This window comes from Flavobacterium sp. Flavsp81 (assembly GCF_059491325.1).
Genome location: NZ_CP168505.1, coordinates 3,229,601 through 3,344,943 on the forward strand (window position 1 = coordinate 3,229,601; position 115,343 = coordinate 3,344,943).

Here is a 115,343-nt window from a genome sequence, read left to right on the forward strand (position 1 = left end):
GCTGAAGTTTTTTTGCTTACTTCATTAATATCAAAAGGAGCTCCGGCAATCATAACTACAATAGTTTTTGGATTAACAGCTAATACTTTTTTGATTAATTCTTCCTGTCCGAATGGTAAGTGTAAATCTCTGCGGTCTGAAGATTCAGTTTCGTAATCACGATTTGAACCTGCAAAAATGATAGCTACATCAGAATTTTTAGCCGCGTCTAAGGCTTCTTGTAATTTAGCCGGGTCTAATTGATCGATCGTTACAGGACCACTCGAAGTAATATTTCCTAAATTTCCTTTATTCTTTTCTTCGTAACGCTCTAAATATCCTTCAGCATAATTAATTTTGATTGATGATGGCAATCTGTTTTTTAAACCTTCCAAAGGCGTAATTTCTCTTTTGGTTTTTACACCCGCACCAAATCCGGCCAAAGAATTTTTCTTGGTTGCATTATTTCCAATTACGGCAATTGATTTAACTCCGTCCAATTTCAAAGGCAATGCATTGTTCTCATTTTTCAGTAATACAACAGCCTCAGATGCAATTTTGTATGCATCCTGATAATGTGCTTCAGTTGCAATGCTTCCTTTAGCACGTTCTCCGCCGCCCATCGCTTTTACCTGAAATAAAACACGCAAAATACGTTTTACATGCAGATCAATTTCTGCTTCTGAAACTTCTCCGGATTTTACTGCTGCAATAAGTTTATCAGCCAGGAAAAATTCGTTGAATGGTTTTGGAGTTCCCATTTCAATATCCAAACCATTTTTTAAAGTTTTTGCTGTAGAATGTACCGCAGCCCAATCTGAAACTACAACTCCTTTAAATCCCCATTCATCACGAAGGATTTTATTTAGCATATAATCATTTTCACATAAATATTCGCCTCTAAACTTATTGTAAGCACCCATTATGCTGTATGCTTTTGCATCTTTTACAGACGCTTCAAATGCAGGAAGGTAAATTTCACGAAGTGTACGTTCGTCAATTTGTACATCGACAAAATCACGATTGGTTTCCTGATTATTTGCTGCATAATGTTTGACGCAAGCCATAACATCTTTTTCCTGTAAGCCAACGATTAAAGGCACAGCAATTTTTTTATTCAAAAATGGGTCTTCAGACATATATTCATACGTTCTTCCTCCAAGCGGAGTCCTTACAATATTAATTGCAGGCGAAAGCAGCATGTCTTTATCTCTGGCACGTAATTCTTCTCCTAAACTGTTACCGAATGTATGCGCCATTTCTGCATTCCAGGTTGCAGCCAAGCCGCCTCCTGCCGGATAATAAGTTGCAAAATCATTCGTTAAACCAGCCGGAGCCCAATTGTCACGAGAAATTTCTTCACGAACTCCTAACGGTCCGTCAGCCATTTTTAGTTCAGGAATACCCAAACGTTTTACGCCTCCATTACTAAACATGCTGTTACCGTGAAGCATGCCTATTTTTTCTTCAAGTGTCATTTGAGAAATTAACTTATCAATTTCTTTGTCAAATTCTGACCCTATTTCTTTACCTGCATATTCTTTTTGAGTAGAATCAGAGTCTGAACTTTGTGCATAATTTTTACAAGAAGTAAAAGCCACAAAAGCCATAGCCGCTGACAGACATAAAATTTTGTTTTTCATAAATCGTTTCTTTGTTTAGGTTTAAAAATTTTTCCTCACTAAAAATCTTTAAATCGTGGTGTTTAAATTTGTTCGTGGTTTTTATTTTTGGTTTTTGTTTATTTTTAAATTATTGTTTTATCAGATTTAGCAGGATAACATCATTCTCATTTATTTTGAAATCTCTGCTAAAAGTTCCTTTAACATCAACAGTTATTTTTTCTGTAGCCATTGGAGCTCCGTTATTTTTTGCTTTGATTGAATTTACCTGTTCACGGGTTAACTGACTTGGTTTGTTTAAAGACAAATAATCAGCATATGCATCATTCGATTTATATCCAACTTTGTAGGTTTCTAAAATATATTTTCCTTTCTGCAATCCATCAATTTCAATTTTTACTTTTCCTTTTTCTTTTGATGGCAAATCCTGAATATAATAAGTCTGGTTCCATACTTTATCGCCAGGATGGGTATTGGTAAAATCCCAGAATAATAATTGCACATCACCTTTTTTGTCTTTAGATGCCCAGGAAGATTTATCTGTATTTTGAAGTTCTGTTTCTCCCAATTTATTCATGAAATAATAAGAGAAATAAGCCGGTTTTTTAATTCCCTGTGTGTTCATTAATCCGAAACCTCCATGAAAAGGAGTGAATCTTGGACCTGCTTCTTCAAAAATATCCGTAAAAACCCAATATGACATTGAGTTTGCAGCGTTGCCAACTTGTTTCAGTTTTTGAAGAATATAAGCTGCGGAGTGATAACTGTCATGGATTGGATCTGAAGGTGTGTAAGAAGAACTCCATTCTGTATAATGCAATTCCAGATTTGGTTTGACAGAATTTGTAATCTGCTTTCGCGAATTAATAACGTCGCCACTGATACTATTCTTGTCTGGACTAAGCACTGTTCCGGAAATTCCGAACTCGTCTAAATATCCTTGGTTAACACCGTATGTGTGTGTTGAAATAAAATCTAACGGAACATTCTTTTTGGCGCAAAATTCAATTGTTTCAGGAACCCAGCCAGCACCGGCTGTTGCAGGCCCGCCCACTTTAAAATCTTTATTTACAGCTTTTATGCCACGCGCAGCATATTCGTATAATTTAAAATATTCATCCTGAGTACCTGTCCAGAAGCCTGGTGTCAGATTTGGTTCATTCCAAACCTCGAAATACCATGTTTTTACTTCTTCAGCTCCATAACGCTCGGTAAAATGAGCGGTTAAATTGCGAATCAAGTCTTCCCATTTTTTATAATCTTTTGGAGGGGTTACATTTCCTTTCCACCAAAAAATAGTTTGGGGACCGCTTGCCAATGCTGAAGGCATAAAACCTAATTCAACAAAAGGTTTCATTTTGATACTTACAATAAAGTCATACAAAGCATCAATATATTGATAATTGTATTCCGGATTTCCTTTTGCATCTTCTTTGTAAACCGCCATATCATCAGATAATAAGCCATGCATTCTGATGTATTTAAAATCACATTCTTTTTTTGTGATTGCGAGCTGCTGCTGCCAATCGGCTCTTAAGCCTTCGTTAGCTCTCCCTGCTCCAACACATTCTTTGAACATGGTATTCAGTTTTCCTGCAGTTTTATTATAATCTACTTTTATGATTCTATTATCAGAAACAGATTTTTCAGTGTTTGTATTTTGTCCAAACAATGTAACGTTGCTTAGGAATAATAGAACAATCAGTAGTATTAAATGTTTTTTCATTGTAATTATTTAATAGTTATTTTTTGGGTTAAAAGAATTGCATCTGAAGCACTTCCAACTTGAATTTCAATTGTATTCTTTTCGAGCTCAAATTGTTGCTTAGCTACATTCCAATATTGCAAATCTTTAGCTTCTAAAGTCAGGATAACATTCTTAGTTTCTCCCGCTTTAAAAAACACTCTTTGAAAAGATTTCAATTCTTTTTCAGGACGTTCAACTTTTGAATCCAATTGTTTAATGTATAATTGAACTACTTCATCCCCATCTTTATTCCCGGAATTTGTAACGGAAACGGTAACTTTTATTTCACCGTTTTTAGTAATTGTCTCTAAATTGGTTTCAATTGAATTGTATTTAAAAGTTGAATAGCTCAGGCCGTGACCAAAAGCATACAAGGGTTTTCCTTTAAAATATTGATATGTTCTTCCGTTTCGGATATTATAATCTAAAAATGCCGGCAAATCAGTTATATCTTTTACCCAGGTTTGCGTTAAACGTCCGGCAGGATTATAATCTCCAAACAAGACATCAGCCAGAGCTGTTCCTGTTTCCTGACTGTTTTGTGTCATATGTACGATTGCCGGAACATGTTCTTGTGTCCAGTTTATTGCATACGGAAAACTGCTGATTAAAGCAACAATGGTTTTAGGGTTCGCCTGAAACGCTACTTTAATCAAATCTTCCTGCTCTAAAGTCAATGATTGGCGGTCAACCGATTCTTTGCCTTCACTTGACACCGGACAATCTGCCCAACCCGCATTACAAGTCGGATGATTACCAACAATTACAATTACTACATCCGCTTTTTTAGCGATTTCGGCAGCTTTGCCATCAGTGTTATTTTTAGCAAAAAGTATTTCAACATTATTGCCCAGTTTATTTTTAATTCCCTGCAAAGGTGTAATAATATAAGAAGGTGTCCCGCTATACCAATCCAATAATACTTCGTCAGCATGAATCCCGATTATGGCTATCTTTTTTAATTTTTCTTTTTGTAAGGGCAACAATTCCGAATCATTTTTAAGTAAAACAATTGATTTTTGTGTCGTTTCCAAAGCTATTTTTTTGTGTGCTTCCGTTGTCCAGGGATCAATAGTATCTTTTCCCGTTCCAATTTTAGCATATGGATTTTCATTTGTATCATCTAACATTCCTAATTGAATCATCACTCGAAAATCACCTCTTAAAACTGCATCAATATCTTTTTCTTTTAAATATCCATGCGAAACTGCACCATAAACTGCTTCTGAATATTCATCCAAAAACTGATTAATTCCTGCTTTTACAGCAGCAGCAGCGCCAATAAATTTATCTGTGTAATATTTATGGTCCGAAAGTAATAACCTAAACGCACCACCATCTGTACAAATAATTCCGTTTTGCCCCCATTCTTTTTGTGTAATGTCTTTCAACATCGGGTGCACCATTGCGGGAATTCCGTTTACTTTGTTGTAAGCTGCCATGTACGCACGGGAGCCACCTTCGACAACGCCCATTTGAAAAGGCAAAGCATAATATTCTCTCCACAATCTTTCATCAAAATCAGACGAGGTATAAGTTCTTCCATCTTCATTGCTATTGGCTAAAAAGTGTTTCATTAACGAAGCTGTCTGCCAATATTTTGGATTATTCCCTTGCAGGCCTTTTACAAAAGCTACTGTCATTGTTCCGTTAAAAAAGGCATCTTCGCCATAACTTTCTTCGGTACGTCCCCAACGCGGATCTCTTGCAATGTCTGCATTTGGAGCACGAACTACTAAACCTCCTCTGTTATATCTTTGAAAAGCATAACGTGTTTCATAACTTTCAACATGAGCAACTCTCTGAATTAAATCAATATCCCAGGTTTCACCCAGACCATAAGCCTGAGGAAAAGTCGTGGTAGGCAAAGACTGTTTGTTTTTTCCACCCCATTCACCCGGTCCGCCTAATGCCAAACCATGTAAACCCTCAACATGTCCAGTACCTTTAACACCCAATCTTGGAACAGAAGGGTTGGTACTCAGGCACACGATTTTTTCATCAAGCGTCATTAAAGACAACAAATTATCAATACGCTTTTCAGTATCCAGTTTAGAATCCTGAAAAGCGTATTGCAACTTTTGCTGAGCAAATCCCAAGTTAAGCAAGAGTATAAAAACAATATGTAAAATAAGGTTTTTCATGTTTCGATTAAATAGAGACGCACTGCTGTGCGCCTCTACATAATATTAAATAAATTATAATTTTTTGAATCGGATTGCTGTTCCACCAGCCCCGCCTAAATGTAATTTTAATGAATCTGAAGCTTTAACTGTTTTCTTAGAAATCGCTACTGCAGATGGATTATGTGTTTCATCAGTACCTTCCGAATCAGCATAAATCTGAGCTTCATAAGTTGCTTTTGGATCCAAGAATGACAAAGAAACATTTACATCACGGGCATTTTCATTTGTAATACTTCCTAAATACCAATCGGGACTATTTCTGTCTTTACGGGCTGTAGTGATATATTGCCCAATTTTTCCATCCAGTACTTTTGTATCTTCCCAATCTGTTGGAACATCTTTTAAGAATTGCAATGCCGGTTTTCCTTCATAATTTTCTGGAAGATCGGCCATCATCTGGATTGGGGCATAAATAGTAACATACAATGCTAATTGCTGTGCTGCTGTACCATGAACTCTTTTTCCCGGAAAACCTTGTTTTACCTCTACATCAAAAATTCCCGGAGTAAAATCCATTGGTCCTGAAAGTAATCTTGTAAAAGGAATAATAGTCAAATGACTTGGCGGATTTCCTTCGCTCCATGCATTATATTCCTGGCCTCTTGCCGCTTCTCTTGAAACCATGTTTGGAAAAGTACGACGCTCACCTGTATCTTTTATTGACTCGTGATATAAAACTGCCAAATCATATTCGGCTGCTTTTTCCAAAATATATCTGAAATAATTTACTCCAAATTGTCCAAAGTGCCATTCTTTCATGTTTAATTTAGAACCAACGTGACCAATTTTAACGGAGTGCATTCCTAATTTTTTATACAATGCAAAACCTTCATCTACTTCTTTTAAGTAATTAATAAGGTTAGATCCTGTTTCATGATATCCAATAAGGGCTACGTCTTTTTTCTTTCCGTATTCAACCACTTTTTGTAAATCGAAATTATCTGCACTTTTCGTGAAGCTAAACATGTGCATTTTGTTTTCATACCAACCCGGTGTCCAGCCTTTGTTCCAGCCTTCGATCAATAAATGATGAAATCCTTCTTTAGCGGTAAAATCAATATATTCCTCAGCATGTTTGGTCGTTGCCCCTTGTTTGTCGCTTTCCCAAAATGTATATTTCCCGATGTGCATTCCCCACCAGATTCCAAAATATTTGTATGGTTTGAAATAACTAGTGTTCTTTAATTTATTTGGCTCATTTAAATTCAAAATCAAATAAGAAGTAATTAAATCCGCTGGTTTTTCTCCAATTTGAATGGTTCTCCAGGAAGAAGTAAAAGTATCTTTTACACGAACTTTTACACCGTCAGACCAAGGGACCAAATCAGATTTAAGTACTGTTCCTTTAGTATTTACCAAAGTCATACTTGCAAAATCTACCAGATTCGCTTCGTGAAAACTCAATGCCAGTCCGCTTTTACTTTCTATAGTAAGCGGTGTCAAAACCGTATCAAGTGTACTGACCGGGGCATCTTTAAAAAGATATTCATCACGATTTTCTCTATTTGCAGGAATCCACCATGCTTTCCCGTCTTCTTTTAGATTGAAAGTCGTTTTTTCATCCATAATAAAAATGCTGTCTTTTACATTTTGTTTAGGATAAACATATCTAAAAGCAACTCCATCATCGAAAGCGCGAAACTGAATCTCAAGCCTGCGTTTGTTTTTTCCTTTTTGCTGTAGTTCAACCACTAACTGATTGTAGTGATTTCTGATGTTTTTCTTTTCTCCCCAAACCTGTTCCCAAGTTTCATCAAAAGAAGTATTTTTTACATTTTTAATTTCAAAATCAGAACTCAAATCTTCATTTCCTTTCAATAAAAAACCCATATCCGATGGTGTAATTACTTCAGTTTTACCGTGTGAAACAGCATATTTTGGAGCATTCTTTACCAATTCGAATTTTATTTTGTTCTGCCCATTTGGCGAAGCCAGTTCATAAGCGTTTTTGTTTTTTTGGCTATAGCCAATAGTAATGGAAAGCAGTACAGTAGAAAGGATTAAATGTTTTTTCATGGTATTATTTTTAAATCATATTGTATAAATCGGGTGATGGGGATTTCACCCGATTTAAAAAACTAAACTAAACAAACCTATTTTAGCCACTCGGTTTTAAAAGTGGTTTTCCCGGTTAATGCATTTGGTGCAATTTCAAAATTGCTTCCTTTTTTGTTAACCGTAATTTCCTGAACAGCATCACTGTTTGGTAAAAACACTTTTGCTGATGCTGAAGTTGTCTTGTCACTGGCAAACACTTTAAGTGTTAATTTGCTCCAATCCATATCTTTTGTGGATTGTGCTAATGCAATATGTGGAATTGCAGAACCATCTTTCACCAAAACTATAATTGGTACTTCACCGGCTTTAATTTTATGCCATCCTCCTTCGTATACTTTTTTAGTCTGGTAGTCTATCCAGGTACCTGCCGGAAGGTAAACGTCTCTCTCCGTTACTTCTTCAAACAATGGGGCAACCAACATACTTGAACCAAATAAATATTCATTATCAACTAACCACGCACCGGGATCGTTTGGATATTCTACAAATAAAGCACGCATCATTGGCAATCCTTTTTGTGAACTTTCTTTTGCCTGAGCATAGATATATGGCATTAACTCGTAACGCATATTATCTGCTTTTCTAAATCCTTCAAGAAAATCTTTGCTGTATAACCATGGTTCACGTGGAGGTTCTCCGTGGCTTCTTACGTGTGAAGTAAACATCCCGAATGGGGCCCATCTTCTATATAAATTTTCCGGAGATTTAGTTGCAAATCCTCCAACATCATGACTCCAAAAACTGAATCCGCTTAATCCTAATGAAAGTCCTCCTCTTAATTCGGCAGACATTGCTCCATTACTTGTTTCGGCATCACCACCCCAGTGCAATGGGTAACGCTGGCTTCCTGCCCAGGTACTTCTTGCCCAGATTAAAGTATATCCTTTTTCTTTCTGGGTAATTTCGGCAACAGCTTTGTTGTAGCGTAACGGGTATAAATTATGCTCGTAGAAACCGGTGCGTCCTGAATGATAAATTCCGTCCGGCGGAGCAGCTTCTCCAAAATCTACTTTGAAAACAGAAACTCCCTGATCGAATAAACGTTTTAATTTAGCCTGATACCAGGTTACTGTTTCAGGATTTGAGAAATCTAAAACGGCATCTTCATAAGGCAGATTTCCTTTACGGTCTCTTACCGCTAAATTTTTATCCATGATTTCATTGAACAATGTGTTTTTTGGAGTGAAATAAGGCAGCTGCCATAAACACACGTGAAAACCATCATCTTTTAAATCAGACATCATTTTTTCTGCATCCGGGAAACGGGCTTTTGCAAACTCATAATTATTTCTCCAGTCTACATCGAACCAGCCTGTATCAAAGTGAATTACATCTGTTGGAATTTTATATTTACGCAAATCTTTTGCAACTTCGCGGCCTTCTTTTTCAGAGAAATAGGTGATGCGGCTCATCCAGAAACCAAATGACCAAAGTGGCGGCATTGCTGCTTTTCCAGTCAAATCCGTATATTGATCTAATATGTCTTTTGGCTCTCCGATAAAGAAAAATAAATCAGCTTCATCATCTCCAATATACATTTCGTTTGCGCTTCCAAAATATCTTCCAAAATCAACTGTAATTGGTGTTGAATGATGCATAAAAACACCATATCCACGGCTGCTCATGTAAAATGGAACTGGCTTGTACATGGTTTCATTTTGGATTCCGTTGGCGTCATCTGCCCACAAAACTACTTTTTGTCCACGTTTGTTGAATTGCGTGAAAGATTCTCCACAGCCAAATATTTTTTCGTCAGGTTCTAAACTGAAAGCTGCACCCATACTTCTTGAATAATCGCTGTTTCTGCGCACATACGAAAAGGGAAGTGATGGTGTATATCCGTTTGCGAAATCAGAATTATGAAGTGTGCTTGTTAGCAGTTTTCCTTTTTCATCATAGATTTTTATGTGCCATGGTTTTGATAAAATCTCAACAACACCATGTTTGCTCGTATATTTATGGCCTCCTTCCATCTTAGAATATTTCCATAATTCCGGATGATTTGGAGCAACACCCTCAACCAACATCAGAGATTCTTTCTGGGGATGGAACTGAGGCCCTGAAGTTGTTTTAATTCGGATTGTTCTATCTGAAACAAACTGAATTTCAAAAGGCAATACCGGCGAAACATCATATTCCGTAGTAGGAAATTCATTTGCCGCAACTGTATCCGGCTTCATCATCATATTGTTGAAAGCCTGACGTGTTTTGTAATTGTATCTCAAATATTTTATTGTTCCTTTTCCTGTTTGCGGATCAAAAGATGCTAATTCATCTGCAAAATAAAAGGTATTCAGATAATTTTGAAAATCTTTGCTGATATCTATTGGAGCATTCAGCACATCTGCATTTTGAATTTGTGCGGACGTTTTTGGCGTCACAAGAAATCCAAACATGAAGATTGAAAACAATGTGGTTAGTTGTGTGTTTTTCATTGGTTAATTTATTCTAGTTGACTTATTCAAACATTAATATACCTACAAGGTTGAAAAAACCTTGCAGGAATGCATTTCATTATTCTGCTGTTATTACGATTGTTGATTGTTTTAATCCATTTGCCTTACCGGTTAATTCTAATCTTCCGGTTTTTTTGCCTGACTGAATTACAACTAAACATTTTCCGTTTAAAGCGGTGTGTTTTGATCCTTTATATGATTCGTGGCTTACCGGATCTCCACTACAAACACCTACAATTTTTCCGTTTCCTTTTAATGAAAAATTAATTTCGTTATTGGCATTTGGAACTAAAACTCCTTTGGTATCAAGAATATCTACCGTTACAAAAGACAAATCATTCCCGTTAGCTTTAATTGTATTTCTGTCAGCCGTAAGTTTTAATTTTGATGCATTTTCGGATGTTTTGATTTCACTCTCTAAAACTGTTTTTCCGTTTTTACGGGAAATTGCTTTTAGTGTTCCAGGCTCAAAGGAAATTCTCCACATTACGTGTAAATCTTCTCCTTTTTTACTTCTGACTCCGACTGATTTTCCGTTAAGGAATAATTCAACTTCATCAGCATTATTATAGTAGGCCCAAACATCAACATTTTGACCTTCTTTCCAGTTCCAATGTGGAAAAATATGTAAAACGGTTTTATCTGTCCATTCGCTTTGGTACATATAATAAACGTCTTTAGGGAAGCCTGCTAAATCTACAATCCCGAAATAGGAACTGATAGACGGCCATTCATATGGAGTTGGTTCTCCGATATAATCGAAACCGGTCCAGATGTACATTCCGGAAAGATAATCGTGTTTTTTAATGATTTTCCAGGTTGCTTCATGTGTAGAACCCCAGGGTGCCTGAACCTGATCATACGCAGATACTGTATTTCCCGGATTTCCTTCTGTAAATTTCAGATCCCATCTTACCGGCCATTTTTTAATGGTATCTGAAACGGCATCATAATATCCTCGAGTCTCTAAAGCCGAAGTAGTTTCTGTTGCAATGAATGGTACGTTAGGGAAATTCTTTTTATGATATTCATAAGTTTGATGAGCGTAATTATATCCGATAAGATCTAAAACTCCCGATTTTGCGATGGCATTAAATTGAACATTCTTTTGTTTAAATTGCAGGGTTACTTCATCAATATTCATATTAACCGGCGGATTCATGGCCGCTGTAATTGGTCGTGTTTTATCGTATTGACGTGTAATTGCGGCTAATTCTTTTGCAATTATTACCCCACTTTCGTCCCATTGCTGTGGAATTTCATTTCCAATACTCCACACAAAAATACTTGGATGATTACGGTCACGCAGTAATTGATCAATTAAATCTTTTTTGTGCCATTTGTCCCAATCATTACCATAATCATATTTGGTTTTGTTTTGTTTCCACATATCAAAAGCTTCATCCATTACGATGAAACCCATTTTATCGCAAAGGTCCAAAAGCTCGGGAGCAGGCGGATTATGAGAAGTCCTGATTCCGTTTACACCCATTCCTTTCAGGATTTCTAACTGACGTTCGATTGCACGTGTATTGATTGCAGAACCTAATGGTCCTAAATCGTGATGCATGCAAACTCCTTTTATTTTAACTTGTTTTCCGTTTAAAATAAATCCTTTGTCGACATCAAATTTAAAATCCCTGATTCCGAAATTGGTTTTGTATTGATCAACGATTTTATCGTCAACCGAAATTTCAGTAACTGCTGTATACAATTCCGGTTTTTCAACAGACCATAAAACAGGTGTTTCAACTTGTGCTTGTTGTTTAATTGTTTGACTGGCATTTGCGCCAATCGTTATATCTTGGGTAACCGATGTTACTTTAGTGTCTTCTTTAAAAATAGTAGTGGTTACTGTTGCTTTTTTTGAAACCGGATTTTGATTCTGAATTGTAGTTTCAAATTGTACCGACGCTTTTTCGGCAGTAACTTTTGGTGTTGTCACATAAGTTCCCCATTGTGCAACATGCAATTTATCTGTGGTTTCAATCCAGACATTTCTAAAAATTCCTGATCCTGAATACCAACGTGAATTTGGTTGTTTTGAATTGTCAACCTTTACAATAATTTCATTGTTTTTATCTCCATAATTAAGATATGGCGACATTTCATATTGAAAACTAATATATCCGTTTGGACGTTTTCCTAAATAATGTCCGTTTACCCAAACTTCGCTGTTTCTGTAAACACCATCAAAAATGATTGATGTTACTTTACTACTGTCAGCTGCAGCTACTTTGAATGTTTTTTTGTACCAGCCTAAACCGCCGGTAAGGGCTCCGCCTCCATATCCTGCAGGGCTTTTTTCGTCAAATTTACCTTCAACACCCCAATCATGAGGAACATCTAAAGTTCGCCATTTTGTTGAAGATGAAATGGTATCCCTGTCTTTTATACTATCATTTAAGTGAAAACTCCAATCAGAATTAAAAGAAACTTTTCGGTTGCTAAAAGCCTCTTCTTTGTTACCGCAGGCTCCAAAAAAGATACTCGCAACCAGCATTATAAACGATAGTCTGACACTTAAATATTTTCTTTTGTTCATCATGTAAATTTTAAATTAAAAGGTTTCATTGTTTTTTTAAACAAATATAAACTTACCGATAAGTGACATATAAATCACCCACCGGTAAGTTTTTTAATTTAAATAAATTAAGGTTTTGGTTTGTAATGAAAAACAATTAAACAAACCCCTTCACCTTTTCTGCTTTGATCTCGGATAACAGCTAAACGTAAAGATGTTGCAGTGAGTTCTACCACTTTTACACTATACCAATTACTACAATCTCCGTAATAGTCTCCGCCATATAACATTTCAACTCCTCCGTTAAATGTCAATTTATTATTTACCAGGTCAAAACTATAAGACCCTGATTTTGTAGTTTTTTGATCGCTGTTAATGTCAGTTTGTGTAACGGTTGTATTATAACCTCCATCTAAATCAAAATACATTTGCCCCCAGTCTTTGTTTGGCATTACCCAGCTATTACTTGCATAATCAGGAAACCAGTTCCAGTTATCTCCTGATGCCGCCGGATAATCTAAACCTGCCCAGCCTACCGGACTGGCCATATCTAATACCCAGGTTTTACCATCTACTCCATTAGAAAGCATAGCCCACTTGGCATCACTAAAATATGCATCGTCATTCTGAGCAATATTAAGCGTTACAGGAGCAGCTTCTACAGCGCCTCCTCTTGTATAAGCAGTGTAATAAACTGTGTATTTCCCTGCGAAAGGAAAAGTAATTTTATCCTCGTTTTTATTAGAATGTCCTAATTCATTTCCATTTCCGTCAACATATTTCCAATATGGAATTACGGCAGGGTCTTCGTTCTTTAAAATTACTTCATTAGTATTTGCGGTATTCTGTGTTACAGAAAATTTAATTGTTTCAGGGGTAAGCCCTACTGCAGGCAAACTCTCGCGATCTTCAACAGGTTCACATGAAAACATTAATGAACCGATGGTTACGGCGGCTATTAAAATATATAGTATACGTTTCATAATCATTTTGTTTTTAGTTAGTTCCAACCTGGATTTTGTGAGATAGTACCATTAGAAAGAACGATTTGAGATTGTGGTAATGGGAACCAGCCTAATGTTTCTTCTCTAAATGTTACATTAAATTGAGGATCAATAAGATCCGTATTATTAATTGCAGCTTTAGCTTTATCGGTACCTTTTCTGATTAAATCAAAATAACGTAATCCTTCAAGAGCTAATTCTAAACGACGCTCTTTCATAATAATATCTATTGTAAGATCAGCACTTAAAATTCTGTGCGCTGTATCTTTAAATGCTCTGTCGCGAACTCTATTAAAATCATCTGCAGCTAATGAAGGGTTTGTTCCTAAATTTAATTCAGCAGCCATAAGCAATACATCTGCAAAACGAATAACAGCATAATCCTGATAGTTATCAATTTGGAAATTTCCTCCATTTGCTTCTACAATACTTACACCCGCATCATTGGTTATCGGACAATATTTTTTCCAGGAATATCCGGTATATTGACGTTGTTCTCTGGCGACAGGGTCAAAATTTAATGGATTTCCTTTATAGGTTTCATTCTTATAATCAATAAATGATGCACTTTTACGGGTATCCCCTGTAATATACTCCCCAACTAATTTTGGATTAACAGTTGCTCCTCCCCATCCTGAAGCATAAGGCCCGATAGCTCCTCCACGAGGTGCAATATTTACCTGAAAACGGTTTCCTTCATTCAAATTCCAGTCTCCTTTTCCTGAGCCATTGAAACGAACTGCCCAAACCATTTCTGTATTGTCTTCTCCTGCAAAATTTGCGAATGAAGCAGCCAGCCAAAGATTGGCAAAATCAGAAACCAAACCATGTCCACTGTTGCTTACTGCATCATTTATATAAGTAATTGCCTGTGCTTTGGTTACTACACCTGCCAAATCAGCTTTTTTATAATAATCAGTATAGAATAAAAATGTTCTTGCCAAATAAGCTTCAGCAGCCCATTTTGTAATACGCCCGTAATTAGCATTTCCTGCTTGTGAGTAATTGTCATTATTTAAATTATCCGCAGCAAATTTTAAATCATTAGCAATTAAAGCGTAAGTTACCTCAGCAGCTTGTCTTGGCAATTGAAATTCACTTGCTGAAGTAGTATGATCTAAAGGAATGATATCCCCGAACATTTTAGCAGCCTGAAAATGAAAGTGCGCTCTTAAGAAACGTGCCTCAGCTTCGTATCTGGTTTTAAGGGCTGTATCAGTTCCCCAATTTACTTTATTTAGGTTTTCTAATAAAATGTTAGCTCTGTAAATTCCTAAATAAGAATTTTTCCAGGCATCCATGTTCATCTCTTTGTTACTAACAAATAAAAAACGGTCCCATTCGATATCTGACTGTGCATCAGCAATACCATAACCTCCAAAACAATCATCAGAAGCCTGTTCACTAATTAATAAAGGCCCTCCATAAGCTTCGCGTTGCAATACATCATAAACAGCAACTAATCCTTCGAAAGCATCAGCCGGTGTTTTATAAAAATTCTCTTCGACTATAGTTGTAGAAGGTTCTGTATCCAGAAAATCATCTGAACAAGCGCCCAAAACAAATAAACTTGAGACTGCAAATAATTTTATATATTTTTTCATCGTTTTCATAATTTAAAAGTTAACATTAAGACCCATCATGTATGTTCTAGGCTGTGGATAATATCCTACGTCGATTCCTTTAGCCCAGGTCTGATTGCTGTTTCCAAATCCAATTTCAGGATCCATTCCCTTATATTTTGTAAAAGTGAATAAGTTATTAGCCGCAACATACAATCTGAATTTGCTAAAGAAAGTCAGTTTTGATGTCAGTTTTGTTAAATCACAACCTAAAGTAGCACTTTTGATTCTGAAGAAATCTGCATTTTGAACATATAAATCTGAAAATTTAGTATAATTTCCATTGCTGTCTGTTCCGTAAGTAACTCTTGGAACTCTGTTAGAGCTTCCTTCTGTTGTCCATCTGTTTAAAACATCCGTAGTATAGTTAGTATACCCACGTGTAGGATCATGAATTCCAAAAACATTCTGACTTCCCGCTATTCCATAAGTATTGACAGTAAAGTCAAACGCTTTGTATGAAAGATCAAAATTTAAACCATAAGTAAAATCAGGGTTTGGATCTCCGATCTTGGTTTTATCATTTGCATCAATTTTTCCATCACCATTAAAATCCACAAAACGAACATCTCCAGGTTGTGCAGCTGGCTGTGCCCCTGCAGCAACCTCAGCAGCGTTTTGAAAAATTCCGTCTGTTTTTAATCCATAGAAATAACCTATTGGCTGCCCTACCTCAACACGGTTTAACTCGTCTGTTCCCGCAAATAACAAATTAGGATCTCCATGAATAATTCCTTCACTGTTTGCTACTCTTATTACTTCATTTTCGTTATGAGAAATATTTCCGTTTATAGAAAAATTCCAGTCTTTTCCAAATTTGGTATGGTATGCCAAAGCAAATTCAACTCCTCTGTTTCTAATATCACCTCCGTTAATATAAGGTGCTGTAGCTCCTGCATAAACTGGTATAGAGGCCAAAACTAACCAGTCTTTTGTCTTTTTATCGTAGTAATCAAACGTTAATGTAAAATTGTTGAATATCGTAGCATCAAAACCAAAATCTGTTTGTTCTGATGTTTCCCATTTTAAATCAGGATTTGAAAGTTGGTTAGGGCTTGAACCTGTTTGCAGAGTTTCTGTTCCTGTTCCGAAATGGTAACTTTTATTGTATGAGCTAATAGTTGACATATAAGAAAAAGCAGGAATCTGATCATTACCATTTTGCCCCCAGCTTGCTCTTAGTTTTAAATTATTTACCACTTTGCTCTCCGGAAAAAAGTCACGATCAACATTCCAACCTGCTGAAACAGCTGGAAAGTAACCATATCTGTTTGAAGATGCAAAGTTTGATGAACCGTCTCTTCTTAAAGTTGCTGTAAATAAATACTTGTTGTTAAAGTCATACAACAGACGTCCAAAATAAGATTGGATACCATAATCCGCACGATTTCCTTTTACTGTATTTGATGTCTGATCTGTAGCATTGCTTAAGTAAGCATGTGAAAAATCATCAAAAATCAAATTTTTCCCTGTACCTTCCATAAAATCTGAAGTATTCTTTTTAGCAGAAGTACCTACTAATACATCAAAATTATGCACATCATTCAATGTAGCTTTATATTGTACTGTATTTTCAAATATCCACCCTAATGATTTTGTTGCATTTTGTGTAACACTTGAAACGGTATTATTATCGTTTGAAGAAAGAGAATAAACCGGTCTGAAAGAACGATAGTTACTATCTGACATATCAACACCAAAACTAGTTCTGTAGGTAAAGTTTTTTAAGAATTTTAATTCCGCAAAAATATTTCCAACGTAACGATTTACTTTGGTTTCATTAAAGTTATTGTAATATAATGACCCCAAAGGGTTACTGATGTCTGCTGAGATAGACGAATGTGCAAAATCACCATTGGCATCATAAGCAGGATCAACCGGTGCAGCATTTAAGAAGCTTCTGATAGCATTACTATAAATCCCCTGATCTGCTACTCCTGAACTTTTAATATTAGCAAATGAAAAATTTTCTCCAATTTTCAAATGTCCTTCAATAACTTCTGAAGTTGAATTTACATTAAATGTAATACGGTCATATTGCGATTGGCTTGTTGAGCCGCCAATCATTCCTTCTTGTCCGTAATAGGACAATCCGGTAGCAATAGTTGATTTTTTATCACCACCGGTAATTGTAAGTGAGTGATTTTGTTTTATAGCGCCTTCTTTAAACAAATCATCCTGCCAGTCATGATTTGGTAATGTGGCAACTTGTGTTTGTGTATATAATGGAGTATATCCGGAATTTACACGAGCCTCATTCATAATAGTAGTATATTCCTGTGTGTTTAATAAATCTAATTTTTTAGCAACTCTTTGAAAACCTGCATAACTATTAAATGACACATTCATTTTTCCCTCTTTTCCCTTTTTTGTAGTTACTAAAATAACTCCATTTGCAGCTCTTGCACCATATATAGATCCTGCAGAAGCATCTTTTAGAACGTCCATTCTTTCTATGGAAGAAGGATCAAGATATCCAATTCCGTTATCAACAACTACTCCGTCTACTACATAAAGCGGTGTACTGTTTCCTGCTGTTCCGACTCCACGAATGTTTACTGCCATTCCAGCTCCCGGCTGCCCTGAAGTTGATGTAACACTAACACCAGATGCCTGACCCTGCAAAGCGTTTACAACATCAAGGCTCGAAACTTGCTGAATATCTTTACCTGACACTAATGATGTAGCTGCTGTATTTACCTTTTTCTTTTGGGTACCGTATCCAATTACGACAATCTCTTTAAGTTCGTTTGATTCTGTTTGTAATACAACATTAATCGTTTTTTGAGCTCCTACAGTTATACGCTGAGTTTTAAAACCCATAAAGCTGATTACAATTACGTCACCTGTTTTTGCTTCTACTTTAAATAATCCGTCAAAATCAGTTGAAGTACCTGATTTTGTTCCCTGAACAATAACGCTGGCACCGGGAACCCCCATCCCGTCCTCTGACGATGTCACTTTTCCACTAACAGTTTTGGATTGCTCTTGGGCAAATCCACACTGCATTATAAAAACACTGAACAGCAGCGCCATAAAAAACGGAAGCTTTGTTGTTTTAATACAATATTTGCTTTTCATAATAATTAATAATTTGGTTAATTTGTTGTTAGTACTTTTTAATCTGATTAATACGCATTCGAAATAATTTGTTCAAATAATTCTTGTTTACCGCTAACTGGTTTAGGCTCTCCATTTGCACGTGCAATATTGCTTAAGTCCTCCAAAGAAAGTTCTCCTTTTTCAAACCTGGCACCATTTCCAGCGTCAAACGATCCGTAACGTTCTGAACGTAGTTTTTTGTAATCTGTATTCTGTAAAATATGATCCGCAACGATTAATCCTCTTGCAAAGACATCCATTCCTGAAACGTGTGCAATAAATTTATCTTCCAGATCAATTGAGTTCCTTCTTACTTTAGCATCAAAATTGATTCCGCCACCCTGAATTCCGCCGCCTTCAAGGATAACCAACATTGCCTGCGTAACTTCCTGAAGATTTATTGGAAATTGGTCCGTATCCCACCCATTTTGATAATCCCCACGATTTGCATCTATGCTGCCTAACATTCCGGCATCAACAGCAACTTGTAATTCATGTTCGAAAGAGTGTCTGGCAAGTGTCGCATGGTTCACTTCAAGGTTTAATTTGAAATCATCCTGAAGTCCGTATTTATTAATGAAACCTAATGAAGTTGCAGCATCAAAATCATATTGATGTTTTGTAGGTTCCATTGGTTTTGGTTCGATTAAAAAGTTTCCTTTAAAACCTTCTTTACGGGCATAATCTTTACATGTATTCAGGAATCTTCCTAAGTGGTCCAATTCTCTTTTCATGTCAGTATTCAAAAGACTCATATAGCCTTCGCGACCACCCCAAAAAACATAATTTTCTCCGCCTAAAGCAATAGTTGCATCAATAGCAATTTTTGCCTGGGCTCCGGCATAAGCGACAACATCAAAATTTGGATTAGTTGAAGCACCATTCATATAACGGGGATTACTAAACAAATTTGAAGTTCCCCACAATAGTTTAATTCCTGATTCCTGTTGCTTTTGTTTAGCATATTCAACCATAGTCTGCACACGGATTTCAAACTCTGCCAAAGTTGGTGCATCATCTACCATGTCAACATCATGAAAACAATAATAGGGCAAACCCAGCTTTGTCATAAATTCAAAAGCCGCATCCATTTTATCTTTAGCTCTTAGAATAGCATTCTCATTTTTATTCCAGGCAAATGTTTCAGTTGAAGCTCCAAACGGGTCTCCTCCTGTATTGCATAGCGTGTGCCAGTACGCCATAGAAAAACGCAAATGTTCTTTTAAGGTTTTCCCTGCAACTACACGATTCTCATCATACCATTTAAAAGCAAGCGGATTATCACTTTCTCTGCCTTCAAACTTGATAGTGTCAATGTTTTTAAAATAAGATTGTTTCATTATGCTTATTATTCAGTATAATTATAGTTCTGTTTTAATATGATTTTTCCATTCCTGGTAGATATCATGGTATTTTGATGTCAATGCTGAATTGGGTTCGATTCGTTCAATGCATTTTAATCCATCAAAAGCTTCTTTAAGCGAATTATAAAATCCATATCCGTAAGCAGCACCTCTTGCAGCACCTTCTGAACCGGAAGTGTTATAAAGTTCTAAAGTTGTTTGAGTAGTATTGACAAAAATTTCCCTGAAAACCGGGCTTAAAAATAAATTTGAATTTCCGGCTCTCACTATATTTCCGGACACGCCAACAGATTTCATAACATCAAAACCGTAGTTCATGGCAAACACGATACCTTCGCAGGCAGCGCGGACCAAATGTGACGATTGATGAATATTAAAATTTAGATTCTGAATTCCGGAATTAGCATTTTTATTATTAAAGATGCGTTCAACACCATTTCCGAAAGGATAAAAGCGAAGTCCGTTACTTCCAGGTTCAGCTTTTGCAGCCTCGGTATTTAAAGCCTCATAAGATATCAGGTCGTTTCTGTCTGTTGACATAATTTTACGCAGCCATTGATATAAAATTCCGGAACCGTTGATACAAAGCAAAACACCATTGTTTTTTTGCAATTCCGTATTGTTTACATGCAAAAAAGTATTGATTCTGTTTTGTTTATCGTAAGCATCCTGATTACTAACTGCATAAATTACGGCTGAAGTTCCTGCTGTAGTAGCTATTTCGCCAGGTTTTAAAACATTAAGAGACAATGCATTATTCGGCTGATCACCAGCTCTGTAAGTAATTTTTGTATTTAAGTCTAAGCCTAATTCCTGAGCAATTTCAGGATGGATAGTTGCCTGAATTCCAAAATTTGAAACAATTTCAGGAACAATATTTTCTGACAATCCCATTTGTGAAAGGATTTCAGTTGCTAATTTTCCTTCTGAAAAATTCCATAAAGCCGCTTCTGATAATCCTGAAGTACTAATCTGGGCTATTTTTGAAAGTTTTGCTGCAATAAAATCGCCCGGAAGCATCATATATTTTGCTTTTTCAAAAATTTCAGGTTCATTTTCTTTAACCCATTTTAATTTTGAAGCGGTAAAATTTCCAGGACTCCCTAAAATTTGTTTCTGACAATTTTCGGAACCCATTTTATTATAAATTTCGTCTCCGATAGCAGCTGCACGGCTATCACACCAAATAATTGAAGAACGAACCGGATTTAAATTTTCATCGGTTAAAACCAAACCATGCATTTGATAAGCAATTCCAATTCCTGCAATTTTTTTTAAGTCAATGTTTTGATGGGCACCTAATTTTTTTATTCCGTCTTTCACATATTGCCACCAGGAGTCAGGATCTTGTTCAGCCCATCCAAATTGCGCTGCCCAAATTGGCATTTCAAAATCAGGAACGGTTACACTACTAACACTTATTCCTTTTTCAGGATTAAATACCGATAACTTAATTGAAGAACTTCCTAAATCTATTCCTAAAAAAAGCATTTTGTGAATTTTTTAAATTATACTTAATTGTTCATCAAATTAACTTATAGTCAAAATGCATTTATCTTATGGTTAATTTGACTACAAGTGTAGCACAATTTTTCTATATTAACAAAAATTTAGGTTTATTTTTTTGCAATTACTATAATTTCAGATGTCTTTTTAAAAATATAACAAAATATGCCATTAGTTTTAAATAAATATTATTAATAAAATATCATTTTATTCATTTGATTGACAAAGATTTAAAGACAGTTTTTAAACTTCGCATGTTTTAACAGTATTTATTTTCTTAATTTTTAACATTTTTTTACATTATCAAAAAATTGTCACTTTATAAGACTATACTGTTACTTTTATTTATTTAATTTGTCAAAATTTTAATAAACATGGTTAATAATTCAGATAATGATACTATTGTGAAAAGCGATCATTCAGCAATGAACGCTATCACAATTGACTGTGTTATTTTTGGTTTTGATAAAGGAAGTCTGGAAGTACTTTTGGTACAACACGGAGAAGGAATAAGTAAAGGAAAATGGGGGCTTCCGGGAGGATGGATTAATAAAAAAGAAAGTACCGATGATGCTGCTCACCGATTATTAAATGAGCTAACAGCATTAGATCATATCTATCTTGAACAATTGAAAGCTTTTGGAAATCCGGACAGATTCCCGCTTAGACGTGTAATCACTATCGGCTATTATGCCTTAATTAAAAGAGAAGACTATAATATTAAGGCAGGTTTTACAGCATCAGATGCCAAATGGTATAAGATCAATGAAATTCCTGATTTAATATATGATCATAATGAAATCCTGGAGTATAGCCTGAAACATTTACGCAACAGAGTAAAACAGACGCCAATTGGTTTTAATCTTTTGCCTGAAAAATTTACTTTATTACAATTAATGCATTTATATGAAGAAATATTAGGAATTGAAATGGACAAATCTAACTTCAGACGAAAAATTCTTCATATGAAATTACTGGTTGCACTTGATGAAAAACAACAGGATGTTTCGCACAGGGCAGCAAAATTATATAAATTTGATTCAGAGATTTATAAAAAACTTACTGAAAAAGGATTTAATTTTGAATTTTAAACTCGCTTATAAAGCAAAAAAAATGACACTTTTACCTTCTAATATAACTCCCGAAACAGACAGCAAAACAGCTTCAGAAATTGATAAGCCTGTTATAGACGGGATCACGATTGACTGCGTTATATTCGGATTTAATAAAGGAAATCTTGAAGTCCTTTTAGCACATCATGCCGAAGGAGAGAGCATAGGAAAATGGGGACTTCTAGGAGGCTGGTTAAAAAAAGAAGAAAGTTCTGACGATGCGGCACAGCGAATATTGTATGAACTTGCCAGTCTTAACAATATCTATCTGGAGCAATTAAAAGCTTTTACAGATCCAAACCGTGTAAGCGGAAGAAGAGTAGTTACTATTGGCTATTATACATTAGTAAATCGGGAAGACTATAATGTAAAAGCCGGATTAACCTTAATGGAAGCAACCTGGCACAAAATCAACGAAATACCTGATTTAATTTTTGATCACAATGAAATTCTGGAATTTAGCTTAATGCAACTTCGTAACAGAGTACGTCAGGCACCGATTGGTTTTAATCTTCTGCCTGAAAAATTCACTTTATTGCAGTTAATGCATCTTTACGAAGAAATACTAGGAATTGAATTAGACAAATCAAATTTCCGCAGAAAAATTTTACATATGAAATTGCTGGTTGCATTAGATGAAAAACAACAGGATGTTTCGCACAGAGCAGCAAAATTGTACAAATTTGATTCTGAAATCTACAAAAAACTTACTGAAAAAGGATTCAATTTTGAGTTTTAATATCCTTTTTAAATCTCAGAATTTAACTATCGGACAACTACATTCCAGAATCCAAAACTTTGCGCTATCTTTGCGCCTTAATAACATGCTCTACAGCAATTGCTATAGCGTAAATTTATACCCGAAAAAATACCTAAAACTCGTATAGAGAATTGAAACAGACAAATGAAGAAGATACGTAACTTTTGCATTATTGCACACATTGACCACGGTAAAAGTACACTGGCAGACCGTTTACTTGGCGCTACACAAACCGTTACAGCCCGTGAAGAAAAAGCACAATTGCTTGACAACATGGACCTGGAACGTGAACGTGGAATTACCATAAAAAGTCACGCCATTCAAATGGAGTACACATACAAGGGAGAAGAGTATATTTTAAATTTAATTGACACTCCCGGTCACGTCGATTTTTCATATGAAGTTTCAAGATCAATTGCTGCCTGCGAAGGTGCCCTATTGATTGTAGATGCTGCACAAAGCATTCAGGCACAAACGATTTCGAATTTATATTTAGCTTTAGAGAACGATCTGGAAATTATTCCGGTTTTGAATAAAGTAGATTTACCAAGTGCTAACCCTGAAGAAGTTAGTGATGATATTATCGATTTATTAGGATGTAAATTAGAAGATATTATTCATGCTTCCGGAAAAACAGGTTTTGGTGTTGAAAATATTTTGGCAGCTATTATCGAAAAAATCCCGGCTCCAAAAGGAAATGTTGACGAACCCTTACAGGCATTGATTTTCGATTCACATTACAATCCGTTTCGTGGAATTGAGGTAATCTTCAGAGTTATGAATGGAGAAATCCGTAAAGGGCAAAAAATTAAATTCATGGCTACCGGCAATGAATATTTTGCTGATGAAGTGGGAACTTTAAAATTGAATCAGGTTCCAAAAAATGTAATTTCTACGGGTGATGTTGGTTATTTAATTTCGGGAATTAAAGAAGCCAAAGAGGTAAAAGTTGGTGATACACTAACAGATGCCAAAACGCCGACTACCAATATGATTACAGGTTTCGAAGATGTAAAACCAATGGTTTTCGCCGGAATTTATCCTGTTGATACGGAAGATTATGAAGATTTGCGTTCTTCTATGGAAAAACTGCAACTGAATGATGCTTCGTTAGTATTTACTCCGGAAAGTTCTGCGGCTTTAGGATTTGGTTTCCGTTGCGGATTCTTAGGAATGCTGCACATGGAAATTATTCAGGAACGTTTAGAGCGTGAGTTCGATATGACTGTAATTACTACAGTTCCTAACGTTTCGTATCTGGCTTACACCAAAAAAGATCCTGAAACTCCATTTGTAGTAAACAACCCTTCAGATTTACCTGAACCATCTCGTTTAGACAGAGTTGAAGAACCATATATTAAAGCAACCATCATTACAAAAGCTGATTTCGTTGGAAACGTAATGAGTTTGTGTATCGAAAAACGTGGTCAAATTACCAATCAGACATATTTGACTACAGAACGTGTTGAATTGAATTTTGATATGCCTTTGGCTGAGATTGTATTCGATTTTTATGATCGTTTAAAAACGGTTTCTAAAGGTTATGCTTCTTTTGATTACTCTCCAATCGGAATGAGAACTTCAAAATTAGTTAAGCTTGATGTTCTTTTGAATGCTCAGACCGTTGATGCACTTTCTGCCTTAATCCACGAAGATAATGCATATAACATCGGTAAAAAAATGACCGAGAAATTACGCGAGCTAATCCCAAGACAGCAATTTGACATTCCGATTCAGGCTGCAATTGGAGCTAAGATTATTGCTCGTGAAACGATTAAAGCACTTCGTAAAGACGTTACCGCAAAATGTTATGGTGGAGATATTTCACGTAAGCGTAAATTGCTGGAAAAACAGAAAAAAGGTAAAAAACGTATGAGACAAGTAGGAAACGTTGAGATTCCGCAAGAAGCTTTTATGGCTGTTTTGAAATTGAATGATTAGGTTTTTATTTTAGAATAAAGAACATAGAGAATAGAATATAGATGAACCCAATGACGAAAGTTGTTGGGTTTTTTGTTTAAATTTGGATATGAATATGTAAAATATGACTGAAAAGAATGTTGGCCTAAAAGATTTAATTGAGAATAGAACAGAGATAAATTGTACAGATGACATAATAACAATATCTTTTGACGTACAAGGATTATCTGCTCTATTTCAAAATAGAATATTTAAATGTAAGAAATTAATTTTTGAGCATATTTCAAATTTGATGACTGCACTTTTGATTGTGAAGTAGTATTCACCAACTGCAATTTAGATGAGATTTCTTTTAAAAATACTAAATTAATCAAAAAATTAACTCTACAAGGTAAGGATAAAAACAATAAGTCAACATTAAAATCATTTAAGTTTCATTATGATAAAGAATATTCAGAAGCTGAACCAAAACCAAAGTTATCTGCGAATTTCTTTATAAGCAACATTATTATTTTGAATAATTTATTAATTCAAAACATCGAACATATTGAAGGCAAATTTGAGTTTATTGAAAATGAACTTGGCGGAAAAGGAATGGATTTAATAACATTTGACAACTCTAAATTTTATAATGCCTATTTTTCAGATAATAAGTTTAAGGACAAAACAACTTTTAACAATACATGGTTTGAATATAACTCTGAATACTTAAAATCATCTAAAACTGTTTATCAACATACAGAATTTTATAATAATACTTTTTCAAAAATTTCTTTTTCAAATTCAAACTTTATTGGTAAATGTGATTTTGACAAATGTGATTTCTTAAGTACAACTTGGTTTGAAAAATGTAAAAATTTAGAAAATTCAAAACTAAAATTTGTAGCTTGTGAATTTAAAGGTTTTTCACTTTTTAATGATTCCAAAATAAATTTTTTAGATATTGACAGATGTACATTTCTTAAGTCATCTTCATTTACTGATACAGAATTTAACAAAATGAAACTTTATGAAGTTAAATTTGGTGGCGGAGCTTATTTTGATGAAATGAAAATTAACTATGTAAAAGATAAATCATATTTAAAAGATAAAACCAAAATATTGGAATGGAAAAGGACCTTAAGGGCTATTAAACAAGAATTACAAAAAACAGAAAACAAAATTGATTTTAATACTTACAGAAATTATGAACTTGCGGCTCATTACGAAGAATTAAATGTATTCACCAATTTCAAGGACACATCAATTTTATGGGCAACAAAATGGTCCTCAAATTTTGGAAATTGGTTTTGGTCATTAGGTTTTAGCTTATTATCTGGATTGTTTTGGTATACAATTTTATATAAAATTGAGAACTCAGGTAATTTAAATTTCGAAAAAATAAATGAATTCTTTGTTGGTGCATTTAGGTTTTTTCTCGTAACAGATTTTTATAATCCATTAGAAAATGACAGAACATATTTAGCAAATGGCTGGAGTTGGCTAATTTTTATTCTGGGAAAAATCTTTATTGCCTTCGGAATTTATGAAATGATTCAATCCTTTAGAAAATTTAAAGCTTAAAATCATTTTTTCATTAACTTTGTTATTATGGAAACTATAAAATTAAATATCAATCTTAGCGTAAACCAATTGGTTGAAGCGGTTAAACAATTGTCTCCCAAAGACAGATTGAAAATCAATGATGCTATTTGGAATGATAATATAGAAATTCCTGTTGAGCATCAGGAAATAGTTTTAGACAGAATGGTAAAAGCCAAAGCAAATCCGGAAAGACTTTTAGACTGGAATGAAGTTTCTAAAAACCTATAATTTTTGAACTATTCCTTAAAAATAGACATTGATGCTTTCAATGACATTCAAAATGCTTTTCAATGGTATGAAATGCAATTGAAAGGTTTGGGTTTACGTTATAAGAATCAAACCAAAAAGCAAATCAATTCATTAAAGAAAAATCCACATATATTTTCTCTAAAATATGGTGAAATAAGATGTCGGAAGATTGAAAAATTCCCGTTTTTAATTCATTACACAATTAATGAGGAGTTAAAAATAATAACTGTTTTTGCTGTTTTTCATACTTCACGAAATCCTGAAATCTGGAAAAAACGAAATAAATAACAGGGACCCAATGACGAAAGTTGTTGGTTTTTTTATTTTGATGATATCGTAAATGAATATGGATTGCGGAGACGCACTGCTGTGTGCCTCTACGCATATATTGTGAAGATACAGATTGTGGGAAATGATTTTTTTCCGCAACAATTCCCGATACAGATTGTAGAGGCGCACAGCAGTGCGTCTCCACGCAAAGAATTTCAAAAAGAGAAATTTTGTTTTTAATAATCAAAAGCAAAATCCTAAACCTTTGTATCTTTGAATCTTTGTGCTTAAAAAAAACTCAGTAACCCAAAACCTTTAAAAAATGGACGAAACCCCAAAACGATTTGACCGAATTGTTGCCATCCTGATTCAATTACAATCTAAAAAAATTGTAAAAGCACAGGAATTGGCAGATCGTTTTGAAGTGAGTTTAAGAACTATTTACAGAGACATCCGAACTTTGGAAGCATCCGGGGTTCCTATTTATAGTGAAGCCGGAGTTGGTTATGCCTTAATGGATGGTTACAGATTGCCACCCGTTATGTTTACCCGTGAGGAAGTAAGCAGTTTTATTGCTGCAGAAAAACTGATGCAGAAATTTACCGATCCTTCTCTTGGAAATCATTATGCTTCGGCTATGTATAAATTAAAATCGGTTTTGCGAAGTACCGATAAAGACTGGCTTTCGAATATAGAATCGAAAATTCTGATGCAGGCTTCAGAGCCAATGTTTAATGATAATTCACCTAATACTCTGGCACTTTTGTTTGAAAGTATTGCTGAGGAAAAACAAATTCAACTTTCATACAAAACCTTAGAAGCTGAAGAAGCAAGCCATAGAAATATTGAGCCTGTCGGTGTTTTTCATGAAAACAACAACTGGTATTTTTTAGGATATTGTCATTTAAGGAAAGATTACCGTCAATTCAGAACGGACAGAATTCAGGGAATTAAAAAAACAGATCTAAAATTTACTATCGAACATGATTCACTGGAAACGTATCTGAACAAAAAAGACCAGCCAGCTCCAAAAACAAAAATCCGGATTTTAGTTGAGAAAAAAATTGTAAAATATCTGTTGACCGAAAGAAAATATCATGGCTTTATTTCGGAAAAAGAAATAGACGGACAAATAGAAATGACCTTTATGTGTCGGGATATTGAAAATGGTTTTCCGCGTTGGTTTTTGATGTTTGGAGATTATGCGAAAATCCTGGAACCGGAAAGCCTTAAAACTCGAACCTTGGAATTACTCGAAATCAATAAAAAAAGACTTCTATAAAAAAACTCCTAAAATGAAATCATTTTAGGAGTTGGATTCGTTTTTTGAAAAATAATTATTGTTGCCCTTTTACAACATTATAAAAGTTGTAATCCGTATTTGACGCATCGGTAATACCAATATTTCGGCCAATGGTAACAATTTGTCCTCTGTGGTAAGTCCCGTGATTTATAACCTGCAGCAAATATTCGCTTAGAGGAAGTTCACACTGAAACCAGGGATTATCGATTTTAATTTCTTTAGTTAATTGTTCATCAGACAATGAATTTATATACTCCGCTAATTTTGCAGAGCTTTGCAGCAATCTTTTAAATATTTCATTTTTATTTAAATCAACATTTTCTTTCTTTTCAAATACTCCGGTTTCTGAAATTACCGAATACCAATATTCTTCTGTTTCCCAAATATGATTCAGCGTTTTGGCAATACTTGAATAACTTGACAGAACTTCCTTATGAAGTAAATCATCTGATTTTTCAGAAAGCCAATTTGCAAATTGCCGGTTAACCCATAAATTATAATTGGCATAATTAGTCATTATTTTTTTTAAGCTCATATTATTTAATTTTTGAATTATTTAAAAGATTGCTGCCGTTTTTTGCTATTGTCTTTCCCAGAAAAATGGCGGCTCGATATTTAAAGCTCTTAAATACACATAACCTTGGCCACGGTGATGAACTTCATTATCAATAAAATACAGGATATTTTGAACAATCGGAAATTCATATTGACCAAAAAGATTAAATGTTTCATTAAAATCTTCAATCGACAATTGCTGCCAATACTCATTAATTTCTGCAGTTGCTTCATCCCATTTTTCAAGGTACTGCGCTTTAAAAATCAGCTTTTCTTTACTCTCAGTATACGGCTGGCTATCTTTGTTTACAATTGCTTTTAAACCTGGTGCTGCAATAGCTAAAAGTTCGTCTGCTAATTTCGAAAAAGGTCGCATTCCTCCTATTGAGAATTCAAAAAAATCTTTCTCAGGAAAAAGCTCAATCACACGACGTGTCAGAGCACGATGACCTTGCCAATGTTTCAATAAATCTTCTGGTGTAATTACTTGTGCTGCTAATGTTTTCATAATTTTAAAGTTTTAATTTTTTAATACTTCAAAATTAGAGAGGGCTGGTGACAACAGTTTGTCAGCAGGAAAAAATATTTTTATTAATCTTTTTATTATTTATTCCTTACCGTAGAGACGCACTGCTGTGCGTCTTTACACATTTTTCAGCCATTCAAACAAACGATTGGCATCTTCAAATTTAAATAATTGCGTGCCTTCATTCATTGTTGCAGCAGATCCGCAGGCAACACCCCAACGAATAACTTCTTTTAAACTTTTGTCTTGTGACAATGCCCAAACCATTCCGCCAACCATGCTATCACCGGCTCCGACGGTACTTTTTTTGGCAACGTTGGGTGCCGGTACAAATTCGTACTCGTCTTTTGTAACCAAAACTGCTCCTTGCGGGCCAAGGGAAACCACAACTATTTCAGCTCCTCCATCAGCAATGATTTTTTTCGCTGCTTCATTTACCTCATCTATTTCTAAGCGTTCTACACCAACTAATTTTGCCAATTCACCAACATTGGGTTTAATCAGATAAGCTCCGGTTTCTAAAACCTTCTTTAAGGCTTCACCGGAAGTATCTACAATTAATTTTGAATTTGATGCTTTGGCAATTTCTGCAACTTTTTGATAAAAATCAGAAGCTAAACCTTCGTTTAAACTTCCGCTTGCCACTAAAAATTTTGGTTTTAAATTCGATAATATTTCCAGCACTTTCTGACTTTCTAAATCAGACAAAGTTTCTCCCGAAAAACCAAAGCGATATTGCGAATTTGTATTATCATCTACTGCAATAAAATTTTCTCTTGTTGGAGTATGGGTTTCAATTACTTCAAAATCTATCTTTTCTTTTTTTACTAAGTCTTTCAGCATTTCGCCAATTGGTCCGCCCGAAGCAAAAACGGCTAATGAACTTCCGTGCAGACGTGCAATAGCTTTAGAAACGTTAATTCCTCCGCCGCCTGCATCAAACAAAGGTTCTTTGCATCTTATCTTCTGCTCGGCAATTAAACCTGAAAAATGTGTGCTTTTGTCTACTGAAGGGTTCACCGTTAAGGTAACTATATCAAATGATTTCATTTTTGTAATGTGAGAAAATGGTTTGAATTAAGACAATAATAAAACTGTTTATGCAATTTAATAAAATTAAAATTGCCAATTGCTTTTCTGTAAATAATAATTTAAATAATAAAATACTGATAATCATGATTTTAAAATAAAATCATTCGTACCTTTAAGTATCCAAACTAATAAAATCCGAATTATGAAAGCGACTCTGTTTCTACTTTTATTATTTTATTCGGCTATATCTTCATCACAGGGAATCATTGTTGACACTACAACTTTGAGCATACCTGAACTCGTTCGTGAAGAGTTAATGCAAAATGCCTGTGCCAATGAAAGCAACTTCAAATTTTCATCACGCCTGGGTATTGGAAAATTCACAAATACCAACCCTAATTTCCCCATTTCACACGGAATTATTATTCGGAATGGAATGGCCAAATATACCGAAGGCACCTATACCGGCCTCAATGAAAGCAGTCAGTTAAATACTTCCACTGACAGCGATTTGCAAACTATAAGTAATGAGAATGGACAAATTGTTCCCATCACAGATGTAAGTTATATTCAGTTTGATTTCACTCCTTTATCGAGTAATTTTAGTTTTGATTTTCTTTTTGCTTCCAATGAATATGGGGAATTTCAATGTGGTTTCAGCGATGTTTTTGCATTTATCCTGACCGATTTAACAACAGGAGTCTCCAAAAATCTTGCTGTCGTTCCGGGAACAACAACACCGGTTTCGGTTAAAAATATTCGGGATCAACAGTACAATTCTTCCTGCTTATCCGCCAATGCCAATTTATTTGACCGTTATAACGTAACCAATCCAGGATCGTCGGCGATGAATATGAGGGGTGAAACCAAAGTTTTAACGGCATCATCAACGGTTATTCCAAACAGGGCCTACAGTATAAAGCTGGCCATTGGCGATTACAATGACAGTAGTTATGATTCGGCAGTTTTCATAAAAGGAGGCAGTTTTATGACCACCATGGATTTAGGTCCGGACAGAATCATTTGCGAGGGAGAAAGTATCACACTGCAATCTGGACTTGTGGGGAATTACACTTATGAGTGGACGCTGAACGGAGCAGTAATTCCCGGAGAAACAAACAGTATTTTAACACTTGATAAAGCCGGAACTTATGGTGTTACGGCTACACTTTCCGGCTGTGTTATAAAAGACGAAGTAATCATTAAAAATTTAGTCATTAAACCTCCTAAAAATATAACTTCCTGCTATAGCCCAAACGGTATTTATCAATATGATTTAACTCAGAATAATCTAATTGCTTTGGGGATCGATCCGGCAAAATACGCTCTTTATTATTTTGATTCTTCAGCCGCAGCCAATGCAAACGGACCGATAATACCCGAAAATCAATTGAAGTCTTATACCAGTTCCGGCAATCAAACCATATACATCAAAGTAGTGCCTGTTTATGATAAAACCATTTTTTGTAATAATTTAATCTCATTTGATTTATTGGTAACTGACCCTATTAATGTTGTAAAGCCTCCCGACCTGAGTGTTTGTGATAACATTTCTAAAAAAGTAACAGTTGATTTAACTGTTCAGGAAACCACTATTCTAAACGGATTAAATCCTTCCGAATACAGAATCAGGTATTACAACAGCCAAACAGATGCAAATAATGCCAGTAATAACATTCCAAATCCAAAAGCATTCATTACCTCTTTGTCCCAATCACCGCAGACAATCTGGGTACGGGTCGAAAATATTCTGAACTCGATTTGCTACGCAACCGTTAATTTCAATGTAAAAATTAATTCACTCCCGGCAGTAGATGATATTCCGGATGTAGTCGCCTGCAACAACTATACATTACTGCCGCTTACAGCCGGTGATTATTACACAGGCCCAAACGGAACAGGAACTAAACTGAATGCAGGAGATGTTATTACCAAATCAGGAGTCTACTATATTTACAGCGGTCCAAACGCAAACAATTGTACCAATGAGAGCAATTTTAATGTAGTTTTAGTTTATGAAATCAGTTTTAAAAAAGAAGCCTGTGGTGCCTATATAGTTCCCCGCGTAATTACAGGTGGATTTTTTACTCAGGCAGGAGGGCAAGGAAACCCTATCCCGGGAGGAACATCCTTAACAACCAGCCAGACTATTTATTATTATGCTATAATTAATGGATTAGTTTGTCGTGACGAGCCTGTACCTTTTATTGTTTATCCTTTGCCGCTGATAGATAAACCCGGTAATGTGGTGACTTGCGATTCGTATACGTTGCCTTCTTTAGCAAACGGAAACTATTTTACCTCATCCGGAGGCCTGGGCAAGGCTCTGAATGCAGGAGACAAAATAACTTCAGGCCAGACAGTATTTGTTTTTGCAAATGATGGAAGATGTACCAATGAATTTTCCTTTAAAATCGATATTGTCAATTCTTCGATTTTTACTCCAATTACACGATGCGGAAACTATATTTTACCGCCGGTTGCTGTAGGCAGTTATTTTGATAGTCCGGGTGGGCAGGGACAGAACATTCCGGCCGGAACTAATATTACCACTTCACAGACTGTGTATTATTATGCTGCTACCACAACTTCTCCTAATTGTACCGATAACTTAAAATACCAGATAACCATAAAACCATTACCATTGGTAGATACACCGGCCAATAGATTAGAATGTGAGCGTTATGTATTGCCTCCTTTGGTAAATGGTAAATATTTTACCAAAACCAACGGCGGAGGGTCACCATTAAAAGCGGGAGATATTATTACCTCAACGCAGACAATTTATGTTTATTCCGTGGGAACAGAATGTACAAATGAGCATAGTTTTGTTGTCGAAATCAGGAAACTCCCTCAGGTTGACAGTTTTACGGATGTGGTCACCTGTATAGATTTTAAACTTCCTAAATTGAAAAACGGAAAGTATTATACCGCAACAGGAGGCTCTCATGGTTCAGGAACCCAAATTGCCGAAGGAACGCTCATAAACACAACCCAGACTATTTACATTTATAATGAATGGGCAGATTTTACAAGCTGCAGTAATGAAACTTTTTTTAAGGTTAATTATAACGGAATAGATGTTGGAACCTTTGCCGATATAAATGTTTGCGACAGCTATACCCTGCCACAATTACAATTAGGCAATTATTATGCACAATCCGGAGGAAAAGGTCCAGTGATTCCGACTGGAACTGTTTTAACAGCTTCACAGAGAATTTATGTTTACGCCATTACCGGCAACCGATTGACCTGCACTAGCGAAAAAAACTTTTTAGTTACTATTTCTGCAACTCCGGTATTGGCCAGCACCCCGGATATTGCCATTTGCGGAAGCTACACTTTGCCTCCGCTATCTATTGGGAATTATTATAGCGGACCAAATGCAACCGGAACACGCTATTCGGCTGGAGAAAAAATAAATGCCAGCCAAATAATGTATATCTACGCAGCGGCGGCAACAAATTCCAGTTGTTTTACCCAGGATGATTTTAATATTACCATTTATCCGCTGAAAAATTTCTCTGTACAAAACGGAATAATCTGTGTCGATTTTCAGACAGGAACCACACTCCGCTCAACACAATTGAATTCAGGAATTAATTCGCCCGATTATACCGTTGAATGGTATTTTAACGGCAGCAAAATAAGCACCGGAACCACTTATACGGCAACCCGGGAAGGAATTTATACGGTTGTACCCGTCAAAAACATACCCGATGTTGGTAACGACTGCGGTTACAATCCAACTACAGTTACGGTCGAAAAATCCAGTCCGGCTGTTGCAGCCGTAGCAGTATCTGATACCTTTGCAGAGACTATTGACATTATCGTAACCCTGATTAATGGCTTCGGAATTTATGAATATCAACTGGATGATGGCGATTTCCAAACCAGTAATATATTTCAGGATGTTGATTCAGGGGAACACGCTATTACGATAAGAGATACGAAAGCCAATTGCGACGATCAGATTTTAATTATCAATGTCCTCAAATATCCCAAATTCTTCACTCCAAACAACGATGGATACAACGACACCTGGAACATTCCCGATCTTGCTTTTCAGCCCGATGCCGTCATCAATATTTTCGACCGCTATGGTAAAGTCCTAAAGAAAATAAGTCCTGCCGGTCCGGGTTGGGATGGTAATTACAATGGCGACCCGCTTCCCTCTACCGATTATTGGTTTCAGGTTTTTTATACCCAAAACGGAACAGCCCAGGTTTTCAAAGCACATTTTAGCATGAAACGATAATCATTTGGGCGTGCCACCATCCCAATAAGCGGGCAAACTTACATTACGGTTATTCGCCCGCTTATGGGGATGCTGTCAGGCTGTCCGCGTTACTTCGGTAACCTGCTTCCATCCTTCACGCGGGCTCAAGAACTTTAGGATAAAAGGCCATATTCGTTTTTGTAAGTTTGTGACTATTATTATCTATATTTGAAAAAAAATAATGCGATACAAACATTCGTATATACATCCCAATTTGGGTAGATTGGCGAATGTTTGTATCGCATATATACAAGTTGTGCGACAGTGTAAAAAACAGAACGTAAAGCATTTACATCAGATAAATAAATGAATGAATTAAGAGAAATAGATGATATTATTAATCAATTAAAAGAGTTGAACAAGTCAAAATTTCCCAAAGCAGAAATTCAAAGATTAATGAGAAGTGTTGGTTCAAATTGCGATATTGTAGTGCATTTTAAAGAAGGAACACCCGTAATGCGTGGCAGACCAAATAAACCATCGGAAAGATTTGAAAAAAAATCAGACTATTCTTTTAAACCGCAATGCTGTAATAAAACTTATCAAAGAGCGAGTACACCCGATAACACAATGTTTTACGGTGTAGTGCCAAATACTAAAGATATAAATAATATACAACCAGAAGAATATTTAGATATACGGCTTTCTGTTTGTTGTGAAATATTTCACAAAGGTTTAAACCAAGAAGAAACTCCAAAAGTATCATTTGGAAGATGGCAAGTTAAAAAAAATGAACAATTAAACGTGCTTGCTATTATTCAAAATGAAAAGTATAAAGAATCTAATATGCTTTTAAATGAATTAAAAGTGGCATATGATTCTATTTTCAATCTAAATATTGACAAAAATTTACGAGATAAAAGTTTAAAATATGGAACTTATTTGGCAAATGAATTTTCAAAAGATAAAATATTAAGTGAAAGTGATTATATGATTTCAGCTATTTTTTCAGAGTTTGTTGCGAATGATAATCGATTTGATGGGATTTTGTATCCTAGTGTTAGAGCCGAGGGTAAGTATTTTAATATTGCAATTAAACCCGAAGTGATAAATACTAAACTCGAATTAACAAATGTAGGAGAATGTCCAATTATTAAAACAACTGAAGGTTATCAAATTTGTGAATCCGACTATGGTGCAAACAATTTACAAAATAAAGAATTCTTTAAGTTAATTGAAATCGTTGATTAAGTCTAAACATTATTACTTATTGCAAAATATAAATAACAGCTAAATCTATTTGGAATTGATATATATGCAACATAAGAAACACCGATCGCACAACAGCCGTTACACAAGATTTGGGCATTAGGCTTAATTTAAAGATGGTTTTGTACTTGGAAGATTTGGCAAATCCGAAAGATTACGCATTCTTAATCCCAAACCTCGTGTAGCGCCAAGACGTTAACCGTTATTTTACCTGAACGACAAGAAAAATGAAAAAATCAACCAAAATTTTCTTTTTAATCCTTATAATTTTAATAATTGGAATTTTCATTCATCCTCAGAAAGTAATCTATGAGGCAAATGTTGAAGGAAAGGTAATTAACGAAAATAATAAGCCTGTTATCAATGCAACAGTTTACAGAATTGAAAAAGAGTATTACATAAATGAGAAAATTGGCTCAAATGAATCAAGAGATTTAAGAACTGAAAGTGTCAAAACTGACAAAAATGGAAACTTCAAGTTTTATGAAAAATCAAGAATAGATTGGTTTCACACTCCATTAGACTTGCCAATTGGCTACTGCTATGTGGAATTCGAAATCGAAAAAAGTGGATATGAATTCTATAAAACAAAGTTTGGTGATTTTGAACAATACAGAATTGAAAATTGTTACGCTTGTGAAAAAGTATTATTTAAGCCAATCATTACTTTGAAAAGTCTAAAAGAAAACAGAAACGCAAAACAGAAACGCAAAACAGAACTTGAAAACAGAACTTGAAAACAGAACTTGAAAACAGAACTTGAAAACAGAACTTGAAAATAAAAACAACGGCTAACACACGCTACAAGCAATTTGGGTATTTGGCTTAATTTGAAATTGGTTTTGTATTTGGGATGATTTGCAAATCCGAAGAATGAGCTTAATTTAATCCCAAACTACTTGTAGCGCGAGAACGTTAGCGGTAATTAATCGAACATAAGAATGCTAAAGATATTTAAAGATATATTTTCTAAAGACAAGCAAGCTGAAAAACTGTTGGACAAAAACAGAATTCGATTTGAAAGCATTATTGCAGACAAACGTTTTAATTATCTTGAAAGCATTTTTAAAAGACTGTTCGACAAAGATATCACATTGACAGATGCAGAAATATTGAGTGCCTATTATAAGTTTTCAGACAACATTCAGACGAATACATTTGCAGCGGCAGAACTTGAATGGGTGACAATTTCGGTTTTATGTCATTTTCGACCAAACTTGACGGAGACTCTGATACGAAGAGGATTGTTATCAATAATATACTCTTTAGGTGATGACATTGACTGGTTTACAGTTGGACAATTTTTAGACAGGAGAATTTTAGCTGACAAAGTGGAGCCTTATGGAGGACTACCTCCAAACGTAGGACAAGAATGGTTGAAAAACTTATTGCCATATCAAAAGGAAACTGTACAGAAAGTTTTGTTGGAAGTAATTGAAGAAAATAGTAAAGAACTTGAAAACATTTAACTACCGCTAACACACGCTACAAGCAATTTGGGCATTAGGCATAATTTGAAATTGGTTTTGTATTTGGAAGATTTGGCAAATCCGAAGATAAGGCTTAATTTAACCCCAAACTGCTTGTAGCGCGGGAACGTTATGGTGTATAGCTCCGCCGACGAGAATCAGCTGATTTTAATCTAGCGTTTTAGTTCTGAAAACAAAATGAAACAGAAATCAAGCCGACCGAAATCTGAACCGAAATTTGAAGCTTAATTTTTGACGGACAAGCAAACGCGAACCGCTTTTCGGAAAGCCGAAAGCGGAATTTTTTTGAACATTAACTGAAGTTCAAAAGCGGAAATAACTTGAAGCGGACAATCGGAAGGCGGAAAAGCTTGCCGAAATTGGAATCGATAATTGGAATGTCAAATCATTCGTGCTCAACATACGTGTCGCTACACACCATAACATACGTCTCTAGCTATTTGCAACTTTAGTGGAATTATCGTTTTTAATTCCTATTTTCGTTTAGCCGAAAATACTCTGTTCCATAAGCTGCAAACAGCTAGAGGCGCAGGAACGTTAGCGGTGATTTAAAAACAAACCTCATGAAAAGACAACTTTTTATCGTTCTGTTAGCATTTATTATTTCGTGTAATAAAAAAGATAATCTTCTTACTAAAGATAAATTGATAGAAAAGCAAAAGAAAATAAAATTCGTAGATACTATATCTGGAATATATAAAACGGAATTTGATTCTACATCGTATTGTCCAATTACTTTAAAAATATCAAACCGTAATGGAAAATACTATTATAATTTAGAAACTTCCAAAAGAAATCTGAAAGGCAAAATTTATTTTATAAATGACGGCAGTGATATAGTTCTTGAAGGGATTCGATGGGATAAACATTTAGGTCAAATCAAAAAGGAAAGTGGTAACGAGGAAAATATCGAGGATGAAAATGAAAAAGATAACCCAATTGGTATTCCTTTTCTAATTTTTAAAGACAGACTAAAATTACAGAATACAGGGATGACAACAAATACAAGGAATTCAAAAAACTACTACTATCAAGTAATCGGTGAATGTGAAGCGAAATATGTTCAGTTAACAAAAAAAGTAAACCACCGCTAACAGCCGTTTGGCAAGATTGGGGTTTTAGGCTGTATTTAAAGTTGGTCTTGTATTTGAAAAATTAGTGTTTAACCGAAAAATCTTGCATTTTTATTCCCCAACCTCTCCAAGCGCCAGAACGTTGTGCGTCATTTTATCTGAACAGAATCAAGATAATTAAGGAAATAGTTTTTTAAATCAATTGAAAATTAATTGAAAAAATATTTTATTACAAAAAACCAATCCCGTTAGCTAATGACCTTAAAAAAAATGGAACAAATAAAATCATATTTAGATATCGGAATCGCAATATTTGGATTACTTGCTGCTACAGCGGTAATTTTAAGTCTAGTTTATAGTTCAAAAATAGATTACATCAAAAAAATTGAAGAAGAACGCTTGAAAACTAAAGTTGCTGAATCAAATGCTTTTGCAGAAAAAGCCAAGGAAGAAGCAGCTATTGCTTTGTCTAGTGCTGCAAAGACCAATGAAAAGGCTAAAAAACTTGAATTAAAAATAGAGGAACAAAAAGAAAGAGCAGCTAACGCGGAAAAGGAATTAATTATTTTAAAAAACAAAATAAAACCTAGGTCCATCTCGATAGAAAAAACTAAAAAACTAATATCTGAACTAAAAGTATTCTCTGATAAGGACATTACTATTTCAAGTTCACTTGGAGATGGCGAAGCAGCTGTATATGCGAATCAGATTAAATATATATTTGAAACTGCAGGATGGAATGTAAATTCTGGTATTGGCTTTTCAACTTATACTGGGGTTGGTGTATATATCTTGACCAAAACTAATGATTACGAGGACGCAAAAAAAATGATTAAAACATTCCATTTAAGTGAAATAAACTTGCAGGAACAGGTTGAAAAAGATGGTGTTAAAATGCAAATTTTTATTGGCTCAAAAAATAATCACGACTTAAATTCCAATTAAAAAGTTGTGTGTAAAAAAACGAACGCACAACCGCCGTTTGGCAATATGGCGGGATTAGGCTTAATTTAAAGATGGTCTTGTACTTGGAAAATTAGTCATTAACCGAAAGTCAAGGCTTTATTTATCCGCCACATCGCCAAGCGCCAGAACGTTAGCAGTCATTTTACAGCAAAAACTAAAAACCAACTAAATATCGAATGAAAAAAAGACTTCTAATTCTAGCTTTATTGTTTAGTGTAAAATGTATTTCCCAACATAAAACTGACATTAAACTTTCCGAAATAAAATTGTGCGAACTAACTTTAAACAATTTAAAGCAAAATGATGTTGAATTAAAACAAATCAATTTGGAAGAAATGGATTTGTGTTCGGATGGTTTTGTACAAGATGGAAGGTTTGAAAATAGAATTGGATATACTTCAAAATTATATCCAGGTGTAATCTTCCAGAAATATAGTAAAGATTTAAATTCAATTGCAAAAATTCATTTAACAAAAGACTTCAAGGGATATTTACCTGATGGAAAATATATTGACTTAAAGAACATTAAAGCGGGGAACTTATCGCAAAATATGATAGTTTAGACATTTGGACTTCTCGTGGTTGTTCTGATTATTTAGGAATAAATAGAAACAAAGGAATTTATTTTTATGTAAAATTAAATAAGAAAAAAGAACCTCGTTATCCAATAGATGATAAATATTATTCCGAACAACAAATAGAAGGAATTGATATTGTTTCTGATTGTTATTCAACTGAACAAAATCCTCAAGAAAACAAACCTTTATACATTGTCGAAGGTAAAGAAGTGACCGAAGAAATTATTGCCGAAATAAAACCTGATGACGTAGAATCTATAAATGTCTTAAAAGATATAAGCGCAACCAAAAAATACGGCGAAAAAGGAAAAAATGGGGTTATAGAAATTTACTTGAAAAAGAAGTAGAAAAAATGCCTGCTAACACACGCTACAAGCAATTTGGGTATTAGGCTTAATGGAAAAATTGGTTTGTATTTGGAAGATTTGTCAAATCCGAATAATGGGCTTAAATTTAATCCCAAACTGCGTGTAGCGCGAGAACGTTGGCGATCAGGCAGGGAAACGATAAACAATGGACAAAAAAACAATCATAATTGACGGAAATAATTTTTCAACTCTGAAAACATTCTATGAAGAAATTGACCGTGTTTTGACAAAAGATTTAGACTGGAAAACGGGTCACAATTTGGATGCTTTCAACGATATACTCAGAGGCAGATTTGGAGTTGCTGAATATAAAGAACCTATTATTTTAATATGGAAAAATATATCTAAAAGTAAAAATGATTTAGGAATAAAAGCAACCAAAAGGTTCTACAAAATAAAAATTTGCATTAATAAATATAATACATCAAATGTTCAACATTGGAGAGGAAAGCTGAAAGAACTTTTTCATAAAAATGGAAAAACGCTTTTTACAATTATTGTTGAAATTATCAAGGAGCATGAACATATTGAATTCAAATTCGAAAATTAGATTAACCGAAATGCCCGAAACGCTAACAGCTTCTACAACAGATTTGGGCAATTGGCTTAATGGAGAGTTGGTTTTGTATTTGGGATGATTTGGCAAATCCGAAGAATGGGATTAATTTAGTCCCAAACCCGCTGTAGTGCCAGAACGTTAGCAGTAATTTTATCAACAATAATAAATAGACAAGGAACAATGGGACAAGAAATTTGCGCAATTATAACTGAAAAAAATATACTAATAGAAAATAGCATTGTTCATTTTGTAGAAGATAATTTTACTGTAATTCCAATAAATTTGGGTGGTGTTGTTAGTTTTTTCATTGATAACATTGGAGATTTTATCTCGATAAATGAGTATTGCTCTTTTCTAAAAACTACAGATAAATATCTCAATAAAGATGAAGATGAGGAAGAAGAATATCATTCCCTTGAAACCTTAATAAAATTAATTGAAACTTATAAATTGAATAATTTTATTTTAGAATATTATAGTGAATGGGCAGAAATTCCTGAAGAAAATCTTTGCATTGCAATTATTAATGGAGAAATAAAAAAACACTCTATTTACAAAATGTGGGATGAAGATAGTAAAAACAATATAGAAGATTATTACGAGTTAATCGGTGCCGACAGACGATGGCTTGCAAATGAAAACCGATATTTTAACTACAGAAAAGCAAAGGCTATGTATAATCAAAAATAAAAACTACTGCCAACAGCCGTTACCAGCAATATTATGACAAATAATCGTACAAAAGATACCTATCAAAAACAGATATATGATTTCATAAAAGATATTTATGTTGTTTGTCCCAGCTGTGGAGAAAAAGCAGTCGTAAAAACTGATGAATTACTTTTTAATAATATTGACGAAAACAATATTAAATTAATTTGTCCAAAATGTGGCTACAATAAGCGACTTAAAGAAATGCCAACAGGCATTCAATTTAGTCCAAATAGTGAAAATATAATTTCAAGATATTTTGTAATTGGGGGAGCAATTGATCCATATTTTCATCAACCTCTTTGGCTAACTAATAAATGTGGCGAAAATATTTTATGGGCATACAGCTATGAACATCTTGATTTTTTAGAAAGACACGTAGAAGCGAAATTAAGAGAACGAAATATTGAAAGCATAGAAAATAAAAGCTTAGGAAGTAGATTGCCGAAATGGATAACGTCGAAAAAAAATAGAGAACTAGTTTTGAAAGCAATAAAACAACTCAAAGAAAAATAAAAATCCTGCTGGTAACAGCTACTGCAACGAATTTGGGCAATTGGCTTAATGGGAAGTTGGTTTTGTATTTGGGACGATTTGCATTATCTCAATAATGCATGGAACTCCAAAAGATTCTGTTTATTTGCAGAAAAAACATATAAATAAGAAAAAATAAAAAATGCATTTTAATTTGAAAAGTAACTTTGTTGGAGTTTTGAAGAACTACGCAACATTTAGCGGGCGAGCCAGAAGAAGAGAGTATTGGTGTTATTGTTTAGTTAGTGTTGCTGTCTCAATTTTTTTGAATATTATCGACGAATTAACCGGAATACCGATTTTGTCTTCTATTTTTTTATATGCAACTTTAATTCCCTCAATAGCAGTTTTAGCCAGAAGAATGCATGATGTTGAAAAAGAATGGTTTTTCATGCTTATACCTTTTTATAATTTATATTTAGCATGTAGGGAAGGCACAAAAGGTTCTAATGAATTTGGTGCCGATCCAAAGGTATATTTATTTGAAAATCATAATGCAGTTTGTGAAAAACCTTTAATTAAAAAATGGTCAAGAAAAAAGAAGTATGGTGTCTTTATAATTATTGCTATTTCTATTATTATTATTGTTTTTGTGTGCCTTGCATTGGTCGCTTTATATTTTCTACTTTACGCACTAGGCAGTTTAAGTGCAGGTTCACGTTAGAAAATTTCACGATAGGATAGTTATTTTAACCGAATTTGTAGATAAAAAACTTTGCCTATATGTTGTGCCTCAAGATAGCATAAGTAAATATGGATGGTTTATAATATTAATTTAGTACTAAACCCACGGTAGTACCAGAACTTTAGTCGCTATTTATAACAAAACAGCAAATGAAGAAATTTACATTTATAATTTTAGTATTGGTTTCACTAACAACATTTTCTCAGACAAAAATGCGTCCTGTCGAAGAACTAATAAACGAAAACGATTCTGGTTGGCCATTTGTAACAGAATGGATAAAGTCAGCAAAAAATAAAGTTGAAATCTTATCTGTAGACAAACAACAAGCAAAAGACGCTTTATATAAAACCCAAATTACAACTCGTTCGCCAATGGGTTCAATTGTATTTGAAACAGGAGGAATTTTAATTGATAATGGTTGGATTAGAATTCTTGGTTCAGGAAGTAAGAAACTAAAAAGAAGTTTGCCTGAATGGAATCTTGGAAAAAGTTTTACTGAATTTGGACAACCATCATCATTTTTACTCGTGGCAGACGATGCAATTGGCGGTTTCTTTTTATTGAACGGTGGCGGACTTGGAAAAGACTTAGGGAAAATTTACTATTTGGCACCTGACACTTTAAAATTTGAACCTCTTGACTTAACATATTCGGACTTTTTAAATTTTTGCTTCAACAATAACTTAGACAAATTTTATAAAGGCTATAGGTGGAAAACGTGGAAAGATGATGTAGCAAAATTAGATTGTGATAGAGTTTTTAATTTCGTTCCATGCTTATGGACAAAAGAGGTCAGGAATATTGAAAAAACATCTAAAAAAGATGTGCCAATAGAAGAACAATACAGTCTGAATTTGGACTTTAGAAAACAACTAGGAATAGAAAAATAAACAGCCACTAACACTACCACAACAGATTTGGGCAATTGGCTTAATGGAGAGTTGGTTTGTATTTGGAATGATTTGCCAATCCGAATAATGGGCTTAATTTAGTCCCAAACCCGCTGTAGTGGCGGGACGTTAGCAAGTAACATAAGGACATGAAGTTTATATTATTCACACTTTTATTATTAAGTCTTTTTTCTTGTAAACACAATCAAGAAGAAAAAACTATTGGAAATAACAAAGTTGAAATAATAAAGCTTAAAGCGCCTGAGAATATAAAAACTTATATACATAAAGTTGACCGCAGAGATTTATTATGCTTGCATGAAATTAAACTAGCGAAATCTCAAATCGAAAGTGGAAAACTTGTGTTTACATTAAGATTTGGTCATGGAAGTTATAATACACGGCAGTCTAAGCGGCTAAAAAAATTGTGTGAAAAATATAATTTAAAATTTGGCTATGATGAAATTGAAGACAGTTTCAATAATGAATATGAAAGATCCGGTTGTTATGGGGCTTACATGGACGAAGCAATCGAAAAAAAGTTTGGCAAAGATTTCAGAAAGAAACTTTTAAAAGAAGCTGATGAATTGATAATAGCAAGTAACGATACTGTTAACGCATATGAATGCGATGTTGAACCAAAAATTTACAATTTAGAAACTAACAATGTAGTTTATCTATCAGGTAAAAAATTTAATGCCAAAAAAAACAAACATGGACAATTTTTAAATTTAGACATGTACATTTATATTGATAAATCTGGAAAACCTATAGGGTATAAACTTAATAAATACATGAATGATGGTTTAGATTCTGAAAGAGAAAAACTTTTAGGAGTTACTATAAAAGAGTTGAAAAAGTACCAAAAGTGCAAACCTGGTGAAATAATGGGAAAGAAAGTTATCACTGAAAATTTTGTTACGGTTAACTTTCAATAATGGCTAGTGCTAATAGCTACTACAACGGATTTGTGCAATTGGCTTAATGGAAAGTTAGTTTGTATTTGGGATGATTTAGCTAATCCGAATAATGAGCTTAATTTAGTCCCAAACCCGCTGTAGTACCAAAACAGGAGACGTCAGTTTTCCAAAAAAAGTTGAAAAACATAAAATTAAATGGTAATACTTCTAATTGCTGGAATTCTAATTTTAGTTGCAATAATAACTGGAATCGTTTGGTTATGCTTTTGGATTCCGAAAAATTTTGGATATCCAAAATTCGGTAAATATTTCTCAATTCTAATCGGAATTCTAATAGCAATATTTATTTTAACTGAATTTTTTGAAGATGAACTTTTCTCAAAAAATGATGCCAAAGAACTTTTGAAAGAACAAAATATTGTACTAATTGATGAATTTGAACTGATACAAAACAAATCAATGTTCGGAATTGGTGATTACTATCATACATTTACTTTAAAGATTACAAGTTGCGATAAAAACAAAATAATTAATGAAATTCAAAAGTCTAAGAATTATAATAGCGATTTAAAAACTGAAAATTATTTCGAAAATCCTAAAGATTATTATAACGGACCAAAAAGGATTAAGAATTATGAAACTCAAAATCAATTTATTAGAGAACTTTTTCAACCAAATGGAGATAATTATGCGCCAACTTGGAGAAAAATAGAAATTGACAAGAATGGTAATTTACTTATATTTGAAGATATAGACGAATAAAACAGAACGCCTAACAACTACAACGGATTTGGACAATAGCCTTAATAGAAAGTTAGTTTCTACTTAAAATGCCAGCTTTTAACCGTAAATTTTGGAGCTTGGAAAAAGAATATTTGAATGAAAGAAATTAGTATAAGACAAATTAAAGAGCCTGATTTTTCAGAAGGTTTTAGTATTCGGAACATTTGTACTTTACTCTCAGAAAAAGATTTAGTGCAAGAACTGCACAGACACAATTTCTTTTTTGTTTTGTTTTTAGAAAAAGGAAAGGGTGAACATAGCATTGATTTTACAAATTACCCTGTTGACGATTATTCTGTTTTTTTTATGCGGCCGGGACAAGTGCATCAACTCACACTAAAACAAGGCAGCAAAGGGTATTTAATCCAATTTAACCGTGAATTTTATACTCCAAAAGAAGAGCCTGTTAATTTTGTTTTGCGAAAAGTAAGTCATAAAAATCACTGCCCGCTTTCTGTTGAGAAGTTTAGAAGATTACTGTCGCAATTGTCTTTCATTTTTGAAGAATATAACCAAAAACAAGATCATTACAAGGAAGTTATCAAAGCAAGTTTGGAAATCCTTTTCATCGAACTGGCAAGACAGAGCAGGAACCCGAAAGAAATTACAAATGATGGCAATAAATATTCCCAAAATCAATTGGAAGAATTATTAGAACTATTACAAAAGCATATTGTAACACATAAGCAAGTGGCACAATATGCCGAAATCATGCATCTTTCTATATTTCAACTAAACAAAATAACCAAAGAAACTGTGGGTAAATCCTGCTCACAACTTATCAATGAGCAAATTGTGCTTGAAGCAAAAAGAAACCTATTGGCTACCACCAACCAAATCAATCAAATTGCTTTCGATTTAGGATTTGAAGACCCTTCCTACTTTATTCGCTTTTTTAAAAAACACACCAATTATTCTCCCGAAGCATTCCGCAAGAACTTTAAATAAATCCTGTTCAATTTAATTTTTGTCTTGAGATATAATATTAGAAAAATATCCATAGAAAATTGCCGACATTTTTATTAATCCAAAACTTTAAAAATGTCCTGCAAAACTAAACTTTCGTCCTATCACCCAGCCTTTATCATAAGCTAATTTTGTAAAGAATTAAAAACAAGATAAGATATGAAAATAGTAATTGTAGGTGCATCAGGCACGATGGGGCAGTATTTAGCCAATGTGTTAGAAAAGGAAAATCATGAAATAATAAGAGCCAGCCGTTCTTCAGAAGATATACAGGTAGATACAACATCTACCAAATCAATAGAAGAAATGTTTGCTAAGATAGGGGCTTTTGATGCGTTGATTTCTACAGCAGGAACAACTTTTGTCGGGCCCTGGAAAAACCTGAACGACCAAACTTTCAGAACAGGAATTGAAGGAAAAATGATGGGGCAGATTAATTTGGTGTTAATTGGTCAGCAATACATCAATCCAAAAGGTTCATTTACACTTATCACAGGAGCATTAACAAACGAACCGCAAATTAATTTTGCTAACGCATCAGCAGCAAACGGAGCAGTAGAAGGTTTTGTAAGAGCTGCTGCAATTGAGTTGCCAAATGGTATCCGTATCAACGCAGTCAGTCCAACAGTAATTGAAAATTCACCCCATTATTTTCCTTACTTCCCGGGAGAAATTCCAACAACGATGAAGCAATTGGAATTTGGCTTTAAGAAAAGTTTGTTTGGGGCTGTAACAGGACATATTATTAAACCATAAAATAATCGAAATGAATACTAAAAGTAAAATTATTCAATCTATCAAAATTTGGGTAGTAATTTATCCTTCAATAACACTTTTTTATGTATTATTTGGTAGTTATTTATCTGAAATTCCATTGTATTTAAGAACTCTGATCCTAACATTGATATTAGTGCCCTGGATAGTATTTGTGGGATTACCATTTCTACATCTTTTGCTGAAAAATATTTCTAACAGTGACAAATCTTAACCGAAGAACTTTTATTAAGCAAAGCGGAATTCTTGTAACAACCTTTGCATTGCCGTTAAATTTTAAATCATTTATAGAAAATAAAGAAATGACCGACACAAAACAATTTGATGTAATTATTATAGGAGGCAGTTATGCCGGACTTGCCACAGCAATGGCATTGGGCAGAGCATTAAGAAAGGTGCTTATCATAGACAACGGAAAACCCTGTAACAGACAAACACCATATTCGCATAATTTTTTAACGCAAGACGGCAAGACACCAAAAGAAATCTCAATACTCGCAAAACAGCAAGTATTAGCCTATAATACCATTACATTTTTTGATGGTTTTGTTACACGAGGTTTGAAAACTGATAACGGTTTTGAAATTCAAACCGAATCGGACGATAAATTTACAGCTGCCAAATTAATTTTCGCCACAGGAATTAAAGATATAATGCCTGAAATAGTTGGATTTTCTGAATGTTGGGGTGTTTTTGTTTTGCATTGTCCATATTGCCACGGTTATGAAGTAAAAAATGAAATAACCGGTATTTTGGGTAATGGCGAATATGGATTTGAGTTTTCAAAATTGATTTCGAACTGGACAAAAGATTTGACACTTTTTACAAACGGCGCCTCAACTCTGACTGACGAACAAAAAACCGAACTTGAAAAGCATTCTATAAAAATAGTAGAAAAAGAAATCAAGGAATTGGAACACATAAATGGACACCTCAAAAACATCATTTTTAAAGATGGCTTAAAAGCAAACATAAAAGCCATTTATACCAAACTTCCTTTTAAGCAAAATTGTACAGTTGCTGAACAACTGGGGTGTGAATTAACCGAAGATGGATATATAAAAATTGATGCTTTTCAAAAAACAACTGCAAAAGATGTGTTTGCCTGTGGCGATAATGCAACACGAATGCGAACGGTAGCCAATGCAGTAGCAATGGGAACATTAACGGGTATGACAGTAAATAAAGAGTTGATTGATGAGCATTTTAAGTGATCCCTGTCTTCCTATACTATCAGATCCTGCTCATGAACACAAAGTATTTCCTAATATTAGTTTAAATAATAAATGAGTAAAAATAAACCCGGTATCAAAACCGGCGCTTATTTTATCAGTTTTGCTGCAGTTATTGGATAAAGTATTTACAAGGCATGAGTATTGTGGAAATATTATTGCATCATTTAGATTATAATCGAACTCCGTTTATAGTTATTAAATCCTCAACTTCGTACCTTTGCAACCTTGGTAATAACCAAAAAAGCAATAAAGAGACAAAATGATTGAAGATAAAAACCCACAGCGTACCAGTATAGCGCAATTAGGCGAGTTTGGTTTAATAGAACATTTAACCAAAAATTTTGATGTTAAGCAAGAGTCGACTTTAAAAAGTATCGGTGATGATGCTGCTGTTCTTGATTTCAAGGATAAAAAAGTAGTGGTTTCGACCGATTTACTGATTGAAGGCGTACATTTTGATTTGGCTTACATGCCTTTAAAACATTTAGGATACAAAGCTGTTGTAGTAAATGTGTCTGACATTTGCGCAATGAATGCCAAACCAACACAAATAACGGTTTCTGTAGCCGTTTCTAATCGTTTTCCACTGGAGGCCTTAGAAGAATTATTTGAAGGGATTACACACGCTGCACAAGAATACAAAGTGGATGTTATTGGCGGTGACACAACCTCATCACAAAAAGGTTTAATTATCAGCATTACAGCAATTGGTGAAGCCAACGAAGATGAAATTGTATACAGAAACGGAGCTAAACAGACCGATTTATTGGTTGTTACCGGTGATATTGGTGCTGCTTATATGGGATTACAGGTTTTAGAACGCGAAAAACAAGTGTTTCAGGTAAATCCGAACAGTCAGCCTGACCTGGATCTTTATACGTATTTAATTGAACGTCAGTTGAAACCGGAGGCCCGAAAAGATGTTCGTACCTTGTTGCATGCCCTTGAAATAAAACCAACTTCGATGATTGATATTTCAGACGGATTATCTTCTGAAATTATTCATTTGTGCAAACAGTCAAAAGTAGGTTGTAATTTATACGAAGACAAACTGCCGCTGGATCCACAGTTTATTTCGACTTGCGAAGAGTTCAATATTGACAGTACGACTGTTGCCATTAACGGCGGTGAAGATTACGAATTGTTATTTACAATTGACATTAATGATTTTGACAAAATAAAAGGAAATCCAAATTTCTCTGTTATTGGCCATATGGCTGATGAAAGCGAAGGAATTCATTTAGTGACTCGCGCCAATACCAAAATTGCCTTAAAAGCCCGTGGTTGGGATGCTTTAAGCGAATAATTTTAAAAATTCCAAATAAAGAAATTCCAAATTCCAGTGCTAGTCATGTCATTTGAATTTGGAATTTTATTTTAGAAAAGATCTTTGCTTTTCGCTTCTTTTACCAATTCTTCATCAGAGCCGGATTTTATTTTGAGTAACTCTTTCATGTTAGTTTTTCTTCGTTCAATAGCAATCAAAGAAATAGGAATATAATGTGGAATATCTTCTGTAAGGGTCCCTTTTGATAAATGAAAAAGAATCTGTTTGTCAAATTCATCTATTTCTATTGAGTTAGCAGGAGACTGATGAAGCATTTTAACAACAGACTGACTGTAATATTTTTCGTTTTTTATCACTTTATCAAAAGCAAAAAGCAATTCATCAAAAGTTAAATCGTTTTTTATGATTAATCCGCTTGGGTTTATCGTACGAATGATCGTTTTTATTTTCAATAATTCGGTATACATTGTCAGCAAAATAATTTTGCAATTTGGCATGTGTTCTAAAATTAATTTTGCCAGATCTTCTCCTGAAAAAATTTCTTTTTCATCATAGGCAGGCATGCTAATATCCAGAAAGGCAATATCAAAAACCGGTGATTCAGGATCTGTAATAATTCCATAAGCCGATTTACAGTCTTTTGCCTGAGAGATAAAAAACTCATATTTAGCAGGGTCGTATCGTGTAATTGCATTTTTATAACCCTCAATAATAAATGGATGATCATCTACTATCAGAATATTGTTTTTGTTTTTAGTCGATGTGGTTAAATCAGCTTTCATTATGAATTGTATTTATTTTTTGATCAATTGGTATTTTTACAATTATTGAAGTTCCTTCACCTTTAGCCGAGTGTATTTCGGCATTTCCGTTACATTCTGCGGTTCTGAATATGATATTCTGCAGACCGATTCCTTTTTTTGTTTTATGAATATTAAAACCTATTCCATCATCTGATATTAATAAAACCAGGAAATTGATTTCATTTTTAAACTCAACCTTAATCGTCTGTGCCTGAGCATATTTATTTACATTCTGAAGCGCTTCCTGAACTATTCTGTACAAATTAATCTTTATAATATTCCCTACTAAATCCCATTTGATATTGGAATCAATATTATAAACCAGTTTAGTACTAAATGTATTTACCTGATTTTGAAATAACTTCTCTAAAATCGCAACAAAATTATTAATTAATCCTGATTTTTCTCTATTTAAATCGTGTGAAATTTCTCTAATGTCCTGCTCAATCTCTTTTAACTCAAGCAGATACTTTTTTCTTTTGTCTGCAGCGGTATCTTCATCTAATTTATCCAGACTGTCCAAACTGATCCTAACACCAAACATTCTGCCTAAAACACCATCATGTAATTCCTGGGCTACTTTTTTCTTTTCTTTAATTCGCATGGTTTCTATTGCATTTTGCTGCGAAATCATCAAATTATAAATATCCTCATTTGCAATTTGCTGCTGTTGTTTAAAAAGCAGTTCCCTGTTTTTTGCTTTTTGGATTTTGTAAATATAAAAAAACAAACCTATAAGTGAAAATATACTAAAAACATAAACCAATGTCCTGTTTTGTATCTCCAGACTGGAATTTTCATTTTTTATTTCGTTTGTTTCATATTCTATTCGGGTAAACTTATCCCCCATTTTACGCTCTGCTTTTTGCAAACTGTCATTAATACGGATATAATCTTCCGAAAATTTTGAGGCTTTTTCCGGTTGAATCAGGGATAACTGTTTCAAAGCTACCAATACGTTTCGAAAATTTTTGGTTCTTTTTGAAATTGTAAGTGCCTGATTTGAATAATGTAAAGCTTTGGCAGTATCTTTTACCGAAGCAAAATATTCTGACAAATGCATTTTACTGGCTGTTATACCTGCGGTTAACTGTAAACTATCCCTGATCTTAAGTGCCTTGTAAAATAAGTTTGGAAGCTCATGATTCTGATTTAGTTTAAACTGAGAATAAGCTAAATTATCCAGTAAAATAGCATATAATTCAGGCTTATCAATAAAAAGATTTTTTTCTTTTAAACCCTCTTTAAAATAAAAATTAGCTTTTTTGTAATCATTCAGGTTTTGATAAACAAATCCTAAATTGTTTAACGAAGTTGCTTTCGATTGAAACTCGACAGGTATAATTTTATCAATACTGGCAATCGCTTTGTTATGAAACTCAATTGCTTTATCATATTCTCCTAATTCATTGTATAAAATTCCGAGCAGATTATAAGCTTCATATAAAACATCATTATTATTATTTCCTTTAATGACACGAAGCGCATTAAAGACAGCCTTTTCGCTACCATAAAAATCCCCTTCATTAAACTGCAATAAAGCCTTACTTAGTCTTGCTTTTGCTAAATTATAAAAATCGTCAGTTGCTAAATAGAGCTTCTCCGCTTTATAGTAATAAGCAAATGCGCTGTCTGAAGAGATTTGAGAAGTATAATAATCGCCTAGATAAATATAAGCTTTAGACATTGAAACGGAATCATTTGCCTTTTGTGCTTTTTCTAAAATAATTTTGACTGTTTTATTATATTCATTCCAGTCACGCATATTAAAATAACGATTGGCGACCTTAAAAAGATATGCTCTTTTCAACGAGTCCTCGGGTTGATCCATAATAACTTCAAAAGCCTTACGGTTGTACTTTTGTTTTATCTGTACCGGCAATCTGTATTCATTGGCAAGTGTCAAATACAAATCAAGACTATCTTTAGAATGACTGGATATGTTACTACCATCCTTTTGCTTGGTACAACCAGCAAAAAAAATAAGCAGTATAAGATAGTATTTTTTCAACTTCACCTTTAAGATTTAATCAAAAATACAAAACTATCTATTAGGCATAAAAAAAAAGACTCTCTAATTTAGACAGTCTTTATATATTGGTATGAATTAGAAGCAATTAATCCACTTTTTTGCTTTGTCCGGCCGATTGATTTCCATCAATACTTAATTGAGTATTTTGATTTGATAAATCAGTTCCCATCATATCTACTTTCTTACTTTGTCCGGCTGATTGATTTCCATCAATACTAACTGTTTCATTCTTTACTAAAATATCATTTGAAGTTTCTGGAGCAGTAAATGAAGTTAATACCATTACTAAAGAAAATAATCCGGTTGTTAAAGCTAATTTTTTCATGATTGTTGAGTTTATATTGTTATACCTTTTACATTTTTTGACTCCGTTTCTGTTGGAATTCTTTTGTAAAACTAAACACTAAACCTCTATAATCATTTAAAAAAAAGGCGTTTATGGTCAATGCTATTCGTTCATGAGTGAATGGATAGCAAATCAGGGCAGATGGTTTTATTTTAAGTTTCTATGTAATTTTCATTCGCAAATTCGCTGATAATAAAATCGACATTTGCCTTGTAAGACTTTGAAAATGGGAGTTTTATAGTCGTTTTCTTAATATAACATAATGAATTTCCCGTATGTATTCTCGAAATATAATTACGATTCACAATGTAACTATTATGTATTCTGATAAAAGGGTTCGACAAAACGGTCTCGAAATGTTTTAGAGTTTTAAAAGCCGTAATCATCTCTCCATTTTTTAGATGGATATCCGTAGAATTATTATCTGCCTGAAAGTAACAAATTTCATTTGAATCAATATAGCGATGATCACCATATGATTTTACACACAAAATAAAGGATTTACGATTTTTATTGATTTGAATATCTTCCGGATTTTGTTTTCCCTTGTGTTTTAAATTTTGAACCAACAGTATTTCATCTTCACTATTTGATTTGTTTAACTTATGAATTAGTTTCACAAAATCAATTGCAGCTAAAGGCTTCAGCAAATAATCGTTTACTTCGTACTGAATGCAGTCAAATGCCAAATCTTTTCTTTTTGTTGTAATAACTATTTTTGGTATTTCTTTTAAGTACATCAACAACCCATTAATTAAATTCAATGAAAGTCCGCTCGCTTTGTCTTTTGGATCTATTTCTAAAAAGATTAAATCCGGGATATGCTTTAATACCAGATTCAAACCATCGGTATAATTATTGGCGGAAGCTATAAAATTTAATTCCGGAAATTCGCCTGCCGTTGTCCTTATTCTTTCAACACAATCAGGATCATCGTCTAAAATAATGTAGGTGTAATTCATTTTAAAGCATTTATTTTGGGATTCTTCAGTAATTTGTTTTGGTATTTTGTTAAAATAAAACATATAAAGTTATAAAAATATTTCAAACTCTTAACAGACGTCATTAAATACAGGTTGAAAAGATAAACAAAAAAAATCCCAAACTCCTAAAAAGGAATTTGGGATTTATATTTTGAAATTTAAAACTTACATTTTCATTAACCAGTTTTTCATCGAAACTTCATTTTCGATAATAGCTCTCAATTCAGAAATTTTTACCCTGTCTTGTTTCATTGTATCCCTGTGGCGAATTGTTACTGTTTCGTCTTCAAGAGTCTGATGATCTACCGTAATACAGAATGGAGTCCCTAAAGCATCCTGTCTTCTGTAACGACGTCCCACTGCATCTTTTTCATCATAAGCAACATTGAAATCCCATTTTAAATCTTCGATAATTTTTTTAGAAATTTCCGGCAATCCGTCTTTTTTAACCAATGGTAAAACAGCTGCTTTTGTCGGTGCTAAAACTGATGGTAATTTAAGAACAGTTCTTGTAGAACCATCTTCAAGAGTTTCTTCCTGTAATGAAGTAGCAAAAACTGCCAGGAACATACGATCTAAACCTACAGAAGTTTCTACTACATAAGGCACATAGTTTTGATTTAATTCAGCATCGAAATATTGCAATTTCCTTCCTGAAAATTTTTCGTGTGCTTTTAAGTCAAAATCTGTACGAGAGTGAATTCCTTCCAGTTCTTTGAATCCAAAAGGAAAATTAAATTCGATATCAGCCGCTGCATTTGCGTAGTGTGCTAATTTTTCGTGGTCATGAAAACGGTAATTTTCTTTTCCTAATCCTAAAGATAAATGCCAGTTTAAACGAGTTGTTTTCCAGTGTTCATACCATTGCATTTCTTCACCCGGACGTACAAAAAACTGCATTTCCATTTGTTCAAATTCACGCATACGGAAGATGAATTGTCTTGCAACAATTTCATTTCTAAATGCTTTACCCGTTTGAGCAATTCCAAAAGGAACTTTCATACGCCCTGATTTCTGTACGTTCAGGAAATTCACAAAAATACCCTGAGCCGTTTCCGGGCGCAAATACAAATCCATTGCTGAATCTGCGGAAGCACCTAATTTAGTTCCGAACATCAGGTTGAACTGACGTACTTCTGTCCAGTTTTTAGAACCTGTATCAGGATCAGCAATTTCTAATTCTTCGATTAAAGCTTTTACATCAGCTAAATCTTCATTTCCTAAAGATCTTGCTAATCTTTCCAGAATTTCTCTTTCTTTTGCAAGGTATTCAACCACACGTGCATTAGTAGTAATAAATTCCTGCTCATTAAAAGCATCACCAAAACGTTCTTTTGCTTTTTCGATTTCCTTTTTTGCTTTCACATTAAGCTTTTCAGCATAATCTTCAACCAAAACATCAGCTCTATATCTTTTTTTCGAATCTTTATTATCAATTAACGGATCATTGAATGCATCAACGTGGCCTGAAGCTTTCCAGGTAGTCGGATGCATTAATATTGCAGCATCAAGGCCGACAATATTTTCATTCATCTGAACCATTGATTTCCACCAATATTCACGAATATTCTTTTTTAATTCGACACCATTTTGTGCATAATCATAGACAGCACTCAATCCGTCGTAAACTTCGCTTGACGGAAAAATAAATCCGTACTCTTTTGCGTGCGAAACCACATTCTTAAATATATCTTCTTGTTTTGCCATAGTGATGCAAAAATATAAAAAGTGAGTTTAAAAAAAAGAAAAATAGTTGAAGATTGACCCTTGATTTTTAAATTTCCATAAATAAATCCCGGTTTTTCTGTTTAAGGACAGAAATTAATAATTTTTTCTATAAATCAAACCCATAAGTTCCCATCTTTCTATTTAAATCCTCTGCTTTTTATCAGTTTAAATATTCATACCCTAAAACCAGTGTACAAAAATTATGATCTGGAAATCTGCACTCCTCTTTGTTCAAATAGTAATTGACTGATTCACTGACTCTAAATAAGTTTATTAGTTAGATTTTAAAGCTAACAAGTTATTTTCTTGTAAAAATATTTGTATTAAAATTAATATTTTAGTTATATTTATTCAAAAGTCAATAAGGTATTTTATTAATTAGATATCAAAGACTCTTACTATTACTTATCAATTCTTCAACTTAATTTATTCAACTGTGTTTAATTATCTTATTAATCTGTTTTTTCCTAAACTTTGTGCAGGCTGTCATGCACTTTTAATGACCAATGAAACTGCTGTTTGCACCAATTGCCGACATGAAATGCCTTTAACGCAGCATCATTTAGATCCTAAAAACGAAGCTTTCAATAAATTCTATGGTAAAATTGATATCGAATATGCATCGGCGCTTTTATATTTTAACAAAAAGGGAATTGTACAGGAACTCATTCACAATTTGAAATATAAAGGATACGAAGAAACAGGGACTGTTCTGGGTTATTGGTATGTAGAAGATTTAAAAGAATTAAACCTTAAAATTCCTTTTGATATTGTAATTCCCGTTCCTTTACATCAAAAAAAATTTAAAGAACGCGGCTACAATCAGGTAACTACTTTCGGAAAAGCTTTGGCTGAAGGTTTGGATATCGTTTACGACGATTCCATTTTATTTCGAAAAAAATATGCCAAGACACAATCCAAAAAAAATCTTTCAGGCAGGTCAGAAGGGATAAAAAATGCATTTGATGTGAACTATTCAGAAGCAAATCACAACAAGCATTTTTTAATCGTTGATGATGTAATCACAACAGGATCAACACTTGAAGCCTGTTCCCAGACTTTGCAGAAAATTCCGGGAGCAAAAATCAGTATTGTCTGCATGGCAATGGCACACTCCTAAATTTAGTTAACCAATATTTTTTTGACAATTCTTTTATCTCCATTTATTATGGTTACAAAATACAATCCCAGAGACGGTTTTGACAATTGAATATTTTGATTAAAATAAGGTGATTTGTCATACGTTTTATCATAAATTTTCCGACCTGAAATATCATGCACAAACACTTCAACACTTTTAGTTGAATCGCATTCGAATTGAACATTAAAATAACCTTTATTTGGATTTGGAGACAGTGCAAAATCTACGCCTTCAAATTCAGTAGTATCCAAAGTAAAAGTCTGAGTGCAAATGTTTACTGATGCAGAGTTTATGGTTCCGAAATTTCCCGAAACAGCATCCCGAACCTGAAATTTCCAGACACCTTGCGGATTTTGACCATTAAAAACACTTAAAGATTGAATTGGTAAAACAATCTGACTCGTTGTTTTAGAACAATCCAAATCAACTCCGGAATCATCATATCCAAGCGATAAGGTTGAACTTACTATATCACAATTTTTATCATATAATTTCACAATCGTTCCCTGTGGGCTTACTATTTGAATTTCTAAATCTGAAAATCTGTCATGTGTTACATTGACAGATACATTTACATCAGAAATTGTACCTGTCGAAGCAGGGACTGTGACTGTTTTTGAAACAAATGCAGTTTGAAAAGGAATGGCAAATGCACTGCCAAAACTATATGTATCACAGCTGCTTTGCACTGTATATCCTACAGCAAAAGAGTGACTGTTTAAAGCATAATAAATATTCGCTGTTGGCTCAATCAAAATCCTGCAATTTGTAGCGACAATATCTAAAGGAACTGTAATAGTTTCTGAACCATCATTTGGTGTAGCTGAAGCTAAAAGTGTAGGAAAAGTCAAACCTCCATCCGTTGATAACTTAATATTTACAGAACCGGATCCTGACAGTGTATTTGTATTATTTACGGTCCAGGTTATAGTTTGAAACGATCCTTTTTGCCAGCCAATATCACTTGTATTTTGAGAAGTTACTGCAAATGGCCCAATTGCAGAGCTTACGGTAACTACCATATTGTCTGTATTTGTCTGAGGAGTTAATAAAGCTGCATTATCTCTTCCCGTTAAGGAAAAATGCAAAGTTCTTGCTATTGAAGAAACTGATTCCCAAGTTGTGGTTAGTCTATTTTGAAGTACTGTACTCAAACTTGGCATATATCGAATGGGAGAAGCTGTTGGAGGAAGAGAACGAAATAATGGTCCGTCAGGTTTTGCGGGATATGCAATACTATTACTTCCTGATGTTGTTGTTGCGCTATCATTTTGCTCCCAACAATAAGTAACAGAATCTCCTTCGGGATCTGAACCTGTTCCTGTTAAAATAAATGGCGTATTAAACGGAATCGTATAATCTGAACCTGCATTTATGATTGGCGGATTATTAATTACAGCTGTACTCACCGGGCATGTTTTTGTAGCTAAGTTATTTTGGATTTGTGAAATAGTTGCATACGCAAAGTAATCATCTGAAGTATTTTGAATGTCAAAATCACCTGTCACACCTGCATATCCCATAATTGTAGATCCACTACCCGGCTCTACATTTACTCCGGTTCCTTCAATAGCATAAGAAAAAGTATGGGTTCCTCCTAACTGGTGCCCCATTTCATGTGCTACAAAATCAATATCAAAAGTATCTCCTTGTGGTATTTTATCTGAAGGAGATGTAAAAGCACTGCCTTTTGCATTTTTATCAGTTGATGACGCCGGATCTACACACACACATCCAATACAACCTGCATCTCCACCTCCGCCTGATCGCCCAAATAAATGCCCAATATCATAGGCACTGTTTCCAAGAACCGTGGTTAAAGTTTGCTGAACCTGTAAATTCCATACACCATTATTAATTCCTGTTGCTGCATCAGAATAAGGATCTGTTCCTGCATCTGTATAAACAACAGCATCATTATTAGCAATCAAAGTTAATTTTACAGCCAAATCTCTATTAAAAACACCATTCACCCTTGTCATTGTTGCATTCATTCCTGCCAGAGCACCGGCTTTTGTTCCTCCAAAAAAAGCAGCATATTCTCCTGTACAGGATATTGCCAGTCGTAATGTTTTAAGAGATTGTGTATTGGATGCTGTTTTTGCCGTTTTTGCCGACGAACTTTTATTTGCATTATCTTCTTTAGTCATACAAGCTAAAGGAGATTTTGAGCTATCTCTGTATTTTGATGTAAACAACACATATTCGGATTTATTCTCAGGATTCTGCTCAATAAATTCGGATGCCTTATCAGAGCGAAGAACCATCGTTTGTACTCCGATTGGAGCAACACTAAAATGAATTTTTGCCGTTTTATCATCCAGACCGGTTCCTTCATAAGCTCTGATTTCAGGATATTTCGCTTGTAATTCCGGATCGAAATTAGAAGATTCCCAAACCATGAATCGTTCCAGAACACCATCTGCATTTGGAATTGTGATTTCAGAAGTTGAAAATTTACTTGTTGAAGATGCAATTTTCCGAGTCAAAAGACTCTCATTCAATTTATAATATAACTTTCCCTCATTAGAAGAATTTTCATTTTTTTTACCGGAAACCGAATTCACTTTTTCCCAAAGCAAATTAGTTTGAGCATGAATATTAATACAACAAAAAATAAGTATCAAAAAAAGTAGTTGTTTTTTCATAATCAAAAAGTTATTAGTAGTCAAAAATAAATTAATTAACTCAAAGTCTTATACATTATCGACACATATTTGTCTTATATCGATGAATGAGCCCTTTTTCACAAAATCTAACCTTTTCAATTTAAAAAATCAATTCGGGTTAGTGCCAGATTTGAAATAGATAGTATAAATTTGCACCATCCTAAATTATTTGCTTTGAAGCTTTTTGAATCTATTAATGAATTTCAGTCGACCAAGAAAACAATTCTAACTCTTGGTACTTTTGATGGTGTTCATATTGGTCATAAAAAAATTCTGGAAAGACTCACTCAAAATACAGAAAACGGAAAATACGAGAGTTTAGTACTTACTTTCTTTCCACACCCAAGAATGGTTTTACAGGAAAAGTCAGAAATAAAACTTTTGAATACCATTTCGGAAAAATCTAAACTTCTGGAAAAATCCGGTATTGAGAATCTGGTTATTCATCCTTTTAATGAAAATTTCTCAAGGTTAACCGCCGAGGAGTTTGTACATTCTATTTTAGTAGATCAGTTTCATATCCAAAAAATAATTATTGGTCACGATCATCGTTTTGGGAGAAACAGGACGGCGAATATTGATAATTTAATTGCTTTTGGAGCAGAATATGGTTTTGAAGTTGAACAAATTTCAGCCCAGGAAATTCAGGATGTTTCAGTTAGTTCGACCAAAATCAGAAAAGCATTGCAGGATGGCAACATGACTTTAGCCAACGAATATTTGGGATATGCCTATTTTTTGACCGGAGAAGTTGTAAAAGGAAAACAATTAGGACGAACAATCGGTTTTCCTACAGCCAATATCAAGATTGAAGAAGATTACAAACTAATTCCGAAAAATGGTGTTTATACTGTTAAGGCTCTTATCGGTCAAAAAGAAGTTTCAGGAATGATGAATATTGGTTTCAACCCGACTGTAAATGGTCAAAAGCAAACTATCGAAGTGAATCTTTTTGATTTTGATGCTGATATTTACGGACAAAAAATCGAAATTTCTTTATTGCAATACCTTCGTGAAGAGCAAAAATTCGGTTCAGTAGATTTGCTGAAAGAACAGTTAAATCAGGACAAAAAAAATGCATTGGCTTTTCTGAACCAGCTTTAAAATCCAAATATTTACTTTTTGTAAATTTTAAAACATCTTAGTTATTTTTTTAGTAAATTTGATAGAATACTGTTTGTCAATCATTTACTATTAACTTAAAAATAACCATTATGAAAATACCTAAAGAAATAATTAACGGTTTTTTTATATTCCTGGGAATCGGCGTTTTTTTCATCTTAATGGAGCTTTTAAATCTTTCCCATTTATTTTATTTACGCTTACTGAATGTGCTTTTTATCTTTTATGGCGTGAACAGAACATTGAAAATGAACCTTACCGAAGGGAAAAACGGTTTTGTTCCTAACGCAATATCAGCAACAATAACTTCTTTTACCGGAGTTATATTTAGTATTCTGGCACTAATTATTTATAGTTATGCCAAAGGCGGAGATACTTATGTAAAATCATTGTCTCAGGCGTTCATGTTTGGAGGAGAACCTTCAGTCATGACTTATTCCCTTTGTCTGCTTTTTGAAGGAACAGCATCCTGTATAATTGTAACCTTAATGTTGATGTTACTGTGGAATAACAAATATGCTGCCGATTAATTTTTCAAAATGAAACTCTAAATTAAACACTCTAAAATCATATAATTATATCTTTTTATGATTTTAGAGTGTTTCTTTTTTGAAAATAACTGCCAAATATTCATTTACAAAAATCATCATTGGTTGATTAGAACAATTTAACTACTTTTGAAGCATCAAAAACAATGTATCAATGAGCATTACAAAACACAACTGGACAAAAGACGAAATAATCGCCATATATAATAAACCTATGATGGACTTGTTGTATGAAGCAGCAACAATTCACAGACAAAAACACGATCCGAACGTCGTTCAGGTATCGACATTATTATCTATCAAAACCGGAGGATGTCCTGAAGATTGTGGCTATTGCCCGCAGGCAGCCCGTTACAACACAGGTGTTGAAGGAAATGATTTAATGAGTGTAAGTCAGGTAAAAGCTCAGGCTTTGCGTGCTAAATCCAGTGGATCATCCCGCGTTTGCATGGGAGCTGCATGGAGAAACGTAAAAGACGGTGAAGAATTTGACCAGGTTTTAGAAATGGTTCGTACTATTAACAAGCTGGATATGGAGGTCTGCTGTACTTTAGGTATGATTACCGAAAATCAGGCTCAGCGTTTGGCAGAAGCAGGTTTATATGCTTACAATCACAACTTAGATACTTCTGAGGAATATTATAAAGATGTAATTTCGACACGTGGTTTTGAAGACCGTTTACAGACTATCGAGAATGTTCGTAAAACGAATGTTACGGTTTGCAGTGGCGGAATTATCGGAATGGGAGAAAGTATCGAAGACAGAGCCGGAATGCTTGTAGCACTTTCTACTTTAAATCCACAACCTGAGTCAGTACCAATTAATGCATTGGTTGCCGTTGAAGGAACACCGATGGAGGAAGAAAAGCCTGTTGAAATCTGGGAAATGATTCGTATGGTTGCGACAACGAGAATTGTAATGCCGGACACACAAGTACGTTTATCAGCAGGAAGAACCAATATGAGCCGAGAAGGTCAGGCAATGTGCTTTTTTGCCGGTGCAAATTCTATTTTTGCCGGAGATAAATTGCTTACAACGCCAAATCCTGATGTTCATGAAGACATGAAAATGTTTGAAATGTTAGGATTAATTCCGCAAAAACCTTTTGTTAAGGTTTCACAGCCTCAAACTGTTGAAGCGGCTGATTCACAATTTGCTCCATTAGGCGAAAAACCAAAGTGGTCACGCCCCGGACATTCAATTGAAAGAAATCTTGAAGCTTCGATTAAGTCAAAAAATTAAGCGATAGAGTCCATAAGTTTCGAAAAATATTTTTAAATTGCTTGTAACCCAGAGTTATAAGCAATTTTTTTATTTTATAGAAATGAAGTTAAACCAAATTGAAAGGGTAAAAAAAATCTCAAAATCTGATTTTATTTCCCAATATGTAAAAAATCAAATTCCAGTTGTTATTGAAGAGCTGACCGAGGATTGGCCAGCTTATCATAAATGGAAATTATCTTATATCAATGAAATCGCAGGTGATATTGTCGTTCCTTTATATGACGACAGACACGTAAATCATGAAGATGGCTTTAATGAAGCGCATACTACAATGAAGATGAGCGATTACATTGCACTTTTAGAGCAGAAACCTACCAATTACCGCATTTTTCTTCACAACTTAATGAAGGAAGTACCTGTATTGAAAAACGATTTTTTATGGCCGGAAATCGGTTTGAAATTAGTGAAACAACTGCCAATGCTGTTTTTTGGCGGAGAGAACTCGAGGGTTTTTATGCATTATGATATTGACTATTCTAATATCTTACATTTTCATTTTCATGGAGAAAAACAATGTATGCTTTTTGCTCCCGATCAGTCAAAATATTTGTACAAAGTACCACACGCATTAATTTCAAGAGAAGACATTGATTTTGATAATCCTGATTACGACAAGTTCCCTGCTCTTAAAAATGCCGAAGGATACATTACCAAATTAAAACATGGCGAAATGTTATATATGCCGGAAGGATACTGGCATTACATGAAATACCTGACTCCCGGTTTTTCGATGAGTCTCCGTGCCTTTCCTAAAAATATCACGAATTTATCCAAAGCTATTTATAACATACTTATTATGCGCCACTTTGATGTTTTCATGCGAAAATGGAAAGGCCAGAAATGGATTGATTATAAAAATGAAAAGGCCGTTCTGAATACCAATCAAAATTTACTCAACCAAACTTAATAAATTATTTTCCTGGTTTCCAGACTATCATCAGTTTTAATTTTAAGAATCAGAACTTGATTTTCAGGTCTTAAATTTGAGATTGTTATTATATTTTGATTGGTTTGCCGATTCGTAATTAATTTACCTGACAAGTCGAATACCCGGACTTCCTGTAAAGTTGAGCCAGTTGATTCTACAACTAATTGTTTTTGATTACGGTAAACTTTAATGACCTTTTCCTTTTGGGAAACTTCTTTTGTTTTTAATATTTCATCAGTATATTTTAAAACAAAACGATTATCAAAAGTTCCTTTTTCTGTTGAAAACATATAGGGCTCCTTCTTTAAATCATGGAGAAGTTTTTTGTTTTTATCCTCAAGATAAACTGATTGATTCGTAAAATCTCCATCTAGATGATCAATACTTATTGTAAAATTTCCATTGATTTCAGTTTTATATCCCAGTACAACTTCGTCTGAATTCTGAAAAGATAAATTTCTACCCTGAATCACCCAATTTTTACTCTCATTACAAGAATAAAAACCCACATACTGATTCCCATCAAAAAATTCACCATCAAAAGCTTTGTCATAGTTATTGGTAGCGCTTTCTGTATAACCAATCAACAGTTGTTTAAAAGCATTTTCTTCATTGGATAAATTCAACCAGATTCTGTTTTTTTCCGGGTCATTAATTTTTTTCGTTCCTTTAACTTTACCTGGCTTAAAAAAACTCGAATTATTTTCTAAAATTCGCATACTGTCTTCAAATTTTACCTCACCAGATTCTGCGCTCTGAACAAAAAAAGATTGCCCCGAAGTAATTGTCCCATTCGGTAAAGTTTCATTCTCTCCCGAAGCTAAAGCTTTTCTGGTACCTACGCCACCCAGTAAATTATAAACAGCATAATCATCTGAAGTATACTTTTTATTGGTAACAGGAGTATTATGTGTCCAGAAATAAAGAGTTCCTGTGATAATCTCAGAATTTGCTTTTAAAAAAACATCTGCATCAACAGCTGAAGGATATGGATTTCCAATTAAATTGAAACTATCATTATTGCCAATATTGGTTTTGACTATTCCGTTAACTGGAATTCCTTTAAAAACAGCTTCATATTTTTCAGGAACTGTCGTAGAAAAATCCTGTGGTCCGCGAATAATGTATCCTTTTCCTATAGCCATTACAGTTGATGGAACTTCATTTATCCAATGGTTTGCATCTGCATCAAAAGAAAAAAACTTATCTGACAAAGTAGTTGGCGAAACATTGATTAGTTTGTTACTTTCTACGGGTGAAGACCAATACGTATAATCAAATTTTAAAATGGGTTTTGTCTTTCGTTTGAAATGAATAATTCCTGTATTCACCATTTCATTATCAGATTGATATAAAGATGCCGTATCTTCTAAAACCAGGATTCCGTTTCCTGAATAATTAAAGCTCAATCCTAAAGTACTTCCATTGGAAATTGTTACCGTTTTTCCTGAATTTATCATACAGCAACATGCATTTGAAGAAGTAGAAAATTGATAATTTTCTTCGAAAGTTAATTCTTTCCCTCCTGAAGGAATTCCATTAGACCATCCGGAGCCATCCCATTTTGAACTGTTGTTACATAATTTTAATCGGGCAATTCTGTGTTTTGCAACTCCTGAAACCGAATTAAAATTACCCCCGATCAGCAGTTTAAAATCAGCAGTAAACCCCATCGAAAACAAAGTATTATTAAGACTTGCATTGAACGAGGGATCGATAGTCCCTTTTGCTGACAAGCGTATTAAGCGTAAAGCATGTGTTCCGTCATAGTTTCCTGAAAAAACACCTCCAACTAAAATTCGGTCATCGGGCTGTACCAAAATATTTCTAACATCTCCATTGCTAAAACCCGTTCCTGATTGGAAAGTTGTATCTAAAGTTCCATTCGGATATAATCTTAAAATCCGCTTTTTCGATACTCCATTATAATTTAAAAACGAACCGCCTACAATAATTTTTCCATCAGACTGCAGGTCTAAGGCATATACATTTTTATCAAATCCGGTTCCCACAGAAAAATTATTATCTATACTTCCGTCAGAATTTAATCGTATTAATCTGGAATATTCAATTCCGTTAAACGTATCAAATCTTCCGCCTAATAAAATTTTACCATCAGGTTGGATTAATATTGCATCTATAGCGGCATCTGAACCTAAAACAGTATTAAAACCGGTATCAATAGTTCCGTCCTGCATTAATCGTACAACATGACCTACTGATATTCCATTATATTTTGTAAAACTTCCTGCCAGTAAAATCTTTTGATCTGATTGAATAGTTACAGCATACACCTGACTATTGCAGCCACTTCCCGGGACAAAACCAGGATCTAAATTACCATTGGGGAAAATTCGTGCTATACGATTGCAAATTGTATTATTATAACTTGTAAAATTTCCCGCTATAATCATTTTGCCATCTAATTGTTGTGCAGCTGTTTTTATGGCATTATTAGCCCCGGTTTCACCAGAATTAAAAGTAATATCCAGTTCTCCATCTGTTGAAAGCCGTGCAATTTTTGAAGAAGCAGCATCATTGAACCTCGAAAAATTGCCAAAAACCATTGTTTTATTATCTGATAATGGTAATACTTTTAAAACTGAATTATCAAAACCAACTCCTGCAGAAAGATATCCGGAATCATGTATCCCATTGCTATCAATTTTAGACAATCTTCCCTGATTTTGAGAATCAAAAACAGAGAAAGAACCTCCAACGAACCAAGAACCATCTGAAGAATTATTTAAAGCCAAAACCGATGCAGAAGCCGGTCCGGAGCCTATGTTAAAATCAGTTTTAACATTTCCATTTGTATTCAAAAAAAGTAATCGGTTTACTTCTGATCCATTATATAAATCAGTAAATGAACCTCCTAACATAATATTCCCTAAAGCGTCAATTTTTATAACGTAAACTGAGCCATTACTTAAACCTGTTCCCGACAAAAAACCAGAATCAATTGTCCCATCTGAATTTAAACGAATAATTCTATTTGCTACAATACCATTATAATCTGTAAATTCTCCACCAATAATAATTTTTCCATCTGATTGCAAAACCATTGTATTTATGTCCTGATTAAAGCCTGTACCAATGTTAAAAGTGGCATCCATACTCCCATCCGGATTCAAACGAATAATTTTGTTTACATCAATACCATTAAACCTGATGAAATTGCCCGCCAAAATAATTTTACCGTCTGTTTGAATTTGTATGCTATTTATGCTGGCAGGTGCTCCAGATCCTGTTAAAAAACCGGGATCTAAATTACCGTTGGGTAAAATTCTGGCAACTCTGTTAACAGTAATTCCATCATATTTTGTAAAGCTTCCAACAATTATAATTTTACCATCTGATTGTTCTATGATCTGGTTTATGATACCGGAACTTGCTGCTTGTGAAGTATTAAAAGTTGTATCATGTGAGCCATCATTATTCAGACGGATTAATCTGCCTGAAAGAACACCATTATAGCTGGTAAAATTACCTCCAACAATAATTTTACCGTCAGATTGAACATAAGTTGAATATATTTTTCCGTTAAAACCAGTACCAGTATCAAAATCCGGATCTACAGTTCCATCAGGTTTCAATCGTGTCAGATATTGAAGCGGTTTTCCATTAAAATTCAAAAAATCGCCACCAATAATTAAGTTACCGTCAGTTTGTTTTGACAAGGTTCTGACAGCATTATCGAAACCATCTCCGTTAAGACCATCGTCATAGGTATTAAAACTATTATCTAATTTCCCTTGCTGTGCGTTATCAGTTATACTAAAAAAGAAAAAAATAAATGCAATTGAATAATGGAATTTTGGCATCAAAATATAAAGTTTGTCAGTAAATTTCAATATTTACTATTAATAAGAATTTACGTGCAATCTAAAATTAAACAAAAGACACTACAATACCCACATTTAGTGATTTTTAAATAAAAAGTGAATAAATTCAAAGCCACTGAAATTTCTTCATTTAGTTATTAAAACAAAAAATCCGATAACTTTCATTATCGGATTTTCTAAATTTATAAAGATTATACTATTTGAAGATCAATTTTTTCGTAGTTGTGTAGCCATTTTCCAGAACTACTTTTACCAAAAGGACCTGTTGTGCTAATGGCAGGTGCTGAATCGATAATTGGATATTGCCCACGCTTTGTTTTTCATACAATTGTTTGCCCGAAACATCATAAATAAAGATTGTGGACAAGTTTTCTGTCGGTGAACTTATTGTAATGGTTTTATCCTGGCTCACAACCGTAATCTGGTTTTCAACGGTTTCGAAATCGCCTGTGCCTAATGTTTTGTTGGTATATCGCAGCACAAATCGATTATTAAATGTTCCGGTCGCCGTATTAAAAGTATAGTTTTGTGCCGTTAAATCATTGATCGTACCGGTTTGTTTGTCTTCCAGATAAACCCTTTGGTTGGCCAATGCCCCGTCTGCCTTATTTATTGCAATGGTAAAACTGCCTGTAACTGTTGAGCGATATCCCAAAGGAACAATATCTGTATCCGTAAATGGCAGTGCACGCCCCTGGATGGTCAGGTTGTCTGTACCATTGATACTATATAAGTCCAAATAGCTGTTTCCGTCAAAAGTCAGTCCGTCAAAATCATCATCATAACTGTTTGTTGCGCCTTCTGCATAACCAATCAGGGTTTGCTTAAATGCACCAGCAGTATTAGTCAGGTTCAGCCATAAACGATGTCTTTCTAATTTTGCTGCTTTAGCAGTTTTTCCGGGTTTGAAAAACTGGGAATTGTTTCCTATTGGACGCATCGAATTATTAAACTCTACTGTTCCGTTTGCCTTTGCACTTGCAAAAAAGGATTGTCCGGCAGCTATATAACCTAATGGTTCTGATCCTCCAGATGTTGCTGCTACACCTCCCAGTGCGTTATAAGATGCATAATCGTCCGAGGTATATTTTAAACTGGTAACTGCAGTATTATGTGTCCACAAATAAATGGTTCCGTTTACAACGTTGTGATTATTAGTATTAGTAAATAGAAAATCGTCAGCATAAAGCGCTGAAGGATATGGGTTTCCTATCAGGTAGAATTTTCCGGTTGCCATCGATTGGCTGCTTGTAATATTACCGTTATTGGGAACTCCTTTAAACTGAACAGGCTGGGAATAAGGAAATGCAACTACTTCGGGATAAGGGGCAGGCCAGGTTCCTCCTTTAGGGGTCCTGATAATATACCCGATTCCGGGCTGCATAACTGCTGTTCCTCCATAACTTATTTGCCAGCCAGTCCCTGAATAGGACATATATTTATCTGACAGCGTATTAGGCGACAGATTAAACAGGGTCTGTCCTGCTACGGGGGATGACCAATACGTATAATCGAAATTTTTCATCGGTGCAGAATTGCGCTTGTAGATAATTTTCCCTGTGTTCGTTGCATTATTTATTTGTACCAAACTCGCATTATTCTCGAAAATCAAATTATAATCGGTAGAAACTGTAATTCCGTTTGTTATTGTCAGGGTAATCCCTGAAGGTATAGTAACCACACCGCTGCTATTATTGATAGTCAAGGCACAGGCGCTCAAATCTGCCGTAAAAGGAGAATTAGGGGTTACTGATGTAATTATTGCATTCTTCGTTGCATCGGGTGTGCCATTACTCCACGCGATTCCATTCCAGGAAGTACTCGAACTATCTGTGATAGACACAGGTATCGTTGGTGAAGAAGGACATCCGCTGGCATTGTTAACTCTAAAGGCATAACTGCCTGCAACTAATCCGGTAACCGTATAGCTGCTTGTATTGCTGCTGTAACTTGTTATTGCAGTACCCGATTGATTAATGGTCCAGTTGCCACTTGGCAAACCACTTAAAACTACACTGCCAGTATTTGTGATACAATCGATATTTGTTATAGTCCCAACTGTAGGAACTGAAGGTGCTGGATTTATTGTTACGGTTACAGAACCTGTCATATTTGAAGCACATGTAGTGGTGGCATTTGTTGCCACAACGGTATAAATGCCTGCAGCTGTCTGAAGACCAAAGCTAATTGCCGATCCTGTACCTGCTACGGCGCTTCCTGTATTGACACCTCCCAGTTGTAATTGATAATTGATTCCTGAAGCTGAATTTGCTAAACCAACCGCAACTCCGGTACCGCCTGAACAATATGAACCGCCACCGGTAACTGCATAAACTGTTGGCAATGCATTAATTGTTACTGCGACAGAACCTGCCATATTTGAAGCACATGTAGTGGTGGCATTTGTTGCCACAACGGTATAAGTTCCTGCAGCTGTCTGAAGACCAAAGCTAATTGCCGATCCTGTACCCGCTACGGCGCTTCCTGTATTGACACCTCCCAGTTGTAATTGATAATTGATTCCTGAAGCTGAATTTGCTAAACCAACCGCAACGCCGGTACCGCCAGAACAATATGAACCGCCGCCGGTAACTGCATAAGCTGTTGGCAATGCATTAATTGTTACGGCTACAGAACCTGTCATATTTGAAGCACATGTAGTGGTGGCATTTGTTGCCACAACGGTATAAATGCCTGCAGCTGTCTGAAGACCAAAGCTAATTGCCGATCCTGTACCCGCTACGCTTCCTGTATTGACACCTCCCAGTTGTAATTGATAATTGATTCCTGAAGCTGAATTTGCTAAACCAACCGCAACTCCGGTACCGCCTGAACAATATGAACCGCCACCGGTAACTGCATAAGCTGTTGGCAATGCATTAATTGTTACTGCGACAGAACCTGTCATATTTGAAGCACATGTAGTGGTGGCATTTGTTGCCACAACGGTATAAATGCCTGCAGCTGTCTGAAGACCAAAGCTAATTGCCGATCCTGTACCCGCTACGGTGCTTCCTGTATTGACACCTCCCAGTTGTAATTGATAATTGATTCCTGAAGCTGAATTTGCTAAACCAACCGCAACTCCGGTACCGCCTGAACAATATGAACCGCCACCGGTAACTGCATATGCTGTTGGCAATGCATTAATTGTTACGGCTACAGAACCTGTCATATTTGAAGTACAAGTGGTAGTGGCATTTGTTGCCACAACGGTATAAGTTCCTGCAGCTGTCTGAAGACCAAAGCTAATTGCCGATCCTGTACCCGCTACGGCGCTTCCTGTATTGACACCTCCTATTTGTAGTTGATAATTAACTCCTGATGTAGAATTAGCTAAGCCAACCACAACTCCTGTTCCGCCTGAACAATATGAACCACCACCGGTAACTGCATATGCCGTTGGTATTGGATTTATCGTTACAGTAAAATTATTCTTAAAACTCACACATCCACTACCGTTTTTTACTGTAAGTGTCCCGGTATAAGTTCCCACAGGGATACTTGCAGGAATAGCAATTGTATTTAATGTTCCTCCTGTAGCTACAAAAGTAAAAGATGCATCTGTTTGATTTATTAATCCTGCTGTTGTGGCAGCTGTATCCCAAACTATACTATATTTAGTAGGAGTACCTGTTGTTGCGGTATATGTAAGAGACGCATTTTGACTGGCTGTATTAAAACAAACTGTCGTTGTACTTGCTGCTGCAATTGAAATTGTATTTGTTGCAACCGTAGACAGACAAGTTGTATTACCACAAGCATTTTTATACCTGACATAATAGGTTGTGTTACCAACGGTTGGGCTAACTACCAGAGTAGCAGGTATACTATTCGATGTTCCTACAACAGTACCTCCACATGAACCTGTAGAAAATTCTACATAACCTCCCAGTCCACCTAATGAACCTCCACTAACGGATAGCGTGGTTGTACCTGCACAAGAAGTAGCAGAAGTAAAGGCTGTAGGTACAGTAGGCGGTCCTGTTACCACTTGCACAATTACAATTGTAGCATCTGAGTAAATACCAGAAGTTACGGTTCTTCTATACCATGTAGTTTGTGATGTCCCAACCGGAACTGTATAATCTTTAGCGTTATTTGTTCCTGATGCAGGTGTATAACCTGTGCTATGTCCTGTTGTGCTTTTTTCCCATAAATAGGTATAAGTACCATTTCCTCCTGTTGGTGTCGATCCGTTTATAACAATAGCCGGAACCCCGCTTGTAGTACAAAAAGGCTCTGCATAAGTAGCTACAACGTTGTACGATTTTACTATACCATAACAAGGATCTCCAAAAGTAGCATTAAAAGATCCTGAGGCTGGAATAGTTGCTATATTTTGACCTAATAAACCTGTCGTTACCGTTCTGCTATTAAACGCATGACAACTTCCTATTGTAAAATTTGGAGAGGTTCCCCCAGGGCTGCCATAACTCGCAAACTTAACATTGATAAAAGCAGAACCTGCCGGAGCAGAAAGAGTTAATGATCCCGGGAGCGTATTTGCAGGTGGATCTGCATATTCACCTTGAGTACCCGCTACCTGACCAGTAACACCGCTAGTATAAGAAGCATAATTATTATCAATAGCAGGATAAGGAGCCGAAGAAACATTGATTCTTCCAGTACCTGTAAAATAATCATTTGTTGTGTTAACTGCACCCGATGTTGTAGATCCCCAAGAGCTTAAAAGGGGTCCCGCACCACCCAAAACAAGAGTTCCTGCAGTGTGAGTAAATCCGCCCAAATTAGCCAAAGTACCCGATATCATAGACCAATTACCACTTACTGTAGTAATAGCAGCAAAAGTTTTAGTACCTGAACCTGAAAGAATTAAATTGTTGTAAGTATATGCTCCTACAGTTTGAGCACCAGAATTGTTATAATTAACAGTCCCGGTTGATGGTGTTAACCCACCTCCAGTCATAGTCCCACCAATGTTTAATGTTCCAGTTCCTGAAAAGGTCACCTGATTTCTAGCTGAAACACCATCCATTGTTAGGTTACCACTACTATTTATAGTTCCAGTAGAAAGAGATAATATACAATCTCTATTATTATTACCGGAATCATTCATAGTTACAGAAGCAGCTGTTAAACTACCCGTTCCTACAGCTATCGTTGTATTTATTGTTCCGGCTGTTGGTGGTATCATTGTTATTGCCCCTGTTACAACCAAAGTCCCAGAAGAAGTAATTGTCAAAGTATTTGTACTTCCTCCTAAAATATTATTTATGCTAAGTGTATTACAAACTGCTCCAGCAACCGAAATAGTTGGTTTATTAGTAACATTGGGTATTACAACATCATGTGCAGCTGTTGGCACAAGATTCAAAGACCAGTTTGTTGTCGTATTCCAGGCAGTACTGGTAGTACCAGTCCATGTATTTGTCTGGCCATACCCACTCTCCAGTCCAAGGCCGATAAATAAAAATGTATAAAGTAATAATTTCTTAGTGTGGGGAAAATTAAAAAACAGAGAAAAGACGAACAAAAATAATTTTTGAATCATGTAGGTAATGTGGTATTTATATTTTTAAAATTTGTTTTTGGGGTATTTTTGATATTTTGATTTAAGCTAATGATCGCAAAATCTATAACATTAGAAATTAAAACATTAGACTCAAAAGTGATATATTATAGACAAAAGTAACAGTTCTGCAAGTAGTTTTTATACAAATTCGATTAAATACATATTTATTCGATGTACTCCCTGTCTTTTACAATTTAAAATTTTTATGAAATTAAATTCTTATTTAAATATCAATTTTTTAGTAGTTGTGTAACCATTTTCCAGAACTACTTTTACCAGCAGAACCTGTTGTGCAAATGGCAGGTGCTGAACCGATAATTGAATATTGTCTACACTTTGTTTTTCATACAATTGTTTCCCGGAAACATCATAAATAAACACTTTGTCTAACTCTTCTGTAGATGAGCTTATCACAATAGCCTTATCCTGACTCACAACCGTGATTTCGTTTTCAGCTGTTTCAAAATCGCCAGTACCTAATATCTTATTGGTATATCGCAATACAAATCGATTATTAAATGTTCCGACTGTTGTGTTAAAAGTATAATTTTGTGCCGTTAATTCGTTGATCGTACCAGTTTGTTTGTCTTCCAGATAAATCTTTTGATTAGCCAATGCCCCATCTGCCTGATTTATTGCAATGGTAAAACTGCCCGCAACTGTTGAACGATAGCCCAATAGAACAACATCAGTATCAACAAATGGCAATGCACGTCCCTGAATGGTCAGGTTATCTGTACCATTAATACTATACAGGTCTAAATAACTGTTTCCGTCAAAAGTCAGTCCGTCAAAATTATCATCATAGGTATTTGTTGCACCTTCAACATAACCAATCAGGGTTTGTTTGAAGGCACCTGCTGCATTGGTCATATCAAGCCATAAACGATGCTTTTCTAATTTTGCTGTCTTCGATGTTTTGCCAGGTTTAAAAAACTGGGTATTGTTCCCTCCTAAACGCATCAAATTATTAAACGCTGCATTTCCATTGGCTTTTGCACTGGCAAAAAAAGATTGTCCGGCAGCAATGTAACCCAATGGCTTTGCTCCACCTGATGTTGCTACACCTCCCACGCCATTATAGGAAGCATAATCGTCCGAGGTATATTTTAAGCTGGCAATAGCTGTATTATGTGTCCATAAATAAATGGTTCCATTTAAAACAGTATTATTATCAGATAAAAAATCGTCTGCAGCAAGAGCAGAAGGATATGGATTTCCTATCAGATAGAATTTTCCATTTAACATTGATTGACTGCTTGTGATATTTCCATTATTCGGCACCCCCTTAAATTGAACAGGTTGAAAATATGGAAATGAAACTACTTCAGGATACGGGGCAGGCCAGGTCCCTCCTTTTGGGGTTCTGATAATATAACCAATTCCCGGCTGCATAACAGCTGTTCCTCCGTAACTTATCTGCCAGCCAGTCCCTGAATAAGACATGTATTTATCCCCTAATGTATTAGGCGACAGATTAAACAGGGTCTGTCCTGCTACAGGGGATGACCAATACGTATAATCAAAATTTTTCATCGGAGCTGAAGTTCGCTTATAGATAATTTTTCCTAAGTTTGTTACATTATTTATTTGTACCAAACTTGCATTGTTCTCAAAAACCAAATTATAATCGGTAGCAACTGTTACTTCATTGATTATTGTCAAGGTTATTCCTGAAGGTACAGTAACCACACCACTGCTATTATTGATAGTCAAGGCACAAGCACTTAAATCTGCCGTGAAAGGAGAATTTGGAGTTACCGATGTGATTATGGCATTCTTCGTTGCATCAGGTGTGCCATTACTCCACGCGATTCCATTCCAGGTAGTACTGGAAGCGTCTGTAATAGGTATTATTGCTGTTGCTGAAGAATAACATCCGTTGGCATTCGTTACTGTAAATGTATAACTGCCCACAGCTAATCCGGTAACTGTATAACTGCTGGTATTGCTGCTATAACTTATTATTGCTGTTCCCGATTGATTAATGGTCCAGCTGCCGCTTGGTAAGCCGTTTAGAACTACACTCCCTCCCGCAGAACAACTAACATTTGTTATTGTACCTACTGTAGGAACCGAAGGGTTTTGGTTTACTGTTATGGCTACCGCATTACTATTTGTCGTACCACAACCGTTGGCAGCATAATACCTGATTCTTTTTCCATTATCGGCAAACGCAACTGTATAAGGAACAGTCAAATTTGCATATGAACCTCCTCCAACTGTCGTCTCCAATTGCCAGCCCGATGCCGTAACTGTAGAGCCGTTGGCGGTAATCGTTGGCGCGGAAGGATTCAATGAACCTCCTGAACACAATGCTGCAGGTGCTGAAATCGCAGCTATAGCAGGAACATCATTTATTGTTATTGCTGCTGCATTACTATTTGTCGTACCACAACCGTTGGCAGCATAATACCTGATTCTTTTTCCATTATCGGCAAAGGCAACCGTATAAGGAACAGTCAAATTTGCATATGAACCTCCTCCAACTGTGGTCTCCAACTGCCAGCCCGATGCCGTAACTGTAGAGCCGTTGGCGGTAACTGTTGGCGCGGAAGGATTCAACGAACCTCCTGAACACAATGCCGCAGGTGATGAAATCGCAGCTATAGCAGGAACATCATTTATTGTTATTGCTGCTGCATTACTATTTGTCGTACCACAACCGTTGGCAGCATAATACCTGATTCTTTTTCCATTATCGGCAAAGGCAACTGTATAAGGAACAGTCAAATTTGCATATGCACCTCCTCCAACTGTGGTCTCCAACTGCCAGCCCGATGCCGTAACTGTAGAGCCGTTGGCGGTAACCGTTGGCGCGGAAGGATTCAATGAACCTCCTGAGCACAATGCCGCAGGTGACAAAATCGCAGCTATAGCAGGAACATCATTTATTGTTATTGCTGCTGCATTACTATTTGTCGTACCACAACCGTTGGCAGCATAATACCTGATTCTTTTTCCATTATCGGCAAAGGCAACCGTATAAGGAACAGTCAAATTTGCATATGCACCTCCTCCAACTGTCGTCTCCAATTGCCAGCCCGATGCCGTAACTGTAGAGCCGTTGGCGGTAACCGTTGGCGCGGAAGGATTCAACGAACCTCCTGAGCACAATGCCGCAGGTGATGAAATCGCAGCTATGGCAGGAACATCATTTATTGTTATTGCTGCTGCATTACTATTTGTCGTACCACAACCGTTGGCAGCATAATACCTGATTCTTTTTCCATTATCGGCAAAGGCAACCGTATAAGGAACAGTCAAATTTGCATATGAACCTCCTCCAACTGTGGTCTCCAATTGCCAGCCCGATGCCGTAACTGTAGAGCCGTTGGCGGTAACCGTTGGTGCGGAAGGATTCAATGAACCTCCTGAGCACAATGCCGCAGGTGATGAAATCGCAGCTATAGTGGGACTTGCATTAATAACAAATGTTGCGGGAGTACGACATCCCGGATTTGAAGAGCATTCTGCATAATAAGTAGTTGTACCGGCTGTATTCGTATTTGCTAATCCAGAATTTGCCACTCCAACCGGATTGAAAGAAGAACCCGAACCTATTGATGTTCCTCCCGAAGAAACTGTATACCAATCTATAGAACCTGGAACTGTATAGGTAATAGTAATTTGCATATAATCCACACTAAGCACTCTGTCTGTATTAGTGGCCGTTTTTGCTGAAAGAGCAACTCCAAAAGTATTACTATTTATATCCGCTGCAGTCCATGTAGTTCCCCATAAATTACCCGAACCTCCAAAAGTAGCAGTTGCAAATGTACTACCATTCCAAGTAGAACCACTTGATTGATCAGTACCACTAATAGTACCGCCTTTCACGATTCTTACAGAATTATCTGTTATATTAGCACCATCTGTTTTACGATTAATTACCGCAGTAATTCCTACAATAGTTGCATTACTCGGAATTGAAAAGAGATAATTCGTTCCTTTAAGATATCTGGTAACATCTCCTGTACTTAGAGTAGTAGCAGTTGCATATGGGGTTCCAGTTGCAGTAATATTTCCAGGATTACTCCATACAATTACACCTGGAACTGGAGTTGCTGTATCTGAAATAACTGTTCCAGGATTATTAGGTCCTGAGGTTTGATTACCTCCATTAGCACAAATATATGAAGAAGTCAAAGATCCTGAACCTCCTGCACAGATGGTTACTCCAGTGACTGTTGGACCACCTGATATCATCGTAATTGAATTTGATGTAGCAGGGCTTCCTGTTAAACAGGGAGTAGCATTTGAAGTCATTTCACAAGATACAACATCACTGTTTAGTAAAGTAGTATTAGTATAAGTCGCCGAATTTGCTCCAACATTTGCTCCGTTTAATTTCCATTGATAAACCGGTGTTGTTCCGCCATTGGTTGGGGTTGCAGTAAATGTTACTGAAGTTCCATAGCAAATAGCTCCGGATGGAGAAGCAGCAATACTTACTGAAGCCGGTAAAAAAGGGCTAATGGATACACTTCCTGCCATTGTTGTTGTACACGTGGTAGATCCGGCTGTAGCCACTACAGTATAAACACCTGTTGCTGTTTGATTTCCAAAACTAATTGCTGAACCAGTTCCAGGTACGACAGCTCCAGTATTTGAACCTCCTATTTGCAATTGATAATTTACCCCAAGTTGCGAACCATTAAGCCCAATCGTAGCAGTACTGCCTGCACAAACACTTGTTCCGGTCATATTGAAACTAGTTGGATTAGCAGCAATAACCGAAATATCATCAAGAAACCAGTCATCACCTCCCCATGCAGTACAAGATCCGGAAAGTGTATTTGAAGTTGTAGCTACAAACTCAATATCTCCTGTTGTTGCAATCGCTGGCACCCAAGGAATTGTAAGTGTTATTGTTCCCTGAGTTATATCACTTGAACTTGCACCCGCTACAGTTATAGGAAAGCCTGTCGTTGTATATGTAGCACCTCCAGACGTAGTAATATAAGTGGCATTAGCAACGATTTGAGAATTATTTATCGGATTTGTAATCGTCATATAAGTAGTACCGCCTACTTTTATTATAAGCGTCGCTGTTGTAGGACAAACTGCTGAACGATTTGCATTTTGTCCTTTAATTTTAAAGGAAAGAGTTAAAGAGCTACCAATCAGGCCTGTTAAACTTTGTTTAAGAGACACATTAGTTACACCATCTGCCTCTATATAAGCTTCATTAGGAGCCCAGGCAGCAGAATAGTGCCAACCTGTTAAATCAGTTTGGGCAGACCAGTTTGTTGCATTAATACTTCCCGTAAAATCGCCGGTTTTAACAACATTACACGACTGACCAAAGCTCATTTGAAATGTCAATAAAAAAAAGCACATCCATTTCAGAGAAGGAAAAAATGGTTTATTACCGGAAAAAAAATAAAAAAATACGGAAAGAAAGAACAAAAGTAGTTTTTGTATCATGGTAGGTTGTGGTATTATATTAAACTTGATTTGGGGTGTTTTTTGGCATTTTCCTTTGAACTAATAATCTCTAATAGCTATAACACTAGAATCCAAAACATTAACTTAAAAATGACATATTATATAACAAAAGTAATCGTTCTGCAACTTGTTTTTATTCAAATTCGATTAAATGCATATTTATTCGATATGCTTCCTATGTTTTACAATTTAAATTTTTTATGAAATTAAATTCTTACTTAAATGTTATTTTTTTAGCAATATTGTAGCTGTTTTCCGGAATTATTTTTTATCAATAGATCTGTTATGCAAATTGTTTAACAGCATAAATAAAGATTTTGAACTATTTCTCTGCTGAGTTTATTTAATATTCTCATCCAAACGGGTGATTTAAATCACTCCATTGCAAAACCATTTTACATAATGCATTACCCGTCAAAATTTTACAAAACTAAACTAATGCTTTTCTTATTATTAAGACTATTAAATTTCGGGGCAAAAATATCACAAATTAGGTGTAAAAACAACACTTCTGTCATCAATTTTAGAGATAGCTATCCTACTATAATATTTTTATCACAAGTTTATGATAAAAATATATGATTTTTCTTGTATTATGAATTAGTGTAAAGTAAGCTGAATTTTTCCTCAAAATGAATTGATTTCAATTGGCAATGAGAATTCAAGAACAGTAATAAAAAGATTATTAGCCAGACAGAAAACAATTCTGCAAAAAAAAAAAATTAAATCTGCAAAAGAATGAGCGAAGAAAAATTTACATACAGCTGTTTGCCTTTCGGGATGGGAAAAAGCGTTTAATTCAGATAGTATTTTATGAAGTGAAATTAAATACTCATTAAAATTGAGTATAACAGAAATGTAGCCATTAATACATTATAAGTTGAGATAGCCAGAATACTGGATCTAATCTGAAACTTTTTTAAGATGAAATTCTCAAATCACCTTAATATAATTTTTTGTGTTTCATCGTAACCATTTTCCAAAGAAACTCTTACTAATAAAATTTGTTCAGACGAACCCAATTCTTCTGTTGAAAACTGATTATTATTTATTTTTTCTTTGCGATACAACAATTTACCCGATGCATCAAAAACCAGAACATTATTAATCATTTTGACAGCATCTATATTAATAATTTTATTTTTATTAGAAATGAAGATGTTATCTTTAGTGGTTTCTATTTCTCCTACACCTAATGATTCATTTTTGTATCTCAAAACAAATCTATTATTAAAAACACCAATTTCGGTGGTATAAGTATAACCTCCTTTTCTTAAATCATTAAGAGTATTAGTAAGTTTATCTTCCAAAAAAATTGCCTGACTAGCAAGTTGTCCATCTGCTTTATCTATCGAAATAGTAAACTCTCCCGCAATAACTGAACGATATCCTAATGGCACAACATCAGTTGAAGTAAAGGGCAGTGCACGTCCCTGAATAACCAGGTTACTGCCTAAGTTAACACTATAAAAATCAATAAATGCATTCGCATTCATGCTTATTCCATCAAAATCACTGTCATATCCATTGGTAGCGCCCTGAATATAACCAACTAACAACTGTTTGAAAGCTCCTTCTGTATTTGTCATATTAAGCCATAAACGATGTCTTTCTACAGCTGTTGTTTTTGAACTAGCATTGGGTTTAAAGGACTGATTCTGATTGCCGGATATTTCAGTTCTATTTAGCATGACAGTTCCGTTTGTATTTGTCATAGCAACATCGTTCTCCGACTTCGTAAAAATATCAGAACTTGGTATTGAAGAAAAATTCTTGGACTGAGTCCACATATTACAAAAAACAAATAGCACGAATAAGGAAGATTTCAGTCTCATAACAGCAGGTTTAAAAGATTAAAAAAGCAATTAATTTTTGGTAATATTCACTAATAGAGGCTTTTAAAAATTTACTGGCAGAGAGAAAGATTAATCAGGAACTATTTTTCTCAAGAATTGAGCAAAATAATACAAATAGTTACAGATCTTATATTTCAAATATAATAAAAAAAATTGGCTATTAGTGTTAATTTTATAAAATATTACTCTATTTAATGTATATTTCATAAAATTTTAATTAAAATTGTTTTTAAAAAAAATTCTTACTTATTAGCTTAATTATTTCGTACATGTAAATAAAATTTCTATTTATGACTATGAAGCAGGATTAAAAAAATTAGAACATTTGCACACTCTTAGGAACATTGTCAACTTATTTGAAATATCAATTTTTAGTGGTTGCATTAAGTCCATTGCTTCATTAGCTGCAACACCTGCTCCTGCATTATAACTTAATATTGTTTCTTGAGGTTGACACAGTGTAATTCTATCATATACACCGCCGCTTTCACCACCGCCGCCAAACTAAATAATTTCATTTAAAAGAATTATTTCATGTTTTACAAAAATTAGCAGCAATCCTTTTTTAAATTTACATTTGCTCTGATATAGAATAGTTCATATTTTAAACAGATTTTAATTATGACCATTAAAGAAGCAGTACAAAAATTAGAACATTTCTGTGCCTATCAAGAGCGCTGCCATGATGAGGTTGTAAATAAATTATACAGCCTGAAAATGACCCACGACGAAATAGATAATATCGTTGTACAACTCATTAACACCAATTTTTTGAATGAAACGCGATTTGCCTGCAGCTTCGCCCGAGGGAAACATCGTATTAAACAATGGGGAAAAATTAGAATTATAAACGAACTCAAAGCCAGACACATTTCCACAACCAACATTAATTTGGCTCTAAAAGAAATTTCTCCTGAAGAATACGAAACTACTTTTGAACAGCTTTCTCAAAGATGTTGGGATAATTTAACGGAAAGAAATCCACTTAAAAAAAGAAAGAAATTTTGCGATTATATGATGAGAAGAGGTTACGAAAGTAATTTTGTTTATGACAAAGTAAAAGGTTTTGAAAAATGAATTAAAACTTGTCTACTGTTTAAATTAAAGTTTATATAAGTTATTATGTCAAAACACCTTTAAAACAAAAATCCGATAACTTTCATTATCGGATTTTCTAAAATTATAAAGATTATGCTATTTGAAGATCAATTTTTTCGTAGTTGTGTAACCATTTTCCAGAACTACTTTTACCAGCAGAACCTGTTCTGCAAATGCTAAGTTTTCAATCGATAATTCTACATTGCTTACATTTTGTTTCTTATACAATTGTTTGCCCGAAACATCATAAATAAAGATTTGGGATAGGTTTTCTGTTGGTGAACTTATCACAATTACTTTATCCTGGCTCACAACCGTAATCTGGTTTTCAACGGTTTCGAAATCGCCTGTGCCTAATGTTTTGTTGGTATATCGCAATACAAATCGATTATTGAATGTTCCCACTGTTGAGCTGAAGGTATAATTTTGTGCCGTTAAATCATTGATCGTACCGGTTTGTTTGTCTTCCAGATAAATCCTTTGATTGGCCAATGCGCCATCTGTCTTATTTATTGCAATGGTAAAACTGCCCGCAACTGTTGAGCGATATCCCAAAGGAACAATATCTGTATCGGTAAATGGCAAGGCACGTCCCTGGATGGTCAGGTTGTCTGTACCATTGATACTATACAAGTCCAAATAACTGTTTCCGTCAAAAGTCAGTCCGTCAAAATTATCATCATAGGTATTTGTTGCACCTTCTGCATAACCAATCAGGGTTTGCTTAAATGCACCTCCAGTATTGGTCATGTTCAGCCATAAACGATGTCTTTCTAATTTTGCAGTTTTAGCAGTTTTTCCGGGTTTAAAAAACTGGGCATTATTCCCATTATCCCCAGCTGCACGCATCGAATTATCAAACTCTACTGTTCCATTAGCCTTTGCACTTGCAAAAAAGGATTGTCCGGCAGCTATATAACCTAATGGTTCTGATCCTCCAGATGTTGCTGTTACACCTCCCAGTGCGTTATAAGATGCATAATCGTCCGAGGTATATTTTAAACTGGTAACTGCAGTATTATGTGTCCAGAAATAAATGGTTCCGTTTAAAACAGTATGGTTATTAGTATTAGTAAACAGAAAATCATATGCATCAAGTGCCGAGGGATATGGGTTTCCTATCAGGTAGAATTTTCCGGTTGCCATCGATTGACTGCTTGTAATATTACCGTTATTCGGCACTCCTTTAAACTGAACAGGCTGGGAATAAGGAAATGCAACTACTTCGGGATAAGGGGCAGGCCAGGTTCCTCCTTTAGGGGTCCTGATAATATACCCGATTCCGGGCTGCATAACTGCTGTTCCTCCATAACTTATTTGCCAGCCAGTCCCTGAATAGGACATATATTTATCTGACAGCGTATTAGGCGACAGATTAAACAGGGTCTGTCCTGCTACGGGGGATGACCAATACGTATAATCGAAATTTTTCATCGGTGCAGAATTGCGCTTGTAGATGATACTTCCCGTATTTGTTACATTATTAGTTTGTAGTAAACTGGCATTATTGTCAAATGTTAAAGTACCACCATTAATATTTACTCCATTTGCAATCGTTAATGTATGACCCGATTGTATAGTAACAGCCCCTGAATTTACAATACAGCTGCATCCATTTAAATCTCCGGATGATGTATAATTACCTTCAAAAACAATTATATCATCTGATGTTGGCGGTGTAACATTTCCTGTTTTTGACCATTTTACACCATCCCAGGTATTAGTTGTTTGCGTAATATTTAAGGGTAAAGAAGGATCAGAAGTACAAGTTACGTTTGAAACCGTAAATGTATATGTTCCAGGAGCAAGTCCCGAAATTGTAGTAGTTGATCCTGTACCAGCTGTTATCGCTGTTGAAGTACCGGCTCTGTTTAAAGTCCAGCTGCCTGTTGGCAAACCTGTTAATACAACACTTCCTGTAAGTACCGAACAAGTTGGAGAAGTTATTGTACCCAGAGATGGAGCATTTAAAGTATCTACTATAATTGTTCCCGTTTTAGTAACTGTCCCGCAACCGCCTGTTAATGTAATAGTGTAACTAAAAGTTCCTGAAACTGTAGGAGTTCCGCTAATCGTTACCACATTACCTGACCAGGAACCGTTTACTCCTGTTGGCAAACCTGAAAAAGTTGCTCCTGTAGCTCCGGTAGTTGTGTACGTGATATTAGTTATTACTGTATTAATACATTTTGTTTGCGAATCTGTTCCTGCTGCAGAACTTAAAGTTATTGTATTAGCAGAAGTAATATTTATTGTCCAAACATTTGCTGAACTAGTGTATGTTGTATTACAGCTTCCATCCTTAGCCTGACGGCGATAATAAGTCGTTTGCGTTAATGTTTGTGTAGGTTTATAAGTTGCTGTATTATTGCTAACCGTAGTTACTCCTGTCGCAAAAGTATTATCTGTACTATATTGCCATTGATAAGTGATAGCAGTATCTCCTCCGCTTGCAGCTACAGTACTCCCTATAGTTGCAGTTGGAATTGTATTACTGCAAATTGTCTCTCCTGCAGCAGATATAGTTCCCGATGTAAATAAAGCCCTAACCGTAATTGTTCCGGTTGCATTAGCTGTACCCGATCCACAACTGCCTCCCGTTAATGGGATAGTATAATTAAAAGTTCCCGAAGCTGTCGGAGTTCCACTAATTGTTACAGTATTTGATGCAAAAGATGCAGTTACCCCGGCAGGTAAATTTGTTGGAGTTCCTATTCCTGTAAAACCACTCGTTGTATGAGTAATAGTGGTCATTGCTGTATTAACACAAGGCACAGGACTTGATGAAGCGGCCGAAATTGAATTATTAACCGTTATTAAAACAGGTGCAGAATATGATGTACACCAGGATCCGAATTGATTTTGCACAACAGCCCTAAAATAAGTATTAACATTTAAAACACCTATTTTAGCAATAGACAAAACATTAGTTGTTTCAGAAATATAAGATACATTAGTTGTAAACGCTGCATCGCTGGCACTTTGCCAATTCGTTATTGCTGTATTTATAGTTGTATATCCGCTTAATGTTAAATTACTTGTAGCAGACGTTCCTGCACAAATGGTTTGAGCAGGAGAAACTGTCCCTCCTAAAGGAGCTGTCGTTTGAAAAGTTACAGTATTAGAACTTGCAGTAGTTACATTACAACCGTTTGTTGCTCTTACTCTATAATACAATGTTCCCGCTGGTAAACTACCAGCATAATAACCAGATGGATAATATCCTATATATAAATTATTGTAATTTGTTACAAAGTTTGAAAAACCACTATCTGTAGCTATATCTAAATAATATGCCGTTGCATTAGGTATTGAATTCCAATTTAGTGTTGCACTGTTACAATCCGGGTTTGTCGCCGCTAAAACTGTTGGTGCTGTAGTTGGACTAGCTGTTGTGGCATAATTCATAGTTACAGAACTAGGACTGGTGCCACAATTACTATAGGCACGAACTCTGTAATAATAAGTTGTCCCGGGATTCAATCCTGTTAAGGTGTAATTCAAAACATTCCCAACATCTAAATTATTATATCCCGAAACAAATGTTGAAAAGCTACTGTTTGTCGATACATCCAGAAAATATTTTGCTGCATAACTGGTATATGCCCATTGAGCAGTAAATTGAGTACAACCAGGCGAATATGGTGCTGCTGTACCTGGTGCCGATGGCACAGGATCTATTGCAACATATAAATATTGAGCATTACTTGTCCCACATCCATTTGTTGCAGAAACAGAAATATTACCACTTTGTGATGAATTACCAGTAGTAACAGTCACACTTGTTGTCCCTTGACCTGCTGTTATTACCCATCCTGTTGGAACTATCCAGTTATAACTGTTCGTGTTAGCAACAGCCCCAATTGAATAAACCTGCGCTGTCAGAACCGGACACTGAGGTGCAGTTCCTGTTATTGTTCCTGGCGTAGCCGGAGCCTGAGTTGCTGTTGTTATTGTAGCTGATACTGAATTAGCAGTCGCACAAGTTCCACTTCGCACTACTGCTCTGTATGAAGTAGTCGCGCTTAAATTTGTAACCGTTAATGTTGTTGTTGTATTTGCGATTGTAGTGCCGGCAGTTGCAAAATTATTCAATGAAGACTCCCATTTTACAATAGTTCCTGTATGGCCTGACAATGTTAAAACCGTACTATTTGTTCCTGAACAAACTGTTGTGCTTCCTGCAACAGTTCCTCCAACAGATGCCGGAGTTATTGATAATACCCCTGGATTCCCGTTCTTTGTACAAGAAGAAGCAGTAATTTTAGCCCTGAACTGATAATTACTCATTCCAATGACAACATTAGTAATATTAAGGCTTGATGTGGTAACTGTAGAATAAGGGGAAATATTTGTTAAATCCACCCATCCATTACCATCATTTTTATTAATCTGCCACTGGTATGCAGGTGATGAAGCTCCACTAGTGCTAACAGTAAAAACAGCATTTAAGCCCGAACAAGTAGAAACATTTGTAATATCGTTGACTGTAAATGAACAATTTCCTCCATAAATAACTTCATTCATCAAAGCAACTAATACCGGATCTGTTGGTTTAGTACCTGCTGCTTTCTCGTCTGCAGATCCGGTAGACGTAACTACTGCATTCGGATCTACAGGATAAACCGTTCCACTGCCACTACCATCAATAACACCTGAAACATTACCTCCAACTATTATATTACCATTATTTTGCAAAATTGTACTGGTGGTACTCAGATTACCTGCAATTACAACAATACTTTTCCAAAAATTAGCAGTCCCGAGATTTGTAAAATTACCATATACTTTAATTATTGCACTGTCACTATTGCCGGTACCTGCATTAAACTCTCCTCCACTACTAACATTAACATTCCCATATACAGTTAATATTTTATTATCATTTATTGTTAATACACCACCGGAAACACTGATACTTTTTGCAGACGCATCTGCTGTCACAATTACTGTACTTCCGGATGCAATTATTACATCATCTGTCGCTGTCGGAACAACACCACCAACCCAGGAGCTTGTTGCATTCCAGTTTCCACCGGTCCCTGTACTGGTAATCGTGGCGCCAAAAATGAAATTTTGGAACAGGCTCACAAATAAAATAAGTAGAATTTTCTTCATATAAAAAATTTTAAATTCTGTAAAAGATAATTTCTGGCTATTAATTTTTTTAACATCCTATAATTTTTTGATAGTAACAAAAAATCTAATTTTAAGATTTTCAATCAATCTGTCTACACAAAAAAATCAGGCAATAGATCTGTATTTTTTATTAATTATCCTTACGTAATAATGTGTAAAATTAATCCTGAAATAATACATATTTGCGAAATTTTTGAAGTTTTAGATGAACTGGAATTTTAGCCGATGAACTGCCTTTTTCCGAATAAAAAAACAGAAAAAACCCAGTAATATCCTACTCTGCCAAATGCCTGTAAGGCGTTCGTTTATAAGTAAATTAATACAAGTTGAAACAAGAAACGTCTGGGTAATTTTAGTTTTGAAAAACTTTTTTTTAATTAAAAGCAATTATAATTTGGAAGAAAAAGCTTTTGGGTTTTTTAACTTTTCATTTTTTTTCATTTAAAAAATACGGTCGTACCTTTGAGACATATTAACACTTGCATTCAAAAAAATGAAATACACAACTTTACCCAATACCAATATAGAAGTCAGTAAAATTTGCCTGGGCACCATGACCTTCGGTGAGCAAAACTCAGAAGCCGAAGGACACCAACAGATGGATTATGCGCTTGAAAAAGGGGTAAACTTTTTTGACACTGCCGAAATGTATTCTGTTCCTGCCCGAAAAGAAACTTACGGAAGTACAGAGAGAATAATTGGCACCTGGTTTAAAAAAACTGGGAATCGTGACAAAGTTGTTTTGGCTTCTAAAATTGCAGGACCAAATCCAAATTTTACCTATATGCGCGAAAAAGGCGATTTTTCACCTGCGAGTGTAAAATATGCTTTAGAAAACAGTTTAAAAAGGCTGCAGACAGACTATATTGATTTATATCAGCTACACTGGCCGGAACGAAAAACCAATTGTTTTGGGCAACGGGGATTTAAAGTTCAGGACGAAATGTGGGAAGATAATTTTAGGGAAGTATTAGAAACTTTTGACGGGCTTATTAAAGAAGGAAAAATAAAACACATCGGTGTTTCAAACGAAAATCCCTGGGGAATGATGCGTTTTCTTGAAGAAAGCAAGTATCAGAATCTCCCAAGAATCAAAACCATTCAAAATCCTTATTCATTATTAAACCGCCTTTTCGAAGTTGGTTCTGCAGAAGTATCAATGCATGAAAAAGTGGGTTTATTGGCGTATTCTCCTTTAGCATTTGGAGTCTTAACCGGTAAGTTCTTAACTGGTGAACCGCTTCCAAACGCGAGAATCAATCTTTTTCCACAATACAAGCGTTACAATAGTGACGAAAGCACACAAGCTACCCGTTTATATCAGGAAATTGCAAATAAACACGGTTTGACATTAACCGAATTGGCTTTGGGTTTTGTATTGCAGCAGCCATTTTTAACAAGTGCTATCATTGGCGCCACAACAATGGAACAATTAAAAGAAAACATTGCCACAATTGATATCGTACTTTCAAATGAAATCCTGGCAGAAATTGATGCAGTTCAAACTATTATTCCGGATCCGGCTCCATAATTTATAGTTTTAATGAAACAAAAAACCAGATAACTTTAGAATTATCTGGTTTTTTATTAGAAAGAGTTTATAAATTCAAAATCTGATCTTTAGGATATTTGACTCTGTAACTAATTCTGATTTTTCTGGTTTCATTTGGTTTCAATTGCAATTGCCAGGTTAAGATTCCTGTTTCGGCGTTTATTTTTGCATTGTCACTTTGTAATAATTCAACCTCAATTTCCTTATTTGTACTCAACGGATATTGATCTTTTAACAATAACTCCACAGCTTCTTTTTTGTTGTTTCTTATCGTAATATCATAAGTGAAGGTTTGCTCTTTTTTTGAAGATAAAAACTTAGTTCCGGACTTGTCAGCCACTTTTTCACGTTTTATGGATACCTTCTTGTCACGTCCCATACTTAAATTCAAAGTATCGCTGGTTTGGCTTGGTTCGATAAAAGTTTTCCCCACATACATACCTTCAAAAATAATATTCGCTTCACCTCTTAATAAATTATATTTACTGTAATCGGCAATTTCTGCAAGCAGGAAAGCTTCATTTTCTGCTTTTGGAACTGCATAATATTTATAAGATGCCGGCAATTTTATTTCTTTCAAAGACACACTATGTACTTTTCCGTTAGATAGAATATCATAAGGAATATCAATGTCAAAGGAAACATTTAGCTGGTTTTCTTCGACAGTAGTATAATCTGAAACTGAAGATTCTGCCAATACCGGTGCAGCCATTACTTCGTCCTCACTCTTTTTGTATTCCTTATCTGCCTCAAGTCCTGCAACCCTTCCCTGAAGTTGGTTCATTTTACTCTTTTGATTGTAGCCGTAATTTGCCTGAACAATATTGTTTCTTAAAAACCATGAACTTAGCATTGGTGCCTGATTATTTTGATTAGGAATGCCGCTTGACAAAGTCAATTTTACTTTTTTCCAGTCAATTCCTGTGTTTTGAACCACTTGAGCTTTATACATCATATTAATTGGTGACGTAACGCTTTCAGCTCGTAAATCATAAAAAGGTGTCCAGGTGGCATTATTGGTCAAATACGAAATGTCAAACGGAATTACCCCTGCAGTTTGGTTCATTACCTGCAAAATCAGTTTTCCTGATGACGTTTTTTCTTCTTTGTTCGCATTAACTTCCAGTTTGTTGTTAAGTTTTTGCAGTGTTTCATTCAGTTTTTGCTGCTTCTCCGAAAGATTGTTGATATTGTTAGCAATCTCAACTTGCTTATTTTTATAATAATCAACCATTTTCATTAATTCGGTTACATTCAAACCTGAATTTACGCCGGAAATCTGTTGGTTTTTATCTAAAAGCTCGATAGTTTTTGTTTCTGAATTTATGGTATTATTTACTTTCTGAATTTCTTTTTGAACCAAAACTATACTGTCTCTTACTATTTTTAGCGACGGCGATTTAGTGTCAGTTTCATATTCAGAAATATAATTATTGGTAAACTGAACAGAAAGAACCGTTACACCCGCCGGCGCACCAATTTGCACCGAACTTTCATTTAAATCCACAGCTACATTCTTAATGACAATTTCACTCGCACCGGCAGGCAGGGTCGCATTTGCAGTTTGGGATAATTCGGCGGCATTAAAATATACGGTCGCTGCTTTTACTTTGGCTGTTGTAAAAATTGGTTTTTGCGCAAAGGCAAAAGTGCCAATTAACAGTAAGAGCGCTATGGCTTGTTTCTTATTCATTAGTTTATTTTTAAGATGTTTTTTATTACAAAGATATAGATTACAAGTATCAAAAAATGAATTGATTTAATAGTACATGACAAGAATGATTTTCTTTTTAGAAGTATCAATTGTTTTTTCAATTACTCCAAAAAACTTTTCATTGACCATCGGGCATCCTAAACTGTTGCAAATTGGTTTTATTTGTTCCTCAAACGGAACGTCAGCATATTTGTGCAGCACTACATTTCTGTCGAAAGCATTGCTGTTGGTTTTGTCTAAACCGTATAACTTATAAGCTTTTCCAAATCTTCCTGAATAAGAACTTCCAATTGCATATTTTCCTAACGAACTGGAATTTGAGTTCATCACATTGCTGAATTGCAGTTTTCCCGGAATCTCTGTTTCTGAACCGGAACCATGACCCACCAAACCTTTATTAATCAATTTATTGCTTTTTAAGTCGTAAATAAAAAACCGGTTTTTACCTGATTCTATTCTCATGTCTAAAAAGAAGGCAACATCTGAATTGTATTTCGCAGATTTCCCCAAAAATCTCCTGATCTCAGTTATCTCACTTTTTAATTTCTCCTCATAGCAATAAACCGGTTTTGAATTTACAGCTGTTGAAGGTTTTTCTTTGTTGCGACAGGCAAGACTGACACAAAAAACGACGCTCAAAAGCAAGATGAAAATATTCTTTTTCATGTTTTACAGTTTGAATTTTTAGGATACCATTTATTTTTCAACCGTATAACCTTTCACTTTGGCAAAAGCAACAATCGAAGTATTTATTGCATTTCCTAAATCGTCCTGCGTTTTTGTTTTTTTAGATTCAGTATCAATATATTGCTGACGTTTTTTGGCCAGTTCGCTAATTTCTTTCTGAATTGTTTCTCTTTCTTTGGTTTTTTTGGCTACAATTACTTTCAATTCTTCAGTAGATTTATTCTGAAGCTCTTGTGGTAATTCTTCTTTTTTAAGTTTTGAAATGGCCCCTGCATCATCTTTTACTTTATCAACCAAATCCCAACTGTCATTTTTATAAACCGCTTTTGATTTACTTACTGCTCTCTCAGCATAATTTGCTGCAGAAACACCTTGCGCATTTTTATCCTGAACTTCCTGATTCATCTTTTTTGCATGTCCTTGTTTCCCATAGCTAATATAAGTTGTATTTATTTTCACATTACATTTTGTGATTTCATCATCATAAGGAGTAGCGATGTATCTTACGGATTCGTTTGAATCAATATTAAAATATTTCCCTTTTCCGTGATCAGCACCATCTTTCCATAAAATGTTTATGCCTTCCGTTTTATCTCCGCAAAAAATAGTATTTACGTAGATATCATTTTTCAATGCATTGCTAATGGCTTCTTTATAATTAATTCCGCCCTGGTTAAAATCTTCGTTTCCGGCAATGTAAATCAATTTCATATTGTTATTGTCTTTTGCCCATTTTAATTGTTTCGTTGCGTCCTGAATTACAGCACCGCAATATTCGTTACCACCATTGGTTTTTAGCGAAAATAATTTCTCCGAAATCAAATCCAGATCTGTAGAAAGTGGCGCAATTTGTCTGATGTAATTGGATTGTACTGATAATCCGTCATTTCCATATTCATACAAAGCAATTTCAATATCGGGAGTTTGTCCGGAATACTTTAAAGTTGTTAATGTATTTACAATATTCCAAAGCCGTGATTTTGCCTGATCGATTAACCCGTCCATACTGCTGGAAGTATCCAATAAAAGAGCCACCTGTATTTTGGTTTTTTCTGTTGTCAATGGTTTTTCGAATGCATTGCTCTTTTTTGAATTTGCATTCGAAGAATTACAGCTTACAAAAGAGATTGCAGTTGCTAAAAGTGCTGAGAAAAAAATATTTGATTTCATAATTTCCGGTTTTTAATTGTGATTACAGATCAAACTTAAAAACTAAAAATCCTCCTTTTTTGCAGAAATGGTGAAACCGGCTTTTGACTTGGTGTAACCGGTTGTAAAAGGATTTTAAAATACTTTACTTTACATTATTAATCTTCAGTCTGAAAACGAATTGATTTTGGCTGCTTTCAAAAGAACAATAATGCGTTTATATCCAGTACTTATTTATTCTTTATTCATATTGTTGTTCTTTCCTTTGGGAATAACAGCGCAGGATTCTATTTCTAAAAAGAAAGCTGCTCCTTCCTCAAAAATGAAAGTAGTAACCAAAGATTTAAAAAAAGCATTAGAGGTAAATGATGAAGGGCAGATTGGTCAGAATTATGAACGTCTGGCCAATGAATTTCTCAATAATGAAGACAATGCAAAAGCCGAAGAGTACTATAAAAAGGCATTAGAAAGCTACACTAAATTAAATCGTGTTGAGGATAAGACAAGAGTAACAAGAAGCTTAGCTAAAACACAGGAAAATCAAAATAAATTTAAGTCTGCGATTAAAAATTATGAAGTTGCAGGTGCAATTTCCAAAGATGACAGAGAAGAGAAGATCAACTTAAATGATGCCAATCGTGTACGAACGCGGGCTGCTCCCGTAACCCAAGCTGATTATGTTGAATCAAATATTGAGCTGCTCAAAAAAGAAAACAAAGCAGAGGAAATTGCCGCAGCATACGTTCAAAAAGCAGAAAATTCATTGCAGCAAAAAAACAAGGAAGTTGCCATTGAGAGTTATAAAAATGCACTGACTTATGCAAAAAACAAACCCGAAACAGTTATTAAAATCAAAAATGAGATTGCCAAAGTGTATGCTTCGGACAACCAAATTGACAAAGCAATTGTTATTAACGAAAAGCTTTTGGCTGAAGCCGAAACCAAACAGGATTTTAATAATCAGATAAAGCAATTGCAATCGCTGGCATCACTTTATTTCAAAAAAGAAGAACCTAAAAAAGCACTTTTGTCTTTGAAAGAAGCGTATGGCCTTGCATCTGAAAAAGGAAATTCAGCGGAAGCGAAAAAAAGTTTAGCAGCGTTAGTAAAATACTATAAATCTGAAGGAAACGAAAAAGAAAGCATGGCACTTTATGAGCAGTTTTTTCAAAACTTCGACAAATTAATCCAATCCGATACGAGCTTGATTGATGCCAAAACGTTTCAGATAACCGAAGGGAAAATTCGCCAGTTGGAAAAAGAAAAAACACTGAAGGACGAATTAATTTCTAAGAAAAACACCTTCAATTATTTTCTTTTAGGATCAATTTTATTGCTTTTGCTTTTGTTTCTTTTTATTGTAAAGGCTTTATATTCCATAAAAACTAAAAACAAGGAAATTGCTTTGCAATCGTTACGGCGCGAAATGAATCCGCATTTTATTTTTAACAGTTTAAACAGTGTAAACCAGTTTATTTCAGAAAATAAAGAATTGGAAGCTAACAAATACCTGACTTCCTATTCAAATTTGATGCGAAATATGATGGAGAATTCCAATAAGGATTTCATTATTCTGGATAAAGAAATTGAGCAATTAAAAAAATACTTAGCCTTAGAACATTTGCGTTTTGCAGATAAATTTGATTTCGAAATCATTGTTGATAAAGAACTGGATTCTGAAAGCGTTTTTATTCCGAATATGATTATTCAGCCACATTTAGAAAATGCAATATGGCACGGTTTGCGCTATCTCGATAAAAAGGGTTTCCTGTATCTTAAATTTCAGCTTGTCGACGGAAAAGTAGTTGTCATTATTGAAGATAACGGAATAGGTTTGACCAAAAGTCAGGAACTCAAAACCACCAATCAGAAAGTACATGAATCACGCGGCCTTAATAATACCAAAGAACGCATTGGTTTGCTGAATGAATTGTATAAAAAGAACATTTCTTTCGAGATTAAAGAGAAAGCATTGCCAGAATCAGGAACAATTGTCGAAATTGTTTTTCCCTTAATTGATAAAATATGATGACATTTCAGAAGATAAAAAGTGTAATTGTCGAAGATGAATTGGCCGCGCGTGAAGTCCTCAAGAATTATTTGAGTAAATATTGTCCACAGGTTGAGGTTGTCGGAGAAGCACAGAATATAAAAGAAGCCGTTCCGTTACTGCACGAAATACAGCCACAATTGGTTTTTCTGGATGTTGAAATGCCCTTCGGAAATGCTTTTGATGTTTTGGAAGCCTGTAAAAATTTGCAATTCGAAACGATATTTGTAACTGCTTTTTCAGAATATTCATTAAAAGCATTAAATCAAAGTGCCGCATATTACTTATTAAAACCTATCAGCATCGAAGAATTGATTGTTGCAGTAAACAAAGTGCACCATCAGATCATGAATCATGAAATCTTTAACAGAAACAAAATTATTGTAGAAAATTTTCATGAATTAAAGCCTGAAAAACAACAGGTTATTTTACCAACTCTCGAAGGATTTGAAGTCGTGAAAATGGAAGAAATTGTTCGTCTTCGCGGCAACGGAAATTTCACTGATTTATATCTGAATAACGGAGATAAAAAAATGGTCTGTCGTTTTTTAAAACACTTTTCAGAGATTTTACCATTGCCTTTTATACGTGTTCACAAATCCCATATCATCAATATGAATTGTGTGAAGTCTTATAACAAAGGTGGAATTATCACTTTAAATGATGGTGCCGAAATTGAAGTCTCCCCCACTTACAAAGAGGAATTCCTGAAGAATTTTAAATAGAATTGTTCTTCTCCAAGTTTTTTAATCTCCATTTAATATAAACAAAGCAACAAAAAACTTTGCGCCTTTGTGTCTTTGCGAGATTATTACTTTAATTTTTTTATACTAGTGCGAAATTTGCCCGCAGAGCCGCAAAGGCGCTAAGTTAAAAATACAAAAGAAAAACTTTGTGCTTAGCATTCTCACGACAAATTTTATAAATCAAATTCTTCCTCTATAGATAAAGAATCAACCGGAACTGCTGTTGAATCCGGAGCTTTTATTCGCAAAAACGAACGGGCATTTCCGGAAATATAAACCGGAAGTAAGCCAATGGTGTCTTCAGGAATCAGAACACCGCGACGCAGCATCAGATTACTTAAGAATTTTTGATTCTTAACAGCATAATCTTTCAAATTTCCCTGATCGTTAAACTGATACATAAATTTTCTTGGTTTTGGAATAATCGTTGCCAAAAAGAGACATTCATCTAAACTCAAATCTGATGGGCTTTTCTGAAAATAAAAATGACTTGCCTCTCCAATTCCGTATACATTTGGCCCCCATTCAATAATATTAAAATATACTTCCAACATTCTTTCCTTGCTTACCACACGATTGTTTTCCAGAATGTAAACCAGCAGAATTTCTTCCAACTTGCGCGAAAGCGTTTTTTCGCGGGTAAGAAAAACATTCTTAATCAATTGCATGCTGATCGTACTGGCACCACGGGAGAATTTTTTGGTTCTTATATTCTTTAAAATTGATTGTTTAAAAGCTTCATTGATAAATCCTCTGTGCGAAAAGAAAGAAGGGTCCTCTGTTGTCAGCACACATTTTCGTAAATAAGGTGAGATCTGGTCTAAAGGAGTATAATTCGGATTTGCATTTCCTACTAAAACCGGACGTTGTAATACATTTTGTATTATGGCACGATACACAAATTCACCATTTAATTTATTAAGATCTGCTTCCCCATATTTGGTGATTTTCAGGTCTTCTTTATTTAGTTTGCTGTCAAAAACTAAAGTATTGGGTTTGTTTTTATTGAATTTGAAATCAAGTTTATAATCAAAATTTCCCGTGGCTTCCATTCCCTGAAAGTGCGTAAATAAACCATCAGGTAAAGACACTATAAAATCCTGCGCCTTCATTTTTGGAATATCAACTTTTAAAGTATAAACCGTATCTTTTTCTGTATTATAAGAAACATACGGATGTACTTTTATTTTATTCAATTGCATTGTTGAAGTGCTGTCGATCGATATAAAATCTTCACCTAATAAAAAACGATAATCAAAACGCGCATTTTTAATCACGACATCTTTACTCGCAATTTTAGGATGATTGATTTTTAAATTTGAAATAGAAGTATATCCGTCAATATGCAATTCACTTCCATCCTTATCAATGTTTTCTACATTTAATCGAATCGAATCGAAACTTGCTTTTAAATTATAACGTTCATCTAAATAAGGAACTTTGATGGCACCGGTATCCAGGTTGAAAAAACGAATATCTGCTTTTTTGTTTCTTGGGTCGGCAAACCCTTTAATATTCCATCGCTGATCAAAATTTTTGCTCTGAACATGCAAGTTCGTTTCTAATTCCTTATTGTTTAAAACCAATTTATTTATAACAACCAAAGCTTTTTTGCCATTGTCATCAATCTTAAAATTAAGGTTCTCCAACTTCATGTCGGTAGGGACTAAATTCAATAATTTTGAAATAATCCGATAAGCAAAATCAGCATATTTTCGTTTTTCATTAGTCTTTTTTTCAGTATCATCCTTTTTTAAAAAGGCATCAAAATTGCGCACTTTCCCTTTTTTAACCAATTGAATATACCCATTATTGATTTTCAAAGTTCCAATCTGAACATCTCCAATCAATAAATTTGATAAACTTATACTGGTTTCAATCTTTTGAATATTGAAAAGCGTGTCAGCATTTTTGGGAACCAAAATGACGTTGGTTAGTCTGATGCCCGACAATCCTTCAAACGAAGCCGATTTTACAGAAAATGTACTGTTGTACTCGACATTCATTTTATGAGTTACTTTGGCAATTGCCTGTTTTAAAAGTGAATCACGAAAAAAGTAAAATCCTAAAAAGAGCACTCCTAATACCAGGGCAAGTATTAAAAATGCTTTCAAAATTTTTTGTTTTGGAAATTTCATAAAGTAGGTTTATAAAAAAATTAACCAAAAAGAATACTGGCCACATCTTCGATTTTAGCCACAAGTTCAATTTTGATTCCTGTGTTTTTTAAGGTGATTTTATTGTATTTAGAAACAAATATAGTATTGAATCCTAATTTCTCGGCTTCCTGGATTCTTTGATCAACACGATTTACCGGACGAATTTCTCCGGACAAACCCACTTCACCGGCAAAACAGAATCCTTTTGTTACCGGAATATCTTCATTTGAGGATAAAATTGCCGCAACAACGGCTAAATCAATCGCAGGATCATCAACAGAAATTCCGCCGGTTACATTCAGGAAAACGTCTTTTGCTCCTAAACGAAACCCGGCTCTTTTTTCTAAAACTGCCAAAATCATATTTAATCTTTTAGCGTTATAGCCAGTTGTACTTCGTTGGGGTGTTCCGTAAACTGCTGTGCTTACAAGCGATTGTATTTCGATCATCAGCGGACGCATGCCTTCCATCGTAGTGGCAATCGCAGTTCCGGACATCTCTTCGTCTTTGTGTGAAATCAGTATTTCTGACGGATTGCTTACTTCCCGTAAACCACTTCCCAGCATTTCATAGATTCCGAGTTCTGCAGTTGATCCAAAACGATTTTTTAATGAACGTAAAATTCGATAAACGTGATTTCTATCGCCTTCAAATTGTAAAACGGTATCCACCATATGTTCCAGAATTTTTGGGCCGGCAATATTTCCGTCTTTCGTAATATGTCCAATCAAAATAACCGGAATATTGGTTTCTTTGGCAAACTTGATCAGTTCGGCAGTAGTTTCCCTAATTTGAGAAATACTTCCCGCAGTTGATTCAATATAATCGGTATGCAAAGTCTGAATCGAATCTATAATCACGATTTCAGGTTCAATCGCTTCAATCTGTTTAAAAATATTCTGTGTCTTGGTTTCAGTCAGAATATAGCAATTGTCACTGTTTGGTGTGATTCTTTCTGCACGCATTTTTATTTGCTTCTGACTTTCTTCGCCGGAAACATAAAGCGTTTTATAAGGTAATTTTAAAGAGATCTGTAATAAGAGTGTACTTTTTCCAATTCCTGGTTCTCCTCCTAAAAGCGTTAAAGATCCCGGAACTAAACCTCCGCCAAGAACACGATTTAATTCACCGTCAGTTGTATTCATTCGAATTTCCTGAGCCGAATCGATTTCATTAATTTTTAATGGCCGTGGTGCTTTACTTGTCGAAGTCGGTTCACTTTTCCATGCCACTTTTTCCTGCTTCTGAATAATTTCTTCTGCAATAGTATTCCATTCTTTGCAAGCATTACACTGCCCTTGCCATTTGGCATATTGGGTTCCGCAATTTTGACAAAAAAAGGAAGTTTTTACTTTCGACATTATTTTTTATTTTTTGCAAGCAGATTCATCTCATCTATTTTTTCGTACATCATATCCTTATTCAAATCCCCAATTGGTGCCATTTGTGAAGCATTTTGATATTTTTTTGACGCCCTTTTCGGATCATCCATTTTTTCATACATCAGACCCATTTCATATTCCCCTAACATTGCTTCCGGGTAATTCACATTCGCAATTTCAGCCATTTTCCCTAATTCATCATAAAGGTTATTCTTCAGGATAAGGTTTTCAATTACTTTAAAATCATTCATCCTAACAGGGATCTGAACACCAAAAACAGTTGACATTACATTATATTTATTCTCTAAATAATCTGCATATCCGGATTTCAAAACGGCTATTTTGTCTTTATATTCAGCAGAATTAATTGGTTTATATATTTCAAAAATTTGATACAGCGCATTTGGAATCGAATGTAAAACTTCTGTATAATGGGTTGAATTTTTAAATAAATCGTATTTATAATTCACTAACGGATTATTAGCGATTTTAATATTGCTGTCTAATTTTTCTATAGGTTCTTTGATTTTTTTAATATCACCGTCAGCTGCAGATAAATAATAAAAAAACGGTTCTTTTACTTTAGCAAATTTCTCAGGTATACGAATTTCCATTTTTGGTGCAAGTTCGGGACTCAAACAAATATATCCTTTAAAAAGGGGTATATCTTTATATAAGTAAAAATTGATAAAACTGGCAGTCATATCATGACCTGCAATGATCCTGAAAGGAGAAGTACGATATTTTTTTTCAACATACGGAATTAACTCTGCTCCTATAAATTCGAAAAACTGAGCTCCTTTTTCAAATGGAAGTCCACTAATCTGATCAATAGTACAGTCATCAAAACGTTCCCCATCCTTATTTTGATGAATTCCAATAATTATCATTTCCGGCAAATCGTCCCAATAGGCGCCATAACTTACTGCTCCTGAAAAGGCATCAAAAAGATAATCACCATCCAGCAAATACAAAACAGGATATTTTTTATTAGGATTAGCTTCATAAGACTCCGGGAGCCCTATAGTTATTCTGCGTTCGACTCCAAGTTTTTCAGATTTAATATTGTCGAATTTTTTTTGTGAAAAAGCGGAAAATGAGATTAAGATAAAAAATAAGTAAACTTTTTTCATGATTGGGGAATTTCAGAGAATTAAAAAGTAATAAAATAGTGCAGCAATATAATAATTTATTTGCTTTTTGTTAGGATGAAATTTTAAAAGGCAAAGAAATTTAAGACAAAAGGAATTTTATTTGTGCAAAAATAAATTTGACAAATAAGAAAAAAGTTAAGATCTGAAAAATAAATTTAGGTTAGGGAATTATCATTTTCATTAGGAAAAACAATCCATGGCTTAAAGGTTTTTGCTTCTTCAAATTCCAGGGTTGCATAGGAAATAATAATAATAATGTCGTCTTTTTGAACCTTTCTTGCTGCGGGTCCGTTGAGTGTGATTTCTCCGGAATTTTTTTCGCCTTTTATAGCATAAGTTTCAAAACGTTCCCCATTATTGATATTTACAATAGATACTTTTTCACCTTCAATGATATTTGAAGCTTCCAGTAAAGTTTCATCAATAGTAATGCTGCCAATATAATTTAAATCGGCTCCGGTTACTTTAACTCGATGAATTTTAGATTTTATAACTTGAATTTGCATGTTGCAAAGGTAAATTAATTTAATGAAATGGTGTCAATCAACCTAATAGAATTAACAAATACTGCTATAAATGCACGGTATTTTTTGTCGGTACTTTTGTGATCGATGGGTAATAATGTAGATTCATCAGCAATTACAAAATATTCCAAATCAAACTTGTCATTATCCCTGAAAGAATTCTCTACAAATTCAATTGTTTCTTCGGGGCTTTTTGTCTGAAATATTTCTTTTGCTTCTGTTAAGGTTTTATAAATGATTGCTGCTTCTTTTCTTTCTTCAGCAGTTAAACGTTCATTTCGGGAACTCATTGCCAGTTGGTTTTCTTCTCTGAAAATAGGACAACCTATTACATTAACCGGTATGTTATTCTTTTCAACCATTTTTTTGACGATTTGCAATTGCTGAAAATCTTTTTCTCCAAAATAGGCATTAGTTGGTGAAACGATTTCAAACAAGCGTTTCACAATTGTTCCGACACCATTAAAATGTCCCGGTCTGAATTTTCCTTCCATTTGATTTTCCAATCCATCAAAATCAAAATTCTGCGAAATCATATTTCCTTCGTAAATATCATCTACAGAAGGAGCGTACAAAATGATTTTATCACTCAAACCACGCATTTTTTTCACATCATCTTCTAAGGTTCTTGGGTACTTTTCCAGATCTTCAGGATTGTTAAACTGAGTCGGATTTACAAAAATACTAACAACAGTATCATCGTTTTCTTTCAGAGAACGTTGCATTAAAGCCAGATGCCCCTGGTGTAAAGCGCCCATCGTTGGTACAAACCCAATAGTAGAATTTGTGGTTTTGATAGTTTTTAAATAAGCTATCAGAGCTACTTTACCGTAGAAAATATGCATGTCGGTATTATTAAAATTTAGTGCAAACATAATATATTAGTTATAAACTGCATAAATTTTTGTAATTTTGCAACGTTTTTATTACCAAAAATTAAGTAAAATACTATTATGAAAGATAAGAGGATATTATATGTATCATCTGAAGTCGTGCCTTATTTGGCTGAAAATGAGGTTTCATTAATGTCTTATGACGTTCCGAAAATGATAAATGATCAGGGAGGCCAGATAAGAATTTTCATGCCAAGATATGGAAATATTAATGAAAGAAGACATCAATTACACGAAGTAATCAGACTTTCAGGGATGAATTTGGTAGTGAATGACTTAGATATGCCCTTGATTATCAAAGTAGCATCAATTCCTAAAGAGCGAATCCAGGTCTATTTTATTGATAATGATGAATATTTTAAACGAAAAGCAACTTTTGCAGATGAAGAGGGGGTTTTATACCCTGATAATGATGAAAGAGCAATTTTTTTCGCAAAAGGAGTTGTTGAAACTGTAAAAAAACTCAACTGGGTTCCGGATATAATTCACGTTCATGGCTGGCTGGCTTCAATGCTGCCAATTTATATGAAACATTATTATAAAAACGAGGCTTTATTTTCTGAAACCAAAATTGTAACCTCTGTTTACGGACAATCTTTTGATGAAAATCTGGATTTAGAAATGATCAACAAGGTGAAATTTGATGGTGTTCCGCATGAGAGTATTGCAGATTTGGAAACGCCAAACTACGAAAACATCCTAAAAGCGAGCATATTGCATTCAGATGCTGTAATAATTGCCTCTGAAAACGTCTCACCAAGTTTAACAAAATTTATAGAATCTTCAGGAAAACCTTTTTTACCTTTCACCTCGAAAGATGCATTCGCTGAAGCGTATACAAATTTCTATAAAAGTATGGGGCTTTAAATTTTAACATTATTATTACACATGTACAATACTTCTTTTATTAAGAAAACTCTATTAATAGCAACAATTGCTCTTTTCTATTCTTGCGATAAAGATTTTAATGCCATTGGCGATGATTTAATTGGGGACGATCATTTTGATTTAACGCCAGAACTTTACAGCGTAAATGCTTATAATCAAAAAGTTACTCCGGTAGCTTCCAATAATTTAGCAGTAAATGCATTAGGAATTTTAGAAAATCCTGCTTTTGCTATAACTACCGCAAATTTCAATACTCAGGTTGCACTCGCTACATATGCTCCGGAATTAGGTGAAGGAGTTGCAATTGATAGTGTAACTTTAAATATTCCGTATTTTGTAGATGCAAGAAAGACAGTTACTAATGCTGAAGGGATTTCAACCTATAGCCTGGATTCTATTTATGGTCCTGTAGACGGAAAAATTAAATTAAGCGTTTATGAATCAGGTATTTTTCTGAATACTTACAACGCTAATAATTATGATGTAAGTAAATTTTACAGCACTGACAGAAATAGTGATTTCCAGACTCAGGCAGAAGCGTTAGGGGCAAGATTGAATGATGCTACTGATCAGTCTGAGAATGATGGCTTCTTTTTTAATTCTAAGGAAATTGTTGAAAAAACAACAGATCCTGACACAAAGGTTGTTACTACTAAAAGAATTAAACCTGAAATGCGCCTGCATTTAAACAAAGACTTTTTTAAAACAAAAATATTTGGAGCAGCTGCCAGTAAATTAGCTGCTGATGATGTATTTAAAAATTATTTTAAAGGATTATATTTTAAAGTAGAAAAATCACCATTAACTCCGAATAGCAGAATGGCTATGCTGGATTTTAAATTAGGAAAAATAAATATTTTTTATAAAGCTAAAACAGCTATAACGACTGATGCTGAAACAGTAATGGAGTCAAAAACCCTGGTTATAAATTTAACCGGAAATACTGTTAGTTTATTAGAAGAAAGCAATCCTGCGTCTGACTATACAACTGCTACCGCAAATGATCAGGCTGCAGATGAAAAATTATATTTAAAAGGAGGCCAGGGATCAATGGCGGTTATTGAACTTTTTGACAAAACCGATTTGATTAGCTACTACAAGGGAAATCCGAAAAACAAACCAAATAATGTTCCGGATGAATTAGATGAAATTCGAAATAATTACATCTCCAAAAACTGGAGAGTAAATGAAGCCAGCATGGTTTTTAATGTCGATTCTGAGAAAATGCCTGAAAGTACTGAAACAAATAATGTTTATCATCCAAACAGAATTTATTTATATGATCTAAACAACAATACACCGCTTCTTGATTATATTTTTGATGGAAGTACGTCTGTAACTGGTAACCCGAAAAAAGCTAAATCAATTTTTGGCGGCATGCTTAATACAGATGCAAACAAAAATAAAAGTTACAATATAAAGATTACAAACTATATCAGAAGCATTATTAAAGATACTACTGCTACTAATGTAAAATTAGGTTTGGTAGTTACTGAAGACATTAACACAACCGCTTCTGCTAAATTAGACAAAACTAAAATGAATGCTGAAAGTATATCTGAAATTCCAAGAGCTTCTGTGATGAGCCCATTAGGTACGGTTTTATTTGGAGGAAATGCTACTGAAGCGAAAAAATTAAAATTAAAAATTTACTACACCAAACCAAATCAATAAATAATTATGTGTGGAATTGTTGGATATATAGGTCATAGGGAGGCGTATCCTATTGTTATCAAAGGATTAAAACGACTCGAATACAGAGGTTACGATAGTGCTGGCGTAATGTTATACGACCAGGAATCGGGTATTAAACTTTGTAAAACAAAAGGGAAAGTTTCGGATCTTGAGGAAAAAGCAAAAGCAAATTTCACAACAAACGGAACCATTGGAATTGGACATACCCGTTGGGCAACACATGGTGTTCCTAATGATGTAAATTCACATCCGCATCTTTCAAATTCCGGAGATTTAGCTATTATTCACAATGGTATAATCGAAAACTATGCTCCACTTAAAGAAGAGTTGAAAAAAAGAGGTTATGTATTTCATTCAGATACAGATACTGAAGTTTTGGTAAATTTAATTGAAGAGGTTCAGAAAAAAGAAAAAATAAAACTTGGAAAAGCTGTGCAAATAGCATTAAATCAAGTTGTAGGTGCTTATGCCATAGCCGTTTTTGATAAAAAAAATCCAACTGAAATTGTAGCTGCCAGATTAGGAAGTCCATTAGCAATTGGTGTTGGTGAAGGAGAATACTTTATTGCTTCTGATGCCTCTCCGTTTATTGAATATACTCCAAATGCAATATATCTTGAAGATGGTGAAATGGCAAATATCAGATTGCATAAACCTCTTAAAGTTAGAAAAATAAAAGATGACTCTTTGGTAGATCCTTACATACAAGAACTCCAGATGAATTTGGAGCAGATTGAAAAAGGAGGGTATGACCACTTCATGTTAAAAGAAATATTCGAACAGCCAAGCGTAATTAAAGATACTTACAGAGGAAGACTTAATGCCAATAAAGGAATTGTTCAGTTAGCAGGAGTTGAAGACAATATCGAAAAATTCCTGAACGCAGATCGTATTATCATTGTGGCTTGTGGAACTTCATGGCATGCGGGACTTGTAGCCGAATATGTTATTGAAGAGTTTACCCGTATTCCTGTAGAGGTTGAATACGCATCTGAATTTAGATACAGAAACCCAATTATCAATAAAAATGATGTTGTTATTGCAATTTCTCAATCGGGAGAAACAGCAGATACAATGGCTGCTATTAAATTAGCAAAAGAAAATGGTGCTTTTGTTTTTGGAGTTTGTAATGTTGTAGGATCATCCATTTCAAGAGAAAGCCATGCTGGTGCATACACACACGCAGGACCGGAAATTGGAGTTGCTTCTACTAAAGCTTTTACTACTCAGATTACCGTTTTGACAATGATTGCATTGCGATTAGGAAAAGCTAAAGGAACTTTATCAAACACTGACTTTCATACCTATTTACAAGAATTAGAAATAATTCCTGAAAAAGTTGCCGAAGCATTAGAAACTAATGACAGAGCAAAAGAAATTGCTACAGCTTTTAAAGATGCCCCAAACTGTTTGTATTTAGGGCGTGGTTATAACTTTCCGGTAGCCCTTGAAGGTGCTTTAAAACTTAAAGAGATATCTTATATACACGCCGAAGGTTATCCTGCCGCCGAAATGAAACACGGCCCAATTGCTTTAATTGATGAGCAAATGCCTGTTATTGTAATAGCTCCTAAACAAGGCCATTATGATAAAATTGTAAGTAATATTCAGGAAATAAAATCCAGAAGTGGAAAAATTATTGCAGTTGTAACTAAAGGAGATACACAAGTTCGTGAATTGGCCGATTATGTAATAGAAATTCCTGAAACTTCTGATGCACTGTCGCCACTTATCACAACAATACCTTTACAGCTTTTATCTTACCACATTGCTGTCATGAGAGGGTGTAATGTTGATCAGCCACGTAACTTAGCTAAATCTGTTACAGTCGAATAATTATATATACAAAATAATAATTTATTAAAGCGAGGCAAATGTCTCGCTTTTTTATTGCTAAATACTTTTTTAATATTAGGTAAGACTCATTGTTCTAATATACATTTATTCTGACACCATAATCTGCATTTATCAAGCTCTGTCGCTGATTACATTAAGAAACAAATTTACCTAAAACTGCCGTTAACCAGTAGAATACAAAAGGTAGAAATATAGTATCGGACTGCATTTCCAAATAATAAACTTATTACAATCCATTCTAAAAGGTAAAAGCTAATTATATTTAATTTCCCAGATTATGTCTATCCGTACTATTCCCCTATTTAAATATAAAGAAAATATAATAAATGTTAAAAAGCGAGAATTAGTACTCGCTTTTTTTTATTGTCAATATTTTTTTAATGTCCATGTATTTTTATCAAATCCGCAATATTTTTCGCAAAATATTATATGTACGCATAGTATTTGGGATTGTCGTGCTTTGATATTGATTTTACTTTAATAATATTCATTATGAAATAGTTAAAATACTCATGAAAAATGTGCCTAAAATTATTTTTTTTTAACATTTTTTTATTAATATCAAAATTATTTGTATTTTGGCTATATAAACTAACCAAAAAAACTGACAAATGAGAGTGTATTTACTAATTATGTTGTTTTTCAGCGGATTATCCTTTGCGCAGAATACAATTTCCGGTTCTGTTACTGACAGTAACAAACAATCTATTCCTGGAGCCAATATTAATGTAACAGGTAACCCAAGCAGCACATCAACTGATTTTGACGGCACTTTTAAATTGAATACTTCTGCCAAACTACCTTATACAATTAAGGTTTCAGCTGTAGGTTTTGAAACGAAAACAATTAGCATTACATCAGCAAATCAAAATGTAAGCGTAGTCTTAAAAGAAGAAGAAACCAAACTTGATGAAATAGTTGTTTCGGCTTCCAGAACTCCTGAAAGAGTAATTGAATCACCTGTTACTATTGAAAGAATGGGTATTCAGGAAATTAAGAATACCACTGCTCCCACCTTTTATGATGGTTTGGAAAATTTAAAAGAGGTTCACTTTAATACAAGTAGTATTTCTTTCAAATCAATTAACACACGTGGATTTTCGACAGTTGCCAATACGCGTTTTATGCAATTAGTAGATGGAATGGATAATTCTTCTCCGGCATTAAACTTTGTTTTAGGCAATTTAATTGGTATTTCAGATATTGATGTAGCTAATGTTGAGCTTTTGCCCGGTGCATCTTCAGCACTTTATGGTGCAAATGCTTTCAATGGAATTTTATTTATGAACAGTAAAAATCCTTTCACAAATGAAGGAATTAGTGTTTATTATAAATTTGGCAAAACTACTCAGGATGCTGCAGGAACAAATAATTATAATGATTTCGGAATAAGAGCAGCAAAAGCGTTTACAAAACATTTTGCCATGAAAGCAAACTTCACTTATATGGAGGCAACGGAATGGATTGCTGCCGATAAAAGAAGTATGACAGGTGGTTCTATAGGACATGCAATGAATCAAAATTATGATGGATTGAACCTTTATGGAGACGAGGTTACTACTTCTATACCAAATGTAGGACAGGTAAGCAGAACCGGATATCGTGAGCAAGATCTGACTGATAATAAAGTAAAAAATATAAAAGCAGATTTTTCTATGCATTTCAGACCATGGGCTAATGAAACCGAAATTATCTTACAATATAAAATTGGTCTGGGTAGTACAATCTACCAAGGAGCCAACAGATATGCTTTGAAAGACTTCATGATGCAGCAGGCAAAATTAGAAGTAAAAGGGAAAAACTTTTTTGCAAGATTTTATGCAACTGATGAGGATGCCGGAAATTCATATGACATGAGATTTGCAGCATGGAATATAAACAGGGCGGCTAAATCTGATAAAAACTGGTTTACCGATTATGGAACAGCTTTTCAATTGTCATCTGCAGTCCTTGGTCTTAATGCAAATGATGCAGCGGTCTATGCCAGAAATTTTGCAGATCATAATGTTTCACCAAACTTACCATTAGTCCCAAATACTGATCCTCTTAATCCAGACGCTCCAAGATCCCCAAGATTTGAGCCTGGTTCAGCGGAATTCAATAATGCGCTTAAAACTGTTACTGCAAATCCAGATTTAACACAGGGCGCAAAATTTATTGATCATTCAAAATTATATCATTCTGATGTAAATTATAACTTTAAGGATATAATCAAATTTGCAGAAATTCAGGTAGGAGGTTCCTGGAGAAAATACATAATGGATTCAGAAGGAACTATTTTTACCGATTATGATGGCCCAATAGATTATAAAGAATATGGTGCTTATACTCAGCTTCAGAAAAAATTCATTGATGATCGATTGAAATTTACAGGTTCTTTACGTTATGATAAAAGCCAGAATTTTGATGGCAATATATCTCCAAGAATTTCATTAGTATATTCAGCGGGAGAATCTAAAAGACATAATTTCAGAGTTTCATACCAAACAGGTTTTCGTAATCCGACTACACAAGATCAATATATTGGTTTAGATTTAGGACCATTCGCATTAATTGGTTCAGCACCTGAAAATTTAGACCGTTTTCAAGAAACTGTAAATGTAAGTACGTCAGGACAAACTGTGGCTGGACAGCCTGCAACTATTGGAATGTCTGGTCGAAATGCATATGAGAACGCATATACATTGGCTTCTGTTCAGGCATTTGCAGCATCTTCAAATCCGGGTGACCTTAAAGTAGCAAATATTGGATTAGTAAAACCAGAACAAGTAAAGGCTTTTGAAATTGGATATCGTACTGTAGTTCAAAATGATTTATCAGTTGATATTAATGGGTATTATAATATTTATAATGACTTCATGAATACAGCGAGAGTGATTTCTCCTTATTATGGAACAGTAGGAACCGATCCAACAAATACTGCAGTACAACAAAGTTATCAGGCCTTAGCTTTTGGTGACAGAAGAGTATATCAGGTTTATACTAATACAACTGCAAAAATTACTTCATTAGGTTTTGGAGTGGGATTATCCAAAAAAGTATACAAAGACTTTGAATTGGGAGTTAATTATAATTATGCACAATTTGATTTCGATCAGTCAGAAGACCCAAGCTTTGTAGCAGGGTTTAACACTCCTAAACACAGAATTAAAGCTTCTCTTGGTAATTCCAAAGTAACTAAAAATTTAGGCTTTAATCTTAATGCAAGATGGAATACAGAATATTTATGGCAATCTTCTTTTGGAGACGGTATGATTTCGGAAAATACAGTTCTTGATGCTCAGATAAATTATGCTTTCCCAAAATTAAAATCAGTTATCAAAGTTGGTGCAACGAATCTCTTTGGTGATGATTACCTTCAGGTAATTGGAGCAGGTGCTATTGGTCAGATGTGGTTTGCTTCCTGGACAATTAATCCATAATCCGGAAAGGATTATTGATCAAAAGGATTTTCTTTCTAATTAATAAAAACAAGAAAGAGATAATAATTTAAAAAGATAATAAAATGAAAAAAAATATAAAATGGCTATTGTTGGTTTCTTTAACCTTTATAGCATGTAATAATGATGACAATAATAATACTCCGGTAGAGGTACCGGTCGTTCCCGGATCAGCAGTTTTTACAAAATATGTAGCGCTGGGCGATTCTTTCGCCGCAGGGTATAGTGACAATGCTCTTTTTAAAAGAGGCCAGGAAGGAGCTTATCCAAATATTTTAGCTCAACAATTTGTTGCAGCAGGAGGTGGTACTTTTACCACTCCGTTTACAAATGATAATATTGGTGGATTATTATTAGGAGGGAACGTTGTGGCGGGAACACGACTATATTTTAATGGAACCGCCCCGGTTAATGTGCCTGGCCCACCAACAACTGAGATTACTGCACATCTTACAGGTTCGTTTAATAACATGGGAGTTCCGGGAGCAAAGAGTTTTCATTTGGTTGCTGCTAATTATGGTAATGTTGCCGGTGTGGCTTCAGGAGCTGCTAATCCTTATTTTGCAAGATTTTCCAGCACGCCTTCAACAACGGTTTTGGCAGATGCACTAGCTCAATCTCCTACTTTTTTCTCTTTGTTTATTGGTGGCAATGATGTTTTGAGTTATGCCACTTCAGGAGGAATTGGAAAAGACCAAACCGGAAATATGAATCCTGCAACCTACGGAAGCAATGATATCACAGATCCAACAGTTTTTGCAAGTGTCTATTCTTCTTTGGTAACCGCTTTGACAGCTAATGGAGCAAAAGGAGTAGTAGCTAATTTACCTTATATTACGGCTTTGCCTTATTTTATAACTGTACCATATAATCCGGTTCCACTTACACAGACTTTCGCTGCTCAGCTAAATTCAGGTTATACAGCTTATAATGGCGGTTTACAGCAAATGGTAACGAATAAATTGCTTACTGCAGATGAAGCAGCAAGAAGAACAATTACTTTTAAAGCAGGAAATAACGCTGTAGTGATAGTAGACAGTTATTTAACTAATCTTTCAGCGTATGGTCTTCCGTCTTATAGACAGGCAACCAAAGAAGATTTGGTTGTTTTATCAGCAAGAACCTTTATAGGTACGGCTGTTGGCGGAGATCCAACTAAAGTTAATGGGCTTTCTGTACCATTGGCCGATAATTGGGTTTTAACCAAAGATGAAGTAGCAGAAGTTAAAAAAGCGACAGATGCTTATAATATAACAATTGCAACAATTGCCGAAACAAAGGGCTTGGCCTTTGTTGACACAAAAGCCACAATGACTCAGTTATCAAGTGGTGGAATTAAATTTGGAAACTTTATTATGACATCATCTTATGTTACCGGAGGAGCCTTTTCTTTAGATGGAGTTCATCCAAGTGCCAGAGGATATGGTTTAATCGCTAATATATTTATTGATGCAATTAATGCAAAATATCAATCAACTTTGCGTCATGTTGACTTGGCTACATATCCAATTCAATATCCGGCCAATTTACAATAAAGCCAATTTTTTTTAGTAGAAAAGCCACTCGTTTTTATAACGTGTGGCTTTTTTTACTAAAGCTAAAATTTATATTATTAGATATTTGAAGACTGAGTTTTATGAGTCCAACAAAAAACTAAGTATTTTTTTTGCAAAAAATATTGATTTTATATTTTAAAAAATTATCTTTGCGCTCTGAAAAAAGAGGTTTTTTCGATAAACCTAAATAGCTATTTAATAAACACATAAGTAATGTCAAAAGTAATAGGAAAAGTTGCTCAAATCATTGGACCAGTAGTTGACGTAGTTTTCAACGGCAAGGATGTTGAACTTCCAAAAATTTATGATTCACTAGAAATCACTAAAAAAGACGGAACATTATTAGTTCTGGAAGTACAATCTCACATTGGTGAAAACACTGTGCGTACCATTTCTATGGACTCTACAGACGGTTTGTCAAGAGGATATGAAGTAGTTGGAACTGGTAATCCAATCCAAATGCCAATCGGTCCGGATGTATACGGAAGATTATTTAATGTAATTGGAGATGCAATTGATGGTTTAGGAAACTTGCCAAAAACAGGAGAAAATGGTTTGTCTATTCACAGACAAGCTCCTAAATTCGAAGATTTATCAACTTCATCTGAAGTTTTATTCACAGGTATTAAAGTAATCGATTTAATTGAGCCTTACGCAAAAGGAGGTAAAATTGGATTGTTTGGTGGTGCAGGTGTTGGTAAAACAGTATTGATTCAGGAGTTGATCAACAATATCGCAAAAGGTCACGGTGGACTTTCAGTATTCGCAGGAGTAGGTGAAAGAACACGTGAAGGAAATGACTTGCTTCGTGAAATGTTAGAGTCAGGAATTATTAAATATGGTGATGATTTCATGCACTCTATGGAAAATGGAGGATGGGATTTATCTAAAGTAGATATGCCAGGAATGAGAGAGTCTAAAGCTACTTTCGTTTTCGGACAAATGAATGAGCCTCCCGGAGCTCGTGCACGTGTGGCACTTTCAGGATTATCTATCGCTGAATATTTCCGTGATGGAGCCGGAACTGATCAAGGTAAAGACGTATTGTTTTTCGTTGATAACATCTTCCGTTTTACACAAGCAGGTTCTGAGGTATCAGCACTTTTAGGCCGTATGCCTTCTGCAGTAGGATACCAACCAACTTTGGCAACAGAGATGGGAGCTATGCAAGAGCGTATTACATCTACAAATAAAGGATCTATTACATCTGTACAGGCGGTTTACGTTCCTGCGGATGATTTAACTGACCCTGCACCGGCAACAACGTTTGCTCACTTAGATGCTACAACTGTATTGTCACGTAAAATTGCTGAGTTAGGTATTTATCCTGCGGTTGACCCATTGGATTCTACTTCAAGAATTTTGACTCCTCAAATTTTAGGAAATGAGCACTACGACTGTGCACAAAGAGTGAAAGAGATTCTTCAAAAATACAAACAATTACAGGATATCATTGCGATTCTAGGTATGGAAGAGTTATCTGAAGAAGATAAATTATCAGTATCAAGAGCGCGTCGTGTACAGCGTTTCTTATCTCAGCCTTTCCACGTAGCGGAGCAATTTACAGGTATTCCTGGAGTCTTGGTTGACATTAAAGATACTATCAAAGGATTTAACATGATTATCGACGGTGAATTAGATCACCTTCCGGAATCAGCTTTCAACTTAAAAGGTTCTATTCAGGATGCTATCGAAGCTGGAGAAAAAATGTTGGCTGAAGCATAATACAATTGATAATTATCAATTGACAATTATCAATTATCAATTATTAAAAATATGATTTTAGAAATAGTATCACCAGAAGCAAAATTATTTTCAGGAGAAGTAACATCAGTTACCTTGCCCGGAGTTGATGGAAGCTTTCAAATATTGAACCATCACGCTCCTATTGTTTCTATTTTAGAAAAAGGAACTATTAAAATTGCAGCTCCAAGCTTTAATTTTTCAAAAGAAGTTACGGGTAAATTCACGAAAGTAAATGATCAGACCTATACTTTAGAAATTGAATCAGGTACTATCGAAATGAAAGACAATAAAGTAATTGTTTTAGTTGACTAAGACAATTTCAAAATAAATGAAAAAGCCATTCACCGCAGCGAATGGCTTTTTTTATTTTTGGGAAATGGAATATACTAAACAAGATAAATCAGTTTATAGTTCAAACAGACCATTCTGGCATTTTTTAATTGCCATTCCATTATATTTTTTGATGTTTCGTACAATATGTAAAACAGTTGAATTGTTTTATGACGGCAGAATTTGGCATGCAGTTCAGTTTTTACTTGCCGTGTTTTTTATATTTGTTTGTGCAGCTGGATTAACATTCACGAAGAAAGTATATGTTGAATCTAAAAACAAAAACGTTCATTTTAATTTCACATTGTTTGGAATTCCTTTATGCAAAGACATTGTTTTTAAAAATGTCAAATATGTATCAGTATATTTAGATACTAAACCTGCTTTTAAACTTGCTAGAAGAATAGCTTTTGGATTAGAAGTAGATTTACTCAATGCAACACAAAAAGGAAACTTTATCTGGATAGAAAAAGAAACTCTAAAATAAACATAAGCCAGACAATCATGTTTGGCTTTTATTTTTTACTTTTGAAGTATTAGAATCTCTTTATAAAATATTGATCGTTACATAAAAGCTCAGTAAGCTTTTGTGATTGTGCTTTTTCAGAACGATAAGCATGATATATCTATGTCAAATTTTATAAGAAACTATATGAAAAATATAAATAAAGTTGCCGTTTTAGGCGGTGGAGGAAGAACTGGAAAATATCTTGTAAACCAGTTGCTAAAAGAAGGATTTAGTGTAAAACTTTTACTGCGACATCTGGAAGATTTTACAATCCAAAATTTAAATATCGAAATCATTAAAGGTGACGCAATTGATACTAAAAGTATTCAATTGTTGCTTGAAGGCTGTGATGCTGTTTTAAGTACAATTGGTCAGCGTTAGGGCGAACCACTTGTGGCGAGTGCGACGACAACAAATGTGCTTCAATCCATGAAAGATTTAAATATTAAACGTTATATTTTATTGGCCGGACTTAATATTGATACGCCTTTTGATAAAAAAAGTGCTAAAACTACTTTGGCTACAGAATTTATGAAAACCAATTATCCAGTAATTCAGGACGATCGTCAGAAAACGTACGATCTTTTGGCGAATAGTACTGTAGATTGGACGTTGGTTCGAGTGCCGTTTATTGAATTTACTACTGTTAATTCAGATATAATAGTTGATCTTGAAGATTGTCCCGGCGACAAAATAAATGCCGGAGATATTGCAAAATTCATGGTTGATCAGATTTACGATGATCGATTCAGTAGAAAATCTCCTTTTATTACCAATTAATAAACTTTAAATAAAGCAGTGGGCGATATAAAACCCGCTGTTTATTTATATTGAGATCAATTTCATAACTTTGCTATTATGAAATTACCTGAAAATCTTATACAGAAGTTAGAGAATCGTAAGCAGAATAATTCACTTAGAAAATTGCCGAGTTTTAATAATCTTGTCGATTTTTCTTCTAACGATTATATTGGGTTTTCAAAGTCAGAAGCTATTTTCAGGCAAACGCACCATTATTTGATTGAAAATGAAATCATACAAAATGGAGCAACAGGTTCCCGATTGATTTCCGGTAATCATTCTTTATATCAGATTGCAGAATCTTTTATTTCGCAATTTCATGAGTCAGAATCAACTTTAATTTTCAATTCGGGTTACGATGCCAATGTTGGCTTTTTTAGCGCTGTACCACAGCGAAACGATATAATTTTATATGATGAGTTAAGCCACGCTTCTATCCGTGACGGAATTATAATGTCAAATGCAAAATCATACAAATTTAACCATAATGATTTTGAGGATTTAGAACGTCTTATTTTAAAATTTCCTGAAACCAACATTTATATTGTCACCGAAACTGTTTTTTCTATGGATGGCGATAGTCCGAATTTAGAAGAATTAGTTGAATTATCTGAAAAATACAATTGTTATCTCGTTGTTGACGAAGCGCACACTTTGGGTGTTTTTGGTGAAAAAGGAGAAGGATTAATGCAGTATTTGCAATTACACAATCGTATTTTTGCCCGAATCATGACTTTCGGAAAAGGTTTGGGTTGTCATGGGGCAGCAGTTTTAGGAAGTATAGAACTTAGAGAATATCTGGTAAACTTTTCCCGAAGCTTTATCTACACCACGGGATTATCACCACATTCCGTATCTACAATCTTAACAGCCTATGAGCATTTAGAAACTGAAAAAGAGACTATCGAAAAATTACGTCAAAACATTGTGTTTTTCAATCAGCAAAAAAATTTATTGGGATTAAAACCAATGTTCGTCAGAAGCAAATCTGCAATCCAATCTGCAATTATCCCTGGCAATGAAAATGTAAAGCAATTGGCTCAGCAACTACAGGACAAAGGATTTGATGTAAAACCGATACTTTCTCCAACTGTTCCGGAAGGCCAGGAGCGACTTCGTTTTTGTATTCACAGTTATAATTCGGAAGAAGAGATTAATCAGGTATTAGCATTTCTTAGGGATTTTGTTTTTTAATTTTATTTCACAAAAATTCACGAAATATTCACAGAGATTCACAAATTTATTCTTTGTCAATCTCTGTGAAATACTCTTTACTTTCTAACTTCTCTAAAAAAAATTTCAATTTTTTTGTAACGTTTTGATGATTCATTTACTTACGAGTCGTAATCAAATAAAAAGAGTTTTAATCATCAATCTTAATCAATCAAAAATGAAAAATTTATTCAAATCAACAATAGGAGTAATCGCAATTATTTTCAGCATCTCAATTCAGGCACAGACAAAATCTCCAAAACTTGAAAACTCCCTTTTGTGGGAAGTATCAGGAAACGGGTTAGCAAAACCCTCCTATTTGTACGGAACAGTTCATATGATTTGTTCGGCAGATTATTTTCTTACTGAAAAAACAAAAAAAGCATTTGAAAAATCAGATAAGTTAGTATTAGAAATTAATTTTTCTGATCCTAAAGAAATGGCTGATGTACAGCAATTAGCAATGGGAAAGGAGCCATTAAGTAAAAAATTGAGTCCGGAACAGCTGTCTAAATTAAATTCAATTCTGCAAAAAAATACCGGAATGACAGTACAGCAAGTTGACAGCTTTAGTTTATTGACAATTATGAGTTTGATTTCAATGAAAAGTTTTGGATGTGCAGATCTCAAATTTTATGAAATGGAGTTCATCGAAATGGCAAAAAAACGTCAGTTAGAAGTTGCTGGTCTTGAAACGGTGAAATTCCAATTTAAAAGTTTTGAAAATGCCTATCCTGATTCAGAAATGATCGAGATGTTAGAAGAATCAAATGCCGAGGAAACCACTAAATTAGTGGAGAATTATAAGACTGAAAACCTCGAAACTTTGTATAAAATTACTACTGATGAAAAAGTAATGAATCTGAACGCTAAAAAATACATGCTTGACGAAAGAAATGCAAATTGGGTAAAAATTATGTCAGAGCAGAACAAAAAGGAAAGCGTGTTTTATGCTGTAGGATCTGCGCATTTAGCCGGGGATTTAGGATTAATTAATTTAT

The 115,343-nt window shown here is 34.7% G+C and carries 79 protein-coding genes and 1 pseudogene (2 of these 80 running past the window's edge); 47 read left to right on the forward strand and 33 right to left on the reverse strand.

The window, feature by feature from the left end:
- The 11 genes from ACEN92_RS13545 to ACEN92_RS13595 form a co-directional block, all read right to left on the reverse strand.
- Positions 1-1,622: the 5' portion of a glycoside hydrolase family 3 C-terminal domain-containing protein gene (locus tag ACEN92_RS13545; protein ID WP_495638887.1), read on the reverse strand. 613 nt of this gene lie to the left of the window's left edge; 1,622 of the gene's 2,235 nt are visible here — the first part of the coding sequence; it begins with the start codon at positions 1,620-1,622; its stop codon lies off the left edge, out of view.
- A 109-nt stretch (positions 1,623-1,731) separates the two neighbouring features.
- Entirely contained in the window at positions 1,732-3,327 is a 1,596-nt protein-coding gene (locus ACEN92_RS13550; RefSeq protein WP_495638888.1) for a GH39 family glycosyl hydrolase, read from the reverse strand.
- Between the two features lie 5 nt (positions 3,328-3,332).
- Positions 3,333-5,492: a glycoside hydrolase family 3 C-terminal domain-containing protein gene (locus tag ACEN92_RS13555; RefSeq protein ID WP_495638889.1), complete on the reverse strand. Its 2,160-nt coding sequence runs from the start codon at positions 5,490-5,492 to the stop codon at positions 3,333-3,335.
- Positions 5,493-5,546: 54 nt separating this feature from the next.
- Complete coding sequence (locus ACEN92_RS13560) at positions 5,547-7,550, reverse strand: glycoside hydrolase family 97 protein (RefSeq protein WP_495638890.1); 2,004 nt, start codon at positions 7,548-7,550, stop codon at positions 5,547-5,549.
- Positions 7,551-7,627: 77 nt separating this feature from the next.
- Entirely contained in the window at positions 7,628-10,027 is a 2,400-nt protein-coding gene (locus ACEN92_RS13565; RefSeq protein ID WP_495638891.1) for a glycoside hydrolase family 31 protein, read from the reverse strand.
- 79 nt (positions 10,028-10,106) lie between these two features.
- Complete coding sequence (locus ACEN92_RS13570; protein ID WP_495642348.1) at positions 10,107-12,593, reverse strand: glycoside hydrolase family 2 TIM barrel-domain containing protein; 2,487 nt, start codon at positions 12,591-12,593, stop codon at positions 10,107-10,109.
- A gap of 107 nt (positions 12,594-12,700) precedes the next feature.
- A complete protein-coding gene (locus ACEN92_RS13575; RefSeq protein ID WP_495638892.1) occupies positions 12,701-13,555 on the reverse strand; it encodes a hypothetical protein in 855 nt (284 codons plus the stop codon).
- Between the two features lie 17 nt (positions 13,556-13,572).
- Complete coding sequence (locus ACEN92_RS13580) at positions 13,573-15,180, reverse strand: RagB/SusD family nutrient uptake outer membrane protein (protein ID WP_495638893.1); 1,608 nt, start codon at positions 15,178-15,180, stop codon at positions 13,573-13,575.
- Positions 15,181-15,192: 12 nt separating this feature from the next.
- On the reverse strand, positions 15,193-18,279 hold the full coding sequence (locus ACEN92_RS13585; protein ID WP_495638894.1) for a SusC/RagA family TonB-linked outer membrane protein: 3,087 nt from the start codon (positions 18,277-18,279) through the stop codon (positions 15,193-15,195).
- A gap of 47 nt (positions 18,280-18,326) precedes the next feature.
- Complete coding sequence (gene xylA, locus ACEN92_RS13590; RefSeq protein ID WP_495638895.1) at positions 18,327-19,640, reverse strand: xylose isomerase; 1,314 nt, start codon at positions 19,638-19,640, stop codon at positions 18,327-18,329.
- 21 nt (positions 19,641-19,661) lie between these two features.
- Complete coding sequence (locus tag ACEN92_RS13595) at positions 19,662-21,155, reverse strand: xylulokinase (protein ID WP_495638896.1); 1,494 nt, start codon at positions 21,153-21,155, stop codon at positions 19,662-19,664.
- A 389-nt stretch (positions 21,156-21,544) separates the two neighbouring features.
- Here ACEN92_RS13595 and ACEN92_RS13600 point away from each other — a divergent pair, with 389 nt between their 5' ends.
- From ACEN92_RS13600 to ACEN92_RS13630, 7 genes are all read left to right on the forward strand, one after another.
- Entirely contained in the window at positions 21,545-22,261 is a 717-nt protein-coding gene (locus tag ACEN92_RS13600) for an NUDIX hydrolase (RefSeq protein ID WP_495638897.1), read from the forward strand.
- A 22-nt stretch (positions 22,262-22,283) separates the two neighbouring features.
- Positions 22,284-23,021: an NUDIX hydrolase gene (locus tag ACEN92_RS13605; RefSeq protein WP_495638898.1), complete on the forward strand. Its 738-nt coding sequence runs from the start codon at positions 22,284-22,286 to the stop codon at positions 23,019-23,021.
- A gap of 165 nt (positions 23,022-23,186) precedes the next feature.
- Entirely contained in the window at positions 23,187-24,983 is a 1,797-nt protein-coding gene (gene lepA, locus ACEN92_RS13610) for a translation elongation factor 4 (RefSeq protein ID WP_072969844.1), read from the forward strand.
- Between the two features lie 492 nt (positions 24,984-25,475).
- On the forward strand, positions 25,476-26,525 hold the full coding sequence (locus ACEN92_RS13615; RefSeq protein WP_495638899.1) for a hypothetical protein: 1,050 nt from the start codon (positions 25,476-25,478) through the stop codon (positions 26,523-26,525).
- 27 nt (positions 26,526-26,552) lie between these two features.
- Positions 26,553-26,774: an addiction module protein gene (locus ACEN92_RS13620; RefSeq protein ID WP_495638900.1), complete on the forward strand. Its 222-nt coding sequence runs from the start codon at positions 26,553-26,555 to the stop codon at positions 26,772-26,774.
- Positions 26,775-26,777: 3 nt separating this feature from the next.
- Positions 26,778-27,083, forward strand: coding sequence for a type II toxin-antitoxin system RelE/ParE family toxin (locus ACEN92_RS13625; RefSeq protein WP_495638901.1), 306 nt, complete (start codon positions 26,778-26,780; stop codon positions 27,081-27,083).
- A gap of 304 nt (positions 27,084-27,387) precedes the next feature.
- A complete protein-coding gene (locus tag ACEN92_RS13630) occupies positions 27,388-28,347 on the forward strand; it encodes a helix-turn-helix transcriptional regulator (RefSeq protein ID WP_495638902.1) in 960 nt (319 codons plus the stop codon).
- Between the two features lie 55 nt (positions 28,348-28,402).
- On the opposite strand, the gene ACEN92_RS13635 is transcribed toward ACEN92_RS13630, so the two are convergent.
- From ACEN92_RS13635 to ACEN92_RS13645, 3 genes are all read right to left on the reverse strand, one after another.
- Positions 28,403-28,903: a DinB family protein gene (locus ACEN92_RS13635; protein ID WP_495638903.1), complete on the reverse strand. Its 501-nt coding sequence runs from the start codon at positions 28,901-28,903 to the stop codon at positions 28,403-28,405.
- A gap of 45 nt (positions 28,904-28,948) precedes the next feature.
- On the reverse strand, positions 28,949-29,431 hold the full coding sequence (locus ACEN92_RS13640; protein WP_495638904.1) for a DinB family protein: 483 nt from the start codon (positions 29,429-29,431) through the stop codon (positions 28,949-28,951).
- A 135-nt stretch (positions 29,432-29,566) separates the two neighbouring features.
- Positions 29,567-30,499: a 1-phosphofructokinase family hexose kinase gene (locus ACEN92_RS13645; protein ID WP_495638905.1), complete on the reverse strand. Its 933-nt coding sequence runs from the start codon at positions 30,497-30,499 to the stop codon at positions 29,567-29,569.
- 184 nt (positions 30,500-30,683) lie between these two features.
- Here ACEN92_RS13645 and ACEN92_RS13650 point away from each other — a divergent pair, with 184 nt between their 5' ends.
- The 20 genes from ACEN92_RS13650 (at position 30,684) to thiL (ending at position 49,807) form a co-directional block, all read left to right on the forward strand.
- A complete protein-coding gene (locus ACEN92_RS13650; RefSeq protein WP_495638906.1) occupies positions 30,684-34,739 on the forward strand; it encodes a T9SS type B sorting domain-containing protein in 4,056 nt (1,351 codons plus the stop codon).
- A 327-nt stretch (positions 34,740-35,066) separates the two neighbouring features.
- Positions 35,067-35,951, forward strand: a complete 885-nt coding sequence (locus ACEN92_RS13655; protein WP_495638907.1) for a hypothetical protein — start codon at positions 35,067-35,069, stop codon at positions 35,949-35,951.
- Positions 35,952-36,196: 245 nt separating this feature from the next.
- Positions 36,197-36,706: a hypothetical protein gene (locus tag ACEN92_RS13660; protein WP_495638908.1), complete on the forward strand. Its 510-nt coding sequence runs from the start codon at positions 36,197-36,199 to the stop codon at positions 36,704-36,706.
- A 204-nt stretch (positions 36,707-36,910) separates the two neighbouring features.
- The gene (locus ACEN92_RS13665; RefSeq protein ID WP_495638909.1) at positions 36,911-37,438 is read left to right on the forward strand and encodes a hypothetical protein; all 528 of its coding nucleotides are present in this window, start codon (positions 36,911-36,913) and stop codon (positions 37,436-37,438) included.
- Positions 37,439-38,022: 584 nt separating this feature from the next.
- On the forward strand, positions 38,023-38,553 hold the full coding sequence (locus ACEN92_RS13670) for a hypothetical protein (protein ID WP_495638910.1): 531 nt from the start codon (positions 38,023-38,025) through the stop codon (positions 38,551-38,553).
- Between the two features lie 249 nt (positions 38,554-38,802).
- Complete coding sequence (locus ACEN92_RS13675; RefSeq protein WP_495638911.1) at positions 38,803-39,477, forward strand: hypothetical protein; 675 nt, start codon at positions 38,803-38,805, stop codon at positions 39,475-39,477.
- 197 nt (positions 39,478-39,674) lie between these two features.
- On the forward strand, positions 39,675-40,061 hold the full coding sequence (locus ACEN92_RS13680; protein WP_495638912.1) for a hypothetical protein: 387 nt from the start codon (positions 39,675-39,677) through the stop codon (positions 40,059-40,061).
- A gap of 224 nt (positions 40,062-40,285) precedes the next feature.
- Positions 40,286-40,423, forward strand: coding sequence for a hypothetical protein (locus tag ACEN92_RS13685; RefSeq protein ID WP_185963955.1), 138 nt, complete (start codon positions 40,286-40,288; stop codon positions 40,421-40,423).
- Positions 40,424-40,589: 166 nt separating this feature from the next.
- The gene (locus tag ACEN92_RS13690; protein ID WP_495638913.1) at positions 40,590-40,994 is read left to right on the forward strand and encodes a barstar family protein; all 405 of its coding nucleotides are present in this window, start codon (positions 40,590-40,592) and stop codon (positions 40,992-40,994) included.
- 189 nt (positions 40,995-41,183) lie between these two features.
- A complete protein-coding gene (locus tag ACEN92_RS13695) occupies positions 41,184-41,693 on the forward strand; it encodes a hypothetical protein (RefSeq protein WP_495638914.1) in 510 nt (169 codons plus the stop codon).
- A 33-nt stretch (positions 41,694-41,726) separates the two neighbouring features.
- Positions 41,727-42,230: a hypothetical protein gene (locus ACEN92_RS13700; protein WP_495638915.1), complete on the forward strand. Its 504-nt coding sequence runs from the start codon at positions 41,727-41,729 to the stop codon at positions 42,228-42,230.
- 172 nt (positions 42,231-42,402) lie between these two features.
- Positions 42,403-42,912: a DUF805 domain-containing protein gene (locus ACEN92_RS13705; protein ID WP_495638916.1), complete on the forward strand. Its 510-nt coding sequence runs from the start codon at positions 42,403-42,405 to the stop codon at positions 42,910-42,912.
- Between the two features lie 170 nt (positions 42,913-43,082).
- The gene (locus ACEN92_RS13710; RefSeq protein WP_495638917.1) at positions 43,083-43,823 is read left to right on the forward strand and encodes a DUF2625 family protein; all 741 of its coding nucleotides are present in this window, start codon (positions 43,083-43,085) and stop codon (positions 43,821-43,823) included.
- Between the two features lie 149 nt (positions 43,824-43,972).
- Complete coding sequence (locus ACEN92_RS13715; RefSeq protein ID WP_495638918.1) at positions 43,973-44,761, forward strand: hypothetical protein; 789 nt, start codon at positions 43,973-43,975, stop codon at positions 44,759-44,761.
- Between the two features lie 177 nt (positions 44,762-44,938).
- Complete coding sequence (locus tag ACEN92_RS13720) at positions 44,939-45,505, forward strand: hypothetical protein (protein ID WP_495638919.1); 567 nt, start codon at positions 44,939-44,941, stop codon at positions 45,503-45,505.
- 117 nt (positions 45,506-45,622) lie between these two features.
- Positions 45,623-46,474 carry an AraC family transcriptional regulator gene (locus tag ACEN92_RS13725; protein WP_495638920.1) on the forward strand — a complete coding sequence of 284 codons (852 nt, stop codon included), beginning with the start codon at positions 45,623-45,625 and terminating at the stop codon, positions 46,472-46,474.
- Between the two features lie 177 nt (positions 46,475-46,651).
- A complete protein-coding gene (locus tag ACEN92_RS13730) occupies positions 46,652-47,248 on the forward strand; it encodes a short chain dehydrogenase (protein WP_495638921.1) in 597 nt (198 codons plus the stop codon).
- A 10-nt stretch (positions 47,249-47,258) separates the two neighbouring features.
- Entirely contained in the window at positions 47,259-47,480 is a 222-nt protein-coding gene (locus ACEN92_RS13735; RefSeq protein WP_495638922.1) for a hypothetical protein, read from the forward strand.
- Positions 47,481-47,568: 88 nt separating this feature from the next.
- A complete protein-coding gene (locus tag ACEN92_RS13740) occupies positions 47,569-48,480 on the forward strand; it encodes an NAD(P)/FAD-dependent oxidoreductase (RefSeq protein WP_495638923.1) in 912 nt (303 codons plus the stop codon).
- 280 nt (positions 48,481-48,760) lie between these two features.
- On the forward strand, positions 48,761-49,807 hold the full coding sequence (thiL, locus tag ACEN92_RS13745) for a thiamine-phosphate kinase (RefSeq protein ID WP_495638924.1): 1,047 nt from the start codon (positions 48,761-48,763) through the stop codon (positions 49,805-49,807).
- A gap of 71 nt (positions 49,808-49,878) precedes the next feature.
- Here thiL and ACEN92_RS13750 read toward each other — a convergent pair whose 3' ends face one another.
- The 5 genes from ACEN92_RS13750 to ACEN92_RS13770 all read right to left on the reverse strand — a co-directional run bounded on the left by ACEN92_RS13750 (position 49,879) and on the right by ACEN92_RS13770 (position 55,660).
- A complete protein-coding gene (locus tag ACEN92_RS13750) occupies positions 49,879-50,571 on the reverse strand; it encodes a response regulator (protein WP_495638925.1) in 693 nt (230 codons plus the stop codon).
- Positions 50,561-52,609 carry an ATP-binding protein gene (locus ACEN92_RS13755; protein ID WP_495638926.1) on the reverse strand — a complete coding sequence of 683 codons (2,049 nt, stop codon included), beginning with the start codon at positions 52,607-52,609 and terminating at the stop codon, positions 50,561-50,563. The genes ACEN92_RS13750 and ACEN92_RS13755 overlap by 11 nt, the downstream gene beginning before the upstream one ends.
- A gap of 100 nt (positions 52,610-52,709) precedes the next feature.
- A complete protein-coding gene (locus ACEN92_RS13760; RefSeq protein WP_495638927.1) occupies positions 52,710-52,949 on the reverse strand; it encodes a 3-oxoacyl-ACP reductase in 240 nt (79 codons plus the stop codon).
- Between the two features lie 173 nt (positions 52,950-53,122).
- A complete protein-coding gene (locus tag ACEN92_RS13765; protein ID WP_495638928.1) occupies positions 53,123-53,932 on the reverse strand; it encodes a LytR/AlgR family response regulator transcription factor in 810 nt (269 codons plus the stop codon).
- A 186-nt stretch (positions 53,933-54,118) separates the two neighbouring features.
- A complete protein-coding gene (locus ACEN92_RS13770) occupies positions 54,119-55,660 on the reverse strand; it encodes a glycine--tRNA ligase (protein ID WP_495638929.1) in 1,542 nt (513 codons plus the stop codon).
- 457 nt (positions 55,661-56,117) lie between these two features.
- Here ACEN92_RS13770 and ACEN92_RS13775 point away from each other — a divergent pair, with 457 nt between their 5' ends.
- Entirely contained in the window at positions 56,118-56,801 is a 684-nt protein-coding gene (locus tag ACEN92_RS13775; protein WP_495638930.1) for a ComF family protein, read from the forward strand.
- A 2-nt stretch (positions 56,802-56,803) separates the two neighbouring features.
- On the opposite strand, the gene ACEN92_RS13780 is transcribed toward ACEN92_RS13775, so the two are convergent.
- Entirely contained in the window at positions 56,804-59,470 is a 2,667-nt protein-coding gene (locus tag ACEN92_RS13780; protein WP_495638931.1) for a zinc-dependent metalloprotease, read from the reverse strand.
- Positions 59,471-59,665: 195 nt separating this feature from the next.
- On the opposite strand from ACEN92_RS13780, the gene ACEN92_RS13785 reads away from it, so the two are divergent.
- The 4 genes from ACEN92_RS13785 to ACEN92_RS13800 all read left to right on the forward strand — a co-directional run bounded on the left by ACEN92_RS13785 (position 59,666) and on the right by ACEN92_RS13800 (position 63,353).
- Positions 59,666-60,595, forward strand: coding sequence for a bifunctional riboflavin kinase/FAD synthetase (locus ACEN92_RS13785; RefSeq protein WP_495638932.1), 930 nt, complete (start codon positions 59,666-59,668; stop codon positions 60,593-60,595).
- A gap of 110 nt (positions 60,596-60,705) precedes the next feature.
- Positions 60,706-61,143 carry a hypothetical protein gene (locus ACEN92_RS13790; protein WP_495638933.1) on the forward strand — a complete coding sequence of 146 codons (438 nt, stop codon included), beginning with the start codon at positions 60,706-60,708 and terminating at the stop codon, positions 61,141-61,143.
- 172 nt (positions 61,144-61,315) lie between these two features.
- Complete coding sequence (bioB, locus tag ACEN92_RS13795; protein WP_495638934.1) at positions 61,316-62,404, forward strand: biotin synthase BioB; 1,089 nt, start codon at positions 61,316-61,318, stop codon at positions 62,402-62,404.
- A gap of 82 nt (positions 62,405-62,486) precedes the next feature.
- Positions 62,487-63,353: a cupin-like domain-containing protein gene (locus ACEN92_RS13800; protein WP_495638935.1), complete on the forward strand. Its 867-nt coding sequence runs from the start codon at positions 62,487-62,489 to the stop codon at positions 63,351-63,353.
- Here the strand turns inward: ACEN92_RS13800 and ACEN92_RS13805 are convergent.
- From ACEN92_RS13805 to ACEN92_RS13820, 4 genes are all read right to left on the reverse strand, one after another.
- Complete coding sequence (locus tag ACEN92_RS13805; protein ID WP_495638936.1) at positions 63,350-67,198, reverse strand: DUF8693 domain-containing protein; 3,849 nt, start codon at positions 67,196-67,198, stop codon at positions 63,350-63,352. The two genes, ACEN92_RS13800 and ACEN92_RS13805, sit on opposite strands and share 4 nt — an antisense overlap.
- Before the next feature lie 217 nt (positions 67,199-67,415).
- Positions 67,416-72,734 carry a DUF8693 domain-containing protein gene (locus ACEN92_RS13810; RefSeq protein ID WP_495638937.1) on the reverse strand — a complete coding sequence of 1,773 codons (5,319 nt, stop codon included), beginning with the start codon at positions 72,732-72,734 and terminating at the stop codon, positions 67,416-67,418.
- A 240-nt stretch (positions 72,735-72,974) separates the two neighbouring features.
- Positions 72,975-78,071 carry a DUF8693 domain-containing protein gene (locus ACEN92_RS13815; RefSeq protein WP_495638938.1) on the reverse strand — a complete coding sequence of 1,699 codons (5,097 nt, stop codon included), beginning with the start codon at positions 78,069-78,071 and terminating at the stop codon, positions 72,975-72,977.
- A gap of 1,073 nt (positions 78,072-79,144) precedes the next feature.
- A complete protein-coding gene (locus ACEN92_RS13820) occupies positions 79,145-80,041 on the reverse strand; it encodes a DUF8693 domain-containing protein (RefSeq protein ID WP_495638939.1) in 897 nt (298 codons plus the stop codon).
- A gap of 642 nt (positions 80,042-80,683) precedes the next feature.
- Here ACEN92_RS13820 and ACEN92_RS13825 point away from each other — a divergent pair.
- On the forward strand, positions 80,684-81,139 hold the full coding sequence (locus tag ACEN92_RS13825; protein ID WP_495638940.1) for a regulatory protein RecX: 456 nt from the start codon (positions 80,684-80,686) through the stop codon (positions 81,137-81,139).
- Positions 81,140-81,256: 117 nt separating this feature from the next.
- Here ACEN92_RS13825 and ACEN92_RS13830 read toward each other — a convergent pair whose 3' ends face one another.
- Positions 81,257-86,278, reverse strand: coding sequence for a DUF8693 domain-containing protein (locus ACEN92_RS13830; protein ID WP_495638941.1), 5,022 nt, complete (start codon positions 86,276-86,278; stop codon positions 81,257-81,259).
- Positions 86,279-86,792: 514 nt separating this feature from the next.
- Here ACEN92_RS13830 and ACEN92_RS13835 point away from each other — a divergent pair.
- Entirely contained in the window at positions 86,793-87,830 is a 1,038-nt protein-coding gene (locus ACEN92_RS13835; protein ID WP_495638942.1) for an NADP(H)-dependent aldo-keto reductase, read from the forward strand.
- Between the two features lie 67 nt (positions 87,831-87,897).
- On the opposite strand, the gene ACEN92_RS13840 is transcribed toward ACEN92_RS13835, so the two are convergent.
- From ACEN92_RS13840 to ACEN92_RS13850, 3 genes are all read right to left on the reverse strand, one after another.
- Positions 87,898-89,544 (reverse strand): DUF4139 domain-containing protein, encoded by a 1,647-nt coding sequence (locus tag ACEN92_RS13840; protein WP_495638943.1) that lies wholly within the window; start codon positions 89,542-89,544, stop codon positions 87,898-87,900.
- 66 nt (positions 89,545-89,610) lie between these two features.
- The gene (locus ACEN92_RS13845) at positions 89,611-90,231 is read right to left on the reverse strand and encodes a murein L,D-transpeptidase catalytic domain-containing protein (RefSeq protein WP_495638944.1); all 621 of its coding nucleotides are present in this window, start codon (positions 90,229-90,231) and stop codon (positions 89,611-89,613) included.
- 30 nt (positions 90,232-90,261) lie between these two features.
- Positions 90,262-91,422 (reverse strand): vWA domain-containing protein, encoded by a 1,161-nt coding sequence (locus tag ACEN92_RS13850; protein WP_495638945.1) that lies wholly within the window; start codon positions 91,420-91,422, stop codon positions 90,262-90,264.
- A 190-nt stretch (positions 91,423-91,612) separates the two neighbouring features.
- On the opposite strand from ACEN92_RS13850, the gene ACEN92_RS13855 reads away from it, so the two are divergent.
- Positions 91,613-93,430, forward strand: a complete 1,818-nt coding sequence (locus ACEN92_RS13855) for a tetratricopeptide repeat-containing sensor histidine kinase (RefSeq protein ID WP_495638946.1) — start codon at positions 91,613-91,615, stop codon at positions 93,428-93,430.
- Complete coding sequence (locus ACEN92_RS13860) at positions 93,427-94,176, forward strand: LytR/AlgR family response regulator transcription factor (RefSeq protein WP_495638947.1); 750 nt, start codon at positions 93,427-93,429, stop codon at positions 94,174-94,176. The genes ACEN92_RS13855 and ACEN92_RS13860 overlap by 4 nt, the downstream gene beginning before the upstream one ends.
- 194 nt (positions 94,177-94,370) lie before the next feature.
- Here the strand turns inward: ACEN92_RS13860 and ACEN92_RS13865 are convergent, their stop codons facing one another.
- The 5 genes from ACEN92_RS13865 to panC form a co-directional block, all read right to left on the reverse strand.
- Complete coding sequence (locus ACEN92_RS13865) at positions 94,371-96,335, reverse strand: transglycosylase domain-containing protein (RefSeq protein WP_495638948.1); 1,965 nt, start codon at positions 96,333-96,335, stop codon at positions 94,371-94,373.
- A 20-nt stretch (positions 96,336-96,355) separates the two neighbouring features.
- A complete protein-coding gene (gene radA, locus ACEN92_RS13870) occupies positions 96,356-97,717 on the reverse strand; it encodes a DNA repair protein RadA (protein WP_007808147.1) in 1,362 nt (453 codons plus the stop codon).
- The gene (locus ACEN92_RS13875; protein WP_495638949.1) at positions 97,717-98,871 is read right to left on the reverse strand and encodes an alpha/beta hydrolase; all 1,155 of its coding nucleotides are present in this window, start codon (positions 98,869-98,871) and stop codon (positions 97,717-97,719) included. Before ACEN92_RS13875 ends, radA begins: the two co-directional genes overlap by 1 nt.
- A 176-nt stretch (positions 98,872-99,047) precedes the next feature.
- On the reverse strand, positions 99,048-99,398 hold the full coding sequence (panD, locus tag ACEN92_RS13880) for an aspartate 1-decarboxylase (protein WP_495638950.1): 351 nt from the start codon (positions 99,396-99,398) through the stop codon (positions 99,048-99,050).
- A gap of 14 nt (positions 99,399-99,412) precedes the next feature.
- Positions 99,413-100,291 (reverse strand): pantoate--beta-alanine ligase, encoded by an 879-nt coding sequence (panC, locus tag ACEN92_RS13885; protein WP_495638951.1) that lies wholly within the window; start codon positions 100,289-100,291, stop codon positions 99,413-99,415.
- Between the two features lie 78 nt (positions 100,292-100,369).
- Between panC and ACEN92_RS13890 the strand changes: the two genes are divergently transcribed.
- The 11 genes and pseudogenes from ACEN92_RS13890 to ACEN92_RS13940 form a co-directional block, all read left to right on the forward strand.
- A complete protein-coding gene (locus tag ACEN92_RS13890; protein ID WP_495638952.1) occupies positions 100,370-101,176 on the forward strand; it encodes a glycogen/starch synthase in 807 nt (268 codons plus the stop codon).
- A 21-nt stretch (positions 101,177-101,197) separates the two neighbouring features.
- A complete protein-coding gene (gene bamH / locus ACEN92_RS13895; RefSeq protein WP_495638953.1) occupies positions 101,198-102,871 on the forward strand; it encodes a BamH family beta-barrel-assembly machinery protein in 1,674 nt (557 codons plus the stop codon).
- Between the two features lie 6 nt (positions 102,872-102,877).
- Positions 102,878-104,728, forward strand: a complete 1,851-nt coding sequence (gene glmS, locus ACEN92_RS13900) for a glutamine--fructose-6-phosphate transaminase (isomerizing) (RefSeq protein WP_495638954.1) — start codon at positions 102,878-102,880, stop codon at positions 104,726-104,728.
- Between the two features lie 632 nt (positions 104,729-105,360).
- Positions 105,361-108,171 (forward strand): carboxypeptidase-like regulatory domain-containing protein, encoded by a 2,811-nt coding sequence (locus tag ACEN92_RS13905; protein WP_495638955.1) that lies wholly within the window; start codon positions 105,361-105,363, stop codon positions 108,169-108,171.
- A gap of 83 nt (positions 108,172-108,254) precedes the next feature.
- Positions 108,255-109,724, forward strand: coding sequence for an SGNH/GDSL hydrolase family protein (locus tag ACEN92_RS13910; protein WP_495638956.1), 1,470 nt, complete (start codon positions 108,255-108,257; stop codon positions 109,722-109,724).
- Positions 109,725-109,958: 234 nt separating this feature from the next.
- On the forward strand, positions 109,959-111,470 hold the full coding sequence (gene atpD, locus ACEN92_RS13915) for a F0F1 ATP synthase subunit beta (protein WP_007808159.1): 1,512 nt from the start codon (positions 109,959-109,961) through the stop codon (positions 111,468-111,470).
- A 51-nt stretch (positions 111,471-111,521) separates the two neighbouring features.
- Positions 111,522-111,803 carry a F0F1 ATP synthase subunit delta/epsilon gene (locus tag ACEN92_RS13920; RefSeq protein WP_495638957.1) on the forward strand — a complete coding sequence of 94 codons (282 nt, stop codon included), beginning with the start codon at positions 111,522-111,524 and terminating at the stop codon, positions 111,801-111,803.
- 16 nt (positions 111,804-111,819) lie between these two features.
- Positions 111,820-112,308 carry a hypothetical protein gene (locus tag ACEN92_RS13925; RefSeq protein ID WP_495638958.1) on the forward strand — a complete coding sequence of 163 codons (489 nt, stop codon included), beginning with the start codon at positions 111,820-111,822 and terminating at the stop codon, positions 112,306-112,308.
- A gap of 165 nt (positions 112,309-112,473) precedes the next feature.
- Positions 112,474-113,109 (forward strand): annotated as a pseudogene (locus ACEN92_RS13930) (NAD(P)-dependent oxidoreductase).
- A gap of 78 nt (positions 113,110-113,187) precedes the next feature.
- Positions 113,188-114,324, forward strand: coding sequence for an aminotransferase class I/II-fold pyridoxal phosphate-dependent enzyme (locus tag ACEN92_RS13935; RefSeq protein ID WP_495638959.1), 1,137 nt, complete (start codon positions 113,188-113,190; stop codon positions 114,322-114,324).
- A gap of 196 nt (positions 114,325-114,520) precedes the next feature.
- Positions 114,521-115,343 carry the 5' portion of a TraB/GumN family protein gene (locus tag ACEN92_RS13940; RefSeq protein ID WP_495638960.1) on the forward strand. It continues 41 nt past the right edge of the window, so only the first 823 of its 864 coding nucleotides appear in the window; the start codon lies at positions 114,521-114,523; its stop codon lies off the right edge, out of view.

What these genes read in the sequence shown, in the direction of transcription:
- ACEN92_RS13565 (WP_495638891.1), bottom strand. Translation starts at nt 10,027, where the DNA reads ATGAAAAACACACAACTAACCACATTGTTTTCAATCTTCATGTTTGGA.
- ACEN92_RS13845 (WP_495638944.1), bottom strand. Translation starts at nt 90,231, where the DNA reads ATGAAAAAGAATATTTTCATCTTGCTTTTGAGCGTCGTTTTTTGTGTC.
- ACEN92_RS13660 (WP_495638908.1), top strand. Translation starts at nt 36,197, where the DNA reads ATGAAAAAATCAACCAAAATTTTCTTTTTAATCCTTATAATTTTAATA.
- ACEN92_RS13800 (WP_495638935.1), top strand. Translation starts at nt 62,487, where the DNA reads ATGAAGTTAAACCAAATTGAAAGGGTAAAAAAAATCTCAAAATCTGAT.
- ACEN92_RS13860 (WP_495638947.1), top strand. Translation starts at nt 93,427, where the DNA reads ATGATGACATTTCAGAAGATAAAAAGTGTAATTGTCGAAGATGAATTG.
- panD (WP_495638950.1), bottom strand. Translation starts at nt 99,398, where the DNA reads ATGCAAATTCAAGTTATAAAATCTAAAATTCATCGAGTTAAAGTAACC.
- ACEN92_RS13825 (WP_495638940.1), top strand. Translation starts at nt 80,684, where the DNA reads ATGACCATTAAAGAAGCAGTACAAAAATTAGAACATTTCTGTGCCTAT.
- ACEN92_RS13750 (WP_495638925.1), bottom strand. Translation starts at nt 50,571, where the DNA reads ATGAAAGCTGATTTAACCACATCGACTAAAAACAAAAACAATATTCTG.
- ACEN92_RS13835 (WP_495638942.1), top strand. Translation starts at nt 86,793, where the DNA reads ATGAAATACACAACTTTACCCAATACCAATATAGAAGTCAGTAAAATT.
- ACEN92_RS13850 (WP_495638945.1), bottom strand. Translation starts at nt 91,422, where the DNA reads ATGAAATCAAATATTTTTTTCTCAGCACTTTTAGCAACTGCAATCTCT.
- ACEN92_RS13640 (WP_495638904.1), bottom strand. Translation starts at nt 29,431, where the DNA reads ATGAAAACATTAGCAGCACAAGTAATTACACCAGAAGATTTATTGAAA.
- ACEN92_RS13815 (WP_495638938.1), bottom strand. Translation starts at nt 78,071, where the DNA reads ATGAGCTTTGGTCAGTCGTGTAATGTTGTTAAAACCGGCGATTTTACG.
- panC (WP_495638951.1), bottom strand. Translation starts at nt 100,291, where the DNA reads ATGTTTGCACTAAATTTTAATAATACCGACATGCATATTTTCTACGGT.
- ACEN92_RS13650 (WP_495638906.1), top strand. Translation starts at nt 30,684, where the DNA reads ATGAAAGCGACTCTGTTTCTACTTTTATTATTTTATTCGGCTATATCT.
- ACEN92_RS13875 (WP_495638949.1), bottom strand. Translation starts at nt 98,871, where the DNA reads ATGAAAAAAGTTTACTTATTTTTTATCTTAATCTCATTTTCCGCTTTT.
- ACEN92_RS13715 (WP_495638918.1), top strand. Translation starts at nt 43,973, where the DNA reads ATGAAGTTTATATTATTCACACTTTTATTATTAAGTCTTTTTTCTTGT.
- ACEN92_RS13630 (WP_495638902.1), top strand. Translation starts at nt 27,388, where the DNA reads ATGGACGAAACCCCAAAACGATTTGACCGAATTGTTGCCATCCTGATT.
- ACEN92_RS13805 (WP_495638936.1), bottom strand. Translation starts at nt 67,198, where the DNA reads ATGCCAAAATTCCATTATTCAATTGCATTTATTTTTTTCTTTTTTAGT.
- ACEN92_RS13840 (WP_495638943.1), bottom strand. Translation starts at nt 89,544, where the DNA reads ATGAATAAGAAACAAGCCATAGCGCTCTTACTGTTAATTGGCACTTTT.
- ACEN92_RS13905 (WP_495638955.1), top strand. Translation starts at nt 105,361, where the DNA reads ATGAGAGTGTATTTACTAATTATGTTGTTTTTCAGCGGATTATCCTTT.
- ACEN92_RS13820 (WP_495638939.1), bottom strand. Translation starts at nt 80,041, where the DNA reads ATGAGACTGAAATCTTCCTTATTCGTGCTATTTGTTTTTTGTAATATG.
- ACEN92_RS13935 (WP_495638959.1), top strand. Translation starts at nt 113,188, where the DNA reads ATGAAATTACCTGAAAATCTTATACAGAAGTTAGAGAATCGTAAGCAG.
- ACEN92_RS13765 (WP_495638928.1), bottom strand. Translation starts at nt 53,932, where the DNA reads ATGAATTACACCTACATTATTTTAGACGATGATCCTGATTGTGTTGAA.
- ACEN92_RS13690 (WP_495638913.1), top strand. Translation starts at nt 40,590, where the DNA reads ATGGACAAAAAAACAATCATAATTGACGGAAATAATTTTTCAACTCTG.
- ACEN92_RS13570 (WP_495642348.1), bottom strand. Translation starts at nt 12,593, where the DNA reads ATGAACAAAAGAAAATATTTAAGTGTCAGACTATCGTTTATAATGCTG.
- ACEN92_RS13655 (WP_495638907.1), top strand. Translation starts at nt 35,067, where the DNA reads ATGAATGAATTAAGAGAAATAGATGATATTATTAATCAATTAAAAGAG.
- ACEN92_RS13925 (WP_495638958.1), top strand. Translation starts at nt 111,820, where the DNA reads ATGAAAAAGCCATTCACCGCAGCGAATGGCTTTTTTTATTTTTGGGAA.
- ACEN92_RS13680 (WP_495638912.1), top strand. Translation starts at nt 39,675, where the DNA reads ATGAAAAAAAGACTTCTAATTCTAGCTTTATTGTTTAGTGTAAAATGT.
- ACEN92_RS13675 (WP_495638911.1), top strand. Translation starts at nt 38,803, where the DNA reads ATGGAACAAATAAAATCATATTTAGATATCGGAATCGCAATATTTGGA.
- radA (WP_007808147.1), bottom strand. Translation starts at nt 97,717, where the DNA reads ATGTCGAAAGTAAAAACTTCCTTTTTTTGTCAAAATTGCGGAACCCAA.
- ACEN92_RS13575 (WP_495638892.1), bottom strand. Translation starts at nt 13,555, where the DNA reads ATGAAACGTATACTATATATTTTAATAGCCGCCGTAACCATCGGTTCA.
- ACEN92_RS13550 (WP_495638888.1), bottom strand. Translation starts at nt 3,327, where the DNA reads ATGAAAAAACATTTAATACTACTGATTGTTCTATTATTCCTAAGCAAC.
- ACEN92_RS13605 (WP_495638898.1), top strand. Translation starts at nt 22,284, where the DNA reads ATGACACTTTTACCTTCTAATATAACTCCCGAAACAGACAGCAAAACA.
- atpD (WP_007808159.1), top strand. Translation starts at nt 109,959, where the DNA reads ATGTCAAAAGTAATAGGAAAAGTTGCTCAAATCATTGGACCAGTAGTT.
- thiL (WP_495638924.1), top strand. Translation starts at nt 48,761, where the DNA reads ATGATTGAAGATAAAAACCCACAGCGTACCAGTATAGCGCAATTAGGC.
- lepA (WP_072969844.1), top strand. Translation starts at nt 23,187, where the DNA reads ATGAAGAAGATACGTAACTTTTGCATTATTGCACACATTGACCACGGT.
- ACEN92_RS13670 (WP_495638910.1), top strand. Translation starts at nt 38,023, where the DNA reads ATGAAAAGACAACTTTTTATCGTTCTGTTAGCATTTATTATTTCGTGT.
- ACEN92_RS13730 (WP_495638921.1), top strand. Translation starts at nt 46,652, where the DNA reads ATGAAAATAGTAATTGTAGGTGCATCAGGCACGATGGGGCAGTATTTA.
- ACEN92_RS13700 (WP_495638915.1), top strand. Translation starts at nt 41,727, where the DNA reads ATGACAAATAATCGTACAAAAGATACCTATCAAAAACAGATATATGAT.
- ACEN92_RS13830 (WP_495638941.1), bottom strand. Translation starts at nt 86,278, where the DNA reads ATGAAGAAAATTCTACTTATTTTATTTGTGAGCCTGTTCCAAAATTTC.
- ACEN92_RS13725 (WP_495638920.1), top strand. Translation starts at nt 45,623, where the DNA reads ATGAAAGAAATTAGTATAAGACAAATTAAAGAGCCTGATTTTTCAGAA.
- ACEN92_RS13585 (WP_495638894.1), bottom strand. Translation starts at nt 18,279, where the DNA reads ATGAAAAGCAAATATTGTATTAAAACAACAAAGCTTCCGTTTTTTATG.
- ACEN92_RS13920 (WP_495638957.1), top strand. Translation starts at nt 111,522, where the DNA reads ATGATTTTAGAAATAGTATCACCAGAAGCAAAATTATTTTCAGGAGAA.
- glmS (WP_495638954.1), top strand. Translation starts at nt 102,878, where the DNA reads ATGTGTGGAATTGTTGGATATATAGGTCATAGGGAGGCGTATCCTATT.
- ACEN92_RS13555 (WP_495638889.1), bottom strand. Translation starts at nt 5,492, where the DNA reads ATGAAAAACCTTATTTTACATATTGTTTTTATACTCTTGCTTAACTTG.
- ACEN92_RS13760 (WP_495638927.1), bottom strand. Translation starts at nt 52,949, where the DNA reads ATGAAAAAATTAGCTTTAACAACCGGATTATTTTCTTTAGTAATGGTA.
- ACEN92_RS13740 (WP_495638923.1), top strand. Translation starts at nt 47,569, where the DNA reads ATGACCGACACAAAACAATTTGATGTAATTATTATAGGAGGCAGTTAT.
- ACEN92_RS13890 (WP_495638952.1), top strand. Translation starts at nt 100,370, where the DNA reads ATGAAAGATAAGAGGATATTATATGTATCATCTGAAGTCGTGCCTTAT.
- ACEN92_RS13560 (WP_495638890.1), bottom strand. Translation starts at nt 7,550, where the DNA reads ATGAAAAAACATTTAATCCTTTCTACTGTACTGCTTTCCATTACTATT.
- xylA (WP_495638895.1), bottom strand. Translation starts at nt 19,640, where the DNA reads ATGAAACAATCTTATTTTAAAAACATTGACACTATCAAGTTTGAAGGC.
- ACEN92_RS13790 (WP_495638933.1), top strand. Translation starts at nt 60,706, where the DNA reads ATGAAAATACCTAAAGAAATAATTAACGGTTTTTTTATATTCCTGGGA.
- ACEN92_RS13710 (WP_495638917.1), top strand. Translation starts at nt 43,083, where the DNA reads ATGAAGAAATTTACATTTATAATTTTAGTATTGGTTTCACTAACAACA.
- ACEN92_RS13620 (WP_495638900.1), top strand. Translation starts at nt 26,553, where the DNA reads ATGGAAACTATAAAATTAAATATCAATCTTAGCGTAAACCAATTGGTT.
- ACEN92_RS13645 (WP_495638905.1), bottom strand. Translation starts at nt 30,499, where the DNA reads ATGAAATCATTTGATATAGTTACCTTAACGGTGAACCCTTCAGTAGAC.
- bioB (WP_495638934.1), top strand. Translation starts at nt 61,316, where the DNA reads ATGAGCATTACAAAACACAACTGGACAAAAGACGAAATAATCGCCATA.
- ACEN92_RS13810 (WP_495638937.1), bottom strand. Translation starts at nt 72,734, where the DNA reads ATGATTCAAAAATTATTTTTGTTCGTCTTTTCTCTGTTTTTTAATTTT.
- ACEN92_RS13865 (WP_495638948.1), bottom strand. Translation starts at nt 96,335, where the DNA reads ATGAAATTTCCAAAACAAAAAATTTTGAAAGCATTTTTAATACTTGCC.
- ACEN92_RS13600 (WP_495638897.1), top strand. Translation starts at nt 21,545, where the DNA reads ATGGTTAATAATTCAGATAATGATACTATTGTGAAAAGCGATCATTCA.
- ACEN92_RS13580 (WP_495638893.1), bottom strand. Translation starts at nt 15,180, where the DNA reads ATGAAAAAATATATAAAATTATTTGCAGTCTCAAGTTTATTTGTTTTG.
- ACEN92_RS13910 (WP_495638956.1), top strand. Translation starts at nt 108,255, where the DNA reads ATGAAAAAAAATATAAAATGGCTATTGTTGGTTTCTTTAACCTTTATA.
- ACEN92_RS13695 (WP_495638914.1), top strand. Translation starts at nt 41,184, where the DNA reads ATGGGACAAGAAATTTGCGCAATTATAACTGAAAAAAATATACTAATA.
- ACEN92_RS13665 (WP_495638909.1), top strand. Translation starts at nt 36,911, where the DNA reads ATGCTAAAGATATTTAAAGATATATTTTCTAAAGACAAGCAAGCTGAA.
- ACEN92_RS13735 (WP_495638922.1), top strand. Translation starts at nt 47,259, where the DNA reads ATGAATACTAAAAGTAAAATTATTCAATCTATCAAAATTTGGGTAGTA.
- ACEN92_RS13780 (WP_495638931.1), bottom strand. Translation starts at nt 59,470, where the DNA reads ATGAAAAAACAACTACTTTTTTTGATACTTATTTTTTGTTGTATTAAT.
- bamH (WP_495638953.1), top strand. Translation starts at nt 101,198, where the DNA reads ATGTACAATACTTCTTTTATTAAGAAAACTCTATTAATAGCAACAATT.
- ACEN92_RS13720 (WP_495638919.1), top strand. Translation starts at nt 44,939, where the DNA reads ATGGTAATACTTCTAATTGCTGGAATTCTAATTTTAGTTGCAATAATA.
- ACEN92_RS13855 (WP_495638946.1), top strand. Translation starts at nt 91,613, where the DNA reads ATGCGTTTATATCCAGTACTTATTTATTCTTTATTCATATTGTTGTTC.
- ACEN92_RS13635 (WP_495638903.1), bottom strand. Translation starts at nt 28,903, where the DNA reads ATGAGCTTAAAAAAAATAATGACTAATTATGCCAATTATAATTTATGG.
- ACEN92_RS13770 (WP_495638929.1), bottom strand. Translation starts at nt 55,660, where the DNA reads ATGGCAAAACAAGAAGATATATTTAAGAATGTGGTTTCGCACGCAAAA.
- ACEN92_RS13595 (WP_495638896.1), bottom strand. Translation starts at nt 21,155, where the DNA reads ATGCTTTTTTTAGGAATAGATTTAGGAAGTTCTTCAATTAAGTTATCG.